This window comes from Acinetobacter sp. S40 (assembly GCF_016624705.1).
In the GTDB taxonomy this organism is placed as follows: Bacteria; Pseudomonadota; Gammaproteobacteria; order Pseudomonadales; family Moraxellaceae; genus Acinetobacter.
Window position 1 is genome coordinate 1 of record NZ_JACVTU010000012.1, and the last position, 89,147, is coordinate 89,147.

The window sequence follows — 89,147 nt, forward strand, 5'->3', positions numbered from 1 at the left end:
TTCACGGGCATAGTCATATGTAATACTTGGCAACCCATGCAAGGCACGAACCGTATTGAGCTCATTTAAGAATTCATTTCTAAACTTTTCACTGAGCTTGCCTGCATAACAGTTGTTGATATCGGGTGCATCACTCATAGATGAAGCTTTAAACACATCAAAACTGATGGTCTGACTGGCTGCTGCCAATGTTTTGGTATCACCCTCTTGGGAGAGTTTAAGGGTACATACTCCTGCACCAACCCCCTTGAGTTCACCATTAGAATAAGTACAGGTTGATGAAGAAAGGCTGCTAATCATGACAGGCAGTTTGGCACTGGATTCAGTATCCAGTGAATACAGACTCTCCGTCAGGATGTATTTTATTTTAAGTGGGGTAATGGTTTGTTTGAGTTTATTGACACACACATTATTTTCTAAATATTGCTCCGCGGCACACGTCACATTGACGGTCATGCTGTTATTCAATGCTCGAACTTTTGCTGTCCCTGCCTGTGTCAATACCAGATTACACTGACCGACTTTATGCGCTTTAAGTTCACCGCCACTTACACTACAGATGTTGGGTGTGTTACTGCTAAACGTTACTACTAGACCTTGATCTGTTTGCAGCGATAATGGATAGCGTTGACCTTGAATCAGCGTACTGAATGGTAGTGACTGAATATTTTGTACTACCTTATTTCTACATGTGCCCTCTTCCAGATATTGGATTTCAGCACAGGTCACGGGCTTAGGGATTGTATTGCCATTATTAGGATTTTCCGTTCCACCACCATTGGATGAACTGGACTCTCCTCCCGAACCACCGCCTCCACATCCGAGCATGACTGTGCTGATTGCCATCATCAGCACAGATGGCATAAACGATTTTGAAATCATCATGATTGACTGCCTTAAATTTTTTATTGTTGTTATTGATAATGATCAGCCGATAATAATTGACGAATTTCACTAGCCATTTTTGGACTACGCCAAGGAAACAGCACTTTAAGGCTGTAATTTGGTTTAAATTGACCCCGTGTTCCTATATTGACTTGAAACTCTCGTTTCATCGGTGTCCGATGCACTTGTTGATTAACATGGGTTCCCATCATTGGGTTACTGATCACCGTGGTCGTGGTTCTAAAACGATCTTCAACCAGATTGTAATGTCCAACAGAAGTGATGTAGTCAAAAGGATATTTGACTAAGCGCTGATCCGGCTGATCAAACAGTATGATGGTTTTGTCCTTGCTGTTAATCCAGACGCCACGGTTTTGATAATTAAAGGTTTCACCCTGACGTCTCAGTTGTTCGGTCATTCCATCAAAGTAGGTATTTCCATATTCATAGAGGTAGTAAATGATCACAAACCAGAACAAGTCAAAGCCAAAGAAGATATAGCCGAAAGCACCAAAGGAAAAGAGTTTGGCGACGATCAGAAAGATTACAATCGGCAGCACAACACATTTTAAAAATAACTTGGATTTTTGAGGACGGTTTTCGATTGGAATAATTTTAGGTTTCGTTAATTCAGTCATGGTTGTTTCCCGCATGTTCAATGCAATTCACAATCACCAGCAGATATAAAAAGTTTTATTTTTTATAGGCGTGATTTAGCCATCCACCGTTGGATTGTTCTTGTTAAAAGTTTTTAATACAGCCTAAAAATTAAATTAGCCGTATAATCCTTGTTGAAAACACAACAAGATTGAACAGGTGGCGAGGCACAAATAAGAAAAGATAGATACAGCATAAGAAGCTCCTTTGTTTAAAAAGAAGTTCTACCAGTTACTGCTAAATAATGGTGGCAGAACGAAAGAGGGTTAGCAGACTGGTAAACAAAGAAACCAGCACGTACAAAGACGTCCCCCTTCCGCCCTACCATAGAGAAAAGAGGGACGAGTGGGTACAGCAGAATATAAAGTCAAACTTTACATTCTTTCTTTGTTTACGAAGGGTCTGCTAAAACCCGCTGGCAATGTAGGCCAGCGAGCCCATATTAATTTTATCTAGCGATTTAGTCAATTTTTCAAATATTAAAATCTGGACAATCAATTCACACGGAAAATTTAAGTTAATGAGTGGATTTTTGCTTAAGTAAAATTCAACCCATCAAGATGGTTATTTTAATTCTATTGATAAGTCTAAAATATGTATAAGAATAAATATTGGGCTGACATAGCCGTCCCTATATACTTTTAATAAACTGTTTTCCAGCCGTCAGAAATTCAAAATTTCTTCAGCATATTCAATCAATTATTAAATGTTAAGATATGTAAAAAGATCAAACTATATTGTTGACAGGTTAAGGTATATCCAGCTAAGCTAATTCTACACAGCAAAATCTGTGTTCAGGCGTAGGAACCTGATATTATCAGAGAGCGGTAAAATAGAAGTCGCTTAGCGGCTATTTTTTTGCCTACTGTTTAGCAGTCATTATGGCGGCTTGACAGGACAGCTTCATGCTGGCCGTACTCTCTGAACGGTATTTCCTACTCCTGTCGAGCTGCCACCATCACCGTAGGAAAGTGATGTTGGTAAGTATTTAAACTTATCAGAGAGAAACAACTATGAATGCAATTCTTCGTGGGGCAAATACGTGCACACCAAAAAAACAGGCTGGTCAACTTATCGTTGAATTAGGCAAATCTATTTCAAACCCTCAACGCCAAACATTGGCAAATCTTTATATTGCGGTTGATACTGCAAATTCCTTGCTCAACGAGCTTGAACAAGCACATCAAATCATTCGTCAGTGTATGCATAAAATGACTGATAAACAAATTCTTGAAGTTGCCAAACTCAATCAAAAGAGTAATTTATCTTCATTGTGGGCATTCCGAATGCACCAACGTCAAAAGATGATTGAACGGGCACAACGTGTTTTGGGAATCCGTTCTATTTAACTCGCTTAATTATTAATGAATTTTTAGCTTGCTACTGTGCACTCTATAAATCCACTGCGTGATTATCGATTAAACAGAAATAACGTTGAATGCAATCAGTGACAGTAGCAACGCTAAAATAAATACAACTCTTATGTTTAAAAGTGATTGCTTAAAATTCAGGACCAGAGTCATTTGATTTCTGTTGCTTAGCTTCAACTTCTGGTTGACGTTGAATGTTATATTGCCGCCCAAGCATGGCGGCAATTAAGCTCATCATCAACCTGACAACTTCTTCAACGAGCTTTGCAAGTTGCAGTATTGTTGCTGTAAGTTCTGCTGAATGCTCTCTATCATATTGGTATTGCTGTTGCATTGATGCTGCATGCTCTTGATCTGAGTCTGCTTGTTCTCTAAGTCGACGCATATGTTGTTTAAACTGTTCATATTCTGAGTGCAGTTCAGCATCATCTCGTTTAAATTCTTGATTTGTTGCTGGCATTGCAATTGTAAATTTGTCTCCTGCTTCTCTAGTACGTCGAAGCGCTTGATCAAGTTGGTTGTTAAGAGCTGTAGTTTGTTGATCTGTGAAGCGCATAACATGCTCTGCTGTTGCAATCGCTGCTCTTTCTGATGCTGTAACTGCTGTTGTTGCTCCAATTTGTCTAATTTTTCCTGTCTCGATTGTAACTCTCTGATCATCAATCCAATATTCTGAAATAAACTGATCTCGGCTTGGCTCAAGTCTGACGAACTGCTGAAGCCTAAGATTTTCAAGATCTTGTTCATATCGTCTCTGTTGCTCTGCTCGTAATGCTCGATCACGCTGAGCCTTTTTTTCATCTTCTCGACGTTTTCTTGCAAGCCTTGCATAGTACTCAGCGAGGATGGCGTCAAAGCTAAACTCATTTGTTCGAGTAAATCCAAAATCATCTGCTGTGTGTCGCTGCCGTTGTGGTGTTGAATAGTCGTTTGTTGCTGTTCTTTCATGACTTATTTCTCCACGATGCATGGAAATGTCAGATGAATATTCGGTTCCGTCGGATGAACCATTTTTTTGTTCAAATTCAGAGTATTGCAATCGATCCATTTCGGAGAAGTAATTGCTCGGAAACGATTGCCCCTGCCGTCCGACAAAATTTCGGTCTCGTTTTTGGTTAAGATCGGCTGTGTGAAATAATAGTTCGCGGGTAATATTGTTAAAATATTCAGCAGCCACATTCCAAGCGCCATGAGAATGAACATTTTTAGAATCAATTTCGGGTTGTAAGTGATCGACTGAGTTAATGCCTGATCTACTTGCTGTTGCAACTGTTCCTTCTGGTCTTCTAATATTTGTGAGACTTCCTGAGTATTGTTCTGAATCTGGGTTTTGATCAGATTCTGATTGTCTTCGATCGTTTGTTGTAGTTGGACTTTGCTCTGCTGAAGATGCTTTTGCATTATCGTATTGATTTCGTTGAGATGCGATAACAGCGTCATTTGAATATTGCTGATATTCTGCTTCAAGTCTCCTCGATATGATTTCAATCCTTCGATTAAAATCTGGGTCTCGTTCTTCTTGTGCTGTAAAAGTCGCATAACGCTGTCTGTTGTAATCTGCTCTTGCTTGTCGAGCTCCTTGTAAAGCTTGTTCTGCTCGATCTCTAAGTTGTGCACTAGGCGTTCGAGTGTATTTTGAAATCTGATTAACTGTTCGCTGCTCATCGTTTCCACGTTCTCGATCTGCTGTTCGAACTTGTTCAAGAGATTTGATACGCTCTCGAATTGTTCTTGAACATTTTTCGATGTTTAATTGTTTTTCATAGATTTCTCCTTGAAAATAAATAGGTTTTTTGCCGAAAGGTGGAACTAGGCTGAACTGTTTTTCTCGAATTTTGACTACTTCACTTGCCAGCTTGTTGTTTAATACAAACTGCATAAAGTCATCACGGTTTCTGACTAAAAGTTCGGACGGAATTACTTGAGCATGTTTTTTTTCTAGTTGTTTCAACGATATTGATAAAAGCTGTAAATAAGTGTTTTCGATGTACTGTTTATAATTCTCTCGATTTTTTCCAATCTTTTTCAGCGTAGCATGCAAATATGTCTCATGACCTTTTTTTGTGAATCGGGCACGGTCGGGATCATTCGGATCTGACCAGCCGTATTCGAAATTCAGCTTGTCTTGCAAGGTATGAAAATGCTTTTGGAACCTGCCGGGAGGTGCGATATTCATTGCTTTTCCTGACCTGAGTTCAAGTCTCGGCACAAGTATATGAATATGTTTTGAACTGTTGAGTTCCTGATGCAGAACAGCCGTCATATGATATTGGTCAGGTTCAAGACCGCTGAAAGCCAATGCTTCGAACTGTTTTAAGACATCTTTTATTTCAACATCGGTCGGTCGATCTTCTTCAGCAAAAGCAATCACGGCAGACGTATATTTATGTTTAAAAGGAGAGCTATCTGCAATTTTTGCAAAGAGATGTGGATCACCACAGAGCACTTCGACATGCGGACGGACAATATTCATGTGATCTTTTTCATCGAGCACATAACTTGCTGCACGTGCTGCACTGCCCGTTCCATGCCTCAACATCTTAATCAACATGACCCGCTCTCCCGTTTAAAATAAAAAAGGAAATAAAATTAATTTTCTATATGGTCATCAGAAAGATCAGCGTCTGAAACTGATTCAAGTTCACCGTCTCCAACGACTTGCATTTGTCGCAATAAATCGGCGAGATATTTTTGTTCAATATGCTGATGTCGGCGCTGAACAGTTTCATCAGAACGATGCAGTGACGGAGCACAAGGAAGTGGATAAAGTTGATAGATTTTTTTTAAATAGTCTTCGACAAGTAGATAAGTTCAAAGCAAGTCAATTGGCTTTCCGATTTTGTTGCTAATGTGAATTGCACGGGTAATCTGATTGAGATTATTGCCAATTTTTGCAAGTTGGAATGCAATGCTTTTGCTATCTTCTTCCACTCTGCGATGGGATACTTGCTTGGCAACGACATGCGATTCACGAATTGCAGATTGATCAACATTCAAAATATTTTGAATATAGTGATTCACGGAAAACCGAATAAAATCGCTTGTGGTTTTATTTAATATCTTTGCTGATTTTTTAATTAAATCTAGCTCTAAATCATTTAAACGCAATTCAAGCCGACTTAATCTTTTTGATTTATTAACAAAATTTGCACTCACCATAAAATATCCAAAAAACCATCAATCTATTTTTAAGCTATAATACTTTTTAAAATAAAAAAAGTGTTTTTTGATAAAAATAAGAATATTTTTATTTAGAATAAATAGTTACTCTAAAAATTTAAAACACCCCATTAAAAGTAGCGGTTTGGCTGCAAGCCAACCAGATCCCATTCGTACAAAATCACAACTTTTGTTGTGATTTTGTACGTACATGGGTAATCTGGCTCGAACGGTTAAAATCATATTTAATGTACTTTAGACTATTAATTGTTATATTAAATTTTATAAAGATCAAGAGTATTATAATCATCAAAGAATAACTAAAAAAACCTTACCAAAGGATAAATATCCAAAGAAAATTATTATAAAATATAATTCAAAAACATAAACTTAGTTAAAAAATACTGAATAAATTATCTCAACAATAAAAAATCTATAAAATTAGTAAAAAATAATCCCACAGAGACAAACTATGCATTAAAATTCAATATAAATTAATCTTAATCCAATGAAATATTTATCTAAAAATAAAAAACGACCTTTAAATATTAAAAACCAATCACCCTAAAGTTTAAAACCCAAATTTCAAATTTTAAAAGCAACCTCGATCATACAAAAGACTAATTACTATTATAATAAACATAAAACCAGTTTAGGAAATAAACCTTTTTTTTGATCTTTTACACCAAAATCATTTTTATATAAAAAAATATGCTAGCTTTCAAATTATAGAAACTTGTTTTACTCTTCAGATCCTAATTAACAACATGATGGTTTTAAGACAACAAGGCTTTCTTCAACTGAATTAAAAATTGAAGAGGTCAAAATGATTGAAGATCTTTATCTAATAAAATTCATTATTAGATATACAAAAAATGTAGCAAGACTTTCGGATAAGACTGCGGAGGTTCAACAATGAATAAACATTTTGAACTAGTAGATTGGGTCACCGCTGAAAAGTTTTGTGAATTGACGGGCGAACAGATCTCTAACCTAAAAAACCTTAGACCTCACTGGGAGGAAGGAAAAGTCTGGGTAAAAGTTTCTGATCGTAAAATTTTATATAGCTTAAAAGGTTATAACAGATGGGTCGAACAAGCAGTTCTGGTCTACCAAAAGGCACAAGAGCAAGATCGGGAAAAATACAAATTAATTTTAAATGGAACGGTAAACGCGAGTGGTTCACCCTCGACCTCACAGACACACCAGCCAACTTCAGTAAGGCGGCTAAGATTAGAGAAGATTTTGTAAACAAGGCTAAATACGGGATATTAAAAATCGAGGATATCGAAGTGGTCTCGGTCAAGCCCATTAAAAAAGCTGATGCTGCGCAAGAAACATTGCCAGCGTCACATGGCCCGACATTTGCTCAGTATGCCCAAGAATACCTTTATAACCTTTCAGATCATAGACAAGGCACAAAGCAAAAGTATCTGTCTATTCTAGAAAGGCTATGGATGCCGTTATTTGCTGACATGCCAATTAATACGATCACTAGCCAAATGTTGCGTAGCGCCGTCAATGGGCGTGAATGGTCATCAGCGAAGACTCGAAATGATGCTTTGATTCCATTACGTGGCGCATTCGAATTAGCGCACGATGATGAAATTATTGACAAGAATCCATGTGACCGATTGAAGAATCAGAAAACTCAAGAAGCTGAACCTGATCCATTTAATGAAATTGAAAGGGAAAGAATACTGAACTGGTTAAGAGAGAAATATCTTGCAGACTACCCAACTGTGTATTGGTATTTTGTGGTGGCATTTTGGACAGGTTGCCGTCCATCAGAAATTATCGCGCTCACTTGGCAGGATGTAGATTTTTTAAATAAGCAGATTCACATCAATAAAGGTCGTGTGAACGGCGTTCAGCAGGAAACCACTAAAACCAATAAGGCCCGATTTGTAGATTTGAATGATTTTGCATTTGAAGCATTCCAACAACTCAGATTACTAACTTATCTCAAATACGAGCATGTATTTATTTGTGACGAGACTGGTGAGGAATTTACTACGCAAAAATCATTGAGTGAAAAGTTTGTGGCTGCATTGAAAGCGAAAGGCATACGCTACCGCCCTGCCTATAACACTCGTCATACTTATGCGACTGTTTGCTTAATGAATGGACTTAATCCAGTCTATGTGGCTTCACAACTGGGTCATAGTTTGGTGATGCTCATGAAGCGTTATGCGAAGTGGATTAATTCAGATAAAAACAAAGAAGAGATTGCTAAAATTTCGAATAGTGCCAAAATTGTGCCAAAGAAAAAGGGAATCAAACTATGTATTTGATTCCCTTTCAGATATTTGGCGGAAGCGGTGAGATTCGAACTCACGGAGGACTCACACCCTCGTCGGTTTTCAAGACCGGTGCATTAAACCGCTCTGCCACGCTTCCATGTGCGTAAGAATACAAAGACACTTCATTTTATTCAAGATAAATTTTAATGTTTATATTCAATTGGATATTGTTTCATCAAAAATTAAAGCTGGGCAGCCAGTTCTGCACCCTCTCTAATCGCGCGTTTAGCATCAAGTTCTGCTGCTAACTTTGCACCACCAATAATATGATACTTTGCAAGCGTAATTTCCCTTTCGTTTGGCATTAGATCTTTAATTGACTCTTGGCCAGCACATACCACAATAGTATCTACACGCAATAGTTGATCATGACCATTCAGCTCTATCCACAAACCTTCGTCCGTGACTGCTTTATACTGTACACCTCGCATCATACGAACAGCATGTTTTTTCAATTGTGCACGATGAACCCATCCAGAGGTTTTACCCAGCCCAATACCCAGTGGCGTGGTTTTACGTTGTAATAAATAAATTTGACGAACAGGTGGCTCAACTTGCGCGGGTTGTAATCCCCCTTCTGTCATATAATCTGGCTGAGGATCTATTCCCCATTCACGTTGCCAATCAGATAAGGGTTGTGGCTGAGGCTGATGAGGTGGCTTTAATAAAAACTCAGAAACATCAAAACCTATTCCTCCAGCACCAATCACTGCAACTTTATCGCCTACTGGAGCACCTTTAAGCACTTCTGCGTATGACAATACTTGAGGTAAATGGCTTCCTTCAATTTTTAGCTGCCGAGGAATCACACCTGTAGCCACAATCACCTCATCAAAACCTTCGCGTTCCAATTGCTCACGGTTTACTCGAGTATTTAAGCGTAAATCCACCCCTGTTTTTTCAATTTGAATTTTAAAATAACGAATCGTTTCGTGGAATTCTTCTTTCCCAGGTACAACTTTAGCTAAATTAAATTGACCGCCTATCTCCGAAGCAGCTTCAAACAAAGTGACTTCATGACCGCGACTCGCTGCGACTGTAGCAGCAGACATGCCTGCAACACCACCGCCTACCACTGCTATTTTTTTGGGTTGTTTAGTTTTTACATATACCAATTCTGTTTCATAGGCGGCACGTGGATTAACTAAACAAGTTGCTCTTTTATTTTTAAAGGTATGATCCAGACAAGCCTGATTACACGCAATACAGGTATTAATTTCATCTACACGATTGGTTGCTACTTTGGTGACCCAAAAAGCATCAGCTAATAATGGTCGCGCCATTTGCACCATATCCGCTTTACCTGTTGCCAAAATTTCTTCGGCGGTGTCAGGCATATTTATACGATTGGATGCAATCACAGGAATCGAAACATGTTGTTTGACATAAGCTGTGTAATCAACAAAGGCTGCGCGTGGCACCGAAGTTACGATTGTGGGTACACGTGCTTCATGCCAGCCAATACCCGTATTTAGAACTGTAACCCCTACTTTTTCTAACGCCTGAGCAATCCTAATCACTTCCTGCATAGTGTTACCGTCATGCACTAAATCAAGCATGGATAATCGAAAGCTAATGATAAATTTTTCACCAACTTTTTCTCGAATAGCCTTAACAATCTCAATTGCAAAGCGCATGCGGTTTTCGACTGAGCCACCCCAACGGTCAGTCCGCTGGTTCACATGGCAACTCAAAAACTGATTCAGCAAATAACCTTCAGATCCCATGATTTCAACACCATCATAACCTGCTTTTTTTGAAAGGTTGGCACAACGTGCATAATCTTCAATAGTTTCAAGGATGTTCTTTTCCGACATCTGACGAGGTTTAAATGGAGAAATAGGTGACTTAATCGCACTTGCAGATACAACAAAGGGCTGATATCCATAACGACCCGCATGCAAAATTTGCATCAAAATCTTGCCGCCATGTTTATGCACCGCATGAGTCACGAGTCGATGATGCGGAATGTCTGCCAGTGAATTCATAGTTCCACCCGCAGGTAATAACCATCCCTGACGGTTCGGTGAAATCCCTCCAGTGATAATTAAGCCCACACCACCTTTTGCCCTTTCCCCAAAATAAGCAGCTAATTTTGGATAATTATAAAAACGGTCTTCTAACCCCGTATGCATAGACCCCATCACAACACGATTTTTAATTGTGGTAAAACCCAAATGTAAAGGTTTTAGAATATGTGCATAGCTAGTCATAGGAAATCCTTGTTGAATTTGGCGGTGCAACTTGTTGCATAATACTTTAATACTTTTTTGTCAGGTTGGGATGGCCTGTTGTCTTTTTTTAGGTGTTGAAATTGTCAATTAGGCATAAAGCATAGCTTATTTTTCTCATCAAATGATGACCAAATTAAAACTCAGGTACACATCATCAAATACATTTCAACTTGGCTCACAGAGTTATTATTCTGGTGTACACAAAAGGTCTTGAATGTTTTTATTGAACTTTATTTACGCATGAAAAATACAAAAAAAGCCATATTAAATATGGCTGATCATGTTTAAAAAATATTAAAGCATTCATCCAAATTAAGTCAGTCGGAATCATGTTTTTCATTGAAAGTGTTTAGGAGAATAGGCCAAATGTGCTTTTTTTGACCTTAGCTTTAAAGAACTCATGACAATTCCTAAACAGATCAATGCAGCACCGATTAAGATATTAACAGTCAATGGCTCATGCCAAACTAAAGCACCAAACAACAGACTCAGAACAGGAATGCACATAATTGAAATTGAAGCGATAAAGGTATCAACCTGACTCACAATCCAGTTCCATAGTACAAAAGCAAATCCTGTTCCCACCACGGCGATGTAGAACAATAGGGATTCATTTAAAGGATTTTTCCAAACCCCTAAATCCACTGATTCAAATGCTAAAGCCCCAATAAAAATAGCAATTCCACCCATTAAAAGCTGCCAGATCGTCAGCTTAATTTTGTCATAAGTCGCAAAATTTCTTTTGATATAAACAGTTGCCATTGCCCAGAAAAAACCAGATCCGATGAGAAACCCTTGTCCAATCAAAGATAAATTAAGACTCAAATGCCATAATTGTGGCCACAAAATCGCAATCAGCCCAAACGTACCTAAAATAAGACCCAAAACTTTCTGTTTGTTTAACCGCTCGTTTAGAAAGTAATGTGCTAATACCCCAATGAAAATCGGCATGGTAAAAACCAAAACAGCAGATAGACCTGAGTCTACAAATTGCATGGCAAAAGTTTGTGTTGCATAAAAACCCAAACATACCAGTGCACTTAAAATTATCAAAGGTTTCCACTCACCACACATAGGCAAAATTGATTTTTTGAGAACAAACTGCACCAAAATTAGAGTCAAAGCCGCTAAAATCAATCGTGTAGAGATAAAGAGAAAGGGTGGAAAAACCTGTAAGCTATGTTTAACGAGTCCCCATAAAGACCCCCAAACCAGACATAACAATGCGATAGCACTGATGACCCGAATATTCACGAGCTTCTCTCAACAAATCAAAGAATAGAATGATAGTGTATAAAACAAATGACATCATGAATAATGCTATGTTTTAATAGATACATCATTTTTTTTAATGTCTTTTTTAAAGAGGAATACCCGTTTCTTTTTAAAATTGGATTTTTTTAACGATTGAGGCTTATTTATGAATATTGACATTAGCGATATCAGGTCATTTGTCACGGTTGCCGAGTTAAAAAGTATTACTGCCGCAGCGCATAAGCTCAATTATTTACAGTCCAACATGACTGCCAAAATCAAAAAAATTGAAAATCATTACAAACGACAACTTTTTATTCGTAAACCCAAAGGGGTTGAGTTGACCGAGTCAGGATTAAATTTATATAACCAGTATAAAAAAATGATTTTTACTTGGGAAGAAACCGAACATAAAATTTACCAACAGGAAAATAATTTACGCTTTGGAACCAATACCAGTTTAGGTGGAATGCGTTTCTATCCATCATTTAATCAGCTTTATCAAGCCTACCCTGACCTGTCCATTACCATGAAAACAGGAGCGACAGGGTATATTGAGGAAGAAATATTAGCGGGAAACCTCGATATTGCGTATGTGCTTGGTCATCCTAAACAAAAAAATCTTCAGTATATTCAAAAAGCTGAGGATCAATTGGTAATCATCGGCAAAAATATAATCAATCATGAAAGTCTTGAAGATTGTTTGAATCATCAAAATATTTTACTGGCTTCTGAAGAATGTTGTTATGCAACAACGCTCGATAAAATTTATGCAGACTATGGTTTAAGTAAGGGTGAACTGACTCATATTTATGATCATGAAGCTTTGATTCATTTTACCCAGTTAGGCATGGGAATCTCCATGCTGGCCAAATCATTGATTGAAAAATTTAAGATTCAATATTATCGAGAAACACCTGAGCAATATCGAGATATTGGCTTATATTTGATCGCTCGAAGTGATCATGTATTTACCCCAATTGAAAAGCAATTTATTGGATTAAATGATTCTCTGCAAAATACTCAGGCGTTCACTCAGGTTAGGGTCGCCTAACAGCTGAATTGAAAAATTTAGATCGTATCAAGATATCGATATAGATTTTGTATTTTTCAGGATGGATATTGAACGATCCGAAAAAATAAAATAAAAAAGTGCTACAATATCTGCCATTCTGAATTCTCAAGACCGTCGGTTTGGGTCTTTTTACAAATGTTAGTTAGGATTAGCAATGACTGATAACGCAACCATTTTGCAGCATGTACCAGTAGGCAAAAAAGTGGGGATTGCCTTCTCTGGTGGTCTGGATACTTCAGCAGCTTTATTGTGGATGAAACAAAAAGGCGCAGAACCTTATGCATATACTGCAAATCTGGGCCAGCCTGATGAAGATGACTATGACGCTATTCCAAAGAAAGCTGAACAGTATGGTGCAGTAAAAGCCCGTTTGATCGACTGCCGTTTACAACTTGCTTTAGAAGGGATCGCAGCGATTCAATGTGGCGCATTTCATATCAGTACTGGTGGTGTTCCCTACTTCAACACGACTCCATTAGGTCGTGCTGTGACAGGAACCATGTTAGTCACGGCTATGAAAGAAGATGATGTCAATATCTGGGGCGATGGCTCTACTTATAAAGGCAATGATATTGAACGTTTCTATCGTTATGGTTTGCTGACTAATCCAAGCTTAAAAATCTATAAACCGTGGTTAGACCAACAGTTTATTGATGAACTGGGTGGCCGTGCCGAAATGTCACAGTTCCTGATTGACAATGGCTTTGACTATAAAATGTCAAAAGAAAAAGCATATTCAACTGATTCAAATATGCTGGGTGCAACACATGAAGCTAAAGACCTTGAATATCTGAATGCAGGCATCAAAATCGTTGATCCAATTATGGGCGTTGCTTTCTGGAAAGATGATGTTGAAATTCAACCAGAATCAGTTTCTGTAACCTTTGAAGAAGGGATGCCAGTCGCTTTAAACGGCCAACGTATCGAGGATCCTGTTGAATTCATTCTTGAAGCCAACCGTATTGGTGGTCGCCATGGTTTAGGGATGTCGGATCAAATTGAAAACCGTATTATTGAAGCCAAATCTCGCGGTATTTATGAAGCACCAGGTATGGCTCTTTTACATATTGCGTATGAGCGTTTAGTCACTGGTATTCATAATGAAGATACCATTGAACAATATCGCATCAACGGATTACGTTTAGGACGTCTACTTTATCAAGGTCGCTGGTTTGACTCACAAGCGCTTATGTTACGTGAAACTGCTCAACGCTGGGTAGCAAAGGCAATTACTGGTACTGTAACACTTGAGCTTCGTCGTGGTAATGATTACACGATCATGAATACTGAATCTCCAAACCTCACTTATGAAGCAGAGCGTTTAACTATGGAAAAAGGTGATTCAACGTTTACACCTATGGATCGTATTGGTCAATTGACAATGCGTAATCTAGATATCACGGATACACGTGCAAAATTAGGTATTTATACCAATACAGGCTTGTTATCTATTGGTCAAGGTTCAGCAGTCCCACAATTGGAAACCAAAAAATAATTTTGTTTTTAAACAACAAAGCTTCTTGAATAACTCAATGAGCTGATAAAAAAAGAGAGGTTCAATTGAACCTCTCTTTTTTGATTATAAATTAAGATCGACGACGATAAAGCACCAATCCAATCAGTCCTAGTACAGTAAAGATACCTAGACTTCCACCACCACTACCACTTTGATTGTTTGTGGTAGATGCAGTATTTTTCAGCGTCACCGTTGTTTCCGATGACTTAGTTTCATCCGCATCATAAATCAAATAACTAAATTTATAATCAAATACGTTGAAATTATTCTTAACCTGAATAGTTAAATTACCGCCATAACAGGTTTCTTTTTCGTCAGGATATGGACAAGGACCACTGCGTTCAGGCGTAATACTAACTCCAGAAGGAACTGTGGTTACACGAATTGGTAATTCGATACCTTCAGAATTATGGTAGAAAGCCGGCTTATTTGGCTTAGTAGTCATAGCAGAAACAGGGCCGTCACCATCATCGGAATCGTTGGCAAGTAAATTTACATTTATCTTCTGATCCGTTCCATATTGAATAGTATATTCATCAGCGGTCGCGATCGGCGCAATATTGACAAAATTAACCTGCATTAGTCCTGATGACGTTCTATTCGTATTGAGTGAACCATCTGCATTTTTCATAGTCAATGTATATTCACAGAAATTGTATTCACCTGCCTGCGTAATACCATCATCCAGACGATAAACCATGATTCGTTTTAAGTCAGCATTCCATTCACATTTCAGATTTTCATCAGGTTTAGATTCTAGTTTAGCCGTATCCCCACTTCCTGTGATCATACCTACGCCCACTGGCGTTACACTTACCGCATAAGTATCAGTTGTTAGATGCTGGATTTGGCGACTACCATCTGCTAGCTCAGTTTCATCAGGTAAGCTAAATGCAAATGGATCGACATAGACTGCACGATACTTTTCATTTGCTTTGGTATAATTAATTAAATCTTCATACTCTTTAACCCGCTTATTATAGTAAGGTAGGAAGTCTGGATTTGTACTGCTATTCGCCACCAAATCTTTAAAGAAATCGAGTTGGGTTTGATAGTTAGCAATTAAGTCAACCAGAGAAGTATTTACAATTCCATTAATATCTCCAGCCGTCAAACGCATGATTTCAGTCGAGCCGATATCACAACTATTTCTTCCTGCTGGATTTAAAATTAGAGTTCCATCGGTAATACGATTGATTCCTCGCTGATCTTGAGTACTGCATCCATCAGCACCCACATCAACCAAATCTGTTGCAGTGTGATTATCTTTAGGGAAGTAAACAGGAAGAAAACTCGTATACTCAGAAGCAGTTTGTAATGGGCTTAATACTGTAGAAATATTGTTATTACCCACATTAATATTGGTCTGTTCTTCTGGTAATACCTCACTGGCAACATCACACTGGCTGTTACCCCCCGCCACTAAATTTAACGCATTATAAGCCAGACCAACTCCCGTATCCTTTTCGTCCTTGGCTTCACCAAGCAAATAGCGGCATGAACGGTTACTGTTAAATGCGAGAACATTAAAAGTTAATATTTTCGTCCCAATCTTGTCATATAAAAAAGTACTAAAAGCAGTATTCTCGACAATGGTATTACTATTTAAAACCAGACTACTTGAAGTACTCAGTTTACCATCATCTTCGATATTCAATCGATCACTTGTAAATTTTATAATGCTACCATTTGCCGCATTTGCAGTGTTTTGAGCAATTGTATTGGCAGTTAAAGTTGCTGTTGGCTCGCCACAAAACTCCAGTGTACTTTTACTTTCATTTGATCCATTTTGAATAAAACTATTATTAGTTAACGTAAATGTACGTTTATTATAATCCAGATTATCTTTACAACTCATTGCTAGAACAGAACCAGTAACAGCTTTATTGTTCTGATATATACCACTGGTCATGGTGAGGGCAGCGTTATTTCCTTCAAGGTAAATCGCTCCTCCTTGACTTGCAGTTGAGTTTAGGACAGATACGCCCGTCAATGTTGTTGCAGCACCCAAATATAGTGCACCCCCTCGATCTGCATTTTTACCGTTTTGAAACTGAACATTACTAATAGAAATAGAAACTTTGCTGTTGCTGGTATTAATTAAACGCGTTTTACTTTCACCATCTATAATGCTTTTAAGAACTGTTTTGGCTGGATAATCATTGGTGATGACATCCACCTTACTATAATCTTGTGGAATTTTCCCCACAATAGAAATAGATGAAGCTGGAACTAACTCCGAATTTAGCTTATAGACTCCCTCCTCAAGTTGGATATAATCCATCGCTGAGGCCGCAGTATTACCTGCACTACATCCACCATAAGACCGATTCAATTCAGCAGCTTTCATTGCCATCCGAAGCGAACATTTACTGCTGCTTTGATCATCAATATCATCAAAAGTATTTACATAAATAGTCTTATCTTCCGCCGCCATTAATGACATAGCAGACAATACCATCAATGTAAGTAGTCCTTTTTTATAATTTTTCATGACTTATCCCTATCCTTACTTTTTAAAACGTCTTAACCCTACCAGTCCTAATAGAGCAATTAACATCCCATATCCAAAGCTACCACCACTGGTTTTCACTTTTTTACTTTCAAAATCATTAGGTGGATCCTGCACAATTTTTGCAGGAATATCGATATATTGACTTCCTACCGAATCACTGAATCGTGTAATCGTGGTCATGATGCGAAGTTTAAATTCATCTGAACCATGCCAGTTTCCGTTTGGCACATAAGTTATATTCCCTTCTTGATCCAGTGTTAATGTGCCTTTAGATGGAGTATTGGTCTGTACAATTTGCAAACAACCTGCCTGCCATGCTTTACCATCGTCTCTTTTACCTAATAAACCTTCACATTCACTTGCAGGAAGAAGTTCGCCATCCGCTAACTGATCTGCAATTGAAAACTTAGCAGTTTCTCCATAGAGAATATCCTGCCCGACAGGAGAAATAGAATCAGCATCAATCACCAATTCAATCGCACCAATATCACACAGTTCTTTGGTACTACGTGTCTTACCACGTTGATCACTCGCTTCACAGCTTGAAAGACTTGTGATATTTGTCCCGTTACTGAGAACACGGCCACGATTGACAATTAGAGAATCAGCCAGTGTTTTATAAGACATTAAAAGTCGTGGCTTGAAAAAACCTAGAAATTGATTTTCAGGGGTGTAATATGGACACAGTAAACCGTCTGCTGGTGCAGCATCACATTTACCTTCCAGTTCACCTGCCAACAACTTATTGTTCGCCACATTGACATTTGGATCAGTCGCGGTACCGCTACCACAATCAGCCATACTGGTATTGGTCAGATTGTTAATGAGATTCGTTTTATCATCCGCTGCAAAGACACAGTTTTTTGAACCATTTTCAACAATGATACTGTTGGAAACATAGGCATCACCTTTTGGCCCCTGTAAATACAATCCCATGCTATTACGTATCATAGTAATATTGTTTACAATCATTCCATCACGTACATTGGTGATATAGCCAGTATTACTAAAAATAGTACTGTTTTTAAGCCCAAAATAACGAGAACTAGCATTTGCACTCGTTGAATCATCATCAAATGCTATTGCTGAGTAAATTAATGTGGGCAAAGTAGATGAAGTTGCTTTGTTGTCACGAATTACTGTTTGATAAATATTAAAATAAGGTAATTCACTATAGATCACTGCTCCCTGAGGTGCGGTATTATTTTGAAAAATTACATTTGAAGCAGTCACATAACCTACATTAGTATCCGTAGAAACTCCTTCATTATAAATCGCCCCACCATTGACACTGGCATGACCATTTGTCAGTTTAACGTATTGCAGATTTAAAGTTTCACGGTTAAAAATCAAACCACCATTATTCACTGTACTTTCTGGGTTACCGTCCAGATTTACTTCAATCAATGAAACGCTATACTGAGCGGACTCACTATTATCATCATAAACATAAAAGATTCGATCATTACCGACCATTTTAATGGTGGCATTATTCTTTCCATACTGATTATTTGAAACATCGGTATCGTAGGTTGTTTTAAGCTGAAGGGCTTTTTGTATCTTGATTTGACTATTTAATTCATAGGTTTTTTGTTTTTCCAGCAAAACAACAGCAGTGGAGTCTTCACCGCCACATCCATTATATCCTGCTTCTGGCATTCCCTGATTGATATACTCAATTGCTTCGCGCAAAGAACAGAGATTGTCGTTCTTAACTTCGTCTGCTGTTGTGTTGACTATAATTTCGCCTGCACTATATGCATGACCAGCAACGAACAACAGCCCAACGCCTATACCCCGCTTGAGCATACCTTTCTCCTTTATTTCCATTTTCATTATTTTTTTAAAGTCACCAATTCCTAGCAACTTTTGAGTTAATTTGCGTACTTTCGCATAGCTTGAGTAATTACTCAAGATTTTTCACGTGACTAACGATACTCATCAATCAAGGCATATATTTGCTTTAAGGTGGCATTCGAAAGCTTAGTTTTCTCACCCTTAAGCAATTTTTCAAGCTGTGCCAATGTTTGTAATAGTAAAGAGGCTTGATGGGGTCCATGCAATAGCAAATATTCAATTATTTGCGGATCAAAATGCAAACCGCGACGCGCCACAGTAGATAAAACCAATGCTTCACGGTCTGCGTAAAGACTACCATTGGGTACTTTAACACTGACCGCCTGAGTTAATCGTGATTGTAAATCTGGAAGTTCAAGTTTAAGTTCAATTGGAGCAACACGCGATGAAAATACCAGTTGACCGCCAACTTCATTATTATAATTAATGAGATGGAAAACTGCTCGTTGCCAATGTGGCACACCACTAATCGCCTCGATATCATCCAAAGCAACCAAATCATAACGCTCAAGTGAAGTAATGGCTTCAATCGGTGCATCCAGAAGCTCAAGTAAAGAAACTTTTATTGCAGATTTCCCTATTTCCAGATAAGAATCGCAAATTGCAGAAAGTAGGTGACTTTTTCCAGAACCAGCACCGCCATAAATATAAAAGCGGTTAACTAATCCTGCATGTAACTGACGGACGGCATCAACAACATGTCCCCAACCTGGCCCAGAAAAATCACTAATCCGAGCATCGAGTTGAGGTTCAATATTCAACTGTAGTTGACGCATACTATGTCATAAACCTCGTGAGCAACCTCATGGCTATTTAGGTGGAGAATCGTTTGGCACATCAGTATCTTGCGGTTTTTTGATTTCAATATCAAGATCAACGCTTTCAGTTTCTACACTAATATGTTCAGCACCACCATGTTGTACCAAAATAGCTTGATCACCATACAATTGACTATGTTCATAAGCTTCGCGTACATGGCGTAGTAAAACTACAATGACAGCAGCGACGGGTAATGCAATCAACATACCTAAAAAGCCTGCCAACTGCGCCCCCGCCAAAACAGCAAAAACAACAGCAACAGGTGACAGTCCAATTTTATCACCCAGCAGAAAAGGTTGCAGGATATAACCTTCAACCGCCTGACCAATCATAAATACAATACCGACCAGAACAAGTTGCATCCAATCGACACCAAACTGAAATAGTGTCGCGATGATTGCAGCAATTATACCCACCGCAAAACCCAAATAAGGAATAATACTGGCAAGTCCAGCGACCATACCAATAATAAGACCGACTTCGAGACCAATAAGTTGCAAGCCAACCGCATAGACGATTCCTAATAGCAACATCACTAAAAACTGGCCTTTGACGAAAGCACCTAAAACACTATGACATTCCCTGACAATACGCATAGTACTTTGTTCATACGGTTTTGGAATAAGTCGATGTAAGCTACTTAACATCCTCTCCCAATCCAATAGGAAATAGAATGCAATAACAGGAATCAGCACAATTGTGCCGCCGATCTGAATAAAATTTAAACCAGACTGTGCGAGTCTCAAGGCCATAGTTTGAATACTATCAGCACTATAATTGGTCTGAATATATTCCATCACTACTGTTGAAATTTGATCCGTGTCGATCTCCATACGTTCAACATTAAAAGTATGTGAAACCCAAGGTAAGAAAGTCGCATTGACCCAATGAATCCCGGCAGGAATACTGTCACGGGCATAGATCAATTGTTGCCATACCAGTGGAACCACGTACCAGATTGCCAAGGTAAGTAAAACACCAATACCGATAAAAACGATACTAATAGATAACCAGCGTGGTAAACCGATTCTTGATAGTTTCTCCACCAATGGACTAAACAGGTACGCAATTAAAAAAGCGCCAATAAATGGAATCACAACGGGTTTAAGTAAATAAAGTACCCAAAGTAAAAATGCGATACCTGCTAGGATGAAGATACGGCGAAGCGTACGATCTTGCATAAAATCTAGCCTTTTTTTAATGTATTCATTATAGATGCAAAAATATTTCGTTAAAGATAGCATTTTCAAGCATAAATAACATAAGAGTTTCGTATATTCAGGTTATAATCTGCCGCCAATGCGGAGACTTCACTATGAGCAACTCAACTTCTACCCCAAATACTGGTTTAAGCTATAAAGATGCGGGCGTCGACATTGAAGCGGGCGACGCACTGGTCGATCGTATCAAATCAGTCGCAAAACGCACCACTCGTCCTGAAGTCATGGGCGGTCTTGGCGGCTTTGGCGCACTTTGCAAAATTCCTAAAGGCTATGAAGAACCAGTTTTAGTCTCTGGTACAGATGGCGTAGGTACAAAATTACGTTTAGCACTTAACCTCAATCGTCATGACACCATTGGCCAAGATCTGGTTGCCATGTGTGTCAATGATCTATTGGTCTGTGGTGCAGAACCATTATTCTTCCTCGACTATTATGCAACAGGCCATTTAAATGTTGATGTTGCAGCGGATGTTGTCACAGGTATTGGTCAAGGCTGTGAACTTGCAGGTTGCGCGCTTGTCGGTGGTGAAACTGCTGAAATGCCAGGTATGTATGAAGGTGAGGACTACGATCTAGCTGGTTTTGCAGTGGGTGTAGTTGAGCACAGTAAAATTATTGATGGTTCCAAAGTAAAAGCGGGAGATATTTTGATTGGTATCGCTTCAAGCGGTGCACATTCAAATGGTTACTCACTGCTGCGTAAAATTCTTGATGTTAAAAATGTTGATTTGACTCAACAAATTGATGGTCGCTCATTGGCTGATGTAGCAATGGAACCTACTCGAATCTACGTTAAACCTGTGCTCGAACTCTGCAAACAAGTTGATGTTCATGCAATGGCGCATATTACTGGCGGTGGTTTACCAGGTAATTTACCACGTGTACTTCCAAACGGCGCTCAAGCGGTGATTGATGAAGCATCATGGGAATGGCCAGAACTGTTTAAACTCCTGCAGCGTGAAGGCAATGTAGAACGGTTTGAAATGTATCGCACGTTCAACTGTGGTGTAGGCATGGTAATTGCGGTAGATGCTGCTGAAGCTGAAAAAACTATTCAAGTGCTTAACTCACTTGGTGAAAAAGCATGGAAAATTGGTCATATTCAGGACAATGCGGAATCTGTTGAAGGTGCTGACGAAAAAATTCGTGTGATTTTTGCATGATGAAAATTGCGGTACTTGTTTCAGGAAATGGCAGTAATTTACAAGCTTTGATTGATGCCCAACTGGGCAAACAATTATCAGGGAAAATTATCGGCGTTATTTCCAATAAATCAGATGCGTATGCATTGGAACGAGCTAAAAAAGCGGCGATCGAAACCTGTGTGATTGAGCATAAGGCCTATCCCAACCGCGAAGTTTTTGATGATGCGATGCATCAACAACTTCTAGCATGGGATATAGACCTTGTGGTACTCGCGGGCTTTATGCGTATCTTAAGTGAAAAGTTTGTACGGGCTTGGGAAGGGAAAATGATTAATATTCATCCTTCCCTGTTACCTCTTTATAAAGGCATGCATACCCATCAGCGAGTTTTAAATACAGGTGATATGTTTCATGGCTGTACGGTTCATTATGTTACAGCAGAACTCGATGCAGGCCCTGCTCTGTTGCAAGGTATACTTAGAGTTAGCCAGCATGATAACTCCAAGACTTTAGCAAACCGTGTACATGAACTCGAGCATACGATTTATCCGCAAGTAGTAGAATGGATTTGTACACAAACGATTCAATATCGAGCAGGTCAGGCCGTGTATAAAGGTCAGCCTCTTTTAAAGCCAGTACAGTTTTGTCAGATTTAAGCAGACTAAATTCTGGTTAGAAAAAGCGCGTTAATTACGCGCTTTTTTGTTGAGCTTGTGCTGCAATCAGTTTTTTGATCTGATCCGAAGTCGATAATGGATGCTCCAATGGGAACATATGTCCACCACTGACTACAGTATAAGGAATGCCTAAAGTTTTTCTGGCTTTTTGTGGAAAACCACGCTCTAGAAAGTTACTGGTTTCTCCAACCACCAAATGTACAGGTACATGGGGAGCATGCCGTGGAGTTAACCACCACCAAGATGGATTTTGACGAAAGATTTCGACTTCATCTGCTTTAGGAATCGTAAGAGTTACGCCACCACGTGCAGGATCTGAACTGAGCCCATAATCGATATAGGCCTGAAAACAATCTGCGTCAAAATGCTGATAAAAGCCTTTTGGTCGTAATAGTTCAGCTGCTTGTTCTTTAGATGCCCAATGATCTCGTCGACGCGCAGACAAACCCGCGGGTGTCATTTTATCTACATACTTCGGACTGACCAATTTTGCCAGATGAAAAGCAAATGAATATTTGCCCAAAATCAACGGCGGATCCAACATAATTACTTGCGAGAAGAGCTCAGGACGTTGATAAGATGCCATTAACGTCAAAACTGAGCCAAGAGAATGTCCCAAACCAATTACTTTGCGTCCCTGAGCCTGTTGCACAATGCTGTCGACGATTTGATCTACTAAATTTGGCCAGTGATTGGTAATCGGATAACGTTTATCCGGCCCAATCAGAGGCACATAAATGATGTCATAATCATCTTTGAGTGCATCAAAGAGTTTTTGATAGACTTTAGAAGGCACGCCGTTGGCGTGCGCAAAGTGGATTAATGGTTTATCAGATATCATAGTTACGAACTCAATTACTTGAATTGCGCCTGTTGTTCCGTCTGCAATTGCTGAGAAATCGACTGGCTAATTCCCTGACCTATTTGTGAACCCATACGCCCAACCAAAGACTCAAATGGACTGCGTTCAATCGTATAGTTTACTTTAGTATCAAGTTTTAGCTCGCGCATCAAACTATCAATGTTACCTGTACGGTCAGCAACACCTAACTTAATCGCTTGTTCACCTGTCCAGAATAAACCTGAGAAAATTGCAGGATCATCTGATTGCAGACGTTTACCACGACCTTGTTTTACCGCATCAATAAAATGCTGATGTACATTATCCAATAAAGCCTGAATATGTTCACGTTGCTGAGGATTGATTGGTTTGGTCATGCTAAGAATATCTTTATTAGAACCAGACGTCATGGTACGGTCTTCAATCCCCAGTTTTTGAGCAAGTCCGTTAATACCATAATTTGGCATAATGACCCCAATGGAACCCACTAGACTTGATGGATTCACAATAATTTCATCTGCCGCAGAAGCAATATAATAAGCACCCGACGCTCCCATATCGCCAATCACAGCATAAACTTTTTTATCTGTATGCTGCTGTTTTAAATAGCGAATTTGTTGCCAAATTTCATCTGATTGAACAGGCGAACCACCAGGCGAGTTAATATTTAAAACAACTGCTTTACTTGATTTTGCATCAAATGCTCGCTTTAAAGCTTTATTAGTATCTTCACTATTGACCGATTGATTACCAGAATCAATGGTGCCAATAATATTGACAATCGCCAGATGTGCAGTTGAAGTTGAGCTTGTAGTATTGGTATCTACAGTTGAACAGCCACGCCCTAAAAGAATAAAGATAAAAATCAGATAAGCAAAAGTCAGTAGTTTAAAAAAAATACCCCAGCGTCTGGCACGACGTTGTTCTTCTACAGACGCAAGAACAGCTTTTTCCAAAATTTGCCATTCCTGTCCAGCCTTATTATTGCTATTCGATGGTTCATTTTGTGGTTTTGGTGGCCAATCGGACATAAAAAACAACCCAAAAAGTTAAAATCTCTGCCATTATATACACTGAATCGGTAAAAACTATTTAATCGGTATAATTTAACTTATAATATTTTTTGCCTGATGCTTCCTTTCTTACTTTTTTACATCTTTTTTAATAATGACCACACCTGATACTCATAGCTTCAATTACCGTCTTTTAAGGTTTGTTAGCCGACAGCCTATTCAGTTCTCACGTTTTATTGCGCGTATGCTCGCAGGCTTAGTCAACTCTTTAAAAATTAGCAAAACATCCAAAACGATCCAGTTAAACTTACAAATTACCTTGCCCTATTTAACTGAAGATGAACGCCACCAGATCACACAACAAGCTATTCGCAATGAACTTACTTCTTATTTTGAGTTCTTTAGTGTCTGGGGTGCATCTAATCAAAAGAATATCTCACGTATTCAAAATATTACCGGTGAACATTATTTTCATGAAGCTTTAGCCGAAAATAAAGGACTGGTTCTAATTGTTCCACATTTTGGTACATGGGAAGTTATGAATGCCTGGTGCGCTCAGTTTACCGCCATGACCATTTTGTATAAACCCGTTAAAAATGCAGATGCGGATGCTTTCGTACGTGCAGCACGTAGCCGAGAACAAGCTAATCTGGTTCCTACAGATGAAAGTGGCGTACGCCAGATTTTTAAAGCCCTTAAAAAAGGTGGAACCACCGTCATTTTACCTGATCACTCACCGCACGTTGGGGGTGAAATGGTCAATTATTTTGGCATTCCGTTAGCTTCAAGTAATCTAAGTTCGAAACTGATTCAGAAAACCAAAGCCAAAGCTTTACTTCTGTATGCAATACGCAATGAAAGCGATGGCTTTGATATGTTTATTGAGCCAATGGATCCTGCTATTTATGAAGGCTCTGATGTGCATGGAACCTTGGTCATCCATCATGCTATTGAAAATCTGATTCGTAGATATCCTCAGCATTATCACTGGAGTTATAAACGTTTTAAAGCGAATCCCGAACTGGATAATGTGTATAAACTTGATGAAAAAACTGCCTTAGAAAAGGTGGAACAGGTGCGTGAACAAGCCCAAAAACTCATTATGGTTCATCCCGATTCAACCACTTAAATATTTTTCGATATTGTTCAACTTGCACTTGATTATTCTGAACACGAAATGTAATGGTTCCCGACGCTATCGTGGTATAAAGTGGAATATTTAAAGCATCTAATCGTGATAACGTTTGCGTACTCGGATGCCCATAACGGTTACTATAACCCACTGAAGCGACTGTAAGTTGTGGTTGATAGTGCCTTAAAAAATCATAAGATGAACTATGTTTACTGCCATGATGCCCCAAAACTAAAACATCAACTTTTAAATCAGGATATTTTTGCAAAATTTGATATTCAGTCTCCCATCCAGCATCGCCCATAATTAAAAATCGACGTAAACCCTTTGCCTTTAACAATTCAAGATAAACGACACAAGAATGTTCATTGCGGTTAGACTGAACCAACTGATCATCGATCGGTTCAGGAGACAAAATGTGCAAACGGATATCTGGGGTTTGCCATGTTTGGCCTGTATAACATTTAGAAAAAGACATCGAATTTTGCTGTGGCAGCGTTTCATTTGCCATGAAGTGAGTTACTTTGACTTGCTTCAAAATTGCCTCTAATGCCCCCCTATGATCTTGATCTAAATGAGAAAGTAAAATACGATCAAGTTGAGCAACGCCTTGTTGCTTCAAGTAAGGCACTACGACATTTTGACCGATACTAAATTTAGTTTCATCATAGTAACCCCCTGTATCAATTAGAAGGCGTTGTGATGAATCTTGTATAAAAATGGACTGTCCCTGACCGACATCAATCACTGAAATTTGAGTATCACGTTTCACCCACGTCAGTAGAAATATTGGACAAATACATAACAGTGCCCATGACTTAGGAATACTTCCTTTAGGTAAAAATAACATCAAAATACCTAAACCAATACTCAGCAAAATCCAGGGTGTTAAAGCAAATGTATACAATACTGGATTAAAAAGATGGTCCAACCCATTTAAAATAAAAAATAAAATGCCAATCAATAGATCATTAATCTGAAAAAGTAGATGCCCGATTGTTGGAATTATTAACCAGACGCAAGCCGCAATAATGCCCAATGGTACAATTACCCCTCCTAGAAGCGGAATAACAATCAGATTAGCGATGGGGGAAATCCAAGAAACCTGCTTAAAAAATATGAGAACTAAAGGTAATAAGGCAATAAAAATTTTCCATTGAGACTGAATTAATAATTGAATATTCTTCCAGATTTTTTGCATTAAAGTCAGCACTGAAGTGGTAGGAAAGTGCATGGACTGATAAATATTCAATAAAATAAAACAGGCGCCATAAGACAACCAGAATGCAGCAGATAAAATGCTGAAAGGATCGATCAATAAGCTCAAACTTGCAGTATATATTAACAAGCTAAAAGCTCGAATTTCATGTTTAACGAGTAGAAATAAACTTGCAATAATTGTCAGTAATAATGTGCGTAATGCGGGAATCTCAAAACCCACAAATGCTGTATAAATAAATACACAACTACAAAATGGTATGATCATCAAAATCTGACGAGGATACTTTAAATACAGTGTTGGCTTAAGCTTATGAATTACACAACTCATAAGCCATGTAAATAATGCAGCCAAAATCAAAACATGTGGGCCAGATATCGCCAATAAATGTGAAATGCCAAAACGCTGAAATAAAATTTCAGTATTTTTATCCAGTAAACTCCGATCCCCAGTTAAGAGCGCCAGCATCAATGCTTTATATTTAAAGGGTTGCTGGTGCAGTTGACCCCGAAAATCCAACCTTAATTGTTCAATATTTAAACAAAACCTTCGCCACAGTGCTTGTTTTTGTTTTAGATGTTGCTGAAATCCTAAACGATAAACGTCTTGGGTAGAAAGTGATTGAATCTGTTGAACATGAAAGCCTGACATCCAGTTTTGCTGAATAAACCATTTTTCCTGATCAAAGCCTCCTGCATTAGCATAACCATGCACAGGCTTAATAATACCTTTCACCTGATAATACTGACCAAGTTCTAAACTATTATTTTTAATGGCGATGCTTTCTAAAAGACGATCATCAATATAGACTAGCCACACTACAGAAGGTCTACCTTGAGATAAAATTTCGACAGGCTGTTTGATTCCGTGGTCTGTGCTTTGTCCCATTTCTCGAATATAAATCACTTCCGACGATGCAGTTGAGGTGATTTCTTTCTGTTTTAAACGCTCAAGTAATGCATAATCTGCATATAAATAACCCAGTAGCCACATTAAAAATGTCGAACTGATTGTTAAAATTGTTTTAGCACTTATATTTTCACTCCATGTTGCTTTTTTTAGAAAATAAATTCCCCATAACATCAAAACAAATGGAATAAAATAATAGATAATGGGAGTCAGGTTTTGAAATGAATATCCCATCATGGCAATGCCAATAATCCATCCCAATAAAATAATTTTTAACATGTAATTTTATATAGTGTCTTTTTCGGACAAAATTAAAGCCCATTTTCATGGGCTTTGGAAAGGATTATTTAAAAAATTTTAATTACTGAATTGAATCGACCCAAAGTCCATCTTGCATATGTAAAATAGAATCACCAGATTGAGCCAATTGTTCATCATGAGTCACGATGAGCATCGCCATATCAAACTCTTTTTTCAGATCCATCAGTAACTGAAAAATAGTCATGGCAGTTTTACGATCAAGATTTCCTGTTGGTTCATCTGCCAGCATTAAAGCGGGTCGAGTGACTAAAGCACGGGCCAAAGCAACACGCTGCCTTTCACCTCCAGATAACTCACCTGGCTTATGTTCCAGACGATGTGACAATCCTACACGCTCCAGCAAATATTCGGCACGTTGTTTCACCTCTTTAAAGTTACTGCTACTACGTAACATGAGAGGCATTGCCACATTTTCCAGAGCAGTAAATTCAGGTAATAAATGATGGAATTGATAAACAAAACCTAGATATTCATTCCGTTTGAAGCCACGTTCCGCTTCACCTAAATTATCAAACCGTTGACCGTTTAAAAAAACTTGACCTTGTGTCGGTTGATCCAGTCCGCCCAACACATGCAATAACGTACTTTTACCTGAACCACTCGCTCCAACAATCGAAACAAACTCGCCTGCTTTAACTTGTAAAGACAAACCTTTAATAACTTCAACGTTGGATTTACCATCAGTAAAGCTTTTATAAATATCTTTGGCTTCCAGAACAATTTTACTCATAACGTAAAGCCTCCGCAGGTTGGATTTTTGCAGCGCGTAAAGCGGGGTAAATTGTCGCTAAGAAGCTTAAGATCAAAGACACAGAAACGATCAAGACCACATCTTGCCATCTTAAATAAGAAGGTAAATAGTTAATAAAATAAGCATCAAACAAATGCCAGCCAAAGGCTGTATTTAACCAATCAATCACGTTACTAATGCTAGTAGCTAGAATGATTCCCAAAATGGCACCTGCCACTGTTCCAATCACGCCAATCACCGTACCCTGTACCATAAAAATTTTGGTAATGGTTGCTGGTGAAGCGCCTAATGTTCTCAATATCGCAATGTCTGATTTTTTATCAGTCACCACCATCACTAACGATGACACAATATTAAATGCAGCGACCAACACAATTAGAAATAACAACAAGCTGACCATGGCTTTTTCCATCTGGATCGCGCTGAATAAATTACCATGGGTATAGGTCCAGTCAGATGCATAAAAGTTTGGTGGAAGGGTTTTTACAATATCATTTGCCACCTGAGGTGCCTGAAAGATATTGTCTAATTTAAGTCGAATACCTTGTGCGCCATCTGGCAAACGTAATAAAGTTGAAGCATCATTCAGGGCGATATAACCCATCATAGAATCAACTTCTGCTCCAATACTAAAAATCCCAACAATTTTAAAACGCTTAAAGCGTGGAACTACGCCCGCTGGCGATGGCGTTGCCTCTGGCAGCACCAAAGTGACATTATCATTGAGTCCAAGCCCTAATGCATCTGCCATTTGTTTGCCCAGCACAATGCCAAACTCACCTTTTTGTAAGCTATTAATATTTCCTTCAACCATATGGTTTTGAATAATTGAAACTTTCGGCTCATATTTGGGGTCGATCCCAGTCACCATAATTCCTGCGACCTGACCATGAGCAGTAAGCATCCCCTGCAATTGAGTAAAAGGCGCAACACCAGTAACATGTGGATGCCCTTCAATTTTTTTTGCAAGTTCTGGCCAATCTGTTAAAATTTGTGTTGAAGAAACAGTAGCTTGAGGTATCATGCCTAAGACACGGTTTTTCAACTCCCGGTCAAAACCATTCATGACCGATAGCACGGTAATGAGTACGGCAACACCTAAGGTGAGACCAATCATGGAAACCAATGCAATAAAAGAAATAAAGTGATTACTGCGCCTTGCGCGAGTATATCTCAACCCGATATATAACGAGATTGGTTTAAACATACCATCTAATCCGAGGTAATTTCATTATGGAAAGTTCACAGCATTCGAGTGGTACAACTGAACGCCGTGTCATGTCTCGCATAGATGCTGCGTTAAGAATCAACTATCAGGTTATTTCCGATGCGGTTGCACTTAACGATCCTTACGATCCAAGTTTTGTATTGCCGCGCTATTTTCTACTACTTGCTGAATTAGATCAAATTGATCATGCATTTAGCTACGAATTAGAACAATTAAATCAAAAAGATCAACAAATTGCTCGTATCTTATCCCTATTCAACCAAAAGTTGAATTTAATTACGGGTTCTCTTTACGACTCTATCGTTCAATCCATATTGCCAAGCACCGAACAGGTGAATGTGTCTGAAACAGGACTCAGTTTTTATACCTCGGAACCTTTAAAGCAAGGGTCCTATATTCATATTACCTTGAGCCACCCAGATAATTATTTTCATATCGCCGTTACTGCCCAAGTGGTTTATAGCCACGCAGAAGAGGATAATAGATTTAGAACGGGGGTTTATTTTATCACCTTACATCCGCATGATCGGGTTAAACTCGCAGAATCTATCTCCGAACAAATATCGAATAACGATTAGATCTATAAACGCTATTATCCGATTTGAGATTAATGTTCAGAATGTTGGTGCTTTAAATGGGACTGCAATCGACGACTGGCCTGTAGGTCTTTGTAAAAATATAAAAAAAGGCCTGTAAGAATAATCACGGTTCCCACTACTCCCAGAATTGAAAGCTTTTCATGATTAATCAAAACACCAATAAACATGGCCAATAAAGGTGTCATAACATTGGTCAAGGACAATGTAGTGGCTTTGATACTACGCACCAGTTTAAAATAGCAAAACATTGCAATTAAAGATGCCATAATCACGGTATACATCAAGGCGAATAATGATTTTGCTTCTGGTAAATGCGTAGGTGCATATTGCCAGATCCACGGCATTAAACAGATGGCCCCCAGAGCAGAGACCAAAATTGATCCTGTTGCCTGTGCCATAGGCTCCACCTCAGCATTAACTTTTTTGACCCAAAAGATAGATAAACAGTACATGAACACACTGATCAGCATCAAAGCAATACCAATAGGATGAATATTTTGAGTTGATCCACCAAAACAAATCAGGGCCAGTCCACAAATCGCCACAAACATTCCGAGCCACTGTAATCTATTTAAATGCTGACCAAGAGCAAAATGTGCCATAAGTCCTGCAATAATCGGAGCTAGCCCGAACATAAGTGCAAGAATTCCTGAACTTAAATATTGTGTCGCAATATAGGTAAAAATTTGAGAGCCGATTAGACTAAATGAACCCGCGACGTAGCTATGCAAGGCTATTTTATCTAGAGGAAATTTAACTTTCAGTAATAATAACAAGAGCGCTGCAATCGGCAAGGCAATAAAAAAACGTAATGCCATCGCCCAAAGAATATAAATGTCAGATACGCTCCAAACGATTGCAAGCGGTGTGGTCGCCCAGATAAACACCAGCACAACATAGGTTATGACAATGTTATTTTTAGATTGCATCTTGGGTTCTCATGCAGTTTTACGTTTTTGCTTTAAAATTGTTTGATCCAAAGCGCTGGAAAATTCTCGCTTGTCACGCTCAGAAATAGGTGGCGGCCCGCCCGTTTGCACCCCAGCGCCCCGTAAGGTATCCATAAAATCACGAAGATGTAAACGCGCTTTAACATTAGCTGTAGTATAGATTTCCCCACGGGGATGAATCGCGATACCACCTTTTTCAATGACCTGCGCTGCAAGTGGAATATCTTGCGTAATGACAATGTCATATTCCTGCATACGGTCTACAATTTCTTTATCCGCCTGATCTGCACCGCTCATCACCTGAATCGATTTGATTCTGACCGATGGCGTGATCCCGACATTCTGATTGGCGACGAACGTCACTTCGAGTTGATAACGATCAGATGCACGTAAAATCACTTCCCGCAAAATTTTAGGTAATGCATCTGCATCCACCCAGAGCTTGAATGGTAACAACTGAATGACTCTTGGAAAAAAATAAACTTAAGTTTAACAGATTCGCTTTTCATCATGGGCACTTATTCCATTAAAAAAATCTGATGATTTTTTATATAATTACATTGATGGACTTGAAAAAACTAAGATATCCTCGATTTAATACACTAAGTTATCCATTTTTTATTCTCAGCTTATATGAAAAATCAAAACAGTCCTGAAATCGTCACTATCGAAGAAAATAATTTTGGCAGTCATGCACAGCACTGGAATTTACTTTCTCCAGAACCTGCGCAAGATATACCAAAGTGGCTGGGACTTGCGTTGGATAGCCCCATTATGCCGATGGGAATCTGTGAATGTGAAACTGATATGGATCAAGCGTTCTGGCTCATTCAGGGGCCAGCAAAATCGCCAGTTCAATTGAATCAAATTATTGCAGTAGAAGATAACAAACCCAAAGCATTAAAAACTGCATTTCCTACATTTGAGAGTCCTTATAAATTTAGTGCCACTATTGATCGTATTATTACGTCTGAATCAGCTACTCAGGCGGTTTTGCAATTAAAAGTAAATGCCAATACTATTATTTATGCCTTTGATAATTTATATAGCGTCAACCATGGTCAATATCAAAAAGATCAAAGTTATCAAGTTCAACTAAATGCATGGGCTTATGAACTCGAACCTGTAGCAGCCAATGAAACGATTATTGTAGATGACCCCGCTTCAATTAAACATCATCGTGCCTTAAATGATATTTTGGCAGCACATAATGGTGTCGCTCCTGAAAATTTGCAGCAACTCATTAATGCTTGGGAACCGAAAACGCCAGAAGACAAAGAGCCCGTTACCGTTGATTTTTCTAAAATGGTGGCTTATTTATATGGAGAAACTATTGGTCAGGAAGATGAAGCGTGGTTTCAGGGCAATATCGTTGGTAAGACTTCCATGACATTTATGGAACAAGAATATACGTTGTATGATGTCACTTTGGTTTTAGAAGATAATCTACCTGCAACATTAATTCGTATTGCAACTAAAGATGATTTGTATAAAAACTTTGAAATTGGACAGTATATTCGTGGAAATCTATGGATTCAGGCGAATATTTATGCTAAAACTATTAATAATTAATATATTTTCACAATAATTTAATTATTAGGCTCATTAATGAAAATTATTCGAGAACAACAAAGCTACAGTCTAGTCCAATTTAGTGGCCAACGTATTAAGTTGGACAAAGGTGCTTTCTGTTTTTTTGTTCTAGGAATGTTTCTTGCAGCCATGATTTTTTATCATTTTGGATTATTAGCTGTTTAATTTAGTTTGATGCTTTAAGTATTCAAAAAAAGCCCTCAAGATTTGAGGGCTTTTTCATTATCAGCCATTGCGTTTAGCAAAGTCATCCATAAAATTAACCAAGGCTTGTACGCCTTCAAGCGGTACAGCATTGTAAATACTTGCACGCATACCGCCAACTGAACGATGACCCGCGAGATTTAGCAAATGATTCTCTTCTGCTTCTTTAAGAAATAATTTTTCCAATGCCTCGTCTGCCAATGTAAATGGCACATTCATGATGGAACGATTCGCTTCTACAATCGGATTATTATAAAAATCACTGGCATCAATGTACCCATAAAGCAATTTGGCTTTTTCCAGATTTACCTTGTGGATCGCATCTACCCCACCCTGCTCAAGTAACCATTCAAACACCAAACCTGACAAATACCATGAATAGGTCGCTGGTGTATTCACCATTGAACCATTTTTTGCCTGAGCTGAATATTTCAAAATGCTTGGGATATCTGAACGCGCTTGATCAAGCAAGTCATCACGTACGATAACAATCGTTAAACCCGCTGGACCGATATTTTTTTGCGCACCTGCATAGATAAGACCAAATTTTGATACATCTATTGGCGCAGACAAAATGCTTGAAGAGAGGTCGGATACTAATGGTGCATCAACCTCTGGAATACCATCGAACTGCAAACCACCAATAGTTTCATTGTCAGCATAGTGAACATAGGCAGCATTTTGAGACAAATTCCATTCGCTTTGGTTCTTAATGGCAAGTTTGCCATTTACAGTAGTACCTGCTTCTACACTATTAATCTCGCCATAACGCTGTGCTTCTTTCAACGCTTTTTCTGACCAGATTCCAGTATGAATATAATCGGCTTTTGGGTTTTTTCCCAATAGATTCAATGGTATCGCTGAAAATTGTAACGATGCTCCACCTTGCAAAAATAAAACCTGATAGTTTTCTGGAATATTCATCAATTTGCGTAAATCAGCTTCCGCTTTTTCTGCAACCGCGACATAATCTTTACTACGATGACTCATTTCCATGATGGAAAGGCCCTTACCGTGCCAGTCTAACAACTCAGCTTGAGCTTTTTCTAAAACGGCAGTCGGTAATGCAGCAGGACCAGCACAGAAATTGTACGCGCGCATGATTTTTCCTTTGTCTAAGTGAAACAAAACTAAATTGTGGCATTTAACCACATCTTGGGATTTCGTGCAGTATTTGAACCTATAAATATTTCAATATAAACTGCCAAGTAGAGTTATTTAATCTATGCATCATTTCAATTTAGGCTAATATTAAATCAACAGCCTCATGCTCGATCAGAAATAACGCCTAACTTAAAATTGAGGCCGAGTTTGAATCTGTTATACAAATGTATTGTAAACAATTCAATAACTTACTTTTATAAATAATCCACTACACTAGCTAAAAATATTAAAAGTTGTTTTCTATGAAATTTAGACGTCAGGTTTATACAACAAAACCAACCTTCTTGACGCAGACTTTATTAAAGATCATGGCGGTTGGTTTAAGTTTTTCAGGGTTATGCGCCCAAACGCAGGCTCAAACTTTTAGTTATGCGCAAGCGGAACAGCAAGTGCTGGAGAACTCGTATACGTCTCAGGCCAATGAAGCTCTCCAGAGTTCAGCAAAACTGGATGCAGAAGCGGTAAAAGGTTTAGGACTGCCACGTATTGATTTTAATGTTCGTGCTTACAAATTTCACAGTGAAGTCGATGTCCCTCTCAACTCCTTTAAACAAGGAATAGAAAATGCCTTGAATGACAAACTCGATAACCAATTGAATGAGTGGGAAAATGTCATACCACCCAATATTATTGGCGATATTGAAAATGGAGTGAGTGGCATTATTCATGATGGTGTCAATATAGTACCTAATTATGCCAATTTAACTTTGCAAGATGAACAAATTCGTTCTTCTATTTCCATGGTGATGCCACTTTATACTGGCGGTTTGCTTAAATCGACCAAACAAATTGCAGCAATTCAATCGCAACGTTCTGAACTTAATACTGAACAGCAACAAGATGTACAACGTTTTGAAATGATTCAATCTTATTTCAATGTGCAATTACAACAGCAACTCGTTAAATCCAGTCACTTTAATTTCAATGCAATGCAACGTCATCTTGATAATGCTCTCAAACTTGAGCAACAAGGATTTTTAAGTAAAGGGCAAAGGATGCAATTTGAAGTGGCGCGAAATAATGCACAGCGCTTACTACAAAATGCACAAGCTAATCTACAAAGCAGTCAGTTCCAACTGAATAATCTATTACGAACCAATCAAGTGAGCCAACTTACTACACCCTTATTTGTAAATAAAGCTCAGACTCAGTCTTTAGATAATTTAATGGCAACCTATCCAGAACAGTCTAGTTTAGTGCGTAAAATGCAAATGGATACACAAATTGCCAATGAAAATGTCCGTGCGCAACAAGCTGCAAAGAAACCTAATTTATTTGCATTTGGTGAATATAGTCTGGATGATAAAGAAAATTGGATTATTGGAATTGCTGCGCGTTATAACTTATTTTCAGGACTGGATAAAACCAAAAGTATTCATTCTGCAGAGCTTAAACGCTATGCAACCGAGTTACTTACTGCAAGAACTAAACAAGAAATTGAAAATGTAATGAATAAATCCTATAGCGAGCTGAATTCAGCGCAACAAAGCCATGCTTTGCTCCTACAAAACCAAAAAGCAGCCCAGGAAAATTTACGTATTCAGGAACTTTCTTTTAAAGAGGATATGGGCACAGCCACTCAAGTTATTGATGCCCAAAATGCCCTGAATGCCTTAAATACTGAAATGGCACTGAACGCATATAAATATATTTTATCGTTGGCGACTTTATTACAAAGCCATGGCTCAATTTCAAATTTCAAAGCTTATTTAAATCAACCTAATACCGATTTTATTCGTTAAAGGAGAGGACATGATGAATCAAGATCAACCACCGTCCGATGCTCAACATCCAGATTCCTCTTCTATTGCTGACAATGAAAAAACAAACGATCATGGAACTGATCAGCCCCCTATTAAGCAGCCACAAAACAAATCCGAGGGATCTAAAAAGAAAGGGCTGATTAAAGTCATTGTTGCAATGATTGTAGTCGTGTTGCTTGGCTTAATTGCTTATGGACTATGGAAAGCCTATCAGCCCAAACAGGTTGAATTACAAGGACGTGTTGAAGCTGAAACCTTACATGTCAGCACCAAAGTACCAAGCAGAATCGAACAAGTTTATGTATCCGAAGGGCAAAAAGTTAAAAAAGGACAAGAGCTTGTTCTTTTGATTAGCCCAGAAATTCAGGCAAAAAAACAGCAGGCACAGGCCGCATTACAATCTGCACAAGCCCTGCAATCCACCACTGAACGGGGTTCGCAGGAAGAAAATATCGACACTCTATATGCAAACTGGAAAAGCGTACAGGCTCAGGCTGAACTCGCCAGCAAGACCTATCAGCGTGGAGCGATACTGTATAAAGAAGGTGTCATTTCACGGCAGCGTCGTGATGAAATGTATGCAGCACAACAATCTGCCAAAGAGCTCACTGAAGCAGCCTATCAGCAATACGCACGGGCTAAACGCGGAAGTACACCGCAACAAAAATCAATGGCAGATGCACAAGTTGAAATCGCTCAGGCCGCAGTCGCAGAAGCCAATGCGCTTGAAGCTGAAACTAAACTTTATTCCCCAGTCGATGGCACAGTTTCCAAAACCTATGGAAAAGTATCTGAGTTAGTTGCAACTGCTGTTCCTGTCGTGAGTATTTTGGAAGATGATGAACTTTGGGTCAGCTTGAATGTCCGTGAAGATCAATATCGCTCCGTTTATAAAGCGAAAATTATGCAAGGATATATTCCTGCACTGGATCAAAAAGTTGAGTTTAAAATTAAAAACATTGAGGCCGAAGGTGAGTTTGCGACTATTAAGACGACTCGACAAACGGGGGGGTATGATATCCGTAGCTTTAAACTACATTTAGTTCCTGAACGGCCTGTACAAGACTTGAAAGTTGGCATGAGTGTCTTGTTTAAAGTGACTGAGGCAAACTAATATGCTTGCCTGTATATTACGGGAACTACGTTACCTACTAAAAAATAAGTGGGATCTGGCAATGGTGGTGATTGCCCCATTGTTCATTATTTTGCTATTTAGCAGTATGTTTTATCAAGGTAAACCAGATCATTTACCTATCGCGATTATCGATCAGGATCAGAGCGAACTCAGCCGTAATATTGACCGTTACTTATCACTCAATCATACGCTCGATGTGAAATATCGAACTCAAAATCCAACCGAAGTCGAGCATTTACTGAATCAGACTAAAATCTGGGGGTACGTGCATATTCCTGCAGGCGCAGAACAACGCTTAGTGAGTGCGCAGGATGCCCAAATTAGCATTGCCTTTAATCAATCTTTTTTTAGTGTTGGAAATACTATTTCTTCTGCAATGCTTTTAGGCACATTAAGTGGCATGGCTGATTTTGCTGGCGAAAGTTATTTGAGCAATCTACTCCCCTATTTAAGTATGCCAACACCAAATGTCAAAATTTCGACACTGTACAATCCAAATCTAAGTTATGAATTCTATTTAGAACCCTTTGTTATTCCTGCTATTTTACATTTATTGCTCTGCTGTTGTGTGGCTTTTGCAATTGGACAGGAATTAAAAAGAAAAACCGTTACAAGCTGGGCCAATCCTAATGATTACATCGGCGCTTTATTTGCCAAAATCTTAGTTTATGTGGTCATTTTTACAGTATGGACTTGGATCTGGATGCTATGGCTTGTTGTGATTAGAGGTTGGTTTGTGGCAGGTAGCCTGCTTTTGATACTGTCAGGGCAACTTTTATTATACTTTGCTTACGCTTTTATTAGTTCTACGGTGGTTCTTGCGAGTCAAAATTTAGGTAGAACCTTTGGATTTATTGCAGTTTATGGCGGTTCTTCTTTAAGCTTTGCGGGTGTCACACTACCTTTAAACAATGCGCCTGTTTTTACCCAGTTCTGGTCAATGATTATTCCTTACACCCCTTATGCTCGTCTACAAACTGAACAATGGGTGGTAGGAAGTGATATGGGAATTTCGATCTGGCCTTTTTTAATTTTACTGGGTTATTGCCTATTCTATTTTGCTGTCAGTGCTCTGCTCATGAAGAAGTTAGTGAAGGAGCAACCTCATGCATAAGTTCTTTTACTATTACGTTGAAACATTTAAAAATATTGCAAAAAATTCCTCGATTTTGACAACAGTCATTTTATCTGTATTTTTTTATAGCTTTTTTTATCCCATCGCTTATAAAGCCGAACATGCTGATTCATTGCCAATTGTTATTGTTGATGAAGAACAAAGTGCGGTGACCTCTACCATCATTGCGCAAGTCTCAAATAGTCCAAATGTTAAAATTAAGGCGGTAACAGGTAATTTTCTTGAAGCAGAGCAAATGGTTCGTAACCAAAAAGCTGATGGCATTTTGTATTTGCCAGATAACCTTTCAAATAGTATTCGACGCGGAGAAATGGGAGGAATTGGACTTTATATCAGCACAGCGTACTTTTTAAAAACCAAAGATATTGGTTTAGGACTAGCCACAGCAATTGAAAATGCAATTCATGAGCAAGCCGCTCGCTTTGGTGATATTTCACATTTCAAACCAGAACTTTCGATCCATCAAATTCCGCTATTTAATACTCTATCTGGCTATGGTAGTTATATTTTCCCCGCTGTCGCGCCTGTTATTATTCATCAAACTATTATCTTAGGTTTGGGAATGTTAATTGGGGGGTTTAGAGAAAAAAACTGGCATCCTACAACGACTGAGTTTTGGGGAATTTTTGCCTGCTTTGTAACCATCGGTTGTCTAGGCTGTTTCTATTTATTTGGTTTTATTTTCTGGCTAAATGACTATCCGCATGGTGGCAATTTTTGGGGAATGCTTTTGGCTGTCCCGATATTTGTCAGTTGTGTCGCCGCATTAGGGTTGGTATTTGGTTCGTTATTGGACATGTCTGAACGAGCTGGACATTTTCTAGTTTTTACGTCTATTCCATTGTTTTTATTAACAGGTATTGCATGGCCTATTCAATCTATGCCTTTATGGATACAGGGTTTCACTTGGCTTCTGCCATCCACACATGCAGTTCAGTTATTTATACAGCTGAATCAGATGGGAACCCAGACGGGTCTCGTTTTACCTAAACTCATATTTTTGAGCTGTGCAACAGGTATTTTTCTATTGATTGCGTATTATCGCTTGGTAATAAAGCCAAAAAATACAACCCATAAATCATAAAAAAGCACGCCTAAGCGTACTTTTTTATCAGCTTGTACATCTACCAATTAACATTTACACGGCGATTAGGTTCCAGACACTCAACTAATTGTGATTTTTCCGAATCACTACATTGTTGATATGCAGTGGTTTGATTTTTTGCTTCTACTTTAATACGGTTTGAATCAACGCCATATTGAGTCAGTAAAGAGGCAACCGTTTGAGCACGTTTTGCTGAGAGTTTTTGATTATATGCATAAGAGCCTAACCGATCTGTATAACCAGCAACAATCACAGCATTTTGATCTGGTGACCCTTTAATACGTTCCGCGATGTCTCTTACTGAATCGACGCCAGTAGTGATTCCTGCGACATCTGAACGATCAAATGCAAATAAGATGTCTTTTGACCTAACAGGCGCTGGAGTGGCTGGCACTGGAGCTGGGACTAAAATAGGAGCTGCTGGGCTAGTTGGATGGATTAATGCTTCGCAGTCCTGTCCTTTCCATGACAGTCGTTCAGCTTTATTTTTCTGATCAAAATCAATACGAAGTTGGCAACGTTTATAGTCATTGCTATTCGGCACCCGAATATCCAACACATAATTCCAGACTTTTGAACCAAAAATTCCTTCATTAAATTGTGGATTGCCCAATAAATGCCGAACTTGATCTTTATTCAAGCCCACATCTAAACGGGCGACATCAGTCACCTCATAGCGCAATACTTGTTTTAAATAGCTTTTACTGACATCAGGAAACGTAATTTGCTCTGTAGTTGCCGTTGGTTCAGCTGCGGTTGCAGACATCATAAAGCCCAACATTGCAGCGAACATAAAAGTTTTTTTCATTTGCATAGCTTTTGTTCTCTTTAATATTTTTTAAAAAAGGAAGCTGGCCACCCAACCTCCTATTGAGCATTCATGAAATTAATCAATCACACCACTGATACCAACACGGACACTTGGATCACCTTGTGAAGCAGCTGCAACCCCCCCAGTGATTGACCAGCGGCCATTATCCGCAGTTTTTCGTAATGTAGCGCCCACTGCATTTTCTCCACCATGGTACGCGGCGCCAACAGCGTAAGTAAATTTACCTGCTACAAAAGGTGCTCCTTCCAACGCCATCGCAGAGGCAATACCCGCATTGGCCTTTTTCTCGACATCATCAATCCGACTATTGACGTTGTAGAATACCTGCTCAAGACGATCACCCAAATTGGTAATTCGATTACCTAAATCGACATCTGCCTGATTCAAGGCTCCTAATGCATCCCCGACATTGTTATAACTTCCGTTATTCACATTATAGGTAGGTGCAGTGAATTGACCATTTTCATATTTCGCCCCACCCCCCAATGAATCAACAACATATTGGTTGGACGTATTGAGCTGTGATCCATTCACTGCATCTTTAGACGTACTGGAAATTTCACCCGGCGCAACATTTGTGATTTTATGGTTACCCGCATTAATACCATTTTGATCGATATTAACATCGCCTACTTTCACAGTATTGGCAGTCACCGTATTGGATGTGACAGAATTAAACTTCACATCATCCGCAGTCGCAACCGTATATTCTTTACCGCCATTGCTGTTAGTACTTTCCTTAACGGTAATATTTTGACCTGCTTCAACCGTGGTGTGCTGACCCGCTGTTTTGTTAATCGAGCTAATCGCATCGTTAATATTGGTTGCACCTGTACCCCCAATATTAGTAATGGTATTTCCATCTCCTCCCTGGAATGCGCCATCACCAATAATGTCATGGATCTGGCTACCGTTGACTGCATCTTTGCTGTTCTGGGCAATGCTGCCTTCTGCAACGCCTGTCACTTTATTACCCGCTGCATCAATACCATTTTTGGTTACACTTGGCCCACCATCAATTGTTAAACCATTATCGTTCACCGTTGTATCACCCGCTGTCACACTCTCCACGGTAATATCTTTGGCTAAATCAACGGTAATGTTATTGCCTGTGTTATTGATACTGATATTGCCGTCTTTATTCGCAAAATCAACAGTATCCGTCGGTTTTACCTGACTCGCATTTTGACCATTTGTAGAAACAGTCCAACCTTTGTTGGCATTTTGAGCGGTTTCATTGATGGATTTAATCGCATCATTGATATTATCTTTTCCAGTATCACCAATATTATTATTTACGTATGTTCCTGTACCTGGATCATAGGTGGTATTTCCCCCAATAATATTTCTGATTTTAGTGGCTATGTTATAAAGCTGACCACCGTTAATTGCATCTTTTGAATCTTGCGCAACTGTGCCTGCTTCCACCCCTGTGATTTTATTGGTAGTTTTATCAATGACTACATTACCCACTGTCACTTTATCAAAACTTACCTCAGGGGTCGTAGCAACGGTAATCTGGTTGCCTGACTGTTGCACCGCAATATTATTTCCTGCAACAAAAGTCACGGTATCATCAGGAGCGACCTTGCTAACTGAGCTTCCTGTTACGGTACCCGTGCCCGTTTGATCTGTGGTTAATTTCCAGCCTTTATTGGCAACATCACTTACCGCCTGTAACTGACTACCATTAACAGCATCTTTTGAGGTGGAGCTAACTTCTCCATCCTGAACATTGGTAATCTTTTGATTCCCCGCGTTTATTCCCGCAAAAGAGATAGAAGGTGAGTTGCTCAATGGTAAACCCGTTATTGGGTCAACAAAGCTTAAGCCACTATTGTTAATAATCGTCCCACCTGCATTAACGCTGTCAAGGAGTAAGTCTTTACTCAAACTAAAGTCAATTGTTGTGGTTCCATTAGCATTCGTTGCAGCAGCCTTAAGATTGGTTTCTCCTACAGCAAGACCGATATCTACAGTATCTTCAGGTTTGACTTGCGTAGAAGCCAGTGTCGAATCGGACTTTATATTCCAGCCTTTATTTGCCGTTTGAGCAACATCACTTACTGCTTTCAATTGCTCTTCTGTTGCTGCCTGTTGCTGGTTATAAGTGCCATTGGCATCCCAGGTGGTATTGGTTAAACCACTCACCCTTCCTGTGGCTCCATTTAGTGTCACCGGAGATGCTCCACCCACTACAATCTGTGTTGCCCCTATTGAAGTCTGGTTGGTTCCATTACTAACGCTAATTGAACCTGCTCCGATTGCACTGCTATTAGTACCATCAGTTACAGTCGTACCGTCTACAGTACTGCTATTGGATTTTGTTCCATCTGTCAGTTCAACTTTGCCATCTGTAACTTTACTATTACCCACCGTCAAACTACCAGCTTTGCTCAGGTTTACATCTTTGGCCAATTCAACAGCGACTTGTCCATTTACCACTTTGGTCGTGATATTGCTATCAGCACCTACAATATCAACAGTTTCTCCAAGTTTCTTCGTGACAGAGTTGCCGTCGCCCGCTTTAAGTCCAAAGCCTGCATCCGTTAAACCGGTCTGGATACTTTTTAACTGCTCTTCTGTGGCTGCACGTCCGACTGTCGCAAAATCTGCATTAGTGGTTGTTTTATTGCTAAGGCCTGTGATTTCACCAGTATTACCATTAATAGTAACAGGGTTTCCTCCAGTCGTCGGGCCGACTTTAATGACAGGTTCAAGACCGAAGGTTATTTGGTTATTCCCTGTATTGGTGACTTTGATATTCGTGTCTGTTGCACTGAAATCAACATTTTCACCCAAGGCAATGGTATCTTTGGAGGCTGTATTTCCATTTGAGCTCACCGTGAAGCCTTGATCGATAATACCTTTGATCTGGCTACCATTCACTGCATCCATAGAGGTATCTGTAATCGCTCCAGCACCAACATTGGTAATTTTATTAGTTCCAGCATTAATGCCAGTTGCACTTATACTTGGCGAGTTTGGAACGGCTCCGCCACTAGAATTAACAAAGCTTAGTCCTTTGCTATCGATCACAGTTCCCGCGGCATTGACACTCTCTACCTTAATATCTTTGGCAAGCTTTACGGTTAGCTTGTTATCCGTGCTGTCTGCAACGACACCAATGTTATTATCCGTTAAATTCGTTTCTACAGATTCTCCACCTACTATACTGAGTTGTTGGCCCAATTTACGTTGTACATTTACACCCGCATTATCCCCTGTAAAGGTCAATGGTGTCGCCAGTTGATCTTCTGTAGCTGCTCGTCCAATAGTATAGTTGTTTGGGTCGAAAACTTTATTGGTTAAGCCAGTAATTGTTCCATCTTTACCATTAACTGTGACAGTAGAACCGCCAGGTTGCCCCCCAATATTAACAACCTCTGCCAGTTTCACATCCACATTAGTGCCTGTATGACTCACTGTAATATTGCTATCACTATTAGAGAAATCCACAGTTGCATCTGGCGCGACATTGGTTTTATTGGCAGTATCTTTGTTGGTCGTTAAATTCCAGCCTTTATTTGCCGTTTGAGCAACATCACTTACTGCTTTCAATTGCTCTTCTGTTGCTGCCTGTTGCTGGTTATAAGTGCCATTGGCATCCCAGGTGGTATTGGTTAAACCACTCACCCTGCCTGTGGCTCCATTTAGTGTCACCGGAGATGCACCACCCACTACGATCTGTGTTGCCCCTATCGAGGTCTGGTTGGTTCCATTACTAACGCTAATTGAACCTGCTCCGATTGCACTGCTATTAGTACCATCAGTTACAGTCGTACCGTCTACAGTACTGCTATTGGATTTTGTTCCATCTGTCAGTTCAACTTTGCCATCTGTAACTTTACTATTACCCACCGTCAAACTACCGGCTTTGCTCAGGTTTACATCTTTGGCTAATTCAACAGCGACTTGTCCATTTACCACTTTGGTCGTGATATTGCTATCAGCACCTACAATATCAACAGTCTCTCCAAGTTTCTTCGTGACAGAGTTGCCGTCGCCCGCTTTAAGTCCAAAGCCTGCATCCGTTAAACCGGTCTGGATACTTTTTAACTGCTCTTCTGTAGCTGCACGTCCGACTGTCGCAAAATCTGCATTAGTGGTTGTTTTATTGCTAAGGCCTGTGATTTCACCAGTATTACCATTAATAGTAACAGGGCTTCCTCCAGTCGTCGGGCCGACTTTAATGGCATTAGCCAGTTTCACATCCACATTTGTGCCTGTATGACTCACTGTAATATTGCTATCACTATTAGAGAAGTCCACGGTTGAATCTGGCGCGACATTGGTTTTATTGGCAGTATCTTTGTTGGTGGTTAAATTCCAGCCTTTATTTGCCGTTTGAGCAACATCGCTTACGCTTTTTAATTGTTCTTGCGTCGCAGCACGACCACCCGTATAAGTTTGGGCCGGATCCCAGGTCGTGTTAGATAAACCTGAAACATTTCCTGTAGTCACACTCGTAGTACCTACAGTTAAACCTGTATCGGTAAGAGTATTGGCACCCACTTTGACTTCATTATTTTTAACACTGGATGTACCTACCGTCACACTACCTGCATTGGTGAGGTTTACATCTTTGGCCAACTTTAATTGCAAGGTATCAGAACCATTAGCAACTACTCCAATATTTCCATCAGTCAGCGTCCCAGTTGCGCCACCTGTGACCTTGAGTTGTTGACCCAATTTTCGGTTTACTTGAGTACCGCTATCCCCAGCAAAAGCTAAAGGCGTATCTGCTAAATCCTGAATCGCCTGATTAGTTTGGTAGAGTTGACTGCCGTTAATTGCATCAGTGCTGCTGGAGGTTACACGACCTGCTGCAACATTAATAATTTGACGTTCATTATTTACAGAACCTACACTCACTGTAGATAATCCAGCCCCACTCCCTGCATAATTATAATCTTTGCCATTAATCGTACCTTTCGTGGTTTGATTATAACTACCAGATGCTGAACCATTCCCCAAGGCTACTGCATTTTCATTTGTCACAATTGTATTTGCACCAATAGCCACTGCATTAGCTGCTGTAGCCTGTGCATTCAAACCCTGTGCAATACTATTCGTGTTTAAAGCTTTTGCATTTTGCCCTTGAGCTATAGCATTGCTTCCCGTTGCTAATGCATTTGTACCCGTAGCAATTGCATAATCAGCAGAAGCCTGAGCATTCACACCCTGAGCAATGGTATTAATATTTAAAGCTTTCGCACCATAACCTTGCGCGATTGCGCTTTCTTGACTGGCCTGTGCCTCTTTACCCAGTGCCAAACTGTTTAAACCTGAAGCTTGTGATTTTTGGCCAACTGAAATCGCATCTTTTGCAGTTGCTTGAGATTCTGTACCCAGAGCAAGTGAACTTTCTTCAGTCGCTTTTGCAGTATTACCCACTGCTAACGCATTTTTAATTTGGGCAAAGCTATTGGTTCCTATCGCTATCGTATCCGAGTTGGAATTATTATCTATTTCTTCTTTAGTTGGGTTGGCCTTGCCTGAAACAGCACCTTTACCTAATGCAACCGCATTGGTCGCATAAGTGGTTGCATTCGTTCCTGTGGCAATTGAGTCCGTAGCAGCCGATTTAGCAGCATTACCAAATGCAAGTGCATTGGTCGCCGAAGAATTAGCATTTGTACCCAATGCATAAGCATTTTCAGCACTGGCACGAGAACTTACACCAAGCGCAGTAGAGGCATTCCCAGTTGATCTTGAATCATAACCTTGAGCAATACTTTCCGCGCCTTCAGCAATTGTATTTTGACCAATTGCAATCCCTTTTTCATTAGTGACTAAAGCTTGAGTACCAATAGCGATAGCATTGTCAATTTTACCAGTTGGTGATGTTTGAGGTGCTGCTTTAGCATCTTTACCTATTACAATACTGCCTTCACCACGACTAATCGCGTGATTACCTATTGCTACACCTGCCGTATCGTATACAACTGAATCAGCAGTTCCGATAACGGTTGCATAATCACCCAAAGACTGAACTTTTGAGCCAATGGCGGTACTGTTATTGTTTGCAGCTATAGCATCTGGACCGATAGCCACCGCATTAATACCTGTAGCTCCTTCGTTGGCACGATTACCTTTGGTAGTTGAGTTCACACTGATATATTTAGCGCGACTTTCTTCAACGGCTTGTTGCATTTGCTCAACATTGACCGCGTCTGTACCAACCTTACCTTCAGCAACTCCACTAATCACTGTATTCGGACGAAGATTAATTTGTTTAGATGTGGCATCTGTATAAGTCACTGCGTTTTCTGTAGCAGGAAGCTGGATTGCTCCTGTACTAAGTGCACCTAACGCTTCAACGACTGTATTATATTGATATTCTTTCCCACTCGTGTCTTTTAACGTGATTTGAGAATAGTCCCCAGTTTGACTATTCACAGTAACATTACCACCAATAATATCTGCAACTTTTTCTTGTGCCTTTCTTAGTTGATTGACGTTGACTGCGTCATAATCTCCAGCACCGTCAGCGACATGTACGATTCGACGGTTAAAAGATGCAGTTGCTCCATTGGAGTCAGCACCGACTGAAACTACGCCCTCATCACCAATTAACGCAGAGGTAATATATCCAGCTTGGGTTTGCGAGGTAGTGCTCGACGCAATAGAGTTTGTTCCAAGTGCAATACTATTATCCTGTGACCATGCATTTGTCCCTAGTGCAACGCCATTATCTGCATTTGTGATATTACCTGTGCCGTCATCCACGCCCTGAACTTTTGATAATGCGCCTACTGCAACTGCACCTTGATTACTGGCATTTGCAGAATATCCCACTGCCACAGCACCTTGCCCAGATTGAGTTCTCGCTCCAAGTGCTGTGGTATGATTGATTGCAGTCGAACTTTGATTGGATATATAACCAATACTTACACTTTCTTCTCCAGCAGCGCCCTGACCTGCTTTGGAGCCAATCGCAATATTATAACTACCCGTTGTGTTGTTGGAGGCTTGCAAACCAATTGCAATATTTTCATTCCCGGTAATGTTTTGACCAGATGATGTGCCGATTGCGATGTGATTTTGATTGGCATTACCCGGTAAGTTAGCTGTCCCTTGTCCAGCATTACTACCAATTGATACCGCATTATTACTATTTGCCTGAGAGTTACTTCCTATTGCCGTACCCGCCACAGCACCCGCAATTGAGTTGTTACCAATAGCCGTTGCGCTTGCTGCTGAAGCATTGGAATTTCCACCTATTGCTGTAGCATTTGAGCCACTGGCTGCTGCTGCATTTCCTATTGCACTTGCGCCTGCGGCACTTGATGTAGCATTAGATCCAATCGCCAAAGCATTATTACTATTGTCACCTGTGACTTTTGCAGAATCACCAAGAGCTAAAGAGCTTGTAACATATTTTGAATCGACTGTTGCAGCCTGACCAATCACCGTGTTTTTATTACCTAAGGCGAGAGTATCTTTACCAATAGCAATAGATTCCACGCCATTAGTTGGAGCTGGTGTTGTACCATCGTCTTCAGTTCCTACGAGTGCATTTGTACCAATCGCGATAGAGTCAGTAGCGGATTTATTGGTTATCGCATTCGGCCCTACTGCGACAGAGTCTGTACCATAAGCAGCGGAGTCATCCAGAGTAGAGTTCGCATGAAAATACTTAACCCCTTGTGCTCCACTATTAAATAGTTTTTGTTCTAGCTCATAAAACTGATTACCTGTAATCACCTGTTGTGAGCCTGCTGCAATGGTTCCATCCTTTGCAACTGTAATTTGCCCATCATCAATAATTGTGCCGTCTACAGTGACTTTATTAAAAGTCACTTCATTTGCTGTTTTAACTGTATAAATCGTTTGGCCATTACTGCCATTGGAAGAAGTAACCTCAATATTATTACCCGCAGCCACTTCGGTTTTTGCAGCATTTACATCGGCTTTAGATGCCTTAGTAGCTAAACCTGTTGTCGCGTTGTTGACCTGATTATTGAGTGTATTGAAATCAGTTTGTGAGGCTTTCGTTGCTAAGCCTGTAGTGGCATTATTTACTTGATTATTTAAAGTGGTTAAATCGGCTTGTGAGGCTTTAGTGTTGACTGTACTCGTTAAGTTATTTAAATCAGTTTGTGAGGCTTTCGTTGCTAAGCCTGTAGAAGTATCATTTACTTTATTATTCAAATCATTGAGAGATGCTCCACTAGTACTGGTCACATCTGAACCAGTAATCTCCCCCGTAGCTGTTATATCACCCGTTACATTTAAATCTTCATTGATATCCTGTGCATGGGCTGATACAGCAAATGCGATTGTCGTCGCTACAATGACAATACCTGCTGTTTTCTTTACTGATTTTGATTTGCTTCTAGATTTGGCTAATTCAGAAACCGCGACCCATGCCCCTAAAGAAGCATTCCATACAACTTTGTAAACTTTATTCATCGTTTTTTACCGCCGTTAATTTTCAAGAAAGTTTTTTGTTGTAAATAAAATTCTATAGGCCAAATATTGACAACTCAATCAATATTTTTACTTGAAGTGTGAAAAATTACACATTAAATATTAAGTTTTAAGAGTTTAGGTAGGATTTTGATTAATAAAACTTAATATTAACGATGAGTTTTTTATTAAAAATTGTATTCAGATTGAATCTATTCAGTTAATTTAATTAATTTTTTGATAAAATTCATGTGAGATCTTTCCTTAATTTTGTAGTTTTATTTATTATCAAGTTGGCATATTGTAAAAATATGAAAAAAAATCGTAAAAATTTAATACAACAGCGCAAACAGCTCACCCGATTTCAGCAATATCGATCATCCGTCTCATGCCATCATTTATTTAGAAAAATTTTAACCTCGTTTAAATATCAAAAAATTGGTCTGTATTTACATGCTTTCGGTGAAGTTCATACTAAATTGTTGATTGAAGAATGTTATCGATTAAATAAAGATGTTTTTTTCCCCATGATTTGTAATATGAACAATCAACTGGTGTGGGTAAACGTGAGTCGCACGCAATATCGAAACAAACGTTTTTCACATCATCCGCTAGGGATGAAGGAACCGATGGCAAATCGAGCCCATCATGTATCTTATCTTGACTTGCTAGTTATGCCTTTACTTGCCTGTGATTATAGAGGAACCCGTATCGGCATGGGAGGAGGCTTTTATGACCGAACGTTGGCCTCCGCTCCGCATAAACCTTTTCGGTTAGGTTTGGCGCATTCTTTTCAATTACTCGATCAAAACCTGATTCGCCAACCTTGGGATCAACCCTTAGATGCCTTACTCACACCAGATCGTGTTTATCATTTTAATCGCAAAGCCTTTCATTTAAGTAATTCCGACTGATTTGCTTATTTTTTTGCATTTTCTATCCTTATGCCCTTGTAATTTTCAAAATACACATCACTATAAAAAACATGGCAACATTGTTGTCACTCATTAGGAGTGCCCATGTCTGAAAATATTATGAATATAGAAACCTTAGAGCCTCAGGTTCCAAGTGTATTACCGCTTTTAGCGTTGCGTGATGTTGTGGTTTATCCACACATGCAAATTGCGCTATTCGTGGGTCGTGAAAAATCGATCAATGCAGTGGATGTGGCTCGTAACAGTGACAATTTAGTATTTGTAGTTGCACAAAAAGATTCTCTTACCGAAGAAATTGATCACGACAACCTTTATCAATATGGTACTGTCGCGAAGATTGTGCAAGTTGTGAATCACGAAAATGATGAAAACTGTATTAAGGTTTTAATTGAAGGTCTATATCGTTCAAAACTGACCAAGATTATTGATGAAGATAGTCATTTAACTGCTGAACATCAATTAAGTCCAATGACGGTCAGTATGGATAAAAATGACCAGGAAACTCGTTTGCAGGAATTGCGTACTTTATTTGCTCAATATGCAGAAGCAAAACTACGTAATGCCCGTGAACTGGTGACTGCTGCGAATAAAATCGAAGACTTGCTACAGCTGATGTTCTTTGTCGCAACTCGTGTACCATTAAATATTGATGTGAAACAAAAGTTTCTGGAAAATGACGAGTTTGAAACGCATTTGCAAGAGTTAACCACATATTTAACTCAACAATCTGCTGAACAGCAAATTGAGCAAACATTGCATGACAACGTTAAACGTCAAATGGAAAAAAATCAGCGTGAATACTTTCTAAATGAAAAAATGAAAGTAATTCAACGTGAACTTTCCGATATGAATGGTGGTGCTGAAGACGACGTTGCTGAAATTGAAAAACGTCTTGTCGAGGCTGATTTGCCAGAGCATGTACGCAAAAAAGCTGAGGCAGAATTTCGTAAATTAAAAGCGATGCAGCCCGCTTCGAGTGAAGCTGCTGTGGTGCGTAACTATCTTGAAGTCATTCTGGATACACCTTGGAATACTGCAAGTAAAGTCAGCATTAATCTGAAAAAAGCACAGGAAATTCTGGATGCTGATCACTATGGTCTAGACGATGTAAAAGACCGTATTGTGGAATATCTAGCAGTTCAGTCTCGTGTGAAAAAACTCCGCGGTCCGATTTTGTGTCTGGTTGGTCCTCCAGGTGTGGGTAAAACTTCACTAGGTGAGTCTATCGCGAAGGCCACAGGACGTGAGTTTGTGCGTATGGCCTTAGGCGGTGTACGTGATGAAGCTGAAATTCGTGGTCACCGTCGTACTTATATTGGAGCGATGCCAGGTAAAATCGTGCAGTCATTGACCAAAGTTGGAGTAAAGAATCCATTATTCCTACTCGATGAAATTGACAAAATGGCACAGGATTATCGTGGTGATCCAGCTTCTGCATTGCTTGAAGTACTTGATCCATCACAAAATAGCAAATTTAATGATCATTACTTAGATCTTGATCTAGATTTGTCAGAAGTGATGTTTATCTGTACTGCCAACAGTATGAATATTCCAGAAGCTTTACTTGATCGTATGGAAGTCATTCGCTTGCCGGGTTATACCGAGGAAGAAAAAGTCAATATTGCTGAGCGTTATCTTGTGCCGAAAGCAATTAAAGACAATGGCTTGCGTAGCAGTGAATTGACTGTTCATGAAGAAGCGATTCGAGATATCGTTCGTCGCTACACACGTGAAGCTGGTGTGCGTAGTTTAGAGCGTGAAGTATCGAAGATCGCACGTAAAGTCGTGAAAGAAGCTGTGAGTAAGAAGTCGAAGAACTTGCACATTGATGTAACTGGTGAAAATCTACCAGATTATTTGGGTGCGCATAAATTTGACTACGGCATGGCGGAAGATGAAGCTCAAATAGGTCGCGTTAATGGCTTGGCATGGACTTCAGTCGGCGGTGAGCTACTTACTATTGAAGTAGCAGCAGTAAAAGGTAAAGGTAAATTCATTACAACTGGTTCACTCGGTGATGTAATGAAAGAATCCATTACTGCGGCAATGACTGTAGTACGTACTCGTGCAGATGAACTTGGTATTGAAGCATCTCGCTTTGAAGAAACTGATGTTCACGTTCACTTGCCAGAAGGTGCTACCCCTAAAGATGGCCCTTCTGCTGGTCTAGCCTTAACGACTGCGTTGGTTTCTGCATTTACAGGGATTCCAATTCGTGCCGATATTGCGATGACAGGTGAAACCTCTTTACGTGGTAATGCATTGCGTATTGGTGGATTGAAAGAGAAACTTTTGGCAGCCCACCGCGGTGGTATCAAATTAGTATTTATCCCACAGGATAACGTACGTGATTTGGCTGAAATTCCAGATAATGTCAAAGAAGGTCTGGAAATTAAAGCAGTGAAAAGTATCGATGAGATTCTACCTCTTGCTTTAACCGAGCAGCCTAAACCATTGGCTAAAACACCAATTGTTAAACCTGTAGAAGAGTCAAAAGCTGCACGTCATTAATCTCCTTATGAACTCATGAAAAAGAGAGCTTAGGCTCTCTTTTTTTACATTAATTAGGTTGAAAATTAACCAATAACACCCATAATAAAATTAAGGGTTCATGATTTTCATTTTTTATTGAATTTTTGGTATGGTCATCTGATTCTCCAGACAGATGATCTTTTAATCGCAGTCCTTCACACTTTCTAGGACTGCGTTTTTTTATTAATTTTTATGAATGTCAACTATTTGCTTAAGCCTTAAACATTCAATCGAGTAAAATCATAATCCGCATGAAGCAGGATTATATCCCCGCTATACTTATACCCGTTCGCATTTGCCATTGAGCCATATTATGAAAATCCGAATTCTGACTATAGGTCAAAAAATGCCAGCATGGGTCTTGACAGGATTTGAAGATTATTTCAAAAGGATTCAGCCTTTTGTTCAAACCCAAGTCATTGAGCTTGCAATGGCTAAACGGGGTAAGAATGATTCAGAAGCGGATATTTTAAAATATTGCCAAATCGAAGGTGAAAGCATTCTCAATGCATTAAAACCGAATGAAACCTTGATTGCACTAGAAGTAGGTGGGCGTGAGTTAAGTACCGAAAAACTTGCTGATACCATGAAATCATGGATGCTCGAAGGGAACGATGTGGCTTTGGCGATTGGCGGCCCTGATGGACTATCCGATCAAGTGCGCCAAGCTGCTGCGTGGCATTGGTCGTTATCTAAACTAACAATGCCTCACCCTTTGGTTCGGATTTTGCTGATTGAGCAACTTTATCGCGCTATGAGTATCAATCACAATCATCCCTATCATCGGGCTTGACCAATAGTTTGAAACAAAATCATTAAACCAAAGCGATATTTCTTTGGCAAGATAAATTGATATGCATGAGGTTAGCAGCATGAATCTACAAACACTTCCGGGGCTATTTATTTCTCATGGTTCCCCCATGCTTGCGCTTGATCCTGAACAAGTTGGGCCTGCTTTGCATCGTCTGAGTTTTAATTTACCCAAACCCCAAGCTATTGTAATCATGTCTGCACATTGGGAAAGTCAGTCACTGGAAATTAGTACATCAACCCGCCCACAAACATGGCATGACTTTCGAGGCTTTCCCCAAGAATTATATCAAATTCATTATCCCGCTCCGGGGCAACCAGAACTGGCTGAAGAAATCCTGAAAATATTGGCTGAACATCATATTCCTGCTCATGCCAATAGCACTCGACCACGTGATCATGGAGTGTGGATGCCATTGTTACATATGTATCCAGATGCAGATATTGCTGTTGTTGAAATTTCATTACCCATGAATATGAATGCAGATGAAATTTATCAAATTGGCAAAGTCCTTGCTCCATTACGTGAACGCCAGATTCTTTTAATTGGATCAGGCAGCATCACGCATAATTTGGCAGAATTATCATGGGATGGAAATGCGCAGCATATTCCAGAATGGGCTTCTTCATTTCGCAATTATGTGGTGAATAAACTGACCCATCAAGATTATGATGCTGTGCTGAACTGGCCAGATATTCCCTACATTGAACGAAACCACCCTACTCTCGAACATTTTGCTCCCCTATTTTTTGCAATGGGTGCGGGTAATCGTTTTTCAATTGTGCATAGCAGTTTTTCTATGGGCGCTTTGGGTATGGATATTTATCGTTTTGATTAAGCTGAATTTGGTTATTTAACACTTTAAAGATTCTAGTTTACTCAGCTCATCTTAGACAAAAGAACGCAAAAACTCCCTTTCTAATGAAGTTCTAAAAACACATTTCTCTATTTATAAAAATGCTAACTAAGAATGGCATCACGATATCAGGACTAAAATAAAGGAAGGGCTATTGAAATCCAGAATAAAGTTTTAGAATATTTTCTAATGTTATGCTAACAAACTAATAGCCCAAAAACGCCATCAAATACAACGCTTTAAAAAATATAAATTATTTTCTAAAACTACCCAGTAATGCATTCGTAATCGATTGATTATTTTCCACAGCTCTGGATTTTTTAGCTTTGGTAGACTGATCAATTACTCTCTCGATTTTCACTGCTCTGTATTTGCCATTATTCTCGATCACTTTGAACTTTACGCGCTCGTTTCGCTTCGGCTCACCGTCTTCAAGCGGAAAGTCAGAAATATGAAAAAAGATATCTTGGTCTAATGCGCCAATAAATCCAAATCCTTTTTTTGCATCGTATTGCTTAACTTTACCTTGATAGAATTCAGATTTCATAGCTAGGGTCCATAACATTACACATTTTTTTATTATATATTAATCTCTATCAAGAAAGTGGAATAGCACAAATCTTGCTCACTGATAGTCTACAACCGATTTGCACTATTTATGAATAATATGATTAAAAAATCTCTCAACCTGATGAGATTGAGAGATCCATAAAAGATTTCCAAAGAACTATTTCACATGAGTCTTTGGTAAAAAGAATGTTGCCAAGCCAAGTAATGGCAAATACGAACATAATTTGAAGACCCATTCAATCCCGTTTACATCTGCTAAATGCCCAAGTCCTGCCGCAGCAATCCCACTCACTCCAAACATTAAACCAAACATTAATCCTGAAATCATTCCAACACGTCCCGGAACCGCTTCCTGAGCATATACCACCATCGCAGCAAAAGCCGAAGACAATACTAACCCCGCAATAATCGAAAGAATCGTCGTCCAGAATAAATCGGCATAGGGCATCATCAAGGCAAATGGTGCCATGCCAGCAAAAGAGACCCAAATTACAGCTTTACGCCCAATTTTATCGCCAATAGGCCCGCCTGCAAATGTTCCCACTGCAACAGCTGCCAAGAAGGCAAATAAATGGAGTTGTGCTGTTTGCAAGCTCACATGGAATTTATGAATAAGATAAAAAGTAAAATAGTTACTAATACTGGCAATATAAGTAAATTTAGCAAACATCAATAAACAAATCGTGCCAATAGCCAGCGTTAATTGACGGCCATGCAATTTACTACTGGCATTGACAATACGCGAAACAGCTTGAGTTTTGGCATGATGTATCGTCCATTGGCTAACACGAGTCAGGATCCAGATTGCCAATAATGCAAAAATTACTAACCAAGCTACAGCATGCTGGCCAAATGGCACAATAATCAGGGCAGCCAATAAAGGCCCAATTGCAGTGCCTGTATTACCACCGACCTGAAACGTAGATTGAGCTGTACCAAAACGTCCGCCCGAAGCCATACGTGCCACTCTTGAGGCTTCAGGATGAAAGGTCGATGAACCGACCCCTATCAAAGCTGATGCGACCAACAATATCGTAAAAGTTGGCGAAAATGCGAGCAACAAAATGCCAAGAAACGTCACACACATACCCAGTGGCAATAGATAAGGTTTTGGATGTTTATCGGTATAAAGCCCAATCCAAGGTTGTAATAATGATGCAGTTACCTGATAAACCAATGAAATCAGACCAACTTGGGTAAAACTCAAAGCAAAGTTAGCTTTGAGCATTGGATAAATTGCAGGAAGTACTGCCTGAATCAAATCGTTGAGTAAATGTGCAATGGCTACAGCACCTACAACTTTAATTATCATCACTTGCGGCTGAGTATTTACAGCCACACTTTCCACGACATTTTCTTTCAACGGTATTGAAGACGTCATCCCAAGAAACTCCAATCATTGTTTAACTAATGTTGCTATTGTAATGTGTCGCTTATACAGCTATCTTCCAATAATCATTGTATAAGTGACATTTTCTTTTTTTCATATGACTCTTTCTCTTGTACCCTCTGAATTAATGATCGGGCTTTCCTCAGAACATCGCTATCGAGAAGTGACATACGCCCATGCACATTTACAGGCACAGCTTCTGTATGCCTCTAAGGGCGCAATTCAAGTTTTTACAGGCCATCAAGTCTGGATTATGCCACCCATGTGTGCATTATGGATTCCTCCACGTGTTGAACATAGTGTTATTTCCTTAAGTCATGTTCAATTAAACACCGCTTTGGTGGAAGAAAATGCAGCTAAAGCTATGGGAAAAAATTGTTTTTTAATTCGAGTGAGTAATTTATTACATGAATTACTCATTCGTTTTAATGAACTCGATCAGCTTCGAAAAAGTGATCCTTCTATTTCACAGGAAATTTCCCATGCTCTACAAATTATTATTTTTAATGAAATTCAAAGAGCTAATTCTTTAGCCGTACAAATCCCGTGGCCTAAAGAAAAACGCCTGATTAAGATTTGTGAAACACTTTTGCAATCGCCAAATCAATTAAAAGATTTAAATACATGGGCCGATGAAATTGGCACTAGTTCACGCACGCTAATGCGTATGTTTCAGAAAGAAACAGGGCTTTCTTATCGTGCATGGATTCAACAAATGCATATCGCATTGGCTTTAAGCAAAATTGCAGATGGATTATCTGTAAGTCAGATTTCTGAGTCTTTAGGATATGCCAATGCCAGTGCATTCAGTGCCATGTTCAAACGCCATTTAGGCAAGACCCCACAACAATTTAGAACTGAGATACGATAAAGCGACCTCATTTAATCAGAAAAATCTTCCTGATTTTGCATTAAATCATCCATGTCCTGATAAACATGTAACACTCGGTCTTTATGAGTTCGAGCATGATCAAGACGCTGTTCAGGATCAACCAAAAGTAAGCTATGACCGTCATCAATTAACCGATCCATGCCTTCCAGAAACATTCGTTTACCCACCTCATGGATGAGTGAAATTTGGGTCAGATCAATGATAATTGTGCTTTTATCTACAGGCTCGTGTTGAAAAGTACGTAATAACATTTCAGCTTCGGTAAACTTCAACACACCACGCAGCACATATACACTCAGCGATGCATTTTTTCCAGTTCGATAATGACTTTGTACTATGGTTTGTGCCGAAGGCGTACCTTCCATCAAATGTAATCCCATATCACGTGATAACCGTTCCATCATATCAATCCCGCGTATACTATTGCCATGTACATCCAGTTTTGGTGAAAAAACGGCGATACTAACCTGCCCTGGTAATACACCCAATATGCCACCAGCCACTCCACTTTTGGCTGGAATACCCACGGTTGTTAACCAGTCACCTGCGGCATCATACATACCACAACTCATCATTACACTGAGGACTTGGCGTACCACTGAACGGTTTAATAGGCGCTTCCCAGTTTTAGGATCAACCCCGCCATTTGCAAAAACACTTCCCATCCGAACAAGATCTTTGACTGTGACCAGAATTGAACATTGGCGAATATAACCATTCACAATATCAACAGGATCTGCTTCCAGAATGCCAACTGTTCTTAGCATATAACCGATCGACAAATTACGGTAAGCTGTTTTAATTTCAGAGCAATAAACGGAATCATCAAAACTTAATTTACGCCCTGCTAACTCACTCATAAACTCACGTAAAATTTCTGCACTTGGCAGACCCTCTTTAACTGGAATCAGAGAATGCGTAGTAATTGCACCAGAGTTAATCATCGGGTTTTTTGGACGACTATCTTTCCCCAGTGAAATTTCATTAAATGCCTCTCCTGAAGGTTCAACACCCACTTTTTCCAACACTGCATCAATTCCCATTTGTTGCAATACATAGGCATAGGTAAACGGTTTAGACATTGACTGAATGGTAAATTCAATTTCATCATCTCCGACAGAATAAATCTCGCCATCGACAGTGGACATGGCTAAAGCCAATCGATCTGGATTAGCATTTGCTAACTCTGGAATATAATCAGCCAAATGTCCGCTGTTATCTATATCGCAAGCATCTAAAACGTGGGCCAAATAATCTGGAAGAGGCGTTTTCATAACAATTAACCTGCACTATTCTTCATTTGTTATTTAATTTTTATCGTACAGGGTATTGATAATATTAAAATTATATCTTTTGTAATGATTTTCAATCAGAAACTCTTAAAATACATATATAGCAATTTAAGGATCTTTCCATTCATCATAGAATTTTAAAAATGTAAACGACTAAATCACCCGTTCTACAAATAAGATGCCATTCAAATGATCCACTTCATGTTGCACAATACGCGCAGGAAACCCCGCATAGTTAGTTTCGTACCATTCTCCCTGTAAAGACTGATAACGCACTTTGACTGAATAAGCACGTTCTACTTCTCCACGAGCATTTGGCACACTGAGACAGCCTTCTTCACCCAGACACGTTTCATGAGAAAATTCTAAAATTTCAGGATTCACCATCACCACAGCATCCATTTCAGGCGCATCTGGATAACGGAGATTCGGCCGCGAAGCCACGATAATAATTCTTTTGGAAATATACACTTGTGGTGCAGCAATACCGACACCATTTCGTTGCAGCATAGTATTATGCATGGCAGCAGCGAGCTGCATCAACCATTCACTATTAAATTCTGAGTCAGCTACAGATGCCGCCTGAATAGTTAAGACTGCTTCGCCACGTTGAGCAACAGGTAAAATGGTGTTCATCTCACAGACCTATGGTTATTTGATTGATATTTTGCGACTGAAACTTCACCATAGCAAGTAAAGTGCAATATCACTGTCTAAAAATTTATTGTTTTTAAAATATCCCAAAATCAGTTGAAATATTCACTTCTCAAAACGAGCCATGTGAGATTTATTATGGGCTATTTTTAAAAAATTAGTATTCACTTAATCTTGTATTCAGCTTTAACTTCTAAGCTGGATGATAGAAAAATACATAGAAATCGAAGCCATGAATACCACGCAACTTTTGTTAGGACTCATCTTTAGCTGTATTGGCTTAGGCTATTTTTTATATGGAAAAAAGCAAAAAGTGATTGTGCCTTTCGTATGTGGCTTGGTGCTCATGATTTTTCCTTATTTCGTTGAAAATATAACACTGCTGAGTATCATGGGAATCCTCTTATCTATTATCCCGTATTTTGTACGTTTATAACGGGCAATAGTTCATCTACATTTAGTTTCCAAGTTCTTGTTACTTTTACAGATCGTGAATGATTTACTTTTCATTTAAATTTCAAGTAATATCAATTCACTTATTTTATTCATTGAATCATTCCAGCATGGATGCTACTCCCCATCTTTCCCGTCAGGATAAACGTACACTTGCACTTTCCTCATTGGGTGGCGCACTAGAATTTTATGATTTTGTCATTTATGTATTTTATGCAAAGATCATTTCGGATTTATTTTTTCCAAGTACTCTAAGTCCTTTTTGGGCGATGTTAAATACCTATGGTATTTTTGCAGCAGGCTATTTTTTCCGCCCATTAGGCGGCGTGGTCATGGCACATTTTGGTGATCTGGTTGGACGTAAACGGCTTTTTTCCCTGTCTATTTTGTTAATGGCACTCCCCACATTAGTGATCGGCATTCTGCCTACATTTGAAACAATCGGTTATTTAGCGCCCGTCTTATTATTGTTTATGCGTGTAATACAAGGTATCGCTATTGGGGGTGAAATTCCTGCTGCATGGACATTCGTCTCTGAACATGTTCATGAACAGCGCATTGGACTCGCAAATGGTTTATTAACCGCAGGTTTGTCTTTAGGAATATTACTTGGTGCACTGATGTCTTTATGGATTTCATTGCAGTTTACTGAAACGGTCATACATGAGTGGGCATGGCGAATTGCCTTTATCGCAGGGGGAGTTTTTGGATTATTTGCCTTATATTTACGCAGTTACTTGAAAGAAACACCTGTATTTAAAGCCATGCAAGCCCGTAAACAATTGTCCAAGGAATTGCCTGTCAAACAAGTCTTGGTCAATCATAAAGAAGCAGTTGTTATTGGCATGTTATTTACATGGTTTTTAACGGCTTGTGTCGTCGTGATCATTCTGGCAATGCCTAATTTGCTTACCACCGTTTTTGGCTTTGATCGTGCTAGTGCGTTTAAAATGCAAAGTGCGGCTATTATCATGCAAATGATGGGCTGTATTCTGGCTGGAACATTGGCAGATCGTTTTGGCTGCGCCAAAGTCATGATGGCTGGAGCAACTGCCTTGGCTATTATGGCGGCGGTTTTTTATAACAGTCTTGGACATGCTAACCACACCACCATTTTCATATTATATATGCTACTTGGTTTGTGCTCAGGAACGGTGGGCATGGTGTCATGCAGTATGGTCAAAATGTTCCCTGCACCTATTCGTTTTTCAGGTATTTCATTTTCATATAATGTGTCTTATGCGATTGTGGGTGGATTAACCCTCCCCTTTATTCAGATATTAAGCCAATACAGTAAGATCGGTGCCATGTACTATATTTTTACATTGGCAATCATGGCTTGCCTAACGGCAGTAATATTTAAAAAGAAATTTGAGCCTTCAAAAACCGTAAACCCTCATCATTCAAACCTATCAAAAAGCTCGTGAATAACCACGAGCTTTGATTCTTTAAAGTGATTTGAGAAACTCCAAACCACGCTTAAGCTCTAGTTCATTCACTGAATGTCCCAAGCCTTGATAAATTTCTAGTTCAACATTAAAACCTGCTTCACGTAGTGCTTTAAACGCATCCTGACTTTCATAAACAGGAATAACTTCATCCGCTTCACCATGCATTAGCGTAATTTTAGCAGACTGATTAGCATTCGCTTCAATCGGTGAAGCCAAACGACCCGAAAAGCCAATTACGCCTGCAATTGGCCAGCGACCCGAAGCGACTGCATCCAGAGACATAATGGTTCCTTGTGAGAAACCACAGAATACAACCTGATCGATTTTATCTTTAAAATCGTGTTCATCCAAAATTCGCTGGACTGTCTGATCAAAATACTCGCGTGCCTGTTCGATGCGCTCAAAACGATTTTCTTCTGTAATGCCGGTTAGACTGAACCATTGAAAAACTTCATGACTCTGCATAAAGGGAAAAGGAGCATTTGGAGAAGCAATGCTTAAACCTTCGATCTGGCGTTGCCAATATTGTGCAATCGGCAATAAGTCTCGCCCATTACTCCCAACCCCATGAAACATGATTACCAGTTTCTCTGCCATCTCATCTCACCTTTATGATTCAACTTTCTCTAGTTTAATTCGCAATTGGCATTGATATTTCATACATTCATATTAATCTTGTAATACCCATGATATATTTCGATGTTTAATTTTTTTAATTTGTATTGAATTATAATACAAAATTCTTCCGCACCATCATCTAACCCCGAGACTGCCCAAGTTGTACCTTGTGGAAAATCATTTAACCATTTTGCTTTGTATACATCGGACACAGAATCAAAATCCAGATAATGCTCAGGTGTTTGGCAAATTTTTTCGGCTAATTGGTCAAAACATTGCTGTTTATGCTGTTCCAGAATAATAATCGTCATATCGATAATTGAATCTGCTGCTTACGTTTTACTTGTTCCCATTGCCACCAGCCAAAAGCAGCCATCCCCACAAATGCTGCATATAAGCCCGCAGTAAGATATAAATCTTTATAAATAAACATGCCAACATAAACAATGTCGACAAAAACCCACAAAATCCATGTCGCAATGTGTTTACGACTAGTCCAATAGGTCGCTAACAAACTAAACGCGGCCAGCTGAGAATCCAGCATTGGTACGGCGGCATCGGTAAAATGCTTTAATGTGAGTCCGAAAACAATCCCTGCCACTGCGGCAAGTGACATCTGAAAAATCACCAATTTAACAGAAATAGCTTCAATTCGAATGTCATGATCGACTTGTTTACCTTTCAACCAATGATAAAACCCGTAAAAGTTCACCACCATAAAGAAAAACTGCAAAATGGTTTCGCCATACAACTTAAACGTAAAAAATAAATAAGCATACAAAACGAAAGCTAAAAAATTGAACCACCAGCACCACATATTACGTTTAATGGTTAAAGCCACACCAATCACGCTGATAATCACTGCAACAATCTCAAGTGGAGACATGCTCTTTACGTCAAAAAATGGAAAGCACTATTATGAAATGTTTCTGAGTCTACGCAAATGATTTCTATTCGCTAAACGGATTATTTTAAGACCCAGTCGGATAAACGATTACTTATATTAATTGCCAAGGCATCGACATAGCGGCTATATAAATCAGCAAAAAGGATCAATGCAATAAAGAATATTAAAATCGAGCAAATTGCAGCTGAGTCGTAGCCCCAGCCTAAAGCCATAAAACAATTAAATACGGGTAAACATACACAATACATTAAAAGTAAATGAAGTAAATAAATAGAAAATGACAGTTTGCCGAGATAAACACAGACACGATTATCCAGCTTTTTCGATAACATTGGATTCATTAAAATGCTATAAACAATCAAAATCCCTGCGAGAAAATTACAATACTCATAAGTTTTTTCTCCAACCAAAGCATAAATCCAGTGATAAGCAGAACTTGTATTATGTGCCCCAGCAAAATAAAGACCCAGTGCTAATATGGAAATGGCGAGTATTGATGAACGAATGATACGACCATACAGAAATATCAGTGAACCAATTAAAAAACACAGTAATCCCAAATACAGTTCTTGGCTTTGAAAGAAAATAGTAGTGGTCGGAAACAGTAATATGAGGGGTAAAAATAAGCGTTTTTCCAGACTATAAATATACAGCAGACCAAATAATAAAAATGAACCCAGTAATTCGACCTGCATCGTCCATAACACCCAGTTCAGACTGGATTCTGCAAATAAAAAAGAGCCAATGGTGCCTTCATAGATCGCTTGAGAAAAGCTAATATTTTGGCTGGCTAAAACCTTCAACCAATACTGTACCTGAGAACCATCAATATCACTAAACTGTAAAGCCGCCCAGAGTAAAATACAGGAACCCAAAGCTGGAATCGCTAACCGTGGATAGCGTTTGACCATCATAGATTTTAACTTTGATTGCATGTTGCGGCTATTACAAACCACATAAGACAAAATAAAGCCGCTTAAAACAAAAAATACATAAACCGCAGCAGTGCCAGAATACCAAAATGCAAAAGGCGAATGATGAATAAAATGCACTAACGTATTACGAGCAACATCATGTTCATCAAAATGATGTAAATAAGGATAAAAACTTAAGCTGAGATGCGAAAATACCACCGCCAGACAAGCCAACCCGCGAATGCTTTCAACTGCATTAAGTTTGGTAAACTTATCCATTACGAGATATCTTCATCTTTGAGTTGCATGATCCTGATAAATTCCATTTCATGAGGTAGGCTGACTAATGATCGGCCATCATTGATATTTGACGTATTATAAATAAACCACTCACAGCTTATGTTTCACTACGACTGACTTATACAGTATCCATGTAAATACATGCGACCAATGTAAATGCCAGCTTGTTATACAACAAACTGGCATTTGTCATTTTAATCTAATTGACCCAATCATTTAATCGATATGTGTGATCCGACCAGTCTCATCATGATGCACCACACTAATTTTTTGTGCACGTCCATGATGAATTTGGGTTTCATCCAGTTCAAAATAACGTGCATAATCCGTCACATCTTTTTCATGCAGTCGTTTAACACTTTTTGCAGGAATATAATTACTCCATAGCAAAAGTGCCACTGCACAAGCAATCAGGGAAGTAATGCCATGTTCCAGTCCAAGACTTAAGGCATGGAAAATCTGATGAATCAGATGACTTTTTTCCAGCTCAATTAAAGCCCAGACCAAAATAAATGGACGCCACAAAAGTAACCACGCGCCCCACATCATCATGGTTGAGGTATTTGATACATAGCGTCTGTGCCATGGCAATTGATGGCGCACGTCGATAATCAAATTGTTAGATTTCATGAAATTTTCTCGAAAACATGCTTAATATCTACATGCGCATGCCACGGTCAGGACTGACCCAGCGCGCGCGTTTTTCGTCACCACGAAGGAGGACTTTAGGAAAGGCCACGATTGTAGCAGTAATGGTGATTAACCAAAACACAAACGGGTACCAAATCATCCAGTAGTAGTTTTTACCAAGATTAGGTTCATAGCGGCTGTCCATCCATTTGCTCAGTGCAAATTGAAGTAAACAGGTCGCACCTAATAATATTCCACTGCCATAAGGTAAAAATGGCGAGCTGATTCCAGACAATTCTCCAAGCGGCACTATAAAATGCAGTAACCAGAGAATAGCCATAATTAACATCAAATATGACCAGACCAATGTCAGACATAATTCAAACATAAGTGGCCATAAAAAATTCAGTTTTGGCTTAAGAAACACATCCAGATTTTTGACTAAAACCTGTGCGCCGCCCATTGCCCAGCGTAAACGCTGTTTCCATAGACCATTTAAGGTTTCTGGCATTAAGATCCAGACCAGTGCATTCGGTTCAAAACGAATATCCCAGCCCGCACGTTGCAATTTCCAAGTAATATCAATATCTTCAGTCAACATATTAGGTGACCAATACCCGACCTCATGTACGGCACTTTTACGAAAGGCTGTAATGACACCCGATACCGTAAATAAACGCCCGAAACTACGTTGCGCACGTTTGATCATTCCCACAATTGAGGAAAACTCACCCACCTGAATCCGTCCCAATAACGTTGAACGAGTACGAATACGAGGATTACCTGTCACCGCAGCCACAGTTCGATCTTGCAAAAAATGACGAATCATCCATTTAGCTGCATGAGGATCTAATAAAGCATCCCCATCAATTCCAATCAGAAACTCAGCCTGAGTCAACAAGCTGCCTGCCTGCAATGCAACAGCCTTACCCTGATTTTGTGCCAAATGAACCACACGTAATTTTTCATGCTGTTCGGCCAACCGATCAAGCACTTCAGCTGTGTTATCCGAACTTCCGTCATTGATGGCAATGACTTCAAAGTTAGGATAATCCAGACCTAAAGCATGGCTAATGGTTTCTTCTGCATTATCCCCTTCATTAAAGCAAGGAATAAGTACAGCAACCATTGGATAAACGTCTAATTCAGCAGGTTGCTGATATGGGGGCTCTTTACGCTCTTTCCAATAAAAGATCAGCGCCCCCATCATCCACAAATATGACATAAACAGCGGATAATAGAACACAAAGTTCAGTGCTGAATGCCATAAATGCTGTAAGGTTGTTGACATGGTCAATTCCTGCTACGGGACTAACTTTGAAGGTTTAGTCGCAAATACATCATGCAACATCTGGGTATCAGGATGATCTTTGAATGGATCATCAGGATAATATCCCACGTGCATAGCACCCTGGCTGTACAGGGAACGAATCGTATCGACAAGCTCCTGCGATGGCACAGGTTGATTGGTGCGCCAGTTAGTAGCCTGTAATTCAAATACGGTTTTCTTAATTCCATTCGGATATTGTTTTACACGTTTAACAATATCCTGATAAAACTTGGTTGGATTGTCTGCTTGCTCCATATAAGGCATGGCCATAATCGCAGTAAAATCATAGCGTTTTAGTGACTGCTCCAGAGATTGGGAATACCAGTTCTCTGCATACGGAGATAAAGCAACTTGCGCATACAGATTGCGCGCAGTCATTAAATAGGGCTGATAATAACGCACATCTGAAGCCAACTTCATTGCAAAGTTATCAATCGTCTTGATTTTGAAATCCGTCCATTTTGATAACAAAGCATCATCGTTACGGATTTTTTCAAGATCCGTTGGCAAACCAGCTTTTGCATATGCCTTTAATGCATCGGGACTGGCATCTTCATAATCAGATAATGTTGTATCATCATGGAATAGTATACCATCAAATGTGGAATATTTTGCCAAGTCTGTATAAATACCTTCAATCACTTTACGTGCTTCTGGTGAATATGGACTTAAACGAATGTAGCCCATATTGAGATGATCGCTATTTTTCGGCTGCTGAGTTACCACTAGTTTTTTAGAGGCAGGATTATTTTTAGGTAGTTCCCACGCCATGAGTGGCATCCATGCATAAACACGATTTACACCAGTGCGAGTCGAAATCTGCCAAGCTACACGGTTAAATAAATCGGCGCGCATTGGAATATAGCGATTTGGGAAATACACCATATCCGCAGAACCATTGGCATCTGGATCAGAAAAAGCCTGCAAATACACGGTATTTACCCCAGATTCACGAATTCGATCTAGAACATGACCTAGATTACGCTCAATCTGAGCTGGATCAGGATCATAAATATAATCTAGATCGATATGCATAATTTTTTGCGGACGATTATTATCCGTCAGGTTCATTTGGCGAGTTAAAATATCCTGTGCCAAATCATCGGTACTCTCACCTTTCATCACCAGAATACGACTTAAATGACCTAAAGATTTGCTTACGTGATCAGGGCCGTCATCCAGGGTAATAGTAATTGGCATGCCTAATTTTTTGGCAATACGCACGGTTTCCATATTATAGCGACCATACGGCCAAACCATAACGCGTGGCGCACGAATGCCATTTGCCTTAAATATTTCAATATTTTTCTTTAAATCGTCACTAATGCGTTTTTCATAAGCACGATCCGACTCATAAGTTTTAGTTTTTGCATCATAAATACGCGTTGTAGCCGCGGGTTCAGAATTACCCTGAGGATTACCATTTACTCCATGATGAAGATCATAACTGTGGCTGCCAATTTCAATCAGGCCACTATCCTGCATTTCTTTAATTTCTTTCCAGCTTAATAATTTGCTACGGTCCAGCTTTTCATCACCAAACTGCACCATTTTATTCGGCTTAACTTCAAGCCATTTACCCACCACCGCCAAAACCGCAGGGATTTTTCGAGCTTTTAAAATTGGGTATGCATATTGATAGAAAGATTGATAACCATCATCCACAGTCAATAAAACAGGTTTTGGAGGTAATTTAAGTTTACCTTCATTGGCTTTAATTAATTGATCTACACTTATAAAGTGATAACCATTTTTAATCAGCCAATCCAAATGCATTTCAAAACGCTGTGGAGTCACAGCATAATCTGGAATAACAGCTTCTTTAGATGTAATTTCGTGATAACCAATAATTGTTAAAGTTGACACATCAATTTGTGGTTCTTCTTCTGGTGCTTCACCTGTATGAGGATCAGTCACAGCTGGTATCTCCGATGCTGTAGGAAGATCAGTGGTTACCGATTCTGCATGGGCATAACTTATTCCAATAGAACTGAACAATAATGAAATGCTCAAAGTTAAAGTTTGCAAGGGAAAGCGTGTTTGCATAGAAATATCATCTTTCAATTCGGGTTATTTTCTGAAGGCTTTGTCTCGTCGAAAATGTCTTTTCTACTGACCACAATCCATTGCTTTTTGACAGAAATCCATCAGGCTTTTAACAGTGTCCGTTATACTAATCAAATCTGAAAAGAAACTTAAAATTTTTTGTAGGTTTTTCTTAACTTTACAGTCATATTTCAAGATATAATTATTTTTAAAATAAATATTCAAACATTTGTTTTTGTACAAAATTCACTCAAAATAAGATAAATTATTTTGTAAGTCTTGCATAAAAAAGATGGCAAAAAAGCCATCTTTTTTATAAGTAAATTACATTAAAGTCTAATAAGTAAACTCAACTTTGCTCAATAATACGATCTAAGTTTATAGCTGAATTAATATTCAATCATTGCAAAATTAGGATTTTCAGCCATTTGCTCCAAATAATAACGCTCTTTTTGGTACAAATATTTATATAAGCGATTAATCCACTGTCCACGGCGGAAGATTTTGATTTTTTTATTAACACCATCATAATCCAGGAGTGTAATCCGCTCAGCATCTTGTAATAACGTAATACGATAATTAGCAGATTGATGCGGATGCATGGATAATGTCTCTTTAATCAATTCAACTTTACGATCCTCATCTAGCCAATAATGTTTATCAAAATTGACTTTTTCCTGCACCCATAATCCTGAATACTCTTCTTGATTAGTATCGATCATAAAAAAATGATGTAACTCTTTTAAAAGCTCTGTGGCGGTTAAGTCAGAATAATCATTCATAGTCGTCATCTCTTATTGTTGCTTTTATCTTGGTATTAAAATGATCCTAAGTCGGCACACTTAGTTTCAAAATAGGGCTTTTGCCTATTAATCTAATTTTACACAAATAAAGGCCAATTAAATCACATAAATTTGTTGTAAATTTATTGAAATATTCAATCCGCCTTTTCAAACCTGCTTAGAAGTACATTATGAAAAATTTATTTTTATATTTAGTGTACCCAACAGGGTAGAACCTTTTAATTTAAACAAAGAGCTAAATGTATCACTGCAAATAAGATTGACATTTGTGATGAAAATAAGTTGATCACTACAAAAAATTGAGGTCTAAAATAATAAAAAATAATCTTTTTATTGTAATAACTTTACCAATATTAGTTCAGGCTTTATTCAATACAGCTACTAAGTAATCATCAGTTGGAATATGCATCAAAGCAGCATACCAAATCGTTCTTTGCATGAAGATTCAATATGTTACTTTGAGGCATGACTTGAGCACTCAGTCATCACGTGTTTTCACATCAAACAATTCAATCTCGAAAATCAGATTTGAGTTTGCAGGAATAAGTTTACCCATTTTACGTTCACCATAAGCCAAATGAGAAGGAACGATTAATTTACGTTTTCCGCCCACTTTCATTCCTATGATGCCCTGATCCCAACCCTTAATGACACGGCCGGTTCCAATCACACATTCAAAATAGTTTCCGCGATCCATTGAAGCGTCAAACTTGGTTCCATCTTCAAGCCAGCCTGTATAATGTGTAGTAATTAAGGCGCCTTTAACTGCTTCTTTACCCTCACCCACTTTTAAATCAATAATTTCCAGTTCTTTAGTCATGACAAATTCTCCAGATAAAATAGGTTTGTTTTGCTTGCTAAAATTATAGCGTTTGTAACGGTGTCCACTGAATCACGACTTGTGCCTGATCACCAATAAGTGTCCATTCACCATCCATCACATTAAGTTGGAGTTGCATAGTCCGTTGGCATAGCGGTTCAAGTTGCGCAGAACTATCTGCAGAAATTTGCCAGACTTCAACATTTTCAAGGGTTTTAATTTTGCTATTTCTTTTCCACCAATCATTTACTTGCGAGCCATAAGCAATTACTGCAACATGTTTACAACGTGCGGCTGCTTTTTTCACTTTGTCTTCTGAAGGTAAGCCAATTTCAATCCATTGCTGAAGCTGTCCTGTTAAATCCTTTTTCCATAAAGCAGGCTCATCACTTTCAAATAAATCTTTGGTAAATTCAAGCCGTTCATCTGCATAACGAGCAAACGCAACTATACGAACCATTAAACGCTCTAAAGTTTCAGAAGGATGCAAAGCTAAAGTGAGTTGATAATCCCCATATTGATGTTGATCCATATCTGCAATGTTCAAGTCTGCTTTATAAATCGTTGCTTTGAGCGCCATAATAAAACTGTCCATTTTCAATGGGCGCTAGCATACCTGATTTTCTAGATCAGATTGAAGTCATCGTATCTGTCTATTCATATTTCTTATCATTTTATTCTCTCTATCACTCAGATGATTTCTATTGTTGTTTTCAAAACTGGCGAGCTTTTTGCAAGGTTCGGGGGATTTCTCAATGATGAACATGTAAGATGTGGCAAAAAATCAAATCCAGTCTCTTTATTCAGGTCATTATCGCCTTAATTTTAGGTATCCTGATTGGCATCAGTTTTCATGATTTCTCTTTAAATTTAAAACCTTTAGGTGATGGATTTATTTCCCTGATAAAAATGCTGATTGCACCGATCGTATTTTGTGTAGTGGTACTGGGGATTTATGGGGCAAGTGATATTAAGAAAATGGGGAAAGTTGGTGCAAAAACGATTCTTTATTTTGAAATTGTCACCACTCTAGCGCTGATTCTGGGAATCGCTGTCGCCTATATATTCAAACCAGGTACAGGAATGAATATTGACATCGGCCAACTCGATAGCAAAGACCTCAGCACCTATACTGAACGCGCTCATGCCATTAGTTCTGGTTCAGATTTTATTTTACATATTATCCCTAAGACCTTATTTGGTGCATTTACAGATGGAGATATCCTTCAAGTTTTATTGATTGCAATTTTATTTGGAGTCAGTCTATTGCTTATTCCAAAACAATTTTCAACTCTGGTCTGTCAATCTATCGAAGCTTTTTCTGAAGTGCTTTTTAAGATGATGGGGCTCATTATTCGACTTGCACCTTTGGGCGTTTTAGGTTCAGTAGCGTATACCACAGCAAAATTTGGACTAGACTCCCTGATACAACTGGGCTATCTGGTAATTTTGTTTTACCTCACCTGTATAGTCTTTGTCGTGGGAATTTTAGGTTTTATTCTTAAATTGACAAGTTTAAATATCTTCAAATTTTTAAACTATTTCAAAGATGAATTATCTATTGTTTTAGGCACGGCTTCTTCTGATTCGGTTTTGCCACAAATCATGAAAAAACTGAAAGCACTGGGGATTAAAGACTCAACGGTAGGTTTGGTCATTCCAACCGGTTATTCTTTTAATCTGGATGGATTTTCCATTTATTTAACCTTAGGCGTTATTTTTATCGCACAAGCCTGCAATATTGATCTTTCCATCCATGACTTACTTGCTATTTTGCTGGTTTCATTGGTCACATCTAAAGGAGCACACGGAATTCCAGGTTCTGCTTTAGTAATTTTAGCAGCAACTTTATCCGTTATCCCAAGTTTACCTGCGATTGGGCTAGTTCTTTTGCTTTCCGTAGACTGGTTTATCGGAATTGTACGTGCTTGTACTAACCTGATTGGAAACTGCGTAGCCACTGTGGTCATAGCACACTGGGAAAAAGATATTGACCATGCACAGGCTAAAACTGTTTTAGATCAAAAATAATTTAAAATAACAAGATAGGAACCCAATCAGGTTTCTATCCTTGCCGCCAACAAATCCGTTTCAAGCTTGAGCCAGTTGTGTTCGTGCTGGCTAATCATTTCAATTCTATTATCAATATTTTCTTCACCAGTTTTATAATTAAATTGATGCGGATTGCAGTTGAAATACATCCAGCCCTGATTGGTATGAAAAATAGCTTTTATACGCAACCAATTTTGCTGTTCACATAAGACATCCAGCAATTGTTCAAAATTAAATGTCCAACGACGTGGCAATTTCCAACCCGCTACAATATAACCTTGTGCATGCTCTACATAATGATAAGGTAGCTCTTTGATTTCTGATCTTTCTTCTGAAATCGAATGCTGTCTTTGTTGTATCAATAAAGGCTGGATTTTACGCTCATGCATGACGTGTGCCAGATCAATCTGTTTTAATTCAAGCTCACCATGCGCAACCTTTAGCCAATGTTGCTGGTAAACCTCGTATTCTTGCTGAAGTTGCAATAGTGCCTGATCGTCTTCAAACGTCATTACATCTATATGGGAAATGACGATAATTTCCGCAGCCTTGATCTGATCTTCATACAAATTGTGTTTAACCCACTCCGTTTCGTGTAAGCGGCTGCCATCGACGACTGTAACCAACGCCCGCATATCCAGACTGCTTTGCCAGTGAGGTTCTGTTAATTGTTCTATCAATTGTGCTGGATGCCCTAACCCTGTCGGTTCTATAAATAAACGGTCGGGTTTTGACTCTGAAAGCAAACGTGCCAATGCGATATGTAAGGGTAATTGGCTACTGCAACACATGCATCCACCCAGTAACTCTTTTATTTCAAAGCCCTGCTCTTGAGGCAATAGTTGCTGGTCAATTCCAATTTGACCAAACTCATTCATTAATATTGCCCAAACCTCATGTTCAGGCTTTTGTTGAAGTAAATACTGCAATAGGGTGGTTTTTCCCGCACCCAAAAATCCTGAAATGATATGCGTAGGGACACTTTTAGAATTAATGATTTTCACGTTAAACTCAACTTATCAATCGCGAGAACAAATAAAAATTTAGTAGATAAAATCTAGCAACTGCCTCTATCTTATTATGGATTTTAAATATCCACAGTATGCTTGCATAATCTTTTTACACTCATTATTGTGATAAACAGCACACTCATAATCTGGAAAAACATCATTAAAAACCTTAACCAACGAAATATCCAATAAGCATGAAGAATGCATCAACTTGCCTATGTAAAGCTAAGTAATTTTTTTGATCATTTTTCAACCATTAAGAAATAAATCCATACAGTTTATAGAGAATGAAATCATGTGATTTTTACAATAAAAGTACACTCCATGCAGCATTGTGTTTTTTATGTAACCTTCTACGTTAAGCATTGTTTCATTCATTGCCGACTAAGAATAGAGCTTCTAGGATGACTACCAAGCAAACAAGCAATTGTCTACGTTAGATGATTCAACTTTGCTTCTGATGCAAAACATCAGTTATTTAATTAAATAAAAGGATGCCTCCAATGAAATTAGTTAAAATCTTACTTGCTTCAACATTTACTTTAGCTGCTGCAACAACTTTTGCTGCTAAAGCAGACCACGCGAATGAACAGGAAAAGGTCGTCGTATCTACTCAGGAATCTCCTGCAACTGCATCTCCTGAATCTGCTGCTGGCCAACCAACTTCAGCACAACCAGGTTCTGAAAATGCAGCTGAAGCTCAAGGACAGGGTCAACCTGCACAGCCCGCTCAGTAAATTGACGGACTGTCTCTCTTAACAGCATTTATTTAGGTTTAGATTTCCCAGTTTAAACCGAGCCACAGAGGTTAAATCATTGCTGCGATTTAGCCTCTGTCTTGTTTTAAATTGATTATTTTCTAAAAAATTATCTTAGAATATAGTGAATGACATCAATCATTATGATTTGGCGAACGAGGAATAAAGGGAATACATTCGGCTAGATCACGACAACTTTGTCCTGTATGTAATCGAATAAAATAATCCTGAACCATCTGCGCTTGTTGTTCAATACCATAATGAAGAAACTGCTTGCCTTGCTCGAGTGCATAACGATATTTACGATCAAACAATCCTTGACGAATTAATTTGATTCCCTGTTGAACTTGCCAGACATGAACCAGTTCATGAATAAACCATGATTGCTTCAAAATTGTTTCTTGTGAAAAATCATCAGTCCAGTCGGCTGGATGAAAATAGATATTTCCATTCGGACTAATTGCAAAATGTTTCAAAACCAGTCGATGTGCAATAATCTGAATGTGTTCAAATTGGAGAGATGTACCAAATACACTGATTGCTAATTGCTTTTCAGCTTGAGTCAAAAATCGTTTTTTTACAATCAAATGTCTATTTAAACCGTATATCATATTATTTCTAAACACATCATCATTGCTTTAATATAATGCTATGATCTAGTGCATAGAAAATGTCAATTTGTAAGTATTCCATAATAATATGCAAAAACTTGTCATTTTTTACGCCGAAAAACATTGGATTGGTATATATTATCCACCTTGCGCTTTTACGTTATACGTTAACTTTATTTGTTACCTCATACACAGAGTTGAACAAAAAAAATGATAAATCAACATGTTGTGTATATCTATATATTTAATCTAGGATTAGGTTTGGATGAAAAGTTTTAAAATTGCCCTTGCCCAATTTTCACCGCATATTGGCAATATAGATGCAAATGCTCAAAAAATGATTGAGCAGACTCTTGAAGCAAAAAAACAAAATGCTGATTTAATTATTTTCCCAGAACTTTCAGTGATCGGTTATCCATCGGAAGATTTATTGTTACGTCCAGCACTCGCCAAACGTATCGAGAAAGCCTTTCAAAAACTTGCTGAAGTCAAAGATATCGTCATGGTATTCGGTTTTGTACATTTGACTGAAGAAGGTCAGCGTTACAATTCAGCTGCCGTGATGAAGAATGGTCAAGTCCTCGGAATTTATAATAAACATAATTTACCAAATTACGGCGTGTTTGATGAAAAGCGCTATTTCAATGAGGGTCATCAACATCTTGTTTTTGAATATTTAGGCCATAAATTTGGCGTACTAATTTGTGAAGATATCTGGTCACTCAATACTGTAAAACAAGTCGCACAATTAAATGTTGACAGTATTTTGATTTTAAATGCTTCGCCTTATGAAGTGGGTAAGCCACAACATCGTGTACAAACCCTGACTGAGTTGTCTAAACAATTCAATGTCAATCTGATCTATGTCAATCAGGTGGGCGGACAGGATGATCTGATTTTTGATGGTAGTAGTTTTATTATCAACCATGACAGCAGTCTTGCGCTAAAGGCCCCGAGTTTTAAAGAGGCTCTTTATTTCACCGATTTTAATCCTGAAGACAAAAAGTTTAATGTTGCGGATCCTTCCCCGAATCTGGATGCGATTGCGGAAATCTATCAGGGTCTCGTCATGGCAACCCGTGATTATGTCCAGCGCTCTGGGTTTCCAGGAGTTATTTTAGGCTTATCAGGGGGGATCGATTCAGCATTGACTCTTGCAATTGCGGTAGATGCACTTGGTCCGGATAAAGTGCAGGCAGTCATGATGCCTTATACTTATACTGCACAAATCAGTGTTGAAGATGCTTCTGAACAAGCACGACGTATGGGTGTCACTTTTGGTATCGCTGAGATTCACAATATTGTGAATAGCTTTATGCAAACACTATATCCATTTTTTGGCAATAGCCCAGCCGATGCAACCGAAGAAAACTTGCAAGCTCGTGCGCGTGGTACATTATTAATGGGACTTTCCAATAAATTTGGTAATCTGGTGTTGTCTACAGGCAATAAATCTGAATTAGCAGTGGGTTACTGCACTTTATATGGTGATATGGTCGGTGGCTTTGCAGTCCTCAAAGATGTCTATAAAACCATCGTTTTTGAATTAGCGAAATATCGTAATAGCTTAAGTGATACCCCTGTGATTCCTGAGCGTGTTATTACTCGACCGCCATCAGCAGAATTACGCCCCGATCAAAAAGATCAGGACTCATTGCCTGCGTATGATATTCTCGATGCAATCTTGTATGCTTATATCGAAGAGGATCAAAGCCAAGAAGATATTATTGCCAAAGGCTTTGATAAAGCAGTTGTAGAGAAAGTTGTCCGTCTTGTAGACCGGAATGAATATAAACGTCGTCAGGGAGCGATTGGGCCTCGCATCAGTTCGCGTGCCTTTAGCCGCGAACGCCGCTACCCTATTGTAAATGGTTGGAGACCAGATGACATCTAAGGATCAAATTGTCACGGATCAGACATTATCGCCGAGTGAACAACTTGCCCAAGCACTTTTGCTTGAGCAAGTTGGTTATTTTAAACAACAGCTTACTGGGGAACATTCTTCCCAATATCTTCAGCACATTACGCATCTCATTTTTAATAATGCACAATCTCTAAAACTGGGTCAGGTAGTCGATCTGGATCAACTACAGGCAGTCGTTCAGCGTTATGCACTGGAAATGCAGTTGGGTGCAGGCTTACTTGAATTTATTGGTGAAATTGCTCAAAAAATATATTTATATGCTCTGTCTTCAACAGCTAGTGTTAATGATCTCGTTTCAGATCAACAATTTGAAATCTGGCTATCTAAATTTTTAGAGCTGGATAATGTACGGATATACTTAAATCAGTTTTTAAAAAGTAGTCCTGCCATTCGTCAATTGTGCCATTTTATTGCCACAACCGTTTTACAAAATAAGCTTCCCATATTATTTACGCCTTCGGTTTTCAACAGCTCTTCACATGAACAAGATGAACCCGCATGGAAACGTAAACTGCTGAAATTTTCCAACCTTCAACAACAACGTCTTGAGCAAAAACTGGAAGTCTATCTAGCAGAATTTATTCAGCAACAATTGGCTGAATTAAGCATCCTGACCAATGAAGATCTTGAAATTTTAATTCGTAATATCTGGGATGATGTCAAAGAAAAAACCATTTATCAATACATTTCACAATTAAAACCTATTGATATTGAAGAATTTTTTGTTTTAATTTATGAATACTGGAAAGAATTACGTCAGTCACCGCTGATACAAAACCTGATTTTACATGGAGTCGAAGTATTTTATCGATTTTATGAAAATGAAAGCTTACAAGATTTACTGTTTGGTATTGGATTAACTGAACAAGATATTCAAACTGAAGCTTTGCGTTTTTACCCTAAAGCAATTCTAGCTTTGGATGAGCAAAATTTGTTAGAGCCTTTAATCTTTAACCTGCTGAAACCTTTTTACATACGTTCTGAAACATTGACTATGATTTCTAAACATTTGACTTAATAAAAGACTCAAACCTTGTTTTAAATCAATTATTCTTTGCTACTCATCTCTTCTATGCGCCATTAATAAGATTTATAAATAAAAAAAAGATCATGTAAGGTACATGATCTTTAAAAATGGTGGCTATGACGGGACTTGAACCTGTGACCCCCGCATTATGAGTGCGGTGCTCTAACCAACTGAGCTACATAGCCATAAACTGTGTGCGCATTATCTATAGATCTACGATTTGCGTCAACACCTTTATTTATCATCTGTTCATCAAACACTCAAATACATCAAAATGCATCTTAATATTTAGATTTTAGAAATCTTTTAATTTTAAAACCCCACCAAAATATTGTACATGAGTTGATTAAGAGTCCTTTCAGAATATCAAATTCATCAACGAAAAGACTTATTGTATTTTCAAATGACGCTAAAATTGGAATCTGTAAATTCTTAAAATGAAATTTATTTTTACTGTTCTCATACCAAACTTTATTATATAAATGTAACCAAGAATCATTATCTTTGACAAAACAGCTACTATGTCGTTCTAAAAAAGTTTTATAGATGTAGGACCACATAATGACACGAGCATTCAAAACCACACTCATTCTTCTGACCACATCCATGTTCAGTCTATCTGTTCTGGCCGAATTCAAACAGGCTCCTTTACCTTATGCCAGCAATGCTCTGGAACCTGCCATTGACCAACAAACCATGGAAATCCACTACGGCAAGCACCATAAAGCGTATGTGGATAATCTTAATGCACAAATCAAAACCTATCCCGAATTAGATAAAACAGATCTACTTCAGTTACAAACACAGATTTCCAAATACAATACAGCCGTTCGTAATAATGGCGGGGGCCATTTTAACCATACCTTTTTTTGGGACAGCTTAGCACCGACCAGTAAAACTGGACAGCCAAGTTCAACCTTGTTAAAAAAAATCAATCAGGATTTTGGCTCTTTAGATGCATTTAAGCAAAAGTTTAATGAAGCTGCATCAGGCCGCTTTGGTTCAGGCTGGGCATGGCTAATAGTAACACCAGATGGAAAACTAGCGATTACCTCAACCCCAAATCAGGATAATCCACTTATGGATATCGCTGAGACCAAAGGTGCGCCTTTATTAGCACTAGATGTTTGGGAACATGCTTATTATTTAAAATACCAAAACCGCCGTGCTGACTACATCAAGGCATTTTGGAGTGTGGTGAACTGGAATAAAGTCAATGAACGTTATGCACAAGCACTAAAAAAATAACAGGATAACTCAAAAAATAAGCCTGCGATTGCAGGCTTATTTCAATTTTATAGATTTAAAAACCAAGGCTTTTCCGATCCAGTGGAAACTCAATACCAACTGATGCGCCTGCATCATTTCCATGAACATCCGAGTCACTCACCCAGCCATTAATTTTCAATGGAATATCAGGTTTCAAATAATGCGACCATGTTAAATCCAATGCCTTAATTTCGTCTTTTTCAGGGAATGCCTGATTTATATCCAGATTTGACTGGTTCACTTTTGCAAATAAAATACGCCCACTAATCCGATTCATGATATCGACACGAATATCACCGCCGACCGATACCATTTGACCATCACCACCCATCGCATGTGCTAGAGGGTAGCCATGTTGATAGTAACCATCGGTATAAATATAGTGGTTGTAGGAAATACCCTTTACATCGCCATTGGTGCGAGTATCCGCCCATTCTGCATAAAGTTGGTAAGGCATATTTTTATAAATAGAAGAATAATCGACACCTGCTAAATACATTTTTTTTGATGGCAATTTACCTGCTTCATCTTCACCCACGTATTGTCCATAAATACCTACAGGTACATCTAAAAGTGGTTGTAAATTTAAACGGCCATCGAATCCAGCAATCTGATTTGAACGATCATCATCTCCATCATAAACATTATCATTACCTTTAATGGCATTCCATAAAGAATCCCAACTTTCAGAACGCCCTTCTCCCCCCCATTGTAAGGTTCGAGATGCGCCTAATTCCAAATATGGCAATGGTTGAGCAGTTATACGCAGTCCAAGTAATTTTGCATGAGGCACTGCTTTATAATCATCTAGCTGACCAGCAAAGGCCTGATACTGCCAAGGTCCAATCCATGATAGCCATTTAGTTTCGAAAGCATTTTGTTCTGCCCGCTGCATAGTAACACCATACACAGGACGACTTGCGTCTCCACGAATCAGACTGCCATCATGACCCGGTCCCCACCATGTTGGAATTTGACCCGCAACCACCCATTGGTTCCAGATTTTTCCAGCTAAATACGAGCCTTCGACGTTGACATCATGTCCATTGTCAATCTGTTGATCTTTTTCAGCGTTTACACGAATTTTGGCATCCCAGTTTTCACCACCCGCATTAAACTCAAGTGATCCCTGATATTGGGATTTTTGTTTATCGCCGAATGCCTGAGGAATATTTTTTTGATCAGTTTCAGCAAATAAACCAACCTTAATAGGATGATTATCTGCTTTTAGAGCAGCTCTCACTGAATTGATAACTTTTTCCTGAGTCGTATTGGAAATTCGAGCTTGAGAAAGCGCTCGCTCAATTTCATCACCACTTAACGGCCAAGTCGAAGTGCTAATTTGAATAACACCCTGTTGATTCAACCAGTTAAGATCCGTTCTTAAATTTTGGTCATTGAGCATAAGACCTTGTGCAAATAAAGAAGAAGAGCTTACAGCCAGCATTGCCATTAAAAGTGTTTTTCTCGAAAACATTAGTGTGTCTTTCTCAAGTTTATTTCTCAGCCACACCATAAATTTTTTATCAAAAGTTTGCAATCTTTAAACGTAACATTTACGTTGCATACATATTAACAGGCAAAATAAAACCACTCGAAAGTGGTTTTATTTGAATTTACTCAATCTTATTAATCTTTACGACGCATATGCGGGAATAAAATCACATCGCGAATGCTTGGTGCATTAGCAAATAACATGACCAAACGGTCAATTCCGATGCCTTCACCTGCGGTTGGAGGTAAGCCATATTCCAGAGCTTCAACAAAGTCGGCATCATAATGCATGGCTTCGTCATCCCCTGCATCTTTTTCTGCAACCTGAGCCTGAAAACGTTCAGCTTGATCAATCGGATCATTCAACTCCGAGAAGCCATTGGCAAGTTCACGACCACCGATAAAAAATTCAAAACGATCGGTAATATGTGGATTGTCATCATTACGACGAGCAAGTGGAGACGTTTCTGCTGGGTATTCCGTAATAAATGTTGGCTGACGTAGTTTAGTTTCAACAGTTTCTTCAAATACAATCGTTTGCAATTTACCCAGACCAAAACCAGGTTTTACCTGCTCTTTCAACACATCTCGTGTGAATTTAGCCAAAAATTCACGATCATTTACATTTTCAGGGGTAAATTCTGGGTTATGTTCTAAAATCGCGTCGAACATGGAAATCTTTTTAAAAGGCCCTTTAAAGCTAAACACTTCCTCTTGATACGGAACATCAGTTGTTCCCAAAATATCCAGTGCCAATTTTTCCAGCATATTTTCAGTCAATTGCATCAGGTCTTTATAATCTGCATAGGCCTGATAAAATTCGATCATGGTAAATTCTGGGTTATGACGTGTAGATACACCTTCATTACGGAAGTTACGATTGATCTCAAATACACGCTCAAAACCACCCACGACCAAACGCTTTAAATAAAGCTCAGGCGCGATACGCAAAAATAAAGGCATATCCAACGCATTATGATGAGTTTCAAATGGACGCGCAGAAGCACCACCTGGAATGATATGCATCATTGGGGTTTCTACTTCCATGAAACGTTCATTGGTCAAAAATGCACGAATACCTGCAACGACTTTGGCACGAATTTCAAAAGTTTTACGTGTCTCTTCATTCACGATCAAGTCCAAATAACGTTTACGATATTTGGCTTCAGTATCGGTTAAACCATGAAATTTGTCTGGTAACGGACGCAAAGATTTGGTCAGTAACTCAAAAGCTTCGAGGTGGACATACAAATCGCCTTTGCCTGAACGACCAATATAGCCTTCAGCCGCAATAATATCGCCCAGGTCTAAACTTTTAATAGTTTCAAGCGTTTCCGCTGGTAAACCTTTACGGTCAACATAAAGCTGGATACGACCCGTCATGTCCTGAATCACCATGAACGATCCGCGATTAAGCATGACACGACCAGCAATTTTAACATAAACATGTTCAGCTGCTTCGATCTGTGCTTTATCCAGCTCTTTAAATTGTTCTTGTAAATCAGCTGCGTAATGTTCACGCTTGAAAGTATTAGGCCAAGGGCTTTGGCCGTTTTCCTTGGCATTGTCCTGAATTTGTTTTAACTTGGCATGACGCTGCGCAATTAAATCGTTTTCGGAAATAATGGGTTCAGAAGTCGATTGAGCGTTTTGTTGCGTCATCTCTGCCTCGATTAAGTAAAAAAATGAAGTCGTATAGTTTAGCAGATGTCATCACATTTTCGTATGATTTCTTCTCCTGTATCGTTGAAATTCATGTGAATCCTTTATTTTAAAATTTTGGATAAGCCGCCTTAGACCAAAATCTAAGATTCAATCTCTATACTTCACAGTAAAATATTTAAACATTGACGTGCTTTTAAAATGAATAGCTGAGGACAAGGAGTGACCAGTTTATTCTTGCTACTGGTTTAAATAAAAAATGTTGCAAAATCAATTGAAAATATTATTTTTGCATGGCTTGGACTCTTCTCGTGAATCAACCAAGTTTCATGCCATTCAAAGTACAAACAAGTTTTGTATTGATGTCGATTATCGTAATTTAAACTATGATACTGTTGCAAATTTCTATCAGAATATTATTCAGAGTATTCAGCCCAATATCCTCATTGGACATAGTTTAGGTGGATACTGGGCACTTAAACTTTCCAGTCAATATCAATTGGCAACGATTGTCGCCAACCCGAGTTTAAATCCTCATTTCCGTGATGACTATCCACCCATTTTGCCTGAAGATCTGGATCATGATATTCCAAGACTGGCTTATCTTGAGTTGGGCGATGAAGTGATTGATATGCGTGAAGTTCAATCACAGCTAGAAAACTATATGCTGATTGATGCTGTTGAAGGTGGTCATCATCGTTTAGAGCAGCCTGAAAAGATTAATCATTTGATTGAACATATTCAGAAACAGTATTTTAAATAGGTTCAAACTTTGACTCAAAGAGAATCAGAAAAGCTTAGATTTTCCATTCTCTTTTTTAAAGGTTTAACTTTCACAGAGAATTTACAAATTTATTATTCAGGACATGCCAAACGAGTAAATCTAAATCTGCATGTAAATCGGGTAAATCCAGTAAAATCACAGCACCTAATACCTGATGTCCACATTTTTGACTTAATTGATTGACTGCTTTTAAAGTTCCACCCGTCGCCAGAACATCATCGACCAAGATAACTTTTTGCGCTTCAATTTGAGCTGACATTTCCAATTGATCTGTCCCATATTCCAAGCTATAAACGACACTCTCGACTGGTGGTGGCAATTTTCCAGCCTTACGAACCAAAATCAGACCTCTTTGTAAACGTTGCGCCAATAAGGTTGCCAAGACAAATCCACGTGCTTCAACTGCCACAAAGCTTTCCACTTGTCGTAATTGTTCATCTGGAATGGCCTGAATCAAAGCATCCGTGAGTAGATCGAGTTCCTTCATAAATAAAGGCGTCAAATCATAAAAACAAACGCCTTGTTTAGGAAAATTGGGCACGGTGCGGATATGCGCCCATAAAGTCTGGCTTGAAATCATGGAAATAACTATTCATAGCAGATTGTATATTTATTCTACTCCCTCCCTTTATTTAAGACCAGTCGGAGCTACAAAGCAAAAAAATTGGATATTGAATGAGTTTTTCTACTTATATAAAGAGACTTTAAGTCTTTGTAAAAAATATTATTATCTATTTTTTTAATCTCTACGGATTGGCAGCATTGCCCAAATAACCCCACTTTTGTCCCAAGCTGCCATTCCGCTTTTATTCTGAATGATTAAACTCCTTTATTTGCTTTACTTAGAAGTAGAACTGCGTAAAAATCAGAAACTGAATAGACTCCTTTGTGTTTATTATCAGAATCTATATCAAAGAATGGATCAGTTTTACGACAGGCCGCTGAAGCGAACTTATCGGGTTGGAGAATCAAATGAAAAAATATCAATGCATCGTATGTGGATGGATCTATGACGAGTCAGAAGGCTGGCCACAAGACGGCATTGCACCGGGGACAAAATGGGAAGATATCCCAGATGATTGGACTTGCCCTGATTGTGGCGTTTCAAAAGCTGATTTTGAAATGATCGAAATCTAAGATGTTTTACCAAGACCATGCTACATTCATGGTCTTTTTTATACTTAAACCACCACTATAATTTACTGTGAATGGAGAATACGCAATGCATCCTATCGTCATCATCGGATCAGGCATGGCAGGTTATACTTTGGCTCGAGAGTTTAGGAAATTAAACCCAGAGCATGAACTTCTCATGATTTGTGCTGACGATGCAGTAAATTATGCCAAACCCACATTATCAAATGCACTTGTAGGCAATAAAGCGCCCGAGCAAATTCCATTAGGTGATGCTGAGAAAATGTCGACCCAGCTCAATATGAAAATTCAAAGCTTTACTTGGGTCAAAGAAATCCATACGGATCGACATGAATTGGTCACAGAAAAGGATGGACACCAACACATTCAACCTTATTCAAAATTAGTTTTAGCTGTTGGAGCAAATCCGATTCGCTTAGCTATTGCAGGTGATGGTAGTGATGATATCCATGTGGTTAATTCACTGATTGATTATCGTGCTTTTCGTGAAAATCTAGCACAATGTAATGACAAACGTGTCGTGATTTTGGGTGCGGGACTCATCGGTTGTGAATTTGCAAATGATCTGCAAAATACAGGTCATGAAGTGACCGTCATTGATCTATCTCCTCGTCCTTTAGGTCGGTTACTACCAGCACATGTTGCTGAGGCTTTTCAACAGAATCTTGAAGAAAGTGGCATTCATTTTGTACTTTCTACAACAGTTGAAAAAGTCACCAAGATTAATAACGGACAAGACTATGCTGTCACACTTGCCAATGGTCAGACCTTGGTCGCAGATATTGTCCTTTCAGCGATTGGTTTGCAGCCTAATATTTCATTGGCCAAAACCGCAGATATTCAAACCAGTCGAGGTGTGATTACCAACAGTTTATTGGAAACAAATCAAACTGATGTTTTTGCAATTGGAGACTGTGCAGAGGTAAATGGAACTCTTTTACCTTATGTCATGCCCATTATGCAGCAAGCCCGTGCGTTGGCCAAAACATTGAGTGGCCAAACCACCCATGTACATTATCCTGCTATGCCTGTTGCAGTTAAAACGCCTGCTGCACCACTCACCGTACTTTCTGCGCCTGTAGATGTTGAAGTCAGTTGGGAAACAGAAGAGCTTGAAGATGGTATGCTTGCCAAAGCAGCTGATGGCGAGGGTACCTTAAGAGGTTTCGTCTTGCTTGGCCCTACCGCAGCAAAACAGCGTTTAACTCTGACAAAACTCGTTCCAGACTTGATTCCAGCTCAAGTTTAAGGTTTAAATAATCCTAGGCATTTATTTCCTTAAATGCCTTTGGGGGAATGAAAAGAAAAATGAATAACGCATTGGAATTTAAAGTTTCACCTTACACGTCATTTATGCATGAAACCAAAGTCAAGCTAACTAATGGGCTTGAACTGCATGTCGAAGTAGGTGGAAATCCTGAACACCCCACTATTGTTCTCATTATGGGTTTGGGGGCACAAATGCTGTTCTGGCCTGATTTCTTTTGTAAATCCCTGATTGATCAAGGCTTTCATGTTGTTCGTTTTGATAACCGAGATATTGGTCTTTCTTCAAAAGTTCGTCATAAAGGCAAACGCTTGAATACTATTAAGCTTATGGGACGGTTTGCACTAGGGCTAGGTAATCAGGGGGCTCCTTATACCCTCTATGATATGGCCGAAGACGTTTCAATGCTGATTGATGAATTGGGGCTTGGTAAGGTCTATGTTATTGGCGCCTCTATGGGCGGTATGATTGCTCAGATTGTTGCTGCAAAATATCCTGAAAAAGTAGAAAAATTAGGATTACTCTTTACCAGTAATAATCAGGCATTGCTTCCTCCCCCATTTCCCAAACAACTCTTTAGTCTGATTGGTAAGCCCAAATCCAATGATGAAGATGGTATTATTAGTCATAGTTTAAAACTCTATGACATTATTGGCTCACCCGGCTATGTCAATCAGATGGAAGCCATGCAAACTGCGCGTAAACTGTATCAACGGAATTATCACCCAGCGGGTGTACTTCAACAGTTTTTAGCAATATTATGTACAGGTTCATTGTTACAACTGGATAAACAGATCTCACAACCTACTTTTGTGGTACATGGTTCTAGAGATCGATTACTTCCACCCAGCCATGGCAAGGCTGTTGCAAAAGCAATTCCCGGTGCTAAGTTTGAATTAATTGAAGGAATGGGGCATGATATCCCCGCTCACTTTATTCCTCAACTTAGCGGTTTATTTGCAAACCACTTTAGATCATCACATTAGGACACTATGGCTGCATTACCATCATTAAGACAGCTATCTTACTTAGTTACGCTGTCGGAAACGTTGCATTTTACAGAAGCAGCACGCCGTTCTTTCGTCACTCAATCGACTTTGTCGGGCGGGATTATGGAACTTGAGCGTTTGCTAGGTGGCGTATTGGTTGAACGTGATCGTCAAAATGTACGTTTAACTCCGCTTGGTGAACAGGTGGTTGCGCGAGCGCGTGTCTTATTGGCAGATGCTCAGGATTTAATGCGCTTAAGCCGTGAAATGAGCGAGCCTCTCACTGGGGATCTTCATTTGGGGATTATTCCCACCATTGCGCCATTCATTTTGACACCACTGCTTGAAGAAGTGCATAAGCAGCTTCCTAAAATTCAGCTACATTTACATGAAGCACAGAGTGAAAAGATTGTAGAACGTCTTGAACACGGTAATCTGGATATGGTGGTATTGGCGCTACCCTTTGATACCCGTGGTTTAAAAGTTTCTGAGGTGGTCAAAGAAGATTTATATCTTGTCTGTAATAAACATGATAAACATTCATTAAATGCTCAATCCTTGGATGATCTGGATTTATCACGTTTAATGCTTCTGGAAGAAGGCCATTGTTTACGTGATCATGCCTTAAGTGCCTGCCCAATTGGGGAGCGTAAAAATGACAATCGCCTCAAAGCCAGCTCACTACCTACTTTGATTGAAATGGTATCTTCAAACTTAGGGTTTACCTTATTACCTGCTATCGCGATTGAAACGCACATGTTAAAAGGGAATGATGAGTTAGTGATTAAACCACTTCAGGATGCTCCTAGTCGAATACTGGCCCTGATTACTCGTAAAAGTACACCGCTACAAAGTGAGTTTGATGTGATTCTAAATATTTTGAAAAAAATTACATCGAATCTAAATTAGAGTTTCTATTTAAAAGAGTTTTTGTAAGATACAAAAACTCTTTTTTTATGGCTTAGTAGTTAATATTTATTCATCATAATAAAAGCGGATATATGATCCGCTTTTATTGCATTGCTCTATAACTTAGAAAATAATTTGTTGATTATGTAATAAATCATCAATGGTTAGATTGGCATGCGTTTCATTGGTCTGAAAAGTAAGTGTAAGTAAGGTTTCAGATTGATATGATCCAGCTGTACCATCTCGATCAACATTGAGCTTATAAGAAGTATCGCTCACTTTAACCAAACTTAAATAATCATTGACATTTCCAGCGTTGGCAGAAGAATCCAACAACTCTGAGACATTAATTTTATCCGCATTTTGATCCGTAGTGACATTTCCAACATGGAAATCTGTCCACGTATCTAACCCGCTATGGCCGCCTAAATTAGCTTTAGATAACGAATCATTTTGACTATTTGTGAGTAAATCATAGAAAACCGTATCTGAACCTAAACCACCAGTGAATGTATTGTGTCCAGCACCGCCATTGAGATAATCATTTCCTGCACCTCCATTCAAAATATCGTTTCCAGCGCCGCCTCGAAGGATGTCGTTAGCAGACCCTCCAGTTAATGTATCATTGCCCGCATATCCATAAATATGTTGAGATAATGTGGATGTACTAAAATTCAAAATATCATCACTTGAACTACCTTCATGAATATAAGTTGAATTTTGTCCTCCCAATAGATTATCCAGAATACTTACATTTAATAAACTTCCTAAACTATCTGTCCCTGTATTTCCTTTCTGATCAGTAGCTTCTATTTGAAGTCCATTTAGTACATTTATATTTAATAATGAGGACAATAATTGAGTAATATTTACTGAACTCTGTGGTGCTAGATGCACTGTACCCAGAAACTCCAACATGCTCTGATTATCAACAGCTTGTCCAGCTTCAGTTGATTCAATCGTAATACTTGAAGGACTTGTTTGTAACAATCCTGCATTCAAGACACTGTTACCATCAACATGGGAAATTTTTAGACCCAGTTCATTGGCAAGCTCCTGTGAAAAATCAAATTTTAAGGCCACCAATCCAACAAATACGGTTTGACTAATTTTAACTTTAACCAAATCATCATTCACATCTGCAGCGACAAAAACTTGTTTATTTAAATCTATCAGCCCCGTAACATCTGCTCCCACTAAACCTAACAGTGCGTTTGAGTTTGCTACAGCAATAGGTGCCGCTTGTCCTGTTACGTTAAGCGTAAATGTTGAATTTGTCTGATTTCCTGCAACATCACTCGCGCTAATTGCCCAAGTATGTTGAATACCTGTCGCAGATGAGGTCAATGCGTTTGTTGGCGTGTAACTCCAATTTCCGCTCGCGTCAACATTTACTGTTACTGGTGTTCCACCATCCTGAACAATGCTAATCGTGGTATTAGGCTCTCCTTTCCCATAAAGTGTTGGTGTTGAGTCATCTGTAGTTGCCCCAGAATATAAATTACTTTGCGACACACCTACATTGTCCTGTGCACCCAAGATACTGAGTAAAGGAGGGGTTGTATCTACTGTAACTGCACCTAAATTGGTTATTGCGCTGGTATTACCTGCACTATCAGTTTGGCGAACCTCTACGCTAGCATAAACACCTTCATTTAGCGTAAAGCTTGAACCAGTACCCTGTTGCCAACTGCCACCATTTACACGGTATTCCCATGTCGCATTTTGCTCTAAACCGCTGACATTTATAGTTCCATTATTTGTAATATGATCCGTATTACTCGTTCCAGTATCTGTAGCTAGATTTAAAGTTAGACTAGCTGCAGTTTTGTCATCAATATTTATGGTTAAAGTTGCTTGATCTGAGCTAATACCATTAGATAACGTATAGGTAAATACATCGGTTTTTCCTACAGATGTTGCATCTCCATAGGCATTATAAGTATAAGTACCATCCGCTTTTATAGTTAATGTGCCATATTTTCCAGCAATCGTAACATCTGTGTTAGTGGATGGAACCGATTGCTGAATCCCATCACTATTTTGGATTGCAGTCACAAAATCGCCCTGATTTGGTACATCATTTGTGATCACATTGCCAGAAGCACTTTCTACCGCAAAATCAGTTTCAGTGAGTGTTGTAGTGATAGTCGTGGTTTGAAGCAGCGTCAAGGTATTGCTTAAAAGGGCTTGAGCAACATCTGAAATAATTGTATCTGCTAAACCCGTAAAACCTACAGCGCTTAATACATTGACTATAGGATTTACAAGTTGATCAACACCAAGCCCATTAAGTGTACCTAAAATAGGAGTAAGTAAATCGACCGCAAGTGTACCAAGTACAGGACCCAATGCATTTGATAGAGCATTTAAAATAACTGTTTGATTATCGGCTCCAATGATTACGCCAGAATTTCCTAAATCTTGTAAGGATATTCCATTCTCATCGGCATCAAGTAAATTAGTTAACGTGCTAGAATCATTTCTTACCACAACATAATAACTACCAGGTAATAAACCATCGATCGTTGCGGTTAAAGTGTTATCACCTGTTAGACCCAATACTGGGAGACCAACCACATCCCCTAACAAAGAGTTTTGCGTCACAGCTGAATAAACAATATTTCCATTACTATCTATAACATCTAGACGAAATGCATCTGCTACTGCAACAAGGGCAGTTTGACTAATCTCAATTTTCAATGAACCAGATTGATCAGGAGCAACGGTAACTGATGCACTATTGTCTGTGTTATAAGTTGATTCCAATAGCCCCAAGACCTGTGTATCACTATCCACTACTGGTGCATAAGTAATCGAAGTCTGACTGACAATATCTAGATTAACTGTGTCATTAACAGCATCAACTGTTTCTAATGTATAAACTTTGTCCTGTGTCACCACGCCCACGTTGCCCGCGGCATCGCTGGCACTGACGCTGACGTTGATGGTTTTGTCTGCATCGGCCACCAGTTCACTGCCAGCAACACTGATGCTCCACGTTCCGCCGGTTTGTACGGTGGTCGGAATGTCG

At 39.0% G+C, this 89,147-nt stretch carries 70 protein-coding genes, 2 tRNA genes and 2 pseudogenes; 32 read left to right on the plus strand and 42 right to left on the minus strand.

Going from position 1 to position 89,147, the window contains the following annotated elements:
• Positions 1-885, minus strand: a pseudogene (locus IAE19_RS13015) (CAP domain-containing protein); the annotation flags it as partial.
• 29 nt (positions 886-914) lie between these two features.
• A complete protein-coding gene (locus IAE19_RS13020) occupies positions 915-1,523 on the minus strand; it encodes a hypothetical protein (protein WP_200461349.1) in 609 nt (202 codons plus the stop codon).
• Positions 1,524-2,555: 1,032 nt separating this feature from the next.
• On the opposite strand from IAE19_RS13020, the gene IAE19_RS13025 reads away from it, so the two are divergent.
• A complete protein-coding gene (locus IAE19_RS13025) occupies positions 2,556-2,891 on the plus strand; it encodes a hypothetical protein (protein ID WP_200461350.1) in 336 nt (111 codons plus the stop codon).
• 151 nt (positions 2,892-3,042) lie between these two features.
• Here the strand turns inward: IAE19_RS13025 and IAE19_RS13030 are convergent, their stop codons facing one another.
• Positions 3,043-5,463 (minus strand): MobA family protein, encoded by a 2,421-nt coding sequence (locus IAE19_RS13030; RefSeq protein ID WP_200461351.1) that lies wholly within the window; start codon positions 5,461-5,463, stop codon positions 3,043-3,045.
• Positions 5,464-5,501: 38 nt separating this feature from the next.
• Positions 5,502-6,071 (minus strand): annotated as a pseudogene (gene mobC / locus IAE19_RS13035) (plasmid mobilization relaxosome protein MobC).
• A 915-nt stretch (positions 6,072-6,986) separates the two neighbouring features.
• On the opposite strand from mobC, the gene IAE19_RS16785 reads away from it, so the two are divergent.
• On the plus strand, positions 6,987-7,322 hold the full coding sequence (locus IAE19_RS16785; protein WP_320159424.1) for a hypothetical protein: 336 nt from the start codon (positions 6,987-6,989) through the stop codon (positions 7,320-7,322).
• A complete protein-coding gene (locus IAE19_RS13040; RefSeq protein ID WP_320159425.1) occupies positions 7,214-8,365 on the plus strand; it encodes a site-specific integrase in 1,152 nt (383 codons plus the stop codon). Before IAE19_RS16785 ends, IAE19_RS13040 begins: the two co-directional genes overlap by 109 nt.
• 16 nt (positions 8,366-8,381) lie before the next feature.
• On the opposite strand, the gene IAE19_RS13045 is transcribed toward IAE19_RS13040, so the two are convergent.
• The 3 genes from IAE19_RS13045 to IAE19_RS13055 all read right to left on the minus strand — a co-directional run bounded on the left by IAE19_RS13045 (position 8,382) and on the right by IAE19_RS13055 (position 11,862).
• Positions 8,382-8,471, minus strand: a tRNA-Ser gene (locus IAE19_RS13045).
• An 85-nt stretch (positions 8,472-8,556) separates the two neighbouring features.
• Positions 8,557-10,587: an NADPH-dependent 2,4-dienoyl-CoA reductase gene (locus IAE19_RS13050; protein ID WP_200461353.1), complete on the minus strand. Its 2,031-nt coding sequence runs from the start codon at positions 10,585-10,587 to the stop codon at positions 8,557-8,559.
• 357 nt (positions 10,588-10,944) lie between these two features.
• Positions 10,945-11,862 carry a DMT family transporter gene (locus tag IAE19_RS13055; protein ID WP_200461354.1) on the minus strand — a complete coding sequence of 306 codons (918 nt, stop codon included), beginning with the start codon at positions 11,860-11,862 and terminating at the stop codon, positions 10,945-10,947.
• Positions 11,863-12,028: 166 nt separating this feature from the next.
• On the opposite strand from IAE19_RS13055, the gene IAE19_RS13060 reads away from it, so the two are divergent.
• Both IAE19_RS13060 and argG read left to right on the plus strand, forming a co-directional pair.
• A complete protein-coding gene (locus IAE19_RS13060) occupies positions 12,029-12,916 on the plus strand; it encodes a LysR family transcriptional regulator (protein ID WP_200461355.1) in 888 nt (295 codons plus the stop codon).
• 175 nt (positions 12,917-13,091) lie between these two features.
• On the plus strand, positions 13,092-14,432 hold the full coding sequence (gene argG, locus IAE19_RS13065) for an argininosuccinate synthase (protein WP_200461356.1): 1,341 nt from the start codon (positions 13,092-13,094) through the stop codon (positions 14,430-14,432).
• A gap of 91 nt (positions 14,433-14,523) precedes the next feature.
• On the opposite strand, the gene IAE19_RS13070 is transcribed toward argG, so the two are convergent.
• The 4 genes from IAE19_RS13070 to cxpE form a co-directional block, all read right to left on the minus strand.
• The gene (locus tag IAE19_RS13070; RefSeq protein ID WP_200461357.1) at positions 14,524-16,947 is read right to left on the minus strand and encodes a CSLREA domain-containing protein; all 2,424 of its coding nucleotides are present in this window, start codon (positions 16,945-16,947) and stop codon (positions 14,524-14,526) included.
• Between the two features lie 15 nt (positions 16,948-16,962).
• Positions 16,963-18,777 (minus strand): rhombotarget A, encoded by a 1,815-nt coding sequence (rbtA, locus tag IAE19_RS13075; protein ID WP_200461358.1) that lies wholly within the window; start codon positions 18,775-18,777, stop codon positions 16,963-16,965.
• Positions 18,778-18,896: 119 nt separating this feature from the next.
• Entirely contained in the window at positions 18,897-19,601 is a 705-nt protein-coding gene (hda, locus tag IAE19_RS13080) for a DnaA regulatory inactivator Hda (protein ID WP_200461359.1), read from the minus strand.
• Positions 19,602-19,634: 33 nt separating this feature from the next.
• Positions 19,635-20,825, minus strand: a complete 1,191-nt coding sequence (gene cxpE / locus IAE19_RS13085) for a chloramphenicol efflux transporter CxpE (RefSeq protein ID WP_200461360.1) — start codon at positions 20,823-20,825, stop codon at positions 19,635-19,637.
• A gap of 134 nt (positions 20,826-20,959) precedes the next feature.
• Here cxpE and purM point away from each other — a divergent pair, with 134 nt between their 5' ends.
• Both purM and purN read left to right on the plus strand, forming a co-directional pair.
• On the plus strand, positions 20,960-22,030 hold the full coding sequence (gene purM, locus IAE19_RS13090) for a phosphoribosylformylglycinamidine cyclo-ligase (RefSeq protein WP_200461361.1): 1,071 nt from the start codon (positions 20,960-20,962) through the stop codon (positions 22,028-22,030).
• Positions 22,027-22,668 carry a phosphoribosylglycinamide formyltransferase gene (purN, locus tag IAE19_RS13095; protein ID WP_200461362.1) on the plus strand — a complete coding sequence of 214 codons (642 nt, stop codon included), beginning with the start codon at positions 22,027-22,029 and terminating at the stop codon, positions 22,666-22,668. Before purM ends, purN begins: the two co-directional genes overlap by 4 nt.
• A gap of 34 nt (positions 22,669-22,702) precedes the next feature.
• Here purN and IAE19_RS13100 read toward each other — a convergent pair whose 3' ends face one another.
• Entirely contained in the window at positions 22,703-23,527 is an 825-nt protein-coding gene (locus IAE19_RS13100) for an alpha/beta fold hydrolase (protein WP_200461413.1), read from the minus strand.
• A 17-nt stretch (positions 23,528-23,544) separates the two neighbouring features.
• A complete protein-coding gene (gene sppA, locus IAE19_RS13105; RefSeq protein WP_200461363.1) occupies positions 23,545-24,561 on the minus strand; it encodes a signal peptide peptidase SppA in 1,017 nt (338 codons plus the stop codon).
• A gap of 136 nt (positions 24,562-24,697) precedes the next feature.
• Between sppA and IAE19_RS13110 the strand changes: the two genes are divergently transcribed.
• Positions 24,698-25,672 (plus strand): lysophospholipid acyltransferase family protein, encoded by a 975-nt coding sequence (locus IAE19_RS13110; RefSeq protein ID WP_200461364.1) that lies wholly within the window; start codon positions 24,698-24,700, stop codon positions 25,670-25,672.
• On the opposite strand, the gene IAE19_RS13115 is transcribed toward IAE19_RS13110, so the two are convergent.
• The 3 genes from IAE19_RS13115 to IAE19_RS13125 all read right to left on the minus strand — a co-directional run bounded on the left by IAE19_RS13115 (position 25,644) and on the right by IAE19_RS13125 (position 30,082).
• Positions 25,644-28,082: a DNA internalization-related competence protein ComEC/Rec2 gene (locus IAE19_RS13115; RefSeq protein WP_200461365.1), complete on the minus strand. Its 2,439-nt coding sequence runs from the start codon at positions 28,080-28,082 to the stop codon at positions 25,644-25,646. The two genes, IAE19_RS13110 and IAE19_RS13115, sit on opposite strands and share 29 nt — an antisense overlap.
• A gap of 82 nt (positions 28,083-28,164) precedes the next feature.
• Positions 28,165-28,854 (minus strand): lipoprotein-releasing ABC transporter ATP-binding protein LolD, encoded by a 690-nt coding sequence (lolD, locus tag IAE19_RS13120; RefSeq protein ID WP_200461366.1) that lies wholly within the window; start codon positions 28,852-28,854, stop codon positions 28,165-28,167.
• Positions 28,847-30,082 (minus strand): lipoprotein-releasing ABC transporter permease subunit, encoded by a 1,236-nt coding sequence (locus IAE19_RS13125; protein ID WP_200461367.1) that lies wholly within the window; start codon positions 30,080-30,082, stop codon positions 28,847-28,849. The genes lolD and IAE19_RS13125 overlap by 8 nt, the downstream gene beginning before the upstream one ends.
• Positions 30,083-30,108: 26 nt before the next feature.
• On the opposite strand from IAE19_RS13125, the gene IAE19_RS13130 reads away from it, so the two are divergent.
• Positions 30,109-30,681, plus strand: coding sequence for a PilZ domain-containing protein (locus tag IAE19_RS13130; RefSeq protein WP_200461368.1), 573 nt, complete (start codon positions 30,109-30,111; stop codon positions 30,679-30,681).
• 29 nt (positions 30,682-30,710) lie between these two features.
• Here IAE19_RS13130 and IAE19_RS13135 read toward each other — a convergent pair whose 3' ends face one another.
• Complete coding sequence (locus IAE19_RS13135) at positions 30,711-31,631, minus strand: DMT family transporter (RefSeq protein WP_200461369.1); 921 nt, start codon at positions 31,629-31,631, stop codon at positions 30,711-30,713.
• Between the two features lie 9 nt (positions 31,632-31,640).
• Positions 31,641-32,108 carry a YaiI/YqxD family protein gene (locus tag IAE19_RS13140; protein ID WP_200461370.1) on the minus strand — a complete coding sequence of 156 codons (468 nt, stop codon included), beginning with the start codon at positions 32,106-32,108 and terminating at the stop codon, positions 31,641-31,643.
• Between the two features lie 177 nt (positions 32,109-32,285).
• Here IAE19_RS13140 and IAE19_RS13145 point away from each other — a divergent pair, with 177 nt between their 5' ends.
• Together IAE19_RS13145 and IAE19_RS13150 are read left to right on the plus strand one after the other, a co-directional pair.
• On the plus strand, positions 32,286-33,224 hold the full coding sequence (locus IAE19_RS13145) for a hypothetical protein (protein WP_200461371.1): 939 nt from the start codon (positions 32,286-32,288) through the stop codon (positions 33,222-33,224).
• Positions 33,225-33,260: 36 nt separating this feature from the next.
• Positions 33,261-33,410, plus strand: coding sequence for a hypothetical protein (locus IAE19_RS13150; protein ID WP_200461372.1), 150 nt, complete (start codon positions 33,261-33,263; stop codon positions 33,408-33,410).
• 60 nt (positions 33,411-33,470) lie between these two features.
• On the opposite strand, the gene serC is transcribed toward IAE19_RS13150, so the two are convergent.
• Positions 33,471-34,550 carry a 3-phosphoserine/phosphohydroxythreonine transaminase gene (serC, locus tag IAE19_RS13155; protein ID WP_200461373.1) on the minus strand — a complete coding sequence of 360 codons (1,080 nt, stop codon included), beginning with the start codon at positions 34,548-34,550 and terminating at the stop codon, positions 33,471-33,473.
• Between the two features lie 305 nt (positions 34,551-34,855).
• Here serC and IAE19_RS13160 point away from each other — a divergent pair, with 305 nt between their 5' ends.
• The 4 genes from IAE19_RS13160 to IAE19_RS13175 are packed head-to-tail and all read left to right on the plus strand — an operon-like array spanning position 34,856 to position 39,730.
• Positions 34,856-36,355, plus strand: coding sequence for a TolC family protein (locus IAE19_RS13160; RefSeq protein WP_200461374.1), 1,500 nt, complete (start codon positions 34,856-34,858; stop codon positions 36,353-36,355).
• Between the two features lie 13 nt (positions 36,356-36,368).
• Positions 36,369-37,490 (plus strand): efflux RND transporter periplasmic adaptor subunit, encoded by a 1,122-nt coding sequence (locus tag IAE19_RS13165; RefSeq protein ID WP_200461414.1) that lies wholly within the window; start codon positions 36,369-36,371, stop codon positions 37,488-37,490.
• Position 37,491: 1 nt separating this feature from the next.
• Positions 37,492-38,625, plus strand: a complete 1,134-nt coding sequence (locus IAE19_RS13170; RefSeq protein ID WP_200461375.1) for an ABC transporter permease — start codon at positions 37,492-37,494, stop codon at positions 38,623-38,625.
• Complete coding sequence (locus IAE19_RS13175; protein ID WP_200461376.1) at positions 38,618-39,730, plus strand: ABC transporter permease; 1,113 nt, start codon at positions 38,618-38,620, stop codon at positions 39,728-39,730. Before IAE19_RS13170 ends, IAE19_RS13175 begins: the two co-directional genes overlap by 8 nt.
• 40 nt (positions 39,731-39,770) lie before the next feature.
• Here the strand turns inward: IAE19_RS13175 and tpgA are convergent, their stop codons facing one another.
• Positions 39,771-40,565, minus strand: a complete 795-nt coding sequence (tpgA, locus tag IAE19_RS13180; RefSeq protein WP_413784497.1) for a trimeric autotransporter adhesin/peptidogylcan-associated protein TpgA — start codon at positions 40,563-40,565, stop codon at positions 39,771-39,773.
• Between the two features lie 72 nt (positions 40,566-40,637).
• Positions 40,638-49,001, minus strand: coding sequence for an ESPR-type extended signal peptide-containing protein (locus IAE19_RS13185; protein ID WP_200461378.1), 8,364 nt, complete (start codon positions 48,999-49,001; stop codon positions 40,638-40,640).
• Between the two features lie 308 nt (positions 49,002-49,309).
• Here IAE19_RS13185 and IAE19_RS13190 point away from each other — a divergent pair, with 308 nt between their 5' ends.
• From IAE19_RS13190 to IAE19_RS13205, 4 genes are all read left to right on the plus strand, one after another.
• Positions 49,310-49,912 (plus strand): 5-formyltetrahydrofolate cyclo-ligase, encoded by a 603-nt coding sequence (locus tag IAE19_RS13190; RefSeq protein ID WP_200461379.1) that lies wholly within the window; start codon positions 49,310-49,312, stop codon positions 49,910-49,912.
• A 105-nt stretch (positions 49,913-50,017) separates the two neighbouring features.
• A complete protein-coding gene (lon, locus tag IAE19_RS13195) occupies positions 50,018-52,444 on the plus strand; it encodes an endopeptidase La (protein WP_200461380.1) in 2,427 nt (808 codons plus the stop codon).
• A 334-nt stretch (positions 52,445-52,778) separates the two neighbouring features.
• Positions 52,779-53,258 (plus strand): 23S rRNA (pseudouridine(1915)-N(3))-methyltransferase RlmH, encoded by a 480-nt coding sequence (gene rlmH / locus IAE19_RS13200; RefSeq protein WP_200461381.1) that lies wholly within the window; start codon positions 52,779-52,781, stop codon positions 53,256-53,258.
• 79 nt (positions 53,259-53,337) lie between these two features.
• Complete coding sequence (locus IAE19_RS13205) at positions 53,338-54,114, plus strand: dioxygenase (protein ID WP_200461382.1); 777 nt, start codon at positions 53,338-53,340, stop codon at positions 54,112-54,114.
• A 271-nt stretch (positions 54,115-54,385) separates the two neighbouring features.
• On the opposite strand, the gene IAE19_RS13210 is transcribed toward IAE19_RS13205, so the two are convergent.
• Both IAE19_RS13210 and IAE19_RS13215 read right to left on the minus strand, forming a co-directional pair.
• On the minus strand, positions 54,386-54,679 hold the full coding sequence (locus IAE19_RS13210; protein ID WP_200461383.1) for a cold shock domain-containing protein: 294 nt from the start codon (positions 54,677-54,679) through the stop codon (positions 54,386-54,388).
• A gap of 180 nt (positions 54,680-54,859) precedes the next feature.
• On the minus strand, positions 54,860-56,083 hold the full coding sequence (locus IAE19_RS13215) for an MFS transporter (protein ID WP_200461384.1): 1,224 nt from the start codon (positions 56,081-56,083) through the stop codon (positions 54,860-54,862).
• 106 nt (positions 56,084-56,189) lie between these two features.
• Between IAE19_RS13215 and IAE19_RS13220 the strand changes: the two genes are divergently transcribed.
• Complete coding sequence (locus tag IAE19_RS13220) at positions 56,190-56,963, plus strand: AraC family transcriptional regulator (protein WP_200461415.1); 774 nt, start codon at positions 56,190-56,192, stop codon at positions 56,961-56,963.
• Between the two features lie 11 nt (positions 56,964-56,974).
• On the opposite strand, the gene IAE19_RS13225 is transcribed toward IAE19_RS13220, so the two are convergent.
• Together IAE19_RS13225 and def are read right to left on the minus strand one after the other, a co-directional pair.
• Complete coding sequence (locus tag IAE19_RS13225; protein ID WP_200461385.1) at positions 56,975-58,258, minus strand: glutaminase; 1,284 nt, start codon at positions 58,256-58,258, stop codon at positions 56,975-56,977.
• 171 nt (positions 58,259-58,429) lie between these two features.
• Entirely contained in the window at positions 58,430-58,912 is a 483-nt protein-coding gene (def, locus tag IAE19_RS13230) for a peptide deformylase (protein WP_200461386.1), read from the minus strand.
• A 250-nt stretch (positions 58,913-59,162) separates the two neighbouring features.
• Between def and IAE19_RS16660 the strand changes: the two genes are divergently transcribed.
• Both IAE19_RS16660 and IAE19_RS13235 read left to right on the plus strand, forming a co-directional pair.
• Positions 59,163-59,366 (plus strand): amino acid transport protein, encoded by a 204-nt coding sequence (locus IAE19_RS16660; RefSeq protein ID WP_227610941.1) that lies wholly within the window; start codon positions 59,163-59,165, stop codon positions 59,364-59,366.
• Positions 59,367-59,493: 127 nt separating this feature from the next.
• Positions 59,494-60,810: an MFS transporter gene (locus IAE19_RS13235; RefSeq protein ID WP_200461387.1), complete on the plus strand. Its 1,317-nt coding sequence runs from the start codon at positions 59,494-59,496 to the stop codon at positions 60,808-60,810.
• Between the two features lie 21 nt (positions 60,811-60,831).
• On the opposite strand, the gene IAE19_RS13240 is transcribed toward IAE19_RS13235, so the two are convergent.
• From IAE19_RS13240 to IAE19_RS13285, 10 genes are all read right to left on the minus strand, one after another.
• The gene (locus IAE19_RS13240) at positions 60,832-61,431 is read right to left on the minus strand and encodes an alpha/beta hydrolase (protein WP_200461388.1); all 600 of its coding nucleotides are present in this window, start codon (positions 61,429-61,431) and stop codon (positions 60,832-60,834) included.
• Between the two features lie 59 nt (positions 61,432-61,490).
• Positions 61,491-61,763 (minus strand): hypothetical protein, encoded by a 273-nt coding sequence (locus IAE19_RS13245; RefSeq protein WP_200461389.1) that lies wholly within the window; start codon positions 61,761-61,763, stop codon positions 61,491-61,493.
• On the minus strand, positions 61,760-62,338 hold the full coding sequence (gene pnuC / locus IAE19_RS13250) for a nicotinamide riboside transporter PnuC (protein WP_200461390.1): 579 nt from the start codon (positions 62,336-62,338) through the stop codon (positions 61,760-61,762). The genes IAE19_RS13245 and pnuC overlap by 4 nt, the downstream gene beginning before the upstream one ends.
• An 80-nt stretch (positions 62,339-62,418) precedes the next feature.
• Entirely contained in the window at positions 62,419-63,552 is a 1,134-nt protein-coding gene (locus tag IAE19_RS13255) for an acyltransferase family protein (protein ID WP_200461391.1), read from the minus strand.
• A 237-nt stretch (positions 63,553-63,789) separates the two neighbouring features.
• A complete protein-coding gene (pgaD, locus tag IAE19_RS13260) occupies positions 63,790-64,203 on the minus strand; it encodes a poly-beta-1,6-N-acetyl-D-glucosamine biosynthesis protein PgaD (protein ID WP_200461392.1) in 414 nt (137 codons plus the stop codon).
• A gap of 28 nt (positions 64,204-64,231) precedes the next feature.
• Positions 64,232-65,494 carry a poly-beta-1,6-N-acetyl-D-glucosamine synthase gene (pgaC, locus tag IAE19_RS13265; protein ID WP_200461393.1) on the minus strand — a complete coding sequence of 421 codons (1,263 nt, stop codon included), beginning with the start codon at positions 65,492-65,494 and terminating at the stop codon, positions 64,232-64,234.
• Between the two features lie 12 nt (positions 65,495-65,506).
• The gene (pgaB, locus tag IAE19_RS13270; protein ID WP_200461394.1) at positions 65,507-67,579 is read right to left on the minus strand and encodes a poly-beta-1,6-N-acetyl-D-glucosamine N-deacetylase PgaB; all 2,073 of its coding nucleotides are present in this window, start codon (positions 67,577-67,579) and stop codon (positions 65,507-65,509) included.
• Positions 67,580-67,968: 389 nt separating this feature from the next.
• On the minus strand, positions 67,969-68,361 hold the full coding sequence (locus tag IAE19_RS13275) for a hypothetical protein (RefSeq protein WP_200461395.1): 393 nt from the start codon (positions 68,359-68,361) through the stop codon (positions 67,969-67,971).
• Positions 68,362-68,860: 499 nt separating this feature from the next.
• The gene (locus IAE19_RS13280) at positions 68,861-69,202 is read right to left on the minus strand and encodes an FKBP-type peptidyl-prolyl cis-trans isomerase (protein ID WP_200461396.1); all 342 of its coding nucleotides are present in this window, start codon (positions 69,200-69,202) and stop codon (positions 68,861-68,863) included.
• 43 nt (positions 69,203-69,245) lie between these two features.
• Positions 69,246-69,782, minus strand: coding sequence for a YaeQ family protein (locus IAE19_RS13285; protein ID WP_200461397.1), 537 nt, complete (start codon positions 69,780-69,782; stop codon positions 69,246-69,248).
• Positions 69,783-69,973: 191 nt separating this feature from the next.
• Between IAE19_RS13285 and dctA the strand changes: the two genes are divergently transcribed.
• A complete protein-coding gene (gene dctA / locus IAE19_RS13290; protein WP_200461398.1) occupies positions 69,974-71,233 on the plus strand; it encodes a C4-dicarboxylate transporter DctA in 1,260 nt (419 codons plus the stop codon).
• Between the two features lie 26 nt (positions 71,234-71,259).
• Here the strand turns inward: dctA and IAE19_RS13295 are convergent, their stop codons facing one another.
• A complete protein-coding gene (locus tag IAE19_RS13295; protein WP_200461399.1) occupies positions 71,260-72,258 on the minus strand; it encodes a CobW family GTP-binding protein in 999 nt (332 codons plus the stop codon).
• Between the two features lie 509 nt (positions 72,259-72,767).
• Between IAE19_RS13295 and IAE19_RS13300 the strand changes: the two genes are divergently transcribed.
• A complete protein-coding gene (locus IAE19_RS13300) occupies positions 72,768-73,001 on the plus strand; it encodes a hypothetical protein (protein WP_200461400.1) in 234 nt (77 codons plus the stop codon).
• Between the two features lie 155 nt (positions 73,002-73,156).
• On the opposite strand, the gene IAE19_RS13305 is transcribed toward IAE19_RS13300, so the two are convergent.
• Positions 73,157-73,633 (minus strand): type IV secretion protein Rhs, encoded by a 477-nt coding sequence (locus IAE19_RS13305; RefSeq protein WP_200461401.1) that lies wholly within the window; start codon positions 73,631-73,633, stop codon positions 73,157-73,159.
• A gap of 265 nt (positions 73,634-73,898) precedes the next feature.
• Between IAE19_RS13305 and IAE19_RS13310 the strand changes: the two genes are divergently transcribed.
• On the plus strand, positions 73,899-75,527 hold the full coding sequence (locus IAE19_RS13310; RefSeq protein ID WP_200461402.1) for an NAD+ synthase: 1,629 nt from the start codon (positions 73,899-73,901) through the stop codon (positions 75,525-75,527).
• On the plus strand, positions 75,517-76,575 hold the full coding sequence (locus IAE19_RS13315; protein WP_200461403.1) for a hypothetical protein: 1,059 nt from the start codon (positions 75,517-75,519) through the stop codon (positions 76,573-76,575). The genes IAE19_RS13310 and IAE19_RS13315 overlap by 11 nt, the downstream gene beginning before the upstream one ends.
• A gap of 117 nt (positions 76,576-76,692) precedes the next feature.
• Here IAE19_RS13315 and IAE19_RS13320 read toward each other — a convergent pair.
• Positions 76,693-76,769 (minus strand) — tRNA-Met (locus IAE19_RS13320).
• 376 nt (positions 76,770-77,145) lie between these two features.
• Here IAE19_RS13320 and IAE19_RS13325 point away from each other — a divergent pair.
• Complete coding sequence (locus IAE19_RS13325; protein WP_200461404.1) at positions 77,146-77,832, plus strand: superoxide dismutase; 687 nt, start codon at positions 77,146-77,148, stop codon at positions 77,830-77,832.
• A 55-nt stretch (positions 77,833-77,887) separates the two neighbouring features.
• On the opposite strand, the gene IAE19_RS13330 is transcribed toward IAE19_RS13325, so the two are convergent.
• Both IAE19_RS13330 and lysS read right to left on the minus strand, forming a co-directional pair.
• Positions 77,888-79,330: a capsule assembly Wzi family protein gene (locus tag IAE19_RS13330; RefSeq protein ID WP_200461405.1), complete on the minus strand. Its 1,443-nt coding sequence runs from the start codon at positions 79,328-79,330 to the stop codon at positions 77,888-77,890.
• Positions 79,331-79,482: 152 nt separating this feature from the next.
• Entirely contained in the window at positions 79,483-81,009 is a 1,527-nt protein-coding gene (gene lysS / locus IAE19_RS13335; RefSeq protein WP_200461406.1) for a lysine--tRNA ligase, read from the minus strand.
• 259 nt (positions 81,010-81,268) lie between these two features.
• Between lysS and IAE19_RS13340 the strand changes: the two genes are divergently transcribed.
• Positions 81,269-81,772, plus strand: a complete 504-nt coding sequence (locus IAE19_RS13340; RefSeq protein WP_200461407.1) for a YqiA/YcfP family alpha/beta fold hydrolase — start codon at positions 81,269-81,271, stop codon at positions 81,770-81,772.
• A gap of 70 nt (positions 81,773-81,842) precedes the next feature.
• Here the strand turns inward: IAE19_RS13340 and IAE19_RS13345 are convergent, their stop codons facing one another.
• On the minus strand, positions 81,843-82,373 hold the full coding sequence (locus IAE19_RS13345; RefSeq protein WP_227610944.1) for an adenine phosphoribosyltransferase: 531 nt from the start codon (positions 82,371-82,373) through the stop codon (positions 81,843-81,845).
• Between the two features lie 392 nt (positions 82,374-82,765).
• Between IAE19_RS13345 and rubA the strand changes: the two genes are divergently transcribed.
• From rubA to oxyR, 4 genes are all read left to right on the plus strand, one after another.
• Positions 82,766-82,930 carry a rubredoxin RubA gene (gene rubA / locus IAE19_RS13350; protein ID WP_200461408.1) on the plus strand — a complete coding sequence of 55 codons (165 nt, stop codon included), beginning with the start codon at positions 82,766-82,768 and terminating at the stop codon, positions 82,928-82,930.
• Positions 82,931-83,015: 85 nt separating this feature from the next.
• Positions 83,016-84,197: a rubredoxin reductase RubB gene (gene rubB / locus IAE19_RS13355; protein WP_200461409.1), complete on the plus strand. Its 1,182-nt coding sequence runs from the start codon at positions 83,016-83,018 to the stop codon at positions 84,195-84,197.
• 59 nt (positions 84,198-84,256) lie between these two features.
• A complete protein-coding gene (gene estB, locus IAE19_RS13360; RefSeq protein WP_200461410.1) occupies positions 84,257-85,201 on the plus strand; it encodes an esterase EstB in 945 nt (314 codons plus the stop codon).
• Positions 85,202-85,207: 6 nt separating this feature from the next.
• Positions 85,208-86,113, plus strand: a complete 906-nt coding sequence (gene oxyR, locus IAE19_RS13365; RefSeq protein WP_200461411.1) for a LysR family transcriptional regulator OxyR — start codon at positions 85,208-85,210, stop codon at positions 86,111-86,113.
• A gap of 123 nt (positions 86,114-86,236) precedes the next feature.
• On the opposite strand, the gene IAE19_RS13370 is transcribed toward oxyR, so the two are convergent.
• Positions 86,237-89,147: Ig-like domain-containing protein (locus IAE19_RS13370; RefSeq protein ID WP_200461412.1), on the minus strand; the 2,911-nt coding region annotated here is incomplete at its 5' end.

Coding starts and splice junctions, on each gene's coding strand:
- rubA (WP_200461408.1), top strand. CDS start 82,766: ATGAAAAAATATCAATGCATCGTATGTGGATGGATCTATGACGAGTCA.
- IAE19_RS13030 (WP_200461351.1), bottom strand. CDS start 5,463: ATGTTGATTAAGATGTTGAGGCATGGAACGGGCAGTGCAGCACGTGCA.
- lon (WP_200461380.1), top strand. CDS start 50,018: ATGTCTGAAAATATTATGAATATAGAAACCTTAGAGCCTCAGGTTCCA.
- purN (WP_200461362.1), top strand. CDS start 22,027: ATGATGAAAATTGCGGTACTTGTTTCAGGAAATGGCAGTAATTTACAA.
- purM (WP_200461361.1), top strand. CDS start 20,960: ATGAGCAACTCAACTTCTACCCCAAATACTGGTTTAAGCTATAAAGAT.
- estB (WP_200461410.1), top strand. CDS start 84,257: ATGAATAACGCATTGGAATTTAAAGTTTCACCTTACACGTCATTTATG.
- IAE19_RS13215 (WP_200461384.1), bottom strand. CDS start 56,083: ATGACGTCTTCAATACCGTTGAAAGAAAATGTCGTGGAAAGTGTGGCT.
- rbtA (WP_200461358.1), bottom strand. CDS start 18,777: ATGCTCAAGCGGGGTATAGGCGTTGGGCTGTTGTTCGTTGCTGGTCAT.
- oxyR (WP_200461411.1), top strand. CDS start 85,208: ATGGCTGCATTACCATCATTAAGACAGCTATCTTACTTAGTTACGCTG.
- IAE19_RS13115 (WP_200461365.1), bottom strand. CDS start 28,082: ATGTTAAAAATTATTTTATTGGGATGGATTATTGGCATTGCCATGATG.
- lolD (WP_200461366.1), bottom strand. CDS start 28,854: ATGAGTAAAATTGTTCTGGAAGCCAAAGATATTTATAAAAGCTTTACT.
- rubB (WP_200461409.1), top strand. CDS start 83,016: ATGCATCCTATCGTCATCATCGGATCAGGCATGGCAGGTTATACTTTG.
- IAE19_RS13145 (WP_200461371.1), top strand. CDS start 32,286: ATGAAAAATCAAAACAGTCCTGAAATCGTCACTATCGAAGAAAATAAT.
- IAE19_RS13185 (WP_200461378.1), bottom strand. CDS start 49,001: ATGAATAAAGTTTACAAAGTTGTATGGAATGCTTCTTTAGGGGCATGG.
- IAE19_RS13280 (WP_200461396.1), bottom strand. CDS start 69,202: ATGACTAAAGAACTGGAAATTATTGATTTAAAAGTGGGTGAGGGTAAA.
- IAE19_RS13165 (WP_200461414.1), top strand. CDS start 36,369: ATGAATCAAGATCAACCACCGTCCGATGCTCAACATCCAGATTCCTCT.
- IAE19_RS13135 (WP_200461369.1), bottom strand. CDS start 31,631: ATGCAATCTAAAAATAACATTGTCATAACCTATGTTGTGCTGGTGTTT.
- IAE19_RS13025 (WP_200461350.1), top strand. CDS start 2,556: ATGAATGCAATTCTTCGTGGGGCAAATACGTGCACACCAAAAAAACAG.
- IAE19_RS13050 (WP_200461353.1), bottom strand. CDS start 10,587: ATGACTAGCTATGCACATATTCTAAAACCTTTACATTTGGGTTTTACC.
- lysS (WP_200461406.1), bottom strand. CDS start 81,009: ATGACGCAACAAAACGCTCAATCGACTTCTGAACCCATTATTTCCGAA.
- IAE19_RS13160 (WP_200461374.1), top strand. CDS start 34,856: ATGAAATTTAGACGTCAGGTTTATACAACAAAACCAACCTTCTTGACG.
- argG (WP_200461356.1), top strand. CDS start 13,092: ATGACTGATAACGCAACCATTTTGCAGCATGTACCAGTAGGCAAAAAA.
- IAE19_RS13060 (WP_200461355.1), top strand. CDS start 12,029: ATGAATATTGACATTAGCGATATCAGGTCATTTGTCACGGTTGCCGAG.
- IAE19_RS13315 (WP_200461403.1), top strand. CDS start 75,517: ATGACATCTAAGGATCAAATTGTCACGGATCAGACATTATCGCCGAGT.
- IAE19_RS13150 (WP_200461372.1), top strand. CDS start 33,261: ATGAAAATTATTCGAGAACAACAAAGCTACAGTCTAGTCCAATTTAGT.
- IAE19_RS13305 (WP_200461401.1), bottom strand. CDS start 73,633: ATGATATACGGTTTAAATAGACATTTGATTGTAAAAAAACGATTTTTG.
- IAE19_RS13330 (WP_200461405.1), bottom strand. CDS start 79,330: ATGTTTTCGAGAAAAACACTTTTAATGGCAATGCTGGCTGTAAGCTCT.
- IAE19_RS13070 (WP_200461357.1), bottom strand. CDS start 16,947: ATGAAAAATTATAAAAAAGGACTACTTACATTGATGGTATTGTCTGCT.
- IAE19_RS13205 (WP_200461382.1), top strand. CDS start 53,338: ATGAATCTACAAACACTTCCGGGGCTATTTATTTCTCATGGTTCCCCC.
- pgaD (WP_200461392.1), bottom strand. CDS start 64,203: ATGAAATCTAACAATTTGATTATCGACGTGCGCCATCAATTGCCATGG.
- IAE19_RS13325 (WP_200461404.1), top strand. CDS start 77,146: ATGACACGAGCATTCAAAACCACACTCATTCTTCTGACCACATCCATG.
- dctA (WP_200461398.1), top strand. CDS start 69,974: ATGTGGCAAAAAATCAAATCCAGTCTCTTTATTCAGGTCATTATCGCC.
- IAE19_RS13340 (WP_200461407.1), top strand. CDS start 81,269: ATGTTGCAAAATCAATTGAAAATATTATTTTTGCATGGCTTGGACTCT.
- IAE19_RS13130 (WP_200461368.1), top strand. CDS start 30,109: ATGGAAAGTTCACAGCATTCGAGTGGTACAACTGAACGCCGTGTCATG.
- IAE19_RS13255 (WP_200461391.1), bottom strand. CDS start 63,552: ATGGATAAGTTTACCAAACTTAATGCAGTTGAAAGCATTCGCGGGTTG.
- IAE19_RS13110 (WP_200461364.1), top strand. CDS start 24,698: ATGACCACACCTGATACTCATAGCTTCAATTACCGTCTTTTAAGGTTT.
- IAE19_RS13220 (WP_200461415.1), top strand. CDS start 56,190: ATGACTCTTTCTCTTGTACCCTCTGAATTAATGATCGGGCTTTCCTCA.
- IAE19_RS13225 (WP_200461385.1), bottom strand. CDS start 58,258: ATGAAAACGCCTCTTCCAGATTATTTGGCCCACGTTTTAGATGCTTGC.
- IAE19_RS13125 (WP_200461367.1), bottom strand. CDS start 30,082: ATGTTTAAACCAATCTCGTTATATATCGGGTTGAGATATACTCGCGCA.
- IAE19_RS16660 (WP_227610941.1), top strand. CDS start 59,163: ATGAATACCACGCAACTTTTGTTAGGACTCATCTTTAGCTGTATTGGC.
- IAE19_RS13240 (WP_200461388.1), bottom strand. CDS start 61,431: ATGGCAGAGAAACTGGTAATCATGTTTCATGGGGTTGGGAGTAATGGG.
- cxpE (WP_200461360.1), bottom strand. CDS start 20,825: ATGCAAGATCGTACGCTTCGCCGTATCTTCATCCTAGCAGGTATCGCA.
- IAE19_RS13210 (WP_200461383.1), bottom strand. CDS start 54,679: ATGAAATCTGAATTCTATCAAGGTAAAGTTAAGCAATACGATGCAAAA.
- def (WP_200461386.1), bottom strand. CDS start 58,912: ATGAACACCATTTTACCTGTTGCTCAACGTGGCGAAGCAGTCTTAACT.
- pnuC (WP_200461390.1), bottom strand. CDS start 62,338: ATGTCTCCACTTGAGATTGTTGCAGTGATTATCAGCGTGATTGGTGTG.
- rlmH (WP_200461381.1), top strand. CDS start 52,779: ATGAAAATCCGAATTCTGACTATAGGTCAAAAAATGCCAGCATGGGTC.
- tpgA (WP_413784497.1), bottom strand. CDS start 40,565: ATGCAAATGAAAAAAACTTTTATGTTCGCTGCAATGTTGGGCTTTATG.
- hda (WP_200461359.1), bottom strand. CDS start 19,601: ATGCGTCAACTACAGTTGAATATTGAACCTCAACTCGATGCTCGGATT.
- IAE19_RS13310 (WP_200461402.1), top strand. CDS start 73,899: ATGAAAAGTTTTAAAATTGCCCTTGCCCAATTTTCACCGCATATTGGC.
- IAE19_RS13245 (WP_200461389.1), bottom strand. CDS start 61,763: ATGACGATTATTATTCTGGAACAGCATAAACAGCAATGTTTTGACCAA.
- IAE19_RS13235 (WP_200461387.1), top strand. CDS start 59,494: ATGGATGCTACTCCCCATCTTTCCCGTCAGGATAAACGTACACTTGCA.
- IAE19_RS13285 (WP_200461397.1), bottom strand. CDS start 69,782: ATGGCGCTCAAAGCAACGATTTATAAAGCAGACTTGAACATTGCAGAT.
- IAE19_RS16785 (WP_320159424.1), top strand. CDS start 6,987: ATGAATAAACATTTTGAACTAGTAGATTGGGTCACCGCTGAAAAGTTT.
- IAE19_RS13170 (WP_200461375.1), top strand. CDS start 37,492: ATGCTTGCCTGTATATTACGGGAACTACGTTACCTACTAAAAAATAAG.
- IAE19_RS13175 (WP_200461376.1), top strand. CDS start 38,618: ATGCATAAGTTCTTTTACTATTACGTTGAAACATTTAAAAATATTGCA.
- pgaB (WP_200461394.1), bottom strand. CDS start 67,579: ATGCAAACACGCTTTCCCTTGCAAACTTTAACTTTGAGCATTTCATTA.
- IAE19_RS13300 (WP_200461400.1), top strand. CDS start 72,768: ATGAAATTAGTTAAAATCTTACTTGCTTCAACATTTACTTTAGCTGCT.
- sppA (WP_200461363.1), bottom strand. CDS start 24,561: ATGTCCGATTGGCCACCAAAACCACAAAATGAACCATCGAATAGCAAT.
- serC (WP_200461373.1), bottom strand. CDS start 34,550: ATGCGCGCGTACAATTTCTGTGCTGGTCCTGCTGCATTACCGACTGCC.
- pgaC (WP_200461393.1), bottom strand. CDS start 65,494: ATGTCAACAACCTTACAGCATTTATGGCATTCAGCACTGAACTTTGTG.
- IAE19_RS13275 (WP_200461395.1), bottom strand. CDS start 68,361: ATGAATGATTATTCTGACTTAACCGCCACAGAGCTTTTAAAAGAGTTA.
- IAE19_RS13345 (WP_227610944.1), bottom strand. CDS start 82,373: ATGATTTCAAGCCAGACTTTATGGGCGCATATCCGCACCGTGCCCAAT.
- IAE19_RS13190 (WP_200461379.1), top strand. CDS start 49,310: ATGAAAAAAAATCGTAAAAATTTAATACAACAGCGCAAACAGCTCACC.
- IAE19_RS13020 (WP_200461349.1), bottom strand. CDS start 1,523: ATGACTGAATTAACGAAACCTAAAATTATTCCAATCGAAAACCGTCCT.